Genomic DNA, 115343 nt, shown 5'->3' with positions numbered 1-115343 from the left:
GAATTTCCCAAGCTCGGTCAGATCGTAGGCGAACTGCTGTTCGCGCGTGAACAGCTTGGTGTAGCAGGACAGGCAGGTGTCGACCGGATCGCGGCGGACATGAAGGATCCGCGCCTCGGGCAGCATACGGTGGATCAGCCCCGCAAACAGGAAATTGGAGGGCATCTTGTCGATAACGCGGCGGCGATGCGTCGCGAGCGGACGAATTCGATCGAGATACTGCCGACCAAGGGCGGCTTCACCCTCGAGGGTGACGGTCGTTGCGAATGCCGGATAGAGACCGGCGGCATTGATGACTTCCTGTAACGCGGGCAGCTCTCCGGCGCCGAAGACGTGCGGATGTGACGCGAGGATCTGCTCGACCAACGTCGTTCCGGAGCGCGGCATTCCGAGCACGAACACCGGCAGATCGCTGCCGGCCGTGTCCGCCGCCGGGCGTTGGAGGCGATTTGCGGGGAAAGCCGCGGCGATCTCGCCGATCCAGCGCTCCGTCCGTGCCGCATCGTAGGAGACCGTTGCGCGTTTGCGGCGATTGCCGTGATCGAGATGGTCGAAGGCGCGCTCGGCGTCCCCGGCGTCGAGCCAAGCCTTGCCCAAGGCAAAGTGCAGCGCCGTCCGATCGGCCTGACCCTCGACCCCGTCTTGCGCAACCAACGCTTCCATCGCGGATATACGGGGATCGCCCGGCTCGAACCGGTGAAGATCCGCAAAATTGAACCACGCTGCGACAGAGCGTGGAGACCGCGCCAGCACCATCTCGAAGGTTGCTTCGGCACCGCCCCTGTCGCCTTGCTCCATCAGCAGGATCCCGCGATTGATCAACGCCTTCTCGGACGCAAACCCGCTCGGTTGCGCCGCGCGATCGAACGCGGCGAGCGCGTCGGTCAGCTTGTTCTGGGCTTGCAGGACCTCCCCGAGAATATTCTGGGTCTCTCCATCATCAGGTGCCGCCGCAACGGCGCGGCGCGCATCCGCCAGCGCTTCGTCGAGCCGGTCGAGCTGCCGCAACGCCGTTGCCCGCACGCCCAGAGCACCGACGTGCAGGGGCGCAAAACTGAGTAAAGCATCGATCCAGCGCAGCGCTTCGATGTGGCGATCGCGACCGATCTCGACCGCGGCAGCGTTGATGTAGGCGTCCGGCAGACGGGGATTGGTATCGATCGCACGACGGGCGGCGGCCATGGCCTCGTCCGGCTCACCGAGATCGTTGAGCAGGTGCGACAGATTGCTCATGGCTTCGGCATAAGCCGGCGCAAGCTGCAACGCCCGGACGTAGTGCACTCGCGCCTGCTGGAGCCGCCCGAGCCGTTTCAGGGTATTCCCGAGATTGCTGTGTGCCTCGGCATAATCGGGCCGCAGCCCGACCACGCGTTCCAGGCACGACAGGCTCTCCTCGAGCTTGCCCGCTTCCTGCAGGATGATCCCCAGGTTGTTCCACCCGGCGACCATCGTGGCGTCCATCGTTACCGCGCGGCGCGCGGCGACCTCCGCTTCTTCGAGCAAGCCCTTCTGGCGACACATCTCTGCCAGGTTGCTCAAATAGATCGCCTGGACGCGCGGCGCCTGACAGGCGCGACGGAGATGGTCGATCGCGATGTCGAGATTGCCATAGGCATGCGCCATCAGCCCCATCAGATGCAGCGCGTCGGACTGGCCGGGCCATATCGCCAGGACGTGCTGGCAGAGGCGCTCCGCCTGGTCCGCCTGGCCGGCATTCCAATGCGCGTTCGCTTCTATCAGCGCCTGGTCGATCGAAAGTCCGGTCGGGGCGGGGTTGCTCATGCGAGGTCTCCGCTCACAAGCTGAACGTCATTTTGATGGTCCCCGCGTGGCTCTTGAAATCGCGGCGCAAATCGCCGTCATACCCGAGGCCAATGCGGAACCGCTCGGTCCGCATGAACGACATCCCCGCCCCGACCGTAAGCCCGTCGCGTGCGCCGCGCGCGGACGTGCTGGTGAAGGCGACGCCGCCGAGCACCGCGGTCAGCGGAATGGGCCCGTTGGTATAGGTATGGACCCACCCAAGCTTCAGCATCGGCGCGAAACGACCTGATGCGGAGTCGAACACACCCCCACCTTGAACGCCGATTTCATGACTGAGCGAATCCACGTCGAGTTTCGCGACCTTGAGGTTGGCGGTCCCCGCCTCGCTCTCTTCATATCCCGAATTGTGCAGGTGAACCTCGCGAATGCTTGCGAACGGCGTCAACGATGTGCTCGTCGACAACGGGATGGTGTAGCTCGTCCGCAGATTTCCGAGATATTGCTGACCATCATAGGAGGCTCGCGCGCTGACCCCGAGGAAATCGATGCGTCGCAATTGGTCGTAATGATTGTAGCCAAACCCGATCTGGCCATCGATCGTAAAGCGGGAGTTGTCGGGATCCCCCGGTTGCCAGGTGAAATATCCGGTCGCCTGGAAACTGTTGAGCGTCGTCGAACTTCCCCGGATATTCCCGCGGCCATGCGCATTGCTGTTAACCCAGCTGAGCGCGCCCCCGGCAATGAAGTTCGACGTGCCGAGCAGATCGGCGCCGACCATTACGCCGTAGCTGCTCGCCTTGTACGGCGACGCTGCGGAGACGGCCGCTCGGCGCGCCGAGCTGGCCAGGAACTGTCCCCAGATCACGCCGCGCTGCGCTTGAGATCCTGCGGCAAGGCCGCGTTCCTCGCGACCGGTCACCGCGGCGGCAAGCACCTCCTGATGTTGCACGATCGCGTTGACCGCGGGGGATACGGCGACGGCGATCACCTGCGGCGTGAGTTGCGTGGGCGAAAGCTGGACGATCGCGGTCTGCTGTTGCGCAGGCGTCAGTTGCGACAGCGGCAGGAGGATGTTCGTGATGACGGGCGCCGCGGCTGCACTGCCCGCGTCCGCAATCGCATCGAGCGCCGCGCCAGTGCCGACACCCGCCCCGCCCGCCTGAGCGCCCGTGCCGGTAAAGGTCGTCGGTCGGACCGGCGGCGGTGGCGTGATCGTTCCGTTGGGATCGCTCAACGTCAGCACCAGCCCCGTCGCCCCGGCGCTCGCGACACTGGAAAAGGCGCCGGTCAAACCGGTGACCGAAGACGTGAGGTTGCTGAACGCGAGACCGCCGTTCGCCTTGACCAAGGTATACGCCTGCCCGGCGGCCAGCGTCGCCGTCCCCAGTTTGACGAGCGTGACGTTGGTGCCCGTCAAATTCGCCGAGCCGCTCACCGATAGCTGGCCGTAGGCGGCTGTCGACGTGACCCCGATCAACAGCTTGCCACCCGTCTGAGTGTAATTGCCAGTGATGGCGACGGGCGCATTCACCGCCAGCGCGGCACCGTCGAGAACGACCGTTCGCGTGCCGACGTTAATCGCATCGTTCAACAGGATGTTACCGGTCATCACGAGATTGCCACCGGCGTTGACGATCGTCCCCTGGCTTCCCGCGGCATAGCCGGTCAGCGTTCCGAACACCGTCCCGCTGCCGCCTGCGATCGCCAGTGTTCCGTCCGTATCGCTCTCGATGTTCCCTGCGATCACACCGGTGTTGACGATCGGTCCGATCACCCCAAGATTGCGGATAGCAGCGGCCGATCCGCTGAGCGTGCCACTGTTGGTCAGACTGCCAAGCGAACCGCTTGCTGCGATGTAGACCGGATAGGCCGCGGAAAGGGCGCCAGCGTTGGCCAGGCCGGCAAGGCTCCCGCCGACGAAGTTATTGTCCGCCGACACGATCAGGTTGGTCCCAGCCGTCCCGGGCGTCAGGGCCAGCCCGGTGATCGATCCGGTAGAAACGGTCACTCCAGCGTAGCTCGAACCGGTCCCGCCCTGTACGAGCGTTCCTACCGTTGCGCCTGCGAGGTAGTTTGAGGTCGGCGAGAAGCTCGTCGTTACCGTGCCGCCGCTCAGCGTCGCCGTGCCGTCGACCACGATCTTCGCGTCCTGCGCAAGCCGAACCGAACCGGAAGTCTGATGATAGGCTCCCGAAATCGTGGCGCTGGTCGGAAGCCGAAGCTCGGCACCGCTGTTCGATACCGTATGCCCTGTCGCGGTGATATCGCTTTGAAGCGCGATCGTGCCCGCGTCGAACACCACGTCGCCACCGCTACTGACGATCGTACCGCGACCGCCGCCGAAGCCAGTCAACGTGCCCACGGTCGTGCCCGTGCCACCCGAAATCCGCAGGGGCTCCGCTGAGGAATTGGTAATGTTGCCGGCAATGACGCCATCGTTCTGGATGCGTCCGAGCGTCCCCGCAGCAAAGATCGCGGCGATTGATCCAGTGAGCGTGCCACTGTTGGCCAAGCTGCCGAGACTGCCGGTGGAGGATATGTAAACGGGATAGTCTGCGGTCAGCGCGCCGGTGTTCGTAACGCTGCCGAGCGTGCCGCCGACATAGGTGTTGAGCGCGGTGACGACCAAGCTCGTTCCGCTCGTGTCCGCCTGAAGCGCCAGCCCGGTGACTCGCCCAGTATCGACCGTCACCCCGGTAAAGCTCGTTTCGGTATCGCCGCGAATCAGCGTGCCTGCGCTGGTGTTCGCAAGATAGTTCGCCGAGGAGTCGAACTGTGCCACGACGCTGCCGCCGGTCAGGCTTGCGTGCCCGCTGACGACGAGTTCAGCCCCGCTCGCCAGATAGAGCGCGCCCGCAGTCTGGCTGTAGCCGCCCGTGATGCTCGCGCTGGTCCTCAAGCCGAGGGTTGCGCCGGTGTTCGACACGACATGCCCCGACGCCACGATATCGTCGTCCAGAACTTGAACGCCCGATGCGAAAACGACGTCGGCCGATTCGCTGAGGATGGTCCCGCGCTGTCCCTCGAAGCCAGTGAGCGTCCCCGGCGTCTCCACCGAGCCGCCGCTGATGGTCAGCGCCGCTTCCGAGGCATTCTCGATGTTGCCAGCGATCGTCCCGCTGTTGGAAAACGACCCAAACGCTCCGGTCGCACCGACACGGACCGCGACGGCACCAGTCACCAACCCGCTGTTGGTGAGGACGCCGATCGTACCGTCATTGACCAGACCATGATCCCCGCCCGCGATCGTACCGCGGTTGTCGACCGTTCCGATGCTGCCATCGTTGTACAGCGCATGCTGCCCCGAAATCGTGCCGGTGTTGCTGATCCGACCGATCGTCCCGCGATTGTAGATGCCGTATGCAGCGCCGGTGATTACCCCGGCGTTGGAGATCCCGCCGATCGCACCATTGTTGTCGATGCCGGCCGCCTGGACGGCGGGCGAGTCCATGATCGTGCCGCTGTTGAGAATGGTGCCGATAGAACCACCGTTGTAGAGCCCGACCGTACCATCGATGACGCCGCGATTTTCGAGCCGCTCGATGATGCCCAGATTACGGACGCCGAATTCCGTACCCTGCAGCACGCCACTGTTCTCGAGCGTACCAAGATACCCTGTCGTGGCGATATACGCTGCGGTTGTTACGCCGGTAATCGTTCCGCTGTTGACCAGATCCCCGAGCGTTCCGCCGACGTAATCGTTGTTGATACCCAGCAACAGATCGACATTGCTCCCGATCGTGGCCGTCGCCGCGGCGATCGCCAGACCGGTGACGCCGGACGCCACCGCTACCCCGTCATAGTTGGATCCGGCACCGCCCCGCACCAAGGTTCCGCCACCGCTCCCGGCGATGTAATTCGCCATCGTGTCGAGTTGGTTGCTGGTGATGAGCCCGCCGGTGATGTTCGCGCTGCCGCTGACCAGCAGCGACGAAAGGCCGAGCGCAAGCGTTCCCGACGCCTGGGCGTAGTTCCCCGTAACGTCGATGGAATGGATCAGGCGCACCGACGCGCCATCGTTGAGGAGTGTCCCGGTTCCGACGTCGACCGCGTCGTCGAGCAGAAGACTGCCCGACGCCAACACGACGTTGCCGAGCGTACTTACGATCCTGCCCTGCCCCGACTGGCCGGTGAACGTTCCGACCGCGCCATCGAAGCCACCGGTTATGGTCAGCGCATGTCCCGACAGGTTGCGGACGTCGCCAAGGATCGTCCCGCTGTTCGCCAACGCCCCCAGACTGCCGCTTGCAGCGACATAGATCGCCGTCGGTGCGCTCAGCGTCCCGGTGTTCGCCAGCGTTGCCAGCGTTCCGCCGATGTACGTGTTGTCGAACGTCTGGACCAACGTCGTGCCGACGGTGCCCGCGCTCGACAACAGGCCTTCGGGACCGCCGGCGAGCGTCAACCCGCGGTACGTCGACCCCGCGCCGCCCGTGATCAGCCCGACACTCTCGCCCGGCATGTAATTGGCGGTGCTCGCGAGATTGGACGCGACGGTGCCCCCGGAAACCGCAGCGCTGCCGCTCACGACCAGTTCGGCCGAGCCTGGTACGAGCGAAAGGGTCCCGTCGGTCTGGCTGTAATTGCCCGTAATCGTGGTCATCGAGGCGAGCGCGATGCTCGCGCCGGCGTTGGTGACCGTATGGGAAGGACCGACGACGATGTCGTCGTCCAGCAGGATCGCGCCGCTGCCGAAGGTCAGATTACTCGCGCTGTTGTCGATCAACCCGTGCCCAGCGCTGCCAGTAAAGGTGCCAACCACCGTGTCGCTGCCGCCGGTGATCGCCATGTCGGTCGCACAGGCGTTGACGATATTGCCGCGAATCAATCCGCTGTTGGCGATCCCGCCGAGTTGACCGGAACTCGAGACCACGATCGCATTGATGGAGCCGCCAACAAGCGTGCCCGCGTTGAGCAACGTCGTGATCGTCCCCTCGACATGCAGCGCCTCGGCGCTCCCCGAGATGTGTCCGCTGTTGCTCAGCATACCGATATTGGCGCTGCTGAAGACCCCCATTTCCCCGCCGCCGACCGTCCCGCCCGGTGCGTTTATGAGGATGCTGATCGATCCCCCATCGTGCCGAATGCCCGTGTTGCCACCAATGATCCCAGTGTTGGTAAAGGTGCCGATGGTACCGCCGTTGTACAGCCCGGTATCGGATTGGCCGGTGTTGCCCGTGATCGTCCCGCTGTTATTGAACCGGTCGATCACTCCAGTGTTGCCGAATCCTACGCTGCTCCCGCTGATCAGGCCTGCATTCGAAATGGACAGGATCGTCCCTGCGTTCCAAGCACCGCCACCACCGAAGACATTGCTGATCACCCCACCGGCCAGATTGACCAGTGTATCGATCCGGCCCGTATTGTAGATCCCGTGCCCGCCGGTTCCGTTCCCGACGCTGATCAGCCCGGAGTTCATCAGCGTGCCGATCGACGAGGCATTCAATATGCCGTACGTCGTCGCGCCACTTGCGCTGAAGATCGTGCCGACGTTGTCGAACAGGTCGATCGAGCCAACGTTGTGCAAACCGATCAGACCACCGATTTGACCCGCATTGGAGAGCGATCCGATGCTGCCGCGGTTGAGAAGTCCGGTCCCGGTTGCACTGAGCACCCCGGAATTGCCGAGCGTGCCCACGGTACCGGTGTCGGCGACATACAGCGCGTAGGTCGCGCCCCCGATCGTCGCGCTGTTCTCGAAGACGCCTTGAACATCCCCGATGTAATCGTTGCCCGCAGCGACGATGAGGTTGGTGCCGTTGGTGATCGCCGACAGTTTCAGCCCGGTAATGCTCCCGGACACGGCGAGGTTGACCCCGTCGTAAAGCGACCCCACACCCCCCGCGACGAGCGTTCCGCCCGCAGCCTCGCCCGCGCGATAGGCCCCGGTCAGGGACAATCCGCTCACGTCGGCCGCGACCGTTCCACCCGACAGCACGGCGGCCTCGCTGACGACTAGCCTGCCAGCGCTTCCGAGTTGCAACAGGCCCGCAGTCTGACGGTAATTGGCCCCGATCGTGACGATCGTCGACAGCGCGATATCCGCTCCGATATTGCTTACCGTCAGATTGCTTGCTGCGATCCCCGCAGCGATGATCCCGTCGTTGAGCAGCAACGCCCCGGACGCGAAGGTCATATTGCCGCTCGCGCCGATCGTGCCCTGCAGCGATCCCGTAGCCCCTGTGAACGTTCCGACGGTGCCGGCGCTCCCGCCGATGATCGTGCCGATCATCCCGCCGCTTCTGTTGATGTTCCCGCGGATGACCCCGCTGTTTGCGACCGTGCCGAAGGTGCCCGAGATCACGTTGCTTCCGCCCGACATCGTGCCGCGGTTGTCGATCAGCGTGATGACAGCGTTGTTCTGGATCGCCGTACTCGCCCCGGCGATCAGCCCGGTATTGATGATCGTGCCGATCGTCCCGCTGTTGAGGATCGCCCAGCTGTTGTTGCTGATCGTACCGCTGTTGACCAATTGGCCGATGCTGACCTGATTCCACAATGCGGTGAATTCGCGGTTGGTGATCAACCCGCTATTCGCCAAGGTCGCGATCTGGCCAAGATTGTTGATTCCGAAACGCGCGCCGCTGAGCGTTCCGGTGTTGGTCATCGTCCCGATGCTGCCGGAGGTGGCAACGTACAGACCGGTGTTCGCTGAAGTGATCTCCGCGCTGTTCGTCAGTGTCGCGAGCGTCCCGCCGACATAGTCATTGGCGATCGATAGCAGCAGCTTGTTCCCGACCGTGTCGGACGTCTTGTCCAACCCACTAATATCGTTGATCTCGACGGTCGCACCGCTGAGATTCAGGCTCGATCCGCTGAGCAAGGTGTAGCTGCCCTGCAGATAGTTTCCCGTGCTCGACAGGTCCGACCGCACCGTGCCGCCGCTCAGCACCATCGCACCGCTGGCGATCAGCCCGGCGCGCGTCGGATCGATCGAGAGCGTGCCGGTGGTCTGGCTGTACGCACCGGTGAGATTGATGATCGACGCGAGCTGAAGGTTTGCACCGGTGTTACTGACGGTGCGACCCGTGGCGACGATATTGTCGTCGAGCAGCAAATCGCCGGACGCGAAGACGAGATTGCTGAGCGTGTTGGTGATCGTCCCCTTGCCGAATTGCCCGGTGAGCGTGCCAACCGCTCCCCCAAACCCACCGCTGATCGTCAAGTCGTTGGCACTATCGTTGCGGATCGCGCCAGAGATGACGCCGCTGTTGCCCAGCTCGGAAAAATTCCCGTTCACATAGAGGGCCGTATTTCCGCGGATCGTCCCCCCCGCCCCGTTCGCGAGCGTACTGAGAACGCCCGACACGTTGATAGCCGTGGTGGCGTTGCCGATGTACCCACTATTGGTCAGAGAAAACACCGAACCGGATATGTTGATCGCGGTCTGCCCGGAGGTGATCGAGCCACTGTTGTCAATCGTCTCCAGGACTGCTGAGAGATAGATTCCCTGGGGGCCACCGTTGATGGTGCCACTATTGGTCAGCGTTCCCACCGACCCATAAACGGCGAAACCCGCCGACCCGGAAGAGATGTAGCCCGAGTTCGTCAGCGCACCCAGGATGCGGTCGATCTGTAACCCCGCGGCAGTGCCGCCAAGGATCGTTCCCCCGGCCGCGTTGATCAGCGTGCCGATCGTGGACTGGCTGCCCAGGCCCTTTTGCGCACCGGAGATCAGCCCGCTGTTGAGAAGCGTATCGACGCTGCCGTTGGTGTTGAGGCCGTCTGCGAGACCAATCAGCGTACCGCTGTTCGACAGCGTCCCGACCGTCCCCGTGCTCGCGACATAGATCGGATAATCGACCCCGGTGATCGTGTCGGTGTTCCCGATCGAAACCTGCGTGTCGCCGATGTAGATGTTGCTTGCGGCCAGCGCGAGATTGGTGCCGCTCACTTTCGCGGACGTGGCCAGTCCCGTGACCCCGCCCATCGTCGTGATGCTGACCCCGGCGTAGGTCGAGCCGACCCCACCCGACACGATCGGACTGCCCACGACATCGCCCGGACGGTACGTACCGGTCGGGGACAATCCCCCCGCGTCGGCTGCAATCGTTCCGCCCGACAACACAGCTGCCTCGGTAACGACCAGTCGGCCGTCGCTTCCTAGCCGCAATACCCCGGCCGTCTGGTGGTAGTTGGCGCCGATCGTCACAATCGTCGACAGCGCGATATCCGCGCCGATGTTGCTCACGGTCAAGTTGCTCGCGGCGATGCCGGATGCAATGATCGTGTCGTTGAGCAGCAACGCTCCCGCCGCGAAGGTCAGGTTTCCACTCGCGCCGATCGTGCCCTGGGTCGATCCGGTAAGCCCTGTGAAGGTCCCGACGGTGCCCTCGGTGCCGCCGATGATCGTGCCGATCAGGCCGCCGTCCCCGTTGATGTTCCCGCGGATGATGCCGCTGTTGCCGACGGTGCCGAAGGTGCCCGCAATCGCGTTGCTGCCACCCGACATGGTGCCGCGATTGTGAAGCAGGCTCACGACACCGTTGTTCTGGATCGCGTTGGCCAATCCGGAAATGATGCCTTCGTTGATGATCGTGCCGATCGTCCCGCTGTTGAGGATCGCCCAGCTGTTGTTGCTGATCTCACCGCTGTTCAACAGGTGACCGATGCTGCCCTGATTCCATAGCGCGGTCAGCCCGGCGTTGGTGACCACGCCGACGTTGAAGAGTGTGCCGATCTGGCCGCGATTGTTAACTCCAAACTCTGCGCCACCAAGCGTCCCGCTGTTGGTCACCGTCCCGATGCTGCCGCCGATACCGACGTGCAGACCGGTGTCGGCTGCGGTGATCGCCGCGGTGTTGGTGAGCGCCGAGAGCGTCCCACCGACATAGTCGTTGGTGATCTCTAGCAGGAATGTGTTGCCGACCGTGCCGGACGTTTTGCCCAGACCGGCGACATCGTTGATCTCGATCGTTACACCGCTGAGGTTCAGGCTCGATCCGCTGAGCAAGGTGTAGCTGCCCTGCAGATAGTTGCCCGTAGTGGACAGGTCCGACCGCACCGTGCCTCCGCTCAGCACCATCGCGCCGCTGGCGATCAGCCCGGCGCGCGTCGGATCGATCGAGAGCGTGCCGCTGGTCTGGCTGAACGCACCGGTGAGATTGATGATCGACGAAAGCTGAAGATTCGCCCCGGTATTGCTGACGGTGCGGCCCGTGGCGACGATATCGTCGTTGAGCAGCAAGTCACCCGCCGCAAAGACGAGGTTGCTGCGCTGATTGGTGATCGTCCCCCTGCCCGACTGTCCCGTCAGCGTGCCGACGGTTCCAGACGTTCCGCCGCTGATCGTCAAAACGCTCGCACTGCCGTTCAGGATATCTCCCGAAAGAACGCCGCTGTTATAGATCGTGTGGACCGCGGACGCGGGCGAAATCACCAGTGCAACCGGCCCGGCGATCGTTCCGCTATTGTCGATCGTACCGATCCTACCGCCCGCATGCCAGATCCCGAACTGCGTTCCCAGGATCCGCCCGCTATTGGTCAGTTCGCCGATCGTGCCTTCGTTGTAGATCCCTCCAGTATTTCCGCTCAGCAGACCGGTGTTGACGATTCGACCGATCGAGGCGCTACCGATGTTGTTCCCGATGCCACTGCTTCGGGAACTCAGGATCGTGCCGTCGTTGAGGATCGTACCAATCGTACCACTATTGGCGATGCCGCCGGCCGCCGAAGTACCGAGCGTTCCTGCCGCTATCCAGCCGCTGTTCGTTACCGTGCCGATCTGCCCTCCGTTTTGCACGGAGATCCCGCGCGTAGCGCCGGACAACGTGCCGGTGTTGCTGAGCGCGCCGACACTGCCGGTAGCGCCGATCACGATGGCGGCAACCGGACTGTCGATGGTCCCGCTGTTGTTGAGCGAAGCGAGCGTTCCGCCGATATAATCACCGGCCGCCAACAGCAGCAGGTTGTTGCCTACCGTTGAGCCGCGCACCCCGAAGATGGACCCGAAACCGGTGCTGATGCTGACGCCGGTATAGCTTGAAGCCTCGGTGGCTTGGACCAGCGTCGCCAGCGTTCCCGCGAAATAATTCTCAGTGGCGAAAAGCGGAGCGGAAAGCGTTCCGCCAGAAAGCGTGGCTCCCCCCGTCACAGACAGAGTGCCGGCCGCCCCCAGCACCAGTTTTCCTGCCGTCTGGTTGTAGCGTCCAGCAACTCCAATCGCGGTCGTGAGCGTCAGCGCGGCGCCCGAGTTCGTGACGGTATAGCCGGACGCCGATATCGAATCATTGAGCAAAATGTTGCCCGAATTGAAAACGATGTCGGCGGCAGAGGTGATCGTACCCGTCGCACCGGTCACGAAGCCGCTCAACGTGCCGATCGTCGGACCCGTACCGCCGCTGATCGTCAGGGCGTTGCCGTTGTTGGCAATATCGCCGGCGATCAGGCCCGAATTCTCGATCGTCCCGAGCGAGCCGGCGTACGTGCCGTCGACATCGTTGATGATGGCGAACAGCCCCTTTATCGTGCCCCTGTTGGTGAGTGTTCCGATCGTGCTGCCATAATTTAGGATCGCCCCGGAGCTCGCGCCGGAGATCAGCCCGGAATTGATGATGGCATTGATGATCGCAGGAGTCAGGGAGCTACTGGTCGCCCGGGTAAGAACGAGCCCCGAGCCAAGACTGGTAATCCTGCCGGTGTTGAGAAATAGCCCGATCGAACCAGTGTTCTGCACGGCATTAACGGACAAACCGGTGTTGTCGATGACACCGTTATTCGTGAACGTGTCGACCGTACCAGAATTGAAAACCGCGGCACTCGTGTCCGCGACGACCGTGCCAGTAGGCTCGATCTCAAAAAGCCCGACATTGCCATTGAGCACCTGCGCCCCGACCGTCGTTCCGGAAATGGTCGTATCCGCCCAGGATGTTTGGGGCATCGCAAGTCCAGCTCCAATCGCCAATAGCGAAATGCCGGCCTGCAGACGTCGAGTCCGTTTGGTCTGATCGGGCGCTTCGCCGTTCATCACCACCGGACTTCCCCTTCAACAACAGATGCGGATCAATAAACGCCTTACTCTCATTGAGGTATATTACTTCAAACCCACATCTATACCGCCAACCGCATTACAATACGTCTGTTCTGCGTTTATACATTTAGGTAATATTACAGTAGTTTCTTTCTCCTTTCGGGAGTTCACTTCCACTGAATGAAGACGGATCTGTCCGACCACGTTCGGGGACCATACGGTGATGCACTCGTCCGTATTGCGCTATGCTGTGCGACACTTCTTTCGCTCAGCTTCGGGAGCCCGTCCGTCGCGCGCCAGTCCGCATCGCGCCTGGTGCGCGACGCGGCGTGGCAGTCGCAGGTCATCCCGACCGGGCGCTTCGACCTTGCATCAGCCACGCGATCAGGGCGCGATACATCCGATGTCCTCGTGATCTACATCGAGGGCGACGGCTTCGCCTACACGCGCGAAGGGCGCCGTTCGCTCGATCCGACACCGACCGCCCCCGTCGCGTTGCAACTTGCCGTGCAACACCCCGGTCAGGGCGCGGTCGCCTGGCTGGCGAGACCTTGCCAATACGCTGCCCGTTCGCGTCACTGCCAGAGCGATTACTGGAGTATCGCGCGTTTCTCCTCGGAAGTGATCGACAGTGCGTCCGAGGCGCTGGATCTTCTCCTTCGACAGACGAACCGGATTAGACTGATCCTCGTCGGATATTCGGGAGGCGGAACGCTGGCAGCGCTGTTGGCGGAACGGCGGCGGGATGTGGCGGCGCTGGTGACGGTCGCCGCCAATCTCGATCTGGCGCAGTGGACGCGCGCACGGCACTTATCCCCCTTGTCGCGCTCGCTCGATCCAGCAGCCGAAGCGGCGCTCCTGTCGAGCGTGCCGCAGGTTCATTTCGTGGGCGGCGATGACCCCGTGGTCGACCCCACGATTGCCCGAAGTTTCGTCGCGCGCATGGCCCCGAACGCGCCCGTTTCGATCATCGTCGTTCCCCATCAGGATCACGGCGGCGGCTGGGCACGCCGCTGGCCGACCCTCTCCACGCGTCCTGAACCCTCTCAGGTTCGCGGCTGGCGCTGACATTGCGGAGACCCGAAGATGACTCACCAACGCCCCCCGGCCATCCTGATCGTCGGCGATACGATGGTCGATCGCTACATCATCGGCGAAGCCAGTCGGCTTTCGCCCGAGGCACCGGTCCCGGTCATGCGCGCGGCGCGCGAGGAGTCGCGCCCCGGTGGCGCAGCGAACGTGGCGGCGAACGTTGCCGCGCTGGGCCAGCGATGCGTGCTGCTCACCGTCTCCGGGGACGATGCAGCGGGAGACGATCTCGCGAGAATGATGAAGGAGCGAAAGGTCGTGCTCGATCGCGTGATCGACCCGGGACGACCCACCACGCAGAAAACCCGCGTCGTCTCCGGCGTGCAGCAAATCGCGCGGATCGATCATGACGGGCATGCGAGCGAGACGGCGCAGGCAGAATTGGTGCGGCGGTTCGAGGCACGGATCGACGGTGTCCGCGCCGTCATCTTCTCCGATTATGACATGGGCGTCCTCCACCAACTCCCGTTGCTGCTCTCGATCGCCCGCAAATATAGCGTGCCCGCCTTCGTCGATCCGAAATGCGCCGATCGCTCGCGGTACAAGGGTGCGTTCCTGCTGAAACCCAACGCTCGCGAATTCCACGCCCTGTTTGGTGCTTGCGATGAAGCGCACATTGCTGCGCACGCGGCATCGGTTCTGGAAGCGATGGCGTTGCGCTATCTCGTGGTCACGCGGGGCGACAAGGGAATGCTGATGGTGTCGCGAGACGGCACCATGGTCGATCATCCGACCGAGGCCTTGCAGGTCTTCGACGTGACCGGCGCGGGCGATACCACGATGGCCGCGCTCGTCGTGGGGATCGTCGAGGGGCTGCCAATCGCTGCGGCGATCGACCAGGCGAACGTCGCCGCGAGCATCGCGGTATCGCGCCAGGGAACTTACGCGGTGACTCGCGGAGACCTGGAGGAACGTCTGTATCGGCGCGACCACGCGATGACGAAGATGATCCCGCTGCCGCTGCTCCTCGCAAAACTCGACCATGTCCGCGCAAACGGCGCCCGGATCGTCTTCACCAACGGGTGTTTCGACGTGCTTCATGCCGGGCATGTGCGTTTGCTCGACTTGGCGCGACGGCAGGGCGACGTCCTGATCGTCGGCCTCAACGACGATGCTTCGATTCGCCGCCTGAAGGGCCCGTCGCGGCCCGTCAGCAGCCTAGCCGACCGCGCCGAAGTCCTGAGCGGACTGGCCGCGGTGGACCACATCGTGTCGTTTTCGGATGATACGCCGATCGACCTGATCCGAACGATCCGACCGGACGTCCTGGTCAAGGGCGGCGACTATACGCCGGAGACGATGGTCGGCGCCGATGTGGTGCGCGCGAGCGGCGGAACGATCTTCTTCGCGCCACTCCTGGCGGGCCGATCGACCACGGCGCTTCTCCGTGCCGGAAACGTCCTGGAGCATGTCGGCGATTAGCGAATTGGCAACACGTGCCGTCTGGTCTAATATGCACCGCGAGGGCCTTTATTCGGTCCTCGCTGATCGCGCCGGTGCCCCGCGAGGGGCTTGAATGGGAATGCGGTGCGGGGGGCTTCCCCCAAATCCGCGGCTGTCCCTGCAACTGTAAGCGGTGAGCGAAAGCGTCATGCCCCCTTCTCCGGAAGGGAGCGGCCACTGGACTGAGCCGGTCTTAGGACCGGGCAATCTGGGAAGGTGATGCTCTAGCGATGACCCGTGAGCCAGGAGACCTGCCGGCGATAAGGTCGCTCTTGCCTTGGCCCAGGGGATGGCCGCGGCACGGTTCTCCGTCTGAGCGACGAGCCTATGCGGCTGGGGCTGCATCGGTGCGTGGCTCGGGCGGCTTCTGGCGCTCGTCCGTCGTCGCGCGCCGTCCTTGATCGGCCCCACCCGTTCGTTGCTGTTGCGCCACGGGGAAGAACATGTCCGACCTTTCGAAAGTTCCCGTCACGATCGTCACCGGCTTCCTCGGCGCCGGCAAGACGACGTTGATCAGCCATTTGATCCGGACCGCCAAGGGCCGCCGGCTCGCGGTGGTGGTCAACGAATTCGGCACTCTAGGGGTCGATGGCGATATCCTCAGGGGATGCGCGATCCCCGATTGTCCTGCCGAGAACATCGTCGAGCTGGCGAATGGGTGCATCTGCTGCACCGTCGCGGACGACTTCATTCCGACCGTCGAGATGCTGCTCCGGCTCGATCCGCGGCCCGACCACATCCTGATCGAAACATCCGGGCTGGCCTTGCCAAAACCCCTGCTCAAGGCGTTCGACTGGCCGGCGATCCGGTCGCGCATCACCGTCGATGGCGTCATCACGCTCGCCGATGCGGAGGCCGTCGCCGCCGGGCGTTTCGCGCCCGACCTTGCGGCGGTTGACGCGCAGCGCAACGCAGACCCCAGCATCGATCATGACACGCCGCTCGCCGAGGTGTTCGAGGATCAACTGGCGTGCGCCGATCTGGTGCTGCTGACCAAATGCGACCTCGCCGGTCCCGAAGGAATCGCCGCGGCGCGAGCGGCCATCGCCGCTGAAATGTCGCGTCCGATCCCGGTGATCGAACTTGTCGACGGCGTCGTCGATCCTCGGATCGTGCTGGGTCTGGGCGCCGCGGCAGAAGACGATATCGCGGCCCGCCCATCGCATCACGACGGCGAGGACGACCATGAGCATGATGATTTCGACAGCATCGTCGTAAACTGTGGTGAGATCGCGGATCCGGCCGGTCTGGAAGCCCGGATCGAAGCGCTCGCGAGCCGAGGCGATGTGCTGCGGATCAAGGGGTTTGCCGCGGTGTCGGGCAAGCCGATGCGCTTGCTCGTCCAGGCGGTCGGCGCACGGGTACGGACGAACTACGATCGCTTGTGGCGCACAGACGAACCGCGCGGCTCCAGGCTGGTGGTGATTGCGGAACGCGACCGGCTCGATCCGGCGGTCATCGAGGCGGCGCTGATCGGCTGAGCCCCGATGCACGTCGTCTTTCGCGAAACGCATGGGATCGAGGACACCGCGACACCGCGCGATCTGGGGCAGGATGCCGCGGATCTCGTCGTGCTGTCCTTCTCCGATAGCGACCTGGGCGCTTTCGCGGTCGGGTGGCGTGCGGCTGGACCGGCTTTGCCCTCGGTGCGGCTCGCCAACCTTGCCGATCTCGCGCACCCCCTGTCGGTCGATACCTACATCGAACGGACCCTCGGTGGCGCGAAGGGCATTCTGGTCCGGCTGATCGGCGGGACCGCTTATTGGTCCTACGGACTCCAGCAACTCGCGGCGATCGCGCGGCAACGCGGGATCGCGCTTGCGGTGCTGCCCGCCGACGGGCGCGTGGATCCAAGACTGGATGCGGTATCGACCGTTGCGGTGGCGACGTTGCGACGCCTGACGGACTTGTGCGACCTCGGCGGCGCGTCCGCCGCGCGCGCGGCGCTGGAGATCCTGGCGGCGGCGGCGGCGCTGACGACGGACCGAACGATCGAAGCGCACGGGATCGCGGGCGTCGGGGGGTGGCAGCCGGGCACCGGCGCTTCTTGCCCGGCGGCATTCGCGATCACCGCGGGCAAGCCGCGGGTGCTGCTGGTCTTCTACCGGTCGTATCTGATCGCATCCGATGTCGCGCCGATCGCAGCCCTGCACGCGGGCTTCGAGGCGCGGGGGTACGCTGTGATCGGGCTGTTCGTCCCGTCGCTCAAAGACGGCGCGGCGCGCGGGTGGATCGCGCGCTGGGTCGCGGCGCTCGCGCCTGCGGCGATCGTCAACGCCACCGCCTTCTCGGCGAGCGATGCGGCGGGCGTTACGCCGCTCAATGGCGCCGGGGTGCCGGTGTTCCAGGTCGCGCTCGCGACGTCGGATCGGGCGGCGTGGGCGGCGGCGGCGCGGGGGCTGAGCCCCGCGGATCTCGCGATGCACGTCGTTCTGCCCGAGGTGGATGGCCGGATCTTCGCGGGGGTCGCCAGTTTCAAGGAAACGGCGGCGCGCGACCCTGATCTGCAATATGCCCGCCGCGAGCACCGGGCCGATCCGGCGCGGATCATGGCGATCGTTGCACAGGTGGACGGCTGGGCCCGGCTCGCCGCGAAGCCGGTGGGGGCGCGGCGGCTGGCGATCGTGCTCTCGACCTATCCTGGCAAGGCGTATCAGATGGCGCATGCGGTGGGGCTCGATGCGATCGGGTCGGTGGGGGCGATGCTCGACGATCTGGCGGGGGCGGGGTATCCCGTCCGGGCCGATGCGGGGGCCGACATCGTTGAAAAACTGACAACAATCACAGTAGCTTGGCCCGTACCTGCCTATCGCGAAGCCCTGACCCGCCTGCCCGCGGCGCTGCGGGACGCGCTGTTCGCGGCGTGGGGGCAGCCCGAAGCGGACGGGCTGGTGACGGATGGCGCGTTCCACTTTGCGGCGGTGCGGAGCGGGGACGGCATCGTTGCGCTCCAGCCGGAGCGTGGCGATCCGGCGGTGCGGGCGGAACAGTATCATGATCTGAGCGCCTGCCCGCGGCACGGCTATGTCGCTTTCCATCTGTGGCTGCGCGCGCTGGAGATGGATGCGCTGGTCCATGTCGGCGCGCATGGGACGCTCGAATGGCTGCCGGGCAAGGCGGTCGCGCTGTCGGACACGTGCTGGCCCGAGGCGCTGCGCGGCGCGATGCCGATCGTTTATCCCTTCATTGTCAACGATCCGGGCGAAGCCGCACAGGCCAAGCGAAGGATCGGCGCAGTGACGATCGGTCATGTCCCGCCCCCGCTCGTCGCGTCGGGGGGCGGCACCGGGCTCGGTCGGCTGGAGGCGTTGCTCGACGAGTTCTCGAATGCGGACGGGCTCGATCCCGCCGCGCCGGGATCGGTTGCAGCGCGATATCGCGGACGAGGCCCGGTCGCTCGGGCTCGACGCGGTGCTCGGTCTCGACACGGCGGCGACACAGGCAGAGGCGATCACGCGGATCGACACGTTCGTCTGCGACGTCAAGGAAAGCCAATATGGCGACGGGCTCCACGTCTTCGGACGCGGCGAGCATGGCGTCGCCGAACGCGACGGGCTGCTCCGCGCGCTCGCCGGGCAGCGGGTTGCGCCGGGACCGTCGGGGTCGCCGTGGCGCGGGCGCAGCGACGTTTTGCCCACCGGTCGCAACCTGTTTACGACCGATCCGCGCGCGGTTCCGTCACGTTCCGCGCAGATCCAAGGCGTTTTGCTCGCGGACGAACTCGTCCGCCGCCACTTGCAAGACCATGGCGACTATCCGCGCGCGCTGGTGATCGACCTGTGGGGCTCCGCGACGATGCGGACCGCGGGCGAAGAATTCGCGATGGCGCTCCACCTGCTCGGCGTCGCGCCGCTGTGGGATCACCAGTCGGATCGCGTCACCGGGGTCGAAATCCTGCCGCTGATGGTGCTCGATCGCCCGCGGATCGACGTCACCTTGCGCGTTTCGGGGCTATTTCGCGACGCTTTCCCGACGCTTTGCGCCCTATTTGGACAGGCGATCCGCGCGCTGGCGCTGCGCGACGAGCCTGCCGACCGCAATCCGTTCGTCGGGACCGCACCGGGCGCGCGGATCTATGGTCCCCAACCGGGCGGCTATGGGATCGGCCTCGACCCGGCAACCGAGACCGGTTCGCCGACCGCACGGATCGCGGCGGGGACGGCGTGGCTCGCCGCCTCTGCCTATGCGTTCGACGATGGCGGGGGCCAGGGCGAAGCGCGCGCCGACGCGACGGGGATCGCGGCGCGGGTCGCCGCCGCCGACGGCTTCGTCCATGTCCAGGACCTGCCCGAAACCGATCTGCTGCTGGCGGCGGACTATGCCGCGCACGAGGCGGGTTTCGCCGCAGCGCAAGCGGTGGTCGGCGGGAATGCCGCGCTGTACCACCTCGATTCGACCGACCCTGCCCGCCCGCGCGCGCGCCTCGTGGCGGAAGAGATCGCGCGCGTGGTCCGCGCGCGGGCGGCGCATCCGGGGTGGATCGAGGGGATGCTGCGCCACGGCTTCCGCGGCGCCGCCGAAATCGCCGCGACGCTCGATCATCTGGGCATGTTCGCGACGCTGGCCGACGTCGTCACGCCCGAAACGATCGATCTCTATTACGATGCGACGCTCGCGTGCGAGGACGTGCGCGTCTTCATGACCGCCGCCAACCCGGAGGCGCTTGCGGCGCTGGAGGCGCAGTTCCGGGCGCTGCACGCATCCGGGCTGTGGCGCACCCGCCGCAACTCGATCCTCGCCGCGATGGAGGATCTCGCATGAGCGTCATTCGCGGCTGGTGCCCGACCGCGCATCGCCCGATGGAAGCCGGGGACGGCCTGATCGTCCGCGTCCGGCCGCGTCTGGCGCGGGTGACGCGCACGCAGGTACTGGGTCTGTGCGCGGCGGCGGCTTCGTACGGCAATGGGCACATCGACCTGACCAACCGCGCCAATCTGCAGATCCGAGGTGTCCCGGAAAGCCAATGGCCTGCGTTGATCGAGCGGCTGTGCGCGTTGGAGCTGGTCGATCCCGACCCCGCGCTGGAAGCCCGCCACGCGGTGCTGGTCGCGCCGGACTGGCGCGCCGGTGACGATACCCACCGCATCGCGACCGAGCTCGCCGCGCGGCTCGCGGAATTCCCGGATCTGCCGGGAAAGTTCGGGTTCGCGATCGATACGGATGCCGCGCCGGTCTTGCAGGACGATCCCGCCGATATCCGGCTGGAGCGGGACGTGACGGGCGGCGTGATCCTGCGCGCGGACGGTCGCGCGCGCGGCGTGTCGATCCCGGTGGACGACGCGGTGTCCGCGCTGCTCGCGCTGGCGGAATGGTTCGTCGCAAGCGGTGGCCGCGCAGCGGGGCGAATCGCGCGTCACGCCGCAGCCCTCCCCGCCTGGGCCGATCAGGATGCGCTTCCCGCGCCCGCTGGTCCGCCGTTGGGCGACACGGGATCGACACTCGGCCCGGTCCACGGAGTCGCGTTCGGGCGGATCGAAGCGGATGCCCTCGCCGCGCTGATGACTCCTTCGGCGACCGGCCTGCGCGTGACGCCGTGGCGTCGCCTGATCGTCGAGGGCGGCGCGCCCTCCCCCCGGTCGGAGCCCCCCGGTCTCGATGTCGACGCCTGCGTCGGGGCACCTTCGTGCCCGCAAGCGACCGTCGAGACGCGGACGCTGGCGTGCCGACTGGCGCCGCATGTTGAAGGGCGCCTGCACGTCTCTGGGTGCGCCAAGGGGTGCGCCCGTGCGCGGCCCGCCGACGTCGTGCTGACCGGACGCGATAGCCTTTTCGACGTCGCGTTCGATGCGCGTGCCGACGCCGTGCCCGAGCTCGTCGGGCTCGACGCTGCCCACATTCTCGCCCATTTCGGAGCTTCCTGATGCCGCATGTCTACCAGACGAATGGCGCGGCGATCTATCGCCAGTCCTTCGCCACGATCCGCGCCGAAGCCGATCTCGCGCGCTTCACCGCCGAGGAGGAGCCGGTCGCGGTGCGGATGATCCATGCCGCGGGGCTGGTCGACCTCGCCGCGAACATCCGCTTTTCCCCCGACTTCGTAAACGTCGCGCGCGCCGCACTGGCGGGTGGGGCGCCGATCCTGTGTGACGCGCGGATGGTGACCGAGGGGATCACCCGCGCGCGGCTGCCCGCCGACAATCCGGTGATCTGCACGTTGCATGCGCCCGAGATCGTTGAGCGCGCGCGGGCGATGGGGAACACCCGCTCGGCCGCCGCGCTGGAGCTGTGGCGACCGCATCTGGCGGGCGCGGTCGTCGCGATCGGCAATGCGCCGACCGCGCTGTTCCATCTGCTCAACATGCTGGAGGACCCCGCTTGCCCCCGCCCCGCCGCGATCATCGGCTGCCCGGTCGGTTTCGTCGGCGCGGTCGAATCCAAGGCGGCGTTGTGGGCGGAACAGCCGGTGCCGTGCGTCGTGGTCGAAGGGCGGCTCGGCGGCAGCGCGATCACCGTCGCCGCGATCAATGCGCTGGCGAGCCGCGCAGAATGAGCGGCGTGCCGAGCCTTGCACCGGTGCGACCGGGGATCATCCACGGGGTCGGGCTCGGGCCGGGCTCGCCCGACCTGATGAGCGTGCGGGCGGACCGGCTGGTGCGCGCGGCGCGGCATGTCGCGTTCTTCCGCAAGGCGGGCAAGCCGGGGCATGCGCGCCGGATCGTCGACGGGATGCTTCATCCCGAGGCAGTCGAGTTCGCGATGGAATATCCGGTGACGACCGAGATCGCGACCTCCGATCCGCGCTATGCCGATCGGCTGTGCGGTTTCTACGCGACCTGCACGGCGCATCTTGCCGCGCTGTCGGCGGCGGGCGAGGATGTCGTGGTGCTGTGCGAAGGCGACCCGTTCTTCTACGGATCGTTCATGCATCTCCACAGCCGGCTCGCGGGGGTTGCGCCGGTCCGGGTGGTCCCGGGGATCACCGGCATGTCGGGCGCGTGGACCGCGAGCGACATCCCGATCACCTGGGGCGAGGACGTGCTGACCGTCCTGACCGCGACGATGGCGGAGGACGCGCTGACCGCGCGGATTCGCGATACCGACGCGCTGGTCGTGATGAAGATCGGGCGTCACCTCGACAAGCTGCGCCGCGCGGTCGCGGCGGCGGGGCGCGCGGAGGCCGCGTGGCTGGTCGAATATGCCGCGATGCCCGAACAGCGCGTGACCCGGCTGGCCGACGCGTGCGGGGTCGCGCCGTATTTCTCGATCCTGCTGATCCACGGTCAGGGGCGGCGGCCATGAGCGGGTGGATCGCGATCGCCGGACTCGGGCCTGGGGACGCCGCGCTGGTGACCCCCGAAGTCACGCTTGCGCTGGCCGAGGCGACCGACGTGATCGGCTATATCCCCTATGTCGCGCGGGTTGCCCCGCGTGCCGGGCTCGCTTTGCACCCGTCGGACAATCGCGTGGAACTCGACCGCGCCCGGCACGCGATCGACCTGGCGCTGGCGGGGCACCGGGTGGTGGTCGTTTCCTCGGGCGATCCGGGCGTGTTCGCGATGGCCGCGGCGGTGTTCGAGGCGATCGATCATGGGCCGCCCGCGTGGCGCAGCGTCGATGTCCGCGTGCTTCCCGGGATCACGGCGATGCTCGCCGCCGCTGCGCGCGCGGGCGCGCCGCTGGGGCATGATTTCTGTGCGATCAACCTGTCGGACAATCTCAAGCCGCAGGCGCTGATCGAACGGCGGGTTGCGTTGGCCGCGCAGGCTGATTTCGCGATTGCCTTCTACAACCCCCGGTCGCGCGCACGACCCGACGGACTGGGGCGGGCCTTCGCCGTGCTGCGCGACGTGTGCGCGGACGATCGCCCGGTGCTGTTCGCGCGCGCGGTGACGACGCCCGAGGAGGCCTTGCGGATCGTCCCTCTGCCCGACGCGCGCGCCGAGATGGCCGACATGCGGACGGTCGTGATCGTCGGGTCGAGCACCACGCGGACGATCGCGCGGCGCGGGACGCCGTTCCTCTACACCCCGCGGTCCGCGTCATGACCGATCCAGCGCAAGACCGTGGCGACGTCCGCCGTTTGCGCCCGTTCGGGCAGGACGGGACGGTCGATCATGATCACCGGCACCGCCAACGCGCGCGCGGCGGCGAGCTTGGCGGCGGCGCCCGTGCCCCCGGCATTCTTGCAGACCACCAGGTCGATCGCGTGTGTCCGCAGCAGCGCGGTGTCGCCGTCGACCGTGAATGGGCCGCGATCGACGACGAGGTGATGATCGGGCAGCGGGGGTATGCGCGTGGGCGGATCGACGAAGCGCAGGAGATAGTGGTGCTGTGGCTGCGCGGCGAACATGGCGACGTGCATCCGCCCGAGTGCCAGCATGACGCGCCGCCGCTCACCGCTGAGCGCCGCCACCGCGCCGTCGAGGTCGGGAACCGGATGCCACATGTCCCCCGCGACGGGCGTCCACGCCGGGCGGGTGAGCGCGATCAGCGGTACGCCCGTGGCGGCCGCGGCGGCGACGGCGTTGGCGCTCATCTGCGCGGCGAAGGGATGCGTCGCATCGACCAGATGGGTGACGGCATGCGTCCGGAGATACGCCGCGAGGCACGCGACCCCGCCGAACCCACCGATCCGCACCGGCACCGGTTGCGCGCGCGGCGTGGCGACGCGTCCGGCGTAGCTCAGCACCGCGCGGAGGCCCGTTGCCGCGATCGCATGCGCCAGCGCGCTCGCCTCGGTCGTGCCGCCGAGGATCAGGATGTTCGGCATGGCGGATGAACTCGGTGAAGCTTGGCTGACGATCGTCGGGATCGGCGAGGATGGACCAGCCGGCCTATCCCCGGCAAGCCGCGATGCGCTGGCGCATGCCGAGTGGGTGACGGGGGCGGCGCGGCATCTGGCGCTGCTGCCGGATCTGGCGTGCCCCAGCGCGGTCTGGCCAGTGCCGTTTGCGGACGGGATCGCCGGGCTGCTGGCGCGGCGCGGGCAGCGGGTGGTGATGCTCGTGTCGGGAAACCCGTTCTGGTTCGGCGCGGGCTCGGTCGTGACGCGCGCGCTGGAGCCCGGCGAGTGGGTTGCGCACCCGGTCCCCTCGACCTTCGATCTCGCGGCGGCGCGGCTGGGGTGGCCGATCGAGACAACGCGGTGCCTCGGGCTGCACGCGGCGCCCTTAGCGCGGATGCGGCCGATGCTGGCGCCGGGGGTGCGGCTGATCGTGTTGCTGCGTGACGCGGCGGCGGTCGGGACGCTGGCGCGGTATCTGGACGCGCAGGGGTTCGGCGCGAGCGCGCTGTGGGTGCTCGAGGCGCTCGGCGGGCCGCGCGAGCGGGTGCGGCGGGTGACGGCGGCGGATTATGCGCTGGAGGATGTCGGGCATCCGGTCGCGGTCGGGATCGAAACCGTGGGGGACGGCGCCGTGCTGCCGGGGGTGGCCGGGCGCCCCGATCGCTGGTTCGCGCATGACGGGCAGATCACCAAGCGCCCGGTCCGCGCGCTGACGCTGTCCGCGCTTGCGCCGCGACCGTTCGAGACCTTGTGGGACATCGGCGCGGGGTCCGGGTCGATTGCGATCGAATGGTTGCTCGCCGATCCGTCGACCCAGGCGGTCGCGTTCGAGGCGGACCCGGTCCGCGCCGCCCGCGCGAGGGGCAATGCCGCGGCGCTGGGGGTCGATCGCCTCGCGGTCGTCGTGGGGCGGGCTCCGGATGGGCTCGGCGGCTATCCCTTCCCCGATGCGGTGTTCGTCGGCGGCGGACTGTCGGAGGATCTGCTCGACTGGCTGTTCCGGACGCTGCCCCCGGGTACGCGGCTCGTCGCCAATGCGGTCACGCTGGAGTCGGAAGCGCTGCTGGCGCGGTGGCAGGGGGACAAAGGGGGCGACCTGCTTCGCATCGAACTGTCCGACGTCGCGCCGATCGGCACGCGGCGCGGATGGCGCGCGCACTATCCGATCGTCCAGTGGAGCGTGCGGCTGTGATCGTGGCGGGGTTCGGCTTTCGGGGTGCGGCCACCGTGGCGGCGTGCGCGGCGGCGCTGGCACAGGCCGAGCGCGGGCTGCCCAGCGTCACCGCGCTTGCCGCCCCCGAAGACAAGGCGCCGCTGCTCGGTCCGATCGCGGAAGCGCGCGGCCTTCCGCTGATCGCGCTGTCGCCGGATGCGCTGACGAGCGTAGCGACTCCGACCCAATCGTCGGCGAGCCTCGCGGCGCGCGGCACCGGCAGCGTCGCCGAAGCCTCCGCGCTCGCCGCCGCCGGGGCGGGCGCGCGGCTGATCGTGCGGCGCTGCATTTCCCCCGACCGGATGGCGACCTGCGCCATCGCAGAAGGACCCTCGACATGACCGTTCACTTCATCGGCGCGGGGCCTGGCGCGCCCGACCTGCTCACGCTGCGCGGACGCGACCGTATCGCGGGGTCGGCGGTGTGCCTGTACGCCGGGTCGCTGGTCCCGGCGGCGCTGCTCGATCACTGTCCGCCGGGTGCGCGGATCGTCAACACCGCGCCGCTGTCGCTCGACCAGATCATCGCCGAGATCGCGGCGGCGCATGCCGAGGGGCACGACATCGCCCGGTTGCATTCGGGCGACCTATCGATCTGGTCGGCGATGGGCGAGCAGTTGCGCCGCCTGCGCGCGCTCGGCATCCCGTTCAGCATCACGCCGGGCGTTCCAGCCTTCGCGGCAGCGGCGGCGGCGCTGGAGGCGGAACTCACCCTGCCCGGCGTGGCGCAATCGGTCGTCCTGACGCGCACCTCGGGCCGTGCGAGCGCGATGCCCGACACGGAAACGCTGCCGGCCTTCGCCGCGACGGGGGCGACGCTGGCGATCCATTTGTCGATCCACCTGCTCGACCGGGTCGTTGCCGACCTCACCCCCGCTTATGGGGCGGACTGTCCGGTCGCGATCGTCTGGCGCGCGAGCTGGCCCGAGGAACGCATCGTCCGCGCGACGCTCGCGACGATCGTGGCCGCGGCGCAGGATGGCCCGGAGCGGACCGCACTGATCCTCGTGGGCCGTGTGCTGGACCCCGGCACGTTCGCGGAGAGCAGCCTGTACGCCGCCGACTACGACCGGCGCTTCCGCCCCACCACCCCCGGTTCGCGGTTCGCGGAGACGGCGGCATGACGCCCGGCCTGATGATCGCCGCGCCAAGCTCGGGCACCGGCAAGACCACCGTGATGCTCGGCCTGCTCCGCGCGTTCCACGAGGACGGGCTCCGCGTGCAGCCGTTCAAGAGCGGGCCCGACTATATCGATCCGGCGTTCCACCGCGCGGCCAGCGGGCGCCCGTCGTTCAACCTCGACAGTTGGGCGATGGCGGCGCCGATGCTGCAGAGTCTGGCGGGCGCGGCTGGCGACGCGGACCTCGTGCTGGCGGAAGGCTCGATGGGGTTGTTCGACGGCGTCGCCGCCCCCGGCGCGACCGGGAACGGCGCGAGCGCGGACGTCGCGCGGCGGATGGGCTGGCCGGTCGTGCTGGTGATCGACGTGTCCGGGCAAGCGCAGTCCGCCGCCGCCACCGCGCTGGGCTTCGCGCGCTACGACCCCGACGTCGGGATCGCGGGCGTGATCCTCAACCGCGTCGCGAGCCCGCGCCACGAACGGCTGGCGCGGAGCGGGATGGCGGCGGTCGGGCTCCACGTGTTCGGTGCCCTGCCCCGGCGCACCGACCTGAAGCTGCCCGAGCGGCACCTCGGGCTGGTGCAGGCCTCGGAACATCCCGATCTCGACGCGCGGGTTGCGGACTATGCGACGTTCCTGCGCGCGCATGTCGACCTCACGGCGGTCCGCACGGCAGCGCGCGCGACCCAAAGGACGGCGTCCGCGCCGCACCGCTTCACGCCCCCCGCCCAGCGCATCGCGCTCGCGCAGGATGCGGCGTTTTCGTTCGTCTATCCCCACATGATCGCCGGATGGCGTAGCGCCGGTGCGGAAATCCTGCCCTTCTCGCCGCTCGCCGACGAACGTCCGGCGGCGGAGGCGGATCTCGTCTGGCTGCCCGGCGGCTATCCCGAACTCCATGCCGGACGCCTCGCCGCCGCCGAGCGGTTCCGCGCGGGGCTCGTCGAGCACGCACGGAGCAAACCGGTCCACGGCGAGTGCGGCGGCTATATGGCGCTTGGACAAGGGCTGATCGATGCCGACGGTACGCGCCACGCGATGGCCGGGCTGCTCGGGCTCGTCACCAGTTATGCGCAGCGGCGCATGCATCTCGGCTATCGCCACGCAACCTTGGTCGCGCCAATGGCGGGGGCGACGGTCGGCGCCACCCTGCGCGGGCACGAATTCCATTATTCGACCATCCTGGAACAGCCGGATCCACCGCTCGCGCAGGTCGTCGATGCGGAGGGCACCGCGGTGGCGGAGACCGGATCGTATCGCGGGTCCGTGACCGGCACCTTCTTCCATCTGATCGCGCCCGATGCCTGACAGCATCAACCGACCACAGGCGACGATCGAGCTCCACCTGATCGGCATCGGGACGGGCAATCCCGATCACCTGACGCGCGCCGCCGAAAGCGCGATGAACGCCGCCGACCTGATCCTGCTGCCGCGCAAGCGCGACGCGACCTCGGACCTGATCGCGCTGCGGCGGGAGATCTGCGCGCGTGTGCTGACGGGGACGACCCGCGTCGTCGCGTTCGACCTGCCCGAGCGCGACGGCAGCGGGGCCTATCTTCCGGCGGTCGCGGACTGGCATGACGCGATCGCGGCGTGCTGGGCTGCGCAGATCGCGACGCATCTGCCGGAGGGCGGCAGGCTCGCGCTGCTCGTGTGGGGCGACCCTTCCCTCTACGACAGCAGCCTACGGATAGCCGACCGGTTGCGCGCGGACGGGATCGCGCTGCGGGTCCATGTCGTCCCCGGGATCACGAGCCTGCAGGCGCTCACTGCCGCCCACGCGATCCCGCTCAACACGCTCAGTGCGCCGGTGCTGGTCACGACTGGGCGGCGCTTGCGGAGCGAAGGGTGGCCGGAGGCGGTCGATACGCTCGCGGTGATGCTCGACGGGGACTGCACGTTCGCGACGATCGATCCCGACGGGGTGACGATCTGGTGGGGGGCGTATCTTGGCATGCCGCATGAAGCGCTGATCGCAGGGCCGCTCGACGCGGTCGCCGCGCAGATCGTCGCGCGCCGCGCGGCGTTGCGGGACACGCATGGGTGGATCATGGATACGTACCTGCTGCGGCGGACGGTGACCGCATGACGGCGCCCGTCTTCGACCCGGGGTTCGTTGCACAGTTCGACACGCTGCTGCACTGGCGGCGCGACGTCCGGCATTTCAGCACTTGCGCCCTGCCCGACGGGGTGATGCGCACCCTGCTCGACACGGCTGCGCTGGCCCCGTCGGTCGGCAACGCGCAGCCGTGGCGGTTCGTCCGGATCCGGTCGCAGGCTTTGCGCGAACGGCTCGCGGCGCATGTCGACCGCGTATCGGACGAGGCCGCGACCGCGATGCCCGACGCGGATCGCAGGGCGCGCTACCGTGCGCTCAAGCTCCACGGCATCGCGGAGGCGCCCGAATTGCTCGCGGTGTTCTGCGAGGAGCATCCGGCGGCGGGGCACACGCTCGGCCGCGCGACGATGCCGGAGATGCTGCGCTACTCGACCGTGATGGCGATCCACACGTTCTGGCTGGCCGCCCGCGCGCGGGGGATCGGGCTCGGCTGGGTCTCGATCCTCGACCCCGCCGTCGTCACCGAGTTGCTGGACGTGCCGCCGGGCTGGACGCTGATCGCATTGCTGTGCCTCGGCTATCCGGCGGCGCCGTCCGCGGTTCCCGAGCTTGAACAGCGCGGCTGGCAGGCGCGCGAGCCTGTCGAAGACAGGATCTTCGAGCGATGATGTTTCTCCCCCGCTACCCATTGGACCCAATCCCATGCTGATCCCCGCCGAAAAGTCTCTCGCCATCGTGGCGTGCACCACGTGCCGCGTCTCCGCCACCGACCGCGAGGATGCGGACGGCGTGCGTGGCGGCGCGTTGCTCGTCGCAGCGCTGGAAGCCGCGAAAGCCGCCGACCCGCGCTATGCCGAGGTCGCGATCCAGCCGATGCCGTGCCTGTTCTCGTGCGGCGAGCATTGCTCGATCCATCTGCGCGCGCCGGGCAAGGTCGGCTATCTGCTCGGGCGCTTCGCCCCGGACGCGGACGCGGCGCAGGCGATCCTCGACTATGCGGTCCACTACGGCGCCAGCGCGGAAGGCCGCGTGCCGTTCAAGGACTGGCCGCAGGAGATCAAGGGCCATTTCATCGCGCGCACACCACCGGAGGGTTACCTTGTCGAAGCTTGAAGCCAGCCCGATGGACCGCGGGCCGCGTGGCGCGCAACCGAGTCTGCGCCAGCGGATCAGCCTGCTCTACGTCCTGCTGATCGGCGCGAACGTGGGCGGATGGATCTGGGCGCTCGCGCTGTTCCATGCACAGCCGATCATGCTCGGCACCGCGTTGCTCGCCTGGGGGCTTGGGTTGCGGCACGCAGTGGATGCGGACCATATCGCCGCGATCGACAACGTCACGCGCAAGCTGATGCAGGACGGCCAGCGCCCCATCACGGTCGGCTTCTGGTTCGCGATCGGCCACAGCACGATCATCCTGCTCGCGTCGGTCGCGATTGCCTTCACGGCGTCCGCGCTGTCGCAGTTCGAGGCGGTGAAGGCGACCGGCGGTGTCGTCGCGACGATCATCTCGGCGGTGTTCCTGTTCACGATCGCGGCGATGAACCTCGTCATCCTGCGGTCGGTGTGGCGCACGTTCCAGCACGTCCGCTCCGGTGGTGCCTATGTCGACGAGGATCTCGACATGCTGCTCGGCGGGCGCGGGTTGCTCGCGCGGCTGTTCCGGCCGCTGTTCCGGCTGGTGTCGCGGAGCTGGCACATGGCGCCGCTCGGGTTCCTGTTCGGGCTGGGGTTCGACACCGCGACCGAAGTCGCGATCCTCGGCCTGTCCGCGGCGCAGGCGGCGCATAGCTTCTCGCTGGGGCCGGTGTTGGTGCTTCCCGCGTTGTTCGCGGCGGGGATGGCGCTGGTCGACACGACCGACGGCATCGTGATGCTCGGCGCGTATGAATGGGCGTTCGTGAAGCCGATCCGCAAGCTGTATTACAACATCACGATCACCGCGATCTCGGCGTTCGTCGCGATCGTCATCGGCGGGATCGAGACGCTCGCGCTGATCGCGGACAAGAGCGGGCTGCGGGGCGGGATCTGGTCGGCGGCGAGCGACCTCGGCGGGCGGTTCAACCTGCTGGGGTTCGGGATCATCGGGGTGTTCGGCTTGTGCTGGCTGATCAGCTGGGCGGTGTTCCGGTGGAAGCGGTTCGACGAGATCGAGGTCCGCTACCCGACGTGACGGTTAGGGCGTCAGCGCGTCCGCCAGCGCGTCCGCCCCGACGATCCGGCCCTTCTCGGTGATATATTCGGTGACGAACCGCGCGGGGGTGATGTCGAAGGCGGGGTTCGCCGCGGACGAGGCGGTGACCGCGATCCGCCGCAACACGCCGTCCGCGTCGGGGCCTTCCAGCGACACGACCTCGTTCGCGGCGCGTTCCTCGACATGGACCGAGGCACCGTCGGCGGTGGTGGGGTCGTAGGTCGTGGAGGGCAGCGCCACCACGAACGGCACGCCGGTGTCGTGCGCCGCCAGCGCCTTCAGATAGGTCCCGATCTTGTTGCAGACGTCGCCGTTGCGCGTGACGCGATCGGTCCCGACGATCACCAGATCGACCTGCCCGCGCTGCATCAGCAGACCGCCCGCATTGTCGACGATATAGCTGTGCGGCACGCCGTGCCCCGCGAGTTCGAGCGCGGTCAGCGCGCCCTGGTTGCGGGGACGCGTTTCGTCGACCCAGACGTGGACCGGGATGCCGAGGTCGTGCGCCATGTAGATCGGCGCGGTCGCGGTGCCCCAGTCGACCGTCGCCAGCCAGCCCGCGTTGCAATGCGTCAGGATATTGAGCGGGCGCCCCGGTTTCTCCGCCGCCAGTTCCTGCAGGATCTCGAGCCCGGCCCGACCGATCGCCGCGTTGATCGCGACGTCCTCGTCGCACAGCAGCGCCGCGTCGGCATAGGCCGCCGCCGCGCGTTCCGGTTCGGGCAGCCGCGCCACGACCGAACGGACCCGGTCGAGCGCTCCCTTCAGGTTGACGGCGGTGGGGCGGGTCGCGATCAACTGGCGGTAGGCGCGATCGAGCGCTTCGTCGCCTGCATCGACGCGGAGCGCCAGCGCCATCCCGTACGCGGCCACCACGCCGATCAACGGCGCGCCGCGCGTCGCCATGTCCGCGATCGCGTGCGCGCACTCATCGACCGTCGTCAGGCGGAGCCGCTCCACCGTCCAGGGCAAGCGCCGCTGATCGAAGATGCCGACGCTCCAGCCATCCGCGTTGACCCAGATCGAACGAGTCTCGGTCCCGGCGAGGATCATGCGGGTGCGCCTTCACGGAGGATGGTGTCGAAGCTCTGCGCTACGGGATAGGTGAACACAGGGTCCTGCCCGTCGCGCGCGAGCAGGGTGACGGCGAGCCCGGCGGCTTGTGCCGCCGCGAGTTCCGCTTCGATATCGGAGAGGAACAGGATGTCGGACGCTGGGATGCCGATCCGTTCGACGATCGCGTGATAGGCCGCCGCGTCGCGCTTGGCGCCGACCGCGGTATCGAAATAGCCCGTGAACAGCGGCGTCAGATCGCCCGCGTCGCTATGCGCAAACAACAGCTTCTGCGCCGCGACCGACCCGGAGGAATAGACGTAGAGCGCGATCCCCTGCGCCTGCCACCGCCGCAGCCCCGCGACCGCGTCCGGATAAACATGGCCGGTCAAGCTGCCATCGGCATAGCCCTCCGCCCAGATCATCCCCTGGATCGTCTTGAGCGGGGCGATCTTGCGGTCTTGGTCCTGCCATTCCAGCAGTTGTTCGATGATGCCGGCGAGGTCGAGATCGGGCCGGTCCGCCGCAGTGCGCACCGCGTCCAGCTCGGAACCGAGCCGGTCGGCGTTGTCGGTCACGAACGCCGCGAGCCGCGCGCGGGCGTAGGGGAACAGCACGTCATGGACGAACGCGATGCTCGACGTCGTGCCCTCGATGTCGGTGACGATCGCGCGAACGGTCATGCTGCGCCCGCGTACAGCGGCACGCCGCGCGCGATCGTGTCGCCGGTGAAACGCGCGACCCAGCCGTCGGGTTCGGCGAACAGGCGGATCGCGGTGAAGCGCGGCGCCGGCCCCATGTCGAACCAGTGGCGCGTGCCCTCGGGCACCGCGATCAGATCGTCGCGCGTGCATTCCAGCGCATAGACCGCGTCGTCGCCGCGGATGTAGAACACGCCCGATCCCTCGACGAAGAAACGGACTTCATCCTCGGCGTGGACATGCTCGTCGAGGAATTTGGTACGGAGCGTCTCGCGCGCCGGATTGTCCGGGAGCAGGCGAATGACGTCGCACGAGCGATAGCCGCCCGCCGCCATCAACCGGTCGATATCGCCGCGATACGCGGCGATGACGTCGGCATCGGTGGCGTCCTCGGGCAAGGCGACGCTCGCCGCCCAGCGTTCGAACGTGATGCCGAGCGGGGCGAGCCGGGTCGCGATCTCGGCGGCGTCGGTCGTTTCCGATCGCAGCGCATGCGGCGCCGCCAGATCGTACAGCGTCAGGGTCGTCATGTTCCGCTCCTTTCGAGTTTGAGCGTCTCCCACTCGCACGCGAGCAGATATTCCACCGCTTCGTTCACATGTTCGGCCTCGGCGATCGTGCGGCCCCAGGCGTACAGGCCGTGTCCGCGAATGTAGAAGGCCGGGACGATCGGCGCTTGCGCGACCAGCAGCGGCCGCAGGATCTCGGCCATCGCCGCCATGTCCTGGCTGTTGTCGACCAGCGGGATCGCGACGCGCGCCTCGTGCGTATCGACCCCGGGGAAGATCTTGAGCAGTTCATACCCGTCGAACACGATTTCGCGCGCGTCGCGCAACGCCCGGCTGAGCACGACGCCCGGCACCGAATGCGTGTGGAGGATACCCCCCGCGTCCGGATCGACCGCGTAGATCAGACAATGCAGCAACGTCTCGGCGGACGGACGCTTGCCGTCGAGCGCAACGCCCTCGACGCTGGCGCGCATGATCTGGTCGGGCGCGAGCCGCCCCTTGTGGCCGCCCGAGACCGTCAGCGCGAGCGTTCCGTCCGGCAAGCGGACCGAATAGTTACCCGCGGTGGCGGGCGCGAGCCCCGCGCGGTCGAGCCGGTTGCCCGTGGCGATGATCGCGTGGGTTGCGTCTTCGAACGTCATTCCAGCAGTGTCTTCCGAAAGTCCGCCGCCCGCTCGGCAGCAAGCGCCAGAGTCGCTGCGTCCTTGGCGAAACAGAAGCGGACATACCCCGTCTGCGGCCGTTCCGCATAGAAGGCGGAGACGGGAATCGTCGCCACGCCAGCCTCGGCGAGCAGCCGGTGCGCGAAGTCCTCGTCGCCAAGATCGATACCCGACGCCGCGAGGTCGACGATCAGGAACCACGTCGCCCCGCCCGGCATCACCGCATAGCCCGCGGCAGCCAGCCGCGCGGCGAGGAAGCTGCGCGCCTCACGATAGATGTCGCGGTGCGCCGCATGCCATTCGGACGGGAGGGCAAGGCCATCCGCGACTGCCCATTGCAGCGGGGTCGCGGTGGTGAAGGTAAGGAACTGATGCGTCGCGGCAATCAGATCCGCGAGCGGCGGCGCGCCGATCGCCCAGCCGACCTTCCACCCCGTGAGCGAGAAGATCTTGCCCGCCGATCCGATCTTGACCGTCCGGTCGCGCAGTGCGGGGATCGTCATGGGCGAGACGTGCGCGCCCTCGAACACCATCGCCTCCCATACTTCGTCGCAGATCAGCGTGACGTCGTGCCGCGCGCAAAGCTCGGCGATCGCGGCCCAGTCGTCCGCGCCGATCGCGCTTCCGGTAGGGTTGTTGGGGGTGTTGAGCAGCAAGACCGCGGTCTTGTCGCTGATCGCTTCGGCCAGTGCCGCGATCGGCAGATGCCAGTCGGGCGGCGTCAGGTCGATCAGGCGCGCGATACCGCCCGCGCGTTCCACCAGCGGAAGATATGCGTCGTACAGCGGCTGGACGAGGACGACTTCATCACCGGGCCGAACCAGCGCGAGCAACGCCGCCGCGAGTGCTTCGGTCGCGCCCGAGGTTACGACGACTTCATCGGTCGTGACTGCAAGCCCTTGTTCCCGGGCATAATAGTCCACGATCGCGGACCGCAGCGCCGGGAGGCCCCGCATCGGCGGATATTGGCTCGACCGCTCGGTCAGCGCGCGGGCGGCGGCATCCAGGAGCTCGGCGGGGCCGTGCCCGATGCGCGCCATGTCCGGGAAGCCCTGCCCCAGATTGATCGCGCCGAGCTCCTGCGCGAGCCGCGACTGGCGTTCGAAGATGGTCGTTGGCGGGGGCAAAAGGCAGGGATCCCGAGTTGTGGTTGCCCCCTATACGGGCTCCCTCCGGCATACGCAGCCAAAATTGCGCCAGCGCCCCCGCGCCAATTCTTGCGCGCGGGAAAGCGGTGGTTTCGCCCGCTTCAAGCCGCGTCGGTATCGGGAACACGAAACATTGCGAGCGCCGCCAGCGCCATCACCGCCGCCCCTACGGCCATCGTCCAGATCGGCTCGGTCGGGAAGAAGGCCCGCAGTACCGATCCCATCACGGTTGCCACGAGCAACTGTGGAATGACGATGAACACGTTGAAAAGGCCCATGTATATCCCGAGCTTCGCTTGCGGCAGGCTGGATGCGAGGATCGCATAGGGCATGGCGAGGATCGACGCCCAGGCGATCCCGACACCGACTTCGCTCAGGATCAGCCAGTGCGGGTCGCGGATCACGAAGAAGCTCGCAAACGCGGCCGCCCCGCAGAGCAGGCACAGGATATGGGTCCGCACCTTGCCGATCCGGGCGGCGACGCGCGGCAGCACCAGCAACGCGATCAGCGCCGCGACGCCGTTGTAAACCGCGAACAACACGCCGACCCAGTCGCCCGCCGCATTATACGCCGCGCTGGTGGGATCGCTCGACCCGAAGGCATATTGCGCGACCACCGGGGTCGAATAGATCCACATGATGAACAGAGCGGACCAGCTGAAGAACTGCACCAGCGCCAGCCGCTTCATCACCACCGGCATGGCGGAAAAGTCGCCGACGATCATGCTGAGCGCGTTGTCGCCATTCCCGCTCCGCGCGCGTCGGATCGCGACCGCGCTCGCCACGCCGTACGCCACCAGCAGGGCGCCGAGCAGATAGACCTCCTTCTGCAACGCAAGCGCGGGCACCGCGACGACGATGGCGACACCAGCCAAGATCCACGCCCCACTCCGCCCCAGCCCGCGCGCCGCCAGCGCGCGCATCGGCTGCGCGAGATCCTCGGCGGCATCGCGTTCGCCGAACGACGCCATCTGTTCGGGACTGTATTCGCGCGTCGTCCCGACGGTCCACAACACCGCGAGCAACAACGCCGCGCCGCCCGCCCAAAAGCTGTAGCGCACGGTATCGGGCACGCCGCGCAACGCCGTCTCGGCAACGCCCAGGTGCGCGAGGACGAACGGGAAGATCGACCCGACGACCGCGCCTGCGCCAATGAAGACGGTCTGCAACGCATAGCCTGCGCTGTGCTGGTCCTTGCGCAACATGTCGCCGACGAACGCGCGGAACGGCTCCATCGACACGTTGATCGACGCGTCGAGCACCCACAAGGTCAGCGCCGCGAACCACAGCACCCGCGCCTCGGGCATGACGAACAGCGCCAGCGCCGCGAGCACCGCGCCCGCGAAGAAATACGGCCGCCGCCGCCCGAACCGGTTCCACGTCCGGTCGCTGTAATGGCCGATGATCGGCTGGACCAGCAGTCCGGTCAGCGGCGCCGCGATCCACAGATAGGACAGGTCGTCGAGCGACCCGCCGAGCGTCTGGAAGATCCGGCTCATGTTCGCATTCTGGAGCGCGAAGCCGATCTGGATCCCGAAAAAGCCGAAGCTGATGTTCCACAGGCCGCCGAAGCGCTGCACCGGTTTTTCGTTCACGTGGCTCTCTCTCCTGCCCGACCGATCACGACGATCGGGCTCGTCTCGGGCCTGACTGCCGACAAGCCGGGGCGCGCACAAGGGCAGCGGGCAATGCATACGAATGCAGCGTGGGACAGGACGTTACGCCGCGCCTTGCGCAACCGCCGCGAGCCGTTCCACAAGGCACGGGATGCAGACTCCCCTCCTCCACCGGCATGGTCGCGAACAGCATCCGCTGCTCGTGATCGACGATTTCTGGCCCGATCCGGATGCGCTGCGCGAGGACGCGGCAGCGTTGCGGATGCAGGGGATCGGCCCGCATTATCCCGGCGTCCGCGCGGAAGTTCCTGCCCGGCTGGCGGAGACGATGCGACGAAAGGTCGCGCCGTTGCTCGCCGAGCATTTCGGGCTCGACCCCGCGCCACGCGTATCGGAAGCGTATTATTCGCTCGTCACGACCGATCCAGCGCAGCTCGCGCCGATCCAGCGGCTGCCCCATTTCGACGGGGTGGACGCGCGGCGGATCGCGGTCCTGCTGTTCCTGGGGCACGGCGCGCAGGGCGGCACGGCCTTCTACCGCCAGCGTGAAACGGGGTTCGAGAGCGTTGACGCCGCGCGGCTGGAGCGGTTCAAGGCCACGCTCGCGGACGGCGTAGCGGCGCACGGGATACCCGAGGCGGCCTATATTGCCGGGGATACGCCGCTGTACGAACGGGTCGCGGTATACCCGGGGGCGTACAATCGCGCGTTGGCCTATGCCGGCAATACGCTCCACTGCGCGGACCTGCCACCCGACGTGGTGCTGAGCAGCGATCCGCTGGTCGGGCGCCTGACGTTGAACCTGTTCCTGTTCGACGAATAGCGCACGGCTATCCGCCGCTGCTGGCGCGCACCACCAGCCGCGTCGCGAGCGGCGCGGGGGTGACGGCCTCGCCCCGCAACCGCGAGAGCAACGTCGCCACCAGCACCTCCCCCGCCTGCCGCGCATCCTGCGCGACCGTGGAGAGCGGCGGCGATGTCAGCGAGGCCGAGGGGATATCGTCGAACCCGACGATCGCGACATCGCCGGGCACGCTCCGCCCCGCCGCCGCCAGCGCGCGCATCGCGCCGATCGCGATGCTGTCGCTCGCCGCGAAGATCGCGTCATAGTCGGCGCCGCGCCGCCACAGTTCGGCGATCGCGTCTTCGCCGGCATCCTCCAAAGTGATGGCATCGACCCGGAGCGTCTCGTCGCGTACCAGACCCGCGCTGGCCAGCGCCGCGCAATAGCCGCGGTACCGCTCCTCGATCTCCGGATAGCGGCTGTCCGCCGTACCCAAAAATGCAATTCTCCGGCGACCCTGCGAAATCAGGTGCCCGGTTGCCTGCGCGCCGCCATCGCGATTGTCCGATCCAACCGTGATCGCGCCCGGCCCCGTCCCGACCGCGCCCCAGCGGACGACGTGCGATCCCTGCTCCGCAAGATGGTCCAGCCGGACGCGATAGGTGTCGTAATCGCCATAACCGAGCAGGATGATTCCGTCGGCCTTGTGGCTGTCCTGGTAATCGACATGCCAATCGCCCGAGAGCTGCTGGAACGAGATCAGCAGGTCGTAGCCGGCCTTCGCCGAGGCGCGCGTGATCGACCCCAACATCGACAGAAAGAACGGATTTATCGCGCCATCCTCTTCCGCCGCTTCCTCGAAGAACAGCAATGCGAGCGTATGGGTCGCCTGACTGCGCAGGCTGGAGGCGTTCTTGTCGACCGCGTAGTTGAGCTGCCGCGCGATCGCCTCGATCCGCGCGCGGGTCTGCGGATTGACCGTCTTCACCCCGCGCAGCGCGCGCGACACGGTCGGCTGCGACACCCCCGCCAGCTGCGCGATATCAAGCGAGGTCGGTCGTCTTGCCATCGTCTGGAACAGTCCCGTCGATCGAGTATTCGGCTCCCAACCCGTCGGGGACCGGGCCAGCACAGCATAAATCGAGAATACGTATGCCCGATCCTTCTGCAAACCCCCTGTTCGAAATATAGCGACCCCAAGGGCAATCGACGCTGAATCACGACGTCGACGAAACTGTACGTGAGGATCCGCGGGCTGCGCCCGCCTGAAGGGGAACGCCACCAAATGACTGATACAGCGATGAACCGCGCCCTGTGCGCGACCGCACCCGCACGCGTGCTGTCCGAGACCCGGACCGCGCGGCGCGTGAGCATGATCGCGCTTGCCGCGGCGCTCGTGACGCCGGGCGTCGCGTTCGCGCAGGACGCGGCGACCACCGCCACCGCCAACCCGACCGCCAAGGCGCAGGTCGAGGCGACGACCACTCAGGCCGACCCGACGCCGGCCCCCGCAGCGCCCGCCGAAACCCCGGCCGAAGCGGTTGCGGCCGCGGCGCCTGCGGACGAGAACATCGTCGTCACCGGCATCCGCGCAGGGCTCGCCAGCTCCGCGAAGATCAAGCGTCAGTCGGTTCTGATCGTCGACTCCGTCTCCGCCGAAGACGTCGGCAAGCTGCCCGACGTGTCGATCGCGGACTCGCTGGCGCGCCTCCCCGGCGTCACCGCGCAGCGTCTCGAAGGCCGCGACCAGCGCCTGTCGATCCGCGGCCTTGGCCCCGACTTCTCGACCACGCTGCTCAACGGGCGCGAACAGGTCACCACCGGTGACAATCGCGGCGTGGAATTCGACCAATATCCGTCGGAATTCTTCAAAAACGTCAACGTCTACAAGTCGGCCGACGCATCGCTGGTCGCTGCGGGCATCGCCGGCACGGTCGATCTGCGGATGCTGCGCCCGCTCGACCAGGGCAAGCGCGTCCTCGCGGTCAGCGCCCGTGGCCAGATGAACGGGATCGACAAGCTCAACCCCGATGGCACGCGCTACGGCTATCGCGCGTCGGCGACCTATGTCGACAAGTTCGCGGGCGACACGCTGGGGATCGCGCTCGGCGTCTCGGCGACGCAGACCCCGTCGCAGGACGAGCGCTACAATGCGTGGGGCTATAGCGGTGCCGGTACGGACGCGAGCCCGTTCCTGCTCAACGGCGCCAAGCCGTACGTCCAGTCCAACCTGCTCAAGCGCTACGGCGGCGTCGCGACGATCGAGTGGCGGCCGTCCGACACGTTCCACTCGACGTTCGACGCGCTGTATTCGCACTTCGAGGAAACGCAGATCCTGCGCGGGATCGAGTTCCCGCTCGCAGGCCAGCTCGCGAGCGCGGGCACCGCGGGTGGCACGACCGCAACGGGCGTGACCGTCAACAACGGCTTTGCGACCCAGGCGACGTTCGGCAACGTGTTCGGCGTGCAGCGCAACGATTACAACCAGCGCAAGGCGGAGAACTTCTCGCTCGGCTGGAACAACGACCTCAAGCTGACCGACACGATCCACCTCAACGTCGACGCGAGCTGGAGCCATGCCGACCGCACCGACTTCCTGCTGGAGACCAACACCGGCACCGGCTTCGCCAAGAGCGGCGCGGCCGACACCGTTACGGTCAAGCAGAACGGCAACGGCACCTACACCTTCGCGCCGACGCTCGATTACACCAACACCAACATCTTCAAGCTGACCGATCCGCAGGGGTGGGGCAATAACGGCAACCAGCAGGTCGTCCAGACGGGCTTCCTCAACCGGCCGAGCTTCAAGGACGATCTCAAGTCGCTTCGCGCCAACCTGAACGGCGAGTTCTCGGACAGCGTCGTCAAGGGTTGGGAAGTCGGCGGCAACTACAGCCAGCGCAAGAAGACCAGCGCGTTCACGTCCTTCTTCCTGTGCCCCCCCGGCGGCGGCACGAACTGCACCGTCGCCAGCGGCTCGCCGACCAGCAGCACCGTCCCCGCAGACGCGCTGCTTGGGACCAACGTCGCGCTCGGCTATCTCGGCATTCCGCAGATGCTGACGCTCGATCCGCTGTATCTCTACAACAACACGCTGCAGTCGGCGTTCGACGGGCGTCCGTCCTCGCTGGTGCGCGACAACGTCGTGCTCGAGAAGGTGTGGACCGGCTATGCCAAGATCACCCTTGACGGGATGGTCGGCGACAAGCCGCTCAAGGGCTCGATCGGCACGCAGGTCGTGCATTCGGACCAGAGCTCGACCGGGCAGATCGCGAGCGTCGTCAGCGGCGTCGTGACGATCGCGCCGGTGAAGCAGACCTACCGCTACACCAACGTCCTGCCCTCGGCGACGATGTCGGTCGAGCTGATCCCGCTCGGTTTCGTCAAGATCGGCGCATCGCAGACGATGATCCGTCCGCGTCTGGACCAGGAGCGCGTGACGCAGGACGTCGCGATCAACCCGGGCAATATCGGGCAGACCCCCGCTGGCCTGTTCCCGGTGTTCACCTCGACCGGCGGCAACGTCAACCTGAAGCCGTACAAGTCGACCAACATCGACCTGTCGTTCGAAAAGTACTTCAACGCGGGCGGTTACGTCGCGCTGTCGGGCTATTTCAAGCATCTGACCGACTTCGTCGATCCGAACAATTCGCTGCCCTATGACTTCTCGGCGCTGCTCCCGGCGCTGACCCCGGCGCAGCAGGCGCAGGTGATCGCGGCGGGCCAGACAATCGGTAACGTCTCGACCCCCGCCAATACCGGTCGCGGCGAAGTGCTCGGCGTCGAGGGGACCGTGTCGCTCCCGTTCAAGGCGATCACGTCGGCGCTCGACGGGTTCGGGATCTTCGCGAGCGGCAACTACACCCAGTCGACGATCAAATACGCCAGCAACCCGACCCAGGCGATCACCCTGCCCGGCCTGTCGGAATTCACCGGCAGCGGCACGATCTACTTCGAGAAGCGTGGGTTCCAGGTGCGGGCGAACTATCGCTACCGCTCGAGCTTCCTCGCCGAAGTCGCAGGTCTGTCGGCGAACCCGACGTACCGGACCGCGCGCGCCGAAGCGATCCTCGATGCGCAGATCGGCTATGAGTTCCAGAGCGGGGTCCTCAAGAACTTCGCGATCCTGGCACAGGCGAAGAACCTGACCGATCGTCCGTTCGTGACGTATCAGGACAACGACCCGCGCAAGGTGAACGATTACCAGCGCTATGGCCGTGATTACTATATTGGAATCACGTACAAGTTCTGAACCCAGCCGACGGCGGACAACGACCAATCGTTGTCCGCCGCTCCGCTGCCTGACGTAGTTGAAGCGGGGACGCGGATCATGACACAGCAGCCTGCGCCAATCAGGATCGTCATCGTCGGTGGCGGCACCGCCGGATGGATGACCGCCGCGACCTTCGCCCGGTTTCTGGAGGTCGGGTTCGAGATCGATCTGGTCGAATCCGACGAGATCGGCACGGTCGGCGTCGGCGAGGCGACGATCCCGCAGATCCGGCTGTTCAACGATGCGCTCGGGCTGGACGAGGACGCGTTCCTGCGCGCGACGCAGGGGACGTACAAGCTCGGGATCGAGTTCGTCGACTGGCTGCGACCGGGGCATCGCTACATGCATGCGTTCGGCGACGTGGGGCGCGATGTCGGGTTGCTGCCGTTTCACCAATATTGGCTGCGCGCGAAGGCGCTTGGGACCGCGAAAGATCTTGCGGCGTATTCGCTCAACGCTCAGGCGGCGGTGGCGGACCGGATGCAGCGCGGCCCGGCGCGGACAGCGCGCGTGCTCCCCGACATGCCGTCCGCCTATCATTTCGATGCCGGGCTCTACGCGCGGTATCTCCGGCGCTACAGCGAGACCCGAGGGATCAACCGCATCGAGGGCAAGGTCGCGCGCGTCGAGCAGGATGCGAGCGGCGATGTGTCCGCGCTGGTGCTGGAGGACGGCACGACGCTGTCCGCCGATCTCTATATCGACTGCACCGGCTTTCGCGGGCTGCTAATCGAGCAGACGCTCAAGACCGGCTATGACGACTGGACCCACTGGCTCCCCGCAAACCGGGCGATCGCGGTGCCATCCGAGCGCAGCGCGGCGTTCACGCCGTACACTCGCTCGACCGCCAAGGCGGCGGGCTGGCAATGGCGGATTCCGTTGCAGCACCGCACCGGGAACGGCCTCGTTTATTCGTCGCAGTACCTGAGCGACGACGAAGCGACGGCGACCTTGCTCGCCGGGCTCGATGGGGAAGCCCTGGCCGACCCGCGCCCGATCCAGTTCACGACCGGCAAACGGCGGAAAATGTGGAACCGCAACGTCGTCGCGATCGGGCTGTCGGGCGGGTTCTTGGAGCCGCTGGAGTCGACCAGCATCCACCTGATCCAGTCCGCGATTGCGCGGTTGATGAAGCTGCTCCCCGGGCGCACCATCGCCGAGGCGGATCGCGTCGAGTTCAATCGCCAGAGTGACTTCGAATACGAACGGATCCGCGACTTCATCATCCTGCATTATCACGCCAACGACCGGAGCGAGCCGTTCTGGAAGATGTGCCGCGAGCAGGCACTGCCCGAGACGCTCTCCGCCAAGCTCGCGCTGTGGCAGGGCAACGGCCACATCACGCGCGAGCATGAGGAACTGTTCACCGAGGTGGGCTGGTTCCAGGTGCTGGCCGGACAAGGCGTGATGCCCGCCGGATACCATCCGCTCGCCGACGCGATCCCGGCGACGGATCTCGCCGAATTCCTCGACACGATCGACCAGCTCAACGCCCGCGAGGTTGCCCAGATGCCAAGCCATGCCGATTTCATCGCGCGCCACTGCGCCGCTTCCAAGCCGGTGACGGCATGAGCATCACGACCGCACTGCTGCTCGCGCTCGCGGGTCAGGCAGCCGCCCCCGCTACGGTTCCCGCCGCCGTCCCGATCGAGCAGGTCCGCGCGCGCAAGCCGCAGGACGAGGTGATCTACTTCGTCCTCCCCGACCGGTTCGAGAATGGCGATCCGGCGAACGACACGGGCGGGTTGAAGGGCGACCGGCTGACCACCGGCTATGACCCCACCGCGAAGGGCTTCTACCACGGCGGCGACCTCAAGGGCCTCATCAAGCGTCTCGACTATATCCAGCAGCTCGGGGCGACCGCGATCTGGCTCGGGCCGATTTTCAAGAACAAGCCGGTGCAGGGCGCACCCGGCCACGAATCCGCTGGCTATCACGGCTATTGGATCACCGACTTCACGCAGGTCGACCCGCATTTCGGGACCAACGCCGACATGACCGCCTTCGTCGATGCGGCGCACGCACGCGGGATGAAGGTGTATATGGACATCATCATCAACCACACCGCAGACGTGATCCAGTACCGCGAATGCGCGGTCGGCATGCCCTGCCCGTACCGCGACCGCGGTGCCTATCCGTACCAGCGCAAGGGCGGCACCGGCGGCAAGGCGATCAACGGCGGGTTCGCGGGCGACGACGTGCGGACCGCGGCGAACTTCGCCAGGCTGACCGATCCGACCTACGCCTATACGCCCTACGTGCCCGCCGCCGAGCGGCGCGTGAAGGTGCCGGCGTGGCTCAACGACCCGATCTATTACCATAATCGCGGCGACACGACGTTCAGGAACGAGAGCTCGACGATGGGCGACTTCTCGGGGTTGGACGACATCATGACCGAGAATCCGCGGGTCGTGTCAGGCATGATCGAGATCTTCGGATCGTGGATTGACCGGTTCAAGGTCGACGGTTTCCGCATCGATACCGCGCGCCACGTGAACCCCGAATTCTGGCAGCAGTTCGTACCCGCGATGCTGACGCGGGCGCAGGCGAACGGCATCCCGAACTTCCACATCTTCGGCGAAGTCTCGGACCACGAAGTCCGTCCCGCCGTGCTTGCGCAGCACACGGTGGTCGACACGCTGCCCGCCGTGCTCGACTTCGCGTTCCGCCAGGCGGTGGTCGAGACGGTCGCCGGCACGCGCGGCACCGATGCGTTCGAGGCGCTGCTGGATGGCGACGTGCTGTATGCCAAGGGCGTCGACACCGCCGCGATCCTGCCGACCTTCACCGGCAACCACGACGACGGCCGCTTCGCCACCTTCGTGCGCAAGGCATTCCCGCAGGCGTCCGACGCGGAGGTGTTGCAGCGCGTGCTGCTGTCGAACGCGATGCTGCTGACGCTGCGCGGCGTGCCGACGATCTACTCGGGCGACGAACAGGGCTTCGTCGGCGACGGCAACGACCAGGACGCGCGCGAGGACATGTTCGCGTCGAAGGTCGCGATCTACAACGACAATCACCTGCTCGGCACGACCAAGACGACGGCGACCGAAAGCTTCGGCGAGACCAACCCGCTGTTCCGCCAGATCGCCGAACTCGCCCGGATCCGCGTCGCGCATCCCGCGCTCACGCGCGGCCGGACGGTGCTGCGCAGCCGCAGCGAGACGCCGGGCCTGCTCGCCGTGTCGCGGTTCGATCCGACGACCGGCGCCGAAATCCTGATCGCGTTCAACACGTCGGCCAAGCCGCTGACGCAGGCGATCCAGGTCGAGACCGGCTCGACGCAATTCACGACGCTGACCGGCACGTGCGCCCCCCGCGCCGCCGCGCCGGGAAGCGTGACGCTGTCGCTGCCCGCGTTCGGCTACGCGATCTGCGCCGCCGCCCCTGCCCGCCTCCCCAGCAAATGAGCCCCATGACCGCCGTCATCGTCCAGCCCGACCCGTCCGCCACCGATCCGTGGTGGAAGGGCGCCGCCATCTATCAGATCTATCCGCGCAGCTTCGCCGATTCGAACGGCGACGGGATCGGCGACCTCGCCGGCATCACCGCGCATCTCGACCATGTCGCGTCGCTCGGGATGGATGCGGTGTGGTTGTCGCCGTTCTTCACCTCGCCGATGAAGGACTTCGGCTATGACGTTGCGAATTACCGCGACGTCGACCCGATCTTCGGCACGCTCGACGATTTCGACGCGCTGATCGCGCGGGCGCATGAGCTCGGGCTGCGGATCATCATCGATCAGGTCTATTCGCACACCTCGGACGACCACCCCTGGTTCCAGGCGAGCCGCGCGAGCCGGTCAGGCGACAAGGCGGACTGGTACGTATGGGCCGACCCCAAGCCCGACGGCAGCCCGCCGTCCAACTGGCAATCGGTGTTCGGTGGCCCGGCGTGGACATGGGATGCGCGCCGCCAGCAATATTATCTGCATAACTTCCTGAAGGAACAGCCGCAGCTCAACGGGCACAATCCGGCGGTGCAGCAGGAACTGCTCGATACCGCGCGTTTCTGGCTCGATCGTGGGGTCGACGGTTTCCGGCTGGATGCGATCAACTTCGCGATGCATAACCCTGCGCTGACCGACAACCCGCCTGCCCCCGCGACCAACCGTGCGCGGACGCGGTCGTTCGATTTCCAGCTCAAGCTGCACAACCAGAGCCATGCCGACATCCCGGCATTCCTCGAGCGGATCCGCGCGCTGACCGACTCCTATGGCGCGGGGTTCACCGTTGCCGAGATCGGCGGCGAGGATAGCGACCGCGAGATGAAGCTGTTCACCGCGGGCGGCAAGCGGCTCGACAGCGCGTACAGCTTCGACTTCCTCTATGCCGATGCGCTGACGCCCGATCGCGTCGCGGACTCGCTCGCGCGCTGGCCCAACGATCCGACGATCGGCTGGCCGAGCTGGGCGTTCGAGAACCACGATGCGCCACGCGCGGTGTCGCGCTGGACGACGCCCGAACATGCGAACGCGTTTGCGCGGATGAAGCTGCTGCTGCTCGCGTGCCTGCGCGGCAACATCTTCCTGTATCAGGGCGAGGAACTCGGGCTGACCCAGGTCGACATCGCTTTCGAGGATCTGCTCGATCCCGAGGCGATCGCCAACTGGCCGATGACCTTGTCGCGCGATGGCGCGCGGACGCCGATGCCATGGGTCGGCAACGCGCCCGACTTGGGCTTCGGGAGCGAGACGCCGTGGCTTCCGTTCGGCGGCGATCACGGCGCGCTTGCGATCGACGTGCAGGATGCGGACGCGGGGTCGTTGGTCAACTGGACGCGTCAGGCGCTCGCCACCCGGAAGGACCATCCCGCGCTGCGCGTAGGCGACCTGCACGTTCGCCACGCGGACGACACCTTGCTCGCGTTCGAACGCGAAGCGGGTGGCGAACGCTTGCTGTGCGTTTTCAACTTCGGCGATACTGCGCGTGCCTGGCCCGAAGGGGTGAGCCACGACGGGTCCGTCCTGATCGGCACGCAGGACGCGATCGACAGCCTTGCTCCGTTCGCTGCGATTGTGCTGCGCCGGTGACCTCGCCTGCCGGGGACCGAAGCGACGCGAAGGCGATCGTGATCCTCGGCGGGGGCACGGCGGGCTGGATCGCGGCGTGCCTGATCGCGCATCGCTGGCCAGATGCGCGCGTGACGCTGGTTGAAAGCCCCGACATCGGAATCGTCGGGGTGGGCGAAGGGTCGACCCCGCAGCTGAAAGGTTTTTTCGACCGGATCGGCGTGGACGAGGCGGAATGGATGCCCGCCTGCGATGCGACCTACAAGCTCGGGATCGACTTCGCGGGCTGGTCGGACCGCGCAGGGTTCGAGCGGTATTTCCACCCCTTCCCGACCGCGCTCGACAGCCATACGGCGGGCTCGTTCTTCTACAACACCCGCGCGCGCCGCACCGGGCGTGACGTGGTCGCACACCCCGACCGCTTCCTCCTCCCCGCGCGGCTCGCGGCGGACGCGCTTGCTCCGCAACCGGACGAACGCTTTCCGTTCGAGGTCAGCTACGGCTATCATTTCGATGCGTATAAGGTCGGTGCGTTCCTCGCGCAGCACGCGGTGGGCAAGCTTGGCGTCACGCACCTTCAGCGGCGCGTAACGCACGTCGACCGCCGCGCGGACGGCGGGATCGCCGCGCTGGTATGCGACGACGGCGCCAGCATCCCGGGCGACCTCTTCGTCGACAGCAGCGGGTTTCGCAGCGTGCTGTTCGAGCAGACGCTCGGCGTGCGGTTCGTGAGCTATGCCGACAGCCTGTTCAACGATCGCGCGGTGGTCCTCCCCACACCGCGCGACCCCGCCGCACCGGTGCCGAGCCAGACCCGCGCGACGGCGTTGTCGGCGGGATGGGCGTGGGACATCCCGCTCACCAGCCGCACCGGCAACGGCTACGTCTATTCCAGCCGCTATCTGACGCCCGAGCAGGCCGAGGCCGAACTGCGCGCGCATCTCGGGGTTGGCGCGGCGGGGACCGCGCGGCACCTGACGATGCGCGTCGGGCGGGTCGCCGAGAGCTGGTCGCACAACGCGCTCGCGGTGGGCCTCGCGCAGGGGTTTCTCGAACCGCTCGAGGCAACCGCGCTGCATCTGGTGATCGCGACGGTCGAAGCCTTCCTCGACGCGGTTGATGCGGATGGCTTTACCGAAGCGGCGCGCGCGCCGTTCAACGCGCGGATCGCGGCGCGCTATGACGGCGTGCGCGACTATATCGTGGCGCATTACCGCCTCAACCAGCGCCACTCCGATCCGCACGGCTATTGGGCCGCGGCACGATCGGTCGAGCCGTCGGATATGCTCAAACGCGTCATGTCGGCCTGGTTCACCGGCGCGGACCTCGTCGCCGAGATCGATCGGCTCGACATCGCGCGCTACTACAATGCGATCAGCTGGCATTGCCTGCTCGCTGGCTATGGCACCTTCCCCGAGGATGCGCGGCTGGTGGCCCCCGGCCCCGAGATTGACCGGATCGACATGGACCGGATCGACGATTTCCTGCGCCGCTGTGCGCTCAACTTTCCTCCCCACCACGCCCGCCTCCCCCGGCCGATCGCTTGAGAGATCTTACATGAAACGCCTGCCCCTCGCGCTGTTGCTCGCGTCCGTCGCGCTGCCGCTGACCGCTACCGTCGCGCACGCGCAGACCGCCGCTCCCGCCCCCACGCTGGCCGCACAGAATGACGGCGTAGACGTCACCGCCGGCACGCTGAAGATGAAGCTGATCGCGCTGTCGGACGACCTCGTCCGCGTCCGGATCGCGCGCGATGGCGTCTATCCCGAGGATGCGAGCTGGGCGGTCCTCCCGGCACAGCGCAAGACGCGTGCGAAGGTCACAGCGACCCCCGACGGCTTCACGACCGCGCACCTCCGCGTCCGCATCGGCGCGGGCGGCGCGGTGACGTTCGAGACGCTCGACGGCAAGATCATCTCCGCCGAGGCGGCACCCGTAGCGATCGACGGCAAGGCGTTCAGAATCGCCAAGACGCTCCCCGTCACCGAGCATTTCTACGGCCTCGGCGACAAGACCGGCGGGCTCGACCGGCGCGGCAAGGAATTCGTCGACTGGAACACCGACGCGTTCGGCTTCACCAGCGGGGACGACCCGATCTACAAGTCGATCCCGTTCTTCGCCTCCACCGGCGGCGCGGGCGGCAGCTATGGCGTGCTGCTCGACAACACCTTTCGCACCTGGTTCGACTTCGGCCACCGCGATGCCGAGACGCTGGCCTTTGGCGGCCCCGATGGCCCGATCGATTATTACTTCGTCAACGGCCCCAGCCTCGCCGACGTCACGCGCCGCTACGCCGGGCTGACCGGTCGCTCGCCGCTCGCGCCGAAATGGGCGCTCGGCTATCAGCAGTCACGCTACAGCTACATGTCCGCCGACGAAGTCCGCGAGGTCGCACGCCACCTCCGCGCGGACCGGGTGCCGACCGACGTGATCTGGCTCGACATCGATTATCAGGATCGCAACCGCCCGTTCACGACCAATCCCAAGACGTTCCCGGACCTGCCGGGGCTGGTGAAGGACATGAAGGCGGAGGGGATTAAGCTGATCGCGATCACCGACTTGCACATCGCCAAGGCCGACACAGGCTATGCGCCCTACACCACCGGCAAGCGGATCGACGCGTTCGTCAAGAACCCCGACGGGAGCGACTATGTCGCGCCGGTGTGGCCGGGGGACTCGGTCTTCCCCGACTTCACGACGACCAAGGCGCGGACCTGGTGGGGGACGCTGTACAAGGGGTTCCTCGATGCGGGCGTCGCGGGCTTCTGGAACGACATGAACGAGCCGGCGATCTTCAACACAGCCACCAAGACGATGCCGCTCGATACCGTCCACCGCGTCGACAGCGACGATTTCGCGCCCCGCACCGGCGACCACCGCGAGATCCACAACGTCTACGGGATGCAGAACACCCGCGCGACCTATGACGGCCTGCTCGCGCTGCGGCCCAACGAGCGCCCGTTCGTGATGACGCGCGCGAGCTATGCGGGCGGGCAACGCTATTCGGTAACCTGGACCGGCGACAATCTCGCGACCTGGGATCACCTCAAGCTGTCGGTCCACCAAATCATCAACCTCGGCCTGTCGGGCTTCGCGTACAGCGCCGCCGACGTCAGCGGTTTCGCGGGCGGGCCGAGTGCCGATCTGCTCACCCGCTGGTTCGAGATCGGCGCGTTCACGCCGGTCTTCCGCGATCACTCCGCCACCGGCACGCCGCGCGTCGAGCCGTGGGTCGATGGCCCCGACCATCTCGCGATCCGTCGCCGCTTCGTCGAGGAGCGGTATCGACTGATGCCCTATTTCTACGCGCTGGCGGACCAGAACAGCCGGCTGGGCGACCCGATCATGCGCCCGGTGTTCTACGATTATCCGAGTGCGGCATCGGCAAGCTGCAACCAGTCGATGGCGTTCACGCTCGGCAAGGCGCTGCTGATCGCCCCGCCGCCCAGCCCGGAATCGCCGCAGACCTATGATGTCTGCCTCCCCGCCGGGGGCTGGTACGATTACTGGACCGGCCAGCGCACCGGAACGCCCGAGCCGACCACGCAAGGCCCGATCCAGTCCGCGACGCAAGCCGTGCCGACCGCGCGCAGCAACGGCGACCGCGTGGTCGAGACGCCACGGCTCGACCGCCTGCCGGTGTTCGTCCGCGCAGGCACGATCCTGCCGCGCCAGCCGCTCGTTCAGAGCACGGCACAGACGCCGTCGGGGCCGCTGCTGCTCGACGTCTATCCGGGCGCGGAGTGCATGGGCACGCTGTACGAGGACGACGGCACGACGCTGGCGTATCAGCGCCGCGGGTTCCTGCGGCAGAAGGTCACCTGTGCGATGACGCCGAACGGGCTGTCGATCGCGTTCGATGCGCGCGAGGGCAGCTTCAAGCCATGGTGGTCGCAAGTGACCGTGACGGTTCACGGCTGGTCGAGCCCGGCGACCACGACGGTGAATGGCAAGCGCGTGGCAAGCACGCTCGATCCCGCTGCGCAGACCGTGGCCTTCACAATGGCGGCACCGGTCAAGGCATCGAGGATCGCCCTGACCCGATAAGTCGGTACGCGGAAAGTTAGGGGAAGGTTAGGCGGAAACGCATCGCAAAACCGCGCCTATCTGCTTGGGATAGGGGTGGTTTTGTCATGTCAAAGAACGGGTGTTATCATGCAGAAAAACGGTTTGTAGGACAGTAGCTGCGCACGATACCGTCCGTCATCCTGCGAAAGCTCTACAAAACCGTCCGTCATCCTGAACTTGTTTCAGGATCCAGCCCTCCGCGGGTCCGGACTATGCCCGTTGCGCGGTGGATGCTGAAACAAGTTCAGCATGACGGCAGCTTTCGGGGTGCGGCGTGTCAGCGAATAAGCACGCGCGCGCTATTCCCCCGGCTGCGGCCCCAGCCCCGCCGCAAACGCAATGCGCAGCGCGTCAGGAAAATTGGCGACCTCCAGCTTCGTCATCAAGTTCGCGCGGTGGACCTCCACCGTGCGCGGGCTGATCCCGAAGTCGAACGCGATCGTCTTGTTGGGCAGGCCGTGCGCAAGCTGGCGCAGCACGTCGCGCTCACGCGGGGTCAGCGCGGCGATGCGGAGCCGCGCGACGTCCGCCTCGGCGGCATGATGATCCGCATCGACGATCCGCGCGATCGCCGCCTCGACCATCCCGAGCAGGACCGTCCGTTCGAACGGTTTCTCAAGGAAATCGACCGCGCCGTTCTTCATCGCGCGCACCGCGGTGCCGACGTCGCCATGCCCGGTCAGGATGATGACCGGCATTGCGATCCCGCGTTCGGCCAGCGTCGCCTGCACCTCGAGACCATCCATCTCGGGCATCCGCACGTCGAGCAGGATGCACCCCATCGGCGCATGCCGCGCCTCTTTCAGGAACGCGACGCCGCTGGGCCAGGTGTGGACCGCATAGCCCGCGGTACGCAGCATGAAGCCCGCCGATTTGCGAATCGCTTCCTCGTCATCGACGATGTGGACGACGGGGCGTTCAGTCATCGCGGGTCTCCGGATTGGCAAGCGGAACGGTGAAATGGAAGGCGGTGCCGACCGGGCGGGATTCCGCCCAGATCCGGCCGCCATGCGCTTCGATGATCGTCCGGCAGATCGACAGGCCAAGCCCCATCCCGTCACGCTTGGTGCTGGCAAAGGCGCCGAACATGTTGGCGACGATCGCCGGGTTGAGCCCGCCGCCGCTGTCGCTGACGGTGACTTGCGCGAAATCCCCCTGGCGGCGCGCGGTGACGCGGACGACGCCGCCCGAATCCGCCGGGATCGCCTCGACCGCGTTGCGCATCAGGTTGATCAACACCTGCTGGATCTGGACCCGGTCCACCAGCACCGATCCCGTCGCCGGATCGATCGCGCGCTCGACCCGGACCGCGGCGGTCGTCGCGCGGACCATCCCCAGCGCGCAGGCATCCTCGACGATGTCGCCGACCGCCTCGACCGTCTTGTCGAGTTCCCCCCGCGCGACGAAATCGCGCAGCCGGCGGACGATCTTGCCCGCCCGCAGCGCTTCCGAGGCGGCTTCCGCAAGCGCTTCCTCGACGATCGCGACGCTATCGGGCGCCCCCGCCTGCAACACCGCGAGCGAGGTCTCGACATAATTGGCGACCGCGGTGACCGGCTGGTTGAGTTCGTGCGCCAGCGTCGACGCCATCGTCCCCATCGCGGTCACGCGCGAGATGTGGAGCAATTCCGACTGAAGCTCGGCAAGCTGCGCGGCGGCGCCTTCGCGTTCGGTCAGATCGCGGATAAACCCGGTGAATACCCGCCGCCCCCGCCCCCCGCGCTTCGCCGATCGCAAGTTCGTGCGCGAAGGTCGTCCCGTCCTTGCGCAACCCGATCACGCGGCGCGCCTTGCCGATGATGTGCCGCACGCCCGTTTCGAGATAGCGCGCGAGATACCCGTCGTGCGCCGACCGGTCCGGCGTGGTCATCAGCATCGAGACGTTGCGCCCGATTACCTCGTCCTCGTCATAACCGAACAGGCGTTCCGCCGCCGCGCTGAACGACTGGATCACGCCGTGATCGTCGATCACGATCATCGCGTCGGGCACCGTGTCGAGGATCGACTTGAGCAGGATCGCGCTCGCTTCGATCGAGTTGGCGGAAGCGCGCTCGGCGGTGACGTCGCGGACCACCAGCCAGAACCCCTGCACGTCGCCATCGCCATGCGAAATCGCCGTCAGCGCAGTGATCGCGCGGAAATGGCTCCCGCTCTTGTGGCGGCACAGATTGTCGACGGTCTTGCGCGTGGTAGGGCCATCGCGCAGATGCTCGCGCACCGTCGCGGCGGCGCCGGGGGCAAGCAGGCGTTCGACGCTCTGTCCGTGGATTTCCGTTGCCGTCCAGCCGAACAGCGCCTTTGCCGGGGCGCTCCACCCGTCGACGAGACCCTGTGCGTTCAGCCGCACGATCGCGTGTTCGGGCAACGCCTCGATCAAGCCGGCCAGCGCGGCGGCGGCTACCGGATCGGACGATCCCGCTAGGACCTTAGGGAGGGGATCTTCGACCGGCATGGCTGTTCCTAGTGCGTTTTCGCTCTAGCGCGATGACCGTTCAAAGCGATCTACGTACTTTCCCTAGGGGCGATCGTCCCGCACCGGTCGGCGTGGTTGCGGCTGTGCCAGCCGGGTCATCAGGTCGACGAGCCGTTCGACATCCCCCCGCCGCTGTTCCCGCCCCGGCAGGAGCGCGCGGATGAAGCCTTCGAAGTAGGCCGAGTTGCCGTGATAGGCGAGCGACCATTCGCGGAAGCGCCGCCCGGCGTCGATCTGATGCTGGACGATCGTCACGTCGCAATGCCGGGGGTCCAGCAGGATGTTCTCCATCAGCGGCTGCGTCGCGTCACGCCGTCCTTCGATTACTTGCGCGAAATGGTGCTCGGTCGCGATCAGTGTGCCGGTGACGCCGCGGTCTGCGTTGCGGCGCTGCGCATGGCCGACGATCGCGCGGACCATGCCCGCCGCCTGGGACGGGGCGAAGGTGGGCGTGCTGATATAGACGATGGAATGGTGCATGGCTGGACTTACGATTGCGGTTCTCGGCACCGTCGTGCGTCGCGCGGCGTCGCGCCATACGGACATTTCCGAAGGGCGGCGCGCTAGGCCGCCGCGATCGCCGCCAGCCCGGCGCGGTCGATCACGACCATCGAACGATAGTCGGGCAGCGCGATATGCCCCGAGCGTTCGAAATCGCGCAGCTTGCGGCTGACCGTCTCGATCGACAGGCCGAGCAGGTCGCCCAATTGCTGGCGGCTGAGCGGGATCGCGATCCGTCCGCGCGCGTCGGCAATGCTACGCTCGACGAGATCGAGCAGGGAGGTTGCGACGCGTTGCGGCGCGGACAGGCGCGCGAGCACGAGCATCTGGCGCTGCGCGCGCGACAGATCGTCCAGCGCCTGGACCAGCAACGCATGTTCCAGCGCCGGGCTCGCCGCCACCAGTCGCTCGAATGCGGCGCGCGGGAAAACGCAGAGGACCGTATCGGTAATCGCGATCAGACTGTGATCGGTCGTCGCGCCGAACAGGCGGCCGACCATGTCGCCGGGAAACGCCAGCCCGACCACCTGTTCGCGGCCATCCGACAGCATCAGGCTGCGTTTGAACACGCCCGAGCGCAACGTCGCGACGACGAGCGACTCCTCGCCTTCCCACGCAAACGTCTCGCCCGACCGCAGCGTCTCGGACCGCCGCAGCGATCCGAGCGCGATGCGGTGCGCGAGCGACAATTGCGCGCAGGCCGCGGTATCGCGCACCGCGCAGGTCAGGCACGGCGTGGTCGCGTCCACGTCCGTCCGTGGCGATCGAAGCTGCATGACTGTTCCTCCACGCGCAGGATAGGCGCGTCGAAGAAACGGGGATCGCCGTAATCTTACGTAGGACGGCGCTTGTCTGCGCGCAAATCGACCAATGCTTGGTGCGGCTACGCGAGTCTCTGGTATCATTGGAGAACCATCATGCGGCTTACCCTCATCTTCGGCGCAGCGCTTGCGAGCGCACTGGCGTTCCCCGCCCAGGCGCAGATCGCCAAGGGCGACGTCCTCGTCCGCGCCCGCGCGATCGTCGTCGCCCCCAACGACAGCAGCGGCGCGGTGACCCCGGGCTTCCCCGGCAGCTCGGTGGGCGTCACCACCAGCTACGCGCCGGAAGTCGATTTCACCTACATGCTGACCAACCACATCGGCACCGAGCTGATCCTCGCGACGACCAAGCATGACGTGACCGGCGGCGGAACGCTTTCCGCGCTCGACAAGGTCGCGAGTGCCTGGGTCCTGCCGCCAACCCTGACGCTGCAATATCACTTCATGCCGACGAAGCACGTGCGGCCGTATCTCGGCGCCGGGATCAACTACACGGTGTTCTACAACGCCAAGGCGAGCGACTCGCTGGTCACGGCGATCGGGCCGACCAAGGTCCATCTGACCGACAGCGTCGGCTATGCGGTGCAGGGCGGGATCGACGTGGATGTGTCGAAGCGCGTGTTCGTCAATCTCGACGTCAAGTACATCGACATCAATTCGACCGCGCGGCTCACCACCGGCGGCGCGCTCAACCAGGTCAACGTCCACATCAACCCGATCGTTGCCGGCGTCGGCGTCGGCATCCGGCTCTAACCGACCGGCGAACCGCACGACCCCGGTCGTGCGGTTTGACCGTGGTCAAACCGTCCGGTCGCAATGCGTGCGACGCTCCCGCCGCAAAGGAGCAGGACGATGCCGCAGGATAACGACTGGTTTCTCTACCTGGTGATCGCCGCGATGGCCGGGTTCATGCTGGTGCTGATGTGGGCAACCGTAACGGACCGGGACCCCGAAGCGCCCTAAGCTTCACCCCTCCCCCCACCTTCAACCAGAAAGGCCGCCCCGGTTTCCCGGGGCGGCCTTTTCTGCGTAGGTCCGTGCGATCGTTCAATCGTCGGCGGGCAATTCCATTTCATGCCACAGACCGTTGAGAATGCCGAAGGCCACCGCGAGGCAGAGGCCCAGAACCCAGCTGAAATACCACATGTCGTTCCGCTCCCGATGGAAGGTGTCAGTAAAGGTCGACGTTCGCGACGACTTGTGCGGTGGTCACCCGCCCGAACATCACGCGGTACGCCCAGGCGGTGTAGATCAGCACGATCGGCAGCAGGACGCCCGTCACCCCGAGCATCAACGCCAGGGTTGAGGCGCTGGACGATGCGTTCCACACGGTCAGGCTCGAATGCGGATCGATGCTGGAGGGCAGGATGTACGGGAACATCGATACGCCGACGGTCGCGATGATCCCGGTCGCCGCGAGCGTCGACCCGACCAGGGCGGCCGCCTCGCGCCGCAACAGGATGCCCGCCAGCGCGAGCGCGGTGCCACCGAAGCCGAGCGCGGGCGCGATGACCATCCACGGGTGCCGACCGTAATTGGCAAGCCAGGCGCCCGCCTGGACAACGGTCGTCATCCGCGTCGGGTTGGACGGCCCGAGCGGATCGGCGACCCCAGCGATGGCATAGCCCGTCCCGGTCGCGACGAAGCCCCAGCCGATCGCGAACAGCACGATCGACAGCACCGCCGCCCCCGCACCGATCGCGCGGGCACGGTAATGCACTGCGCCATGCTCGATCTTGACCGCCAGCCACGCGCTGCCGTGCAGCACCAGCATCGCGACCGACAGCAGCCCGCACACCAACGTGAACGGCGTGAACAGACCGAGCAGCCCGCCAACGTAGGTCGCGCGCAAATCGTCGTCGATCTTGAACGGGGCGCCCTGCAGGACATTCCCGACCGCGACGCCGAACACCAGCGCGGGAACCAGCCCGCTGACGAACAACGCCCAGTCCCACCGCGCGCGCCACGCCGGATCTTCCGACTTGGAGCGGTATTTGAACGCCACCGGCCGCAGAATCAGCGCGGAGAGCACGAGGAACATCGCGAGATAGAAGCCCGAGAAGCTGATCGCATAGACCAGCGGCCAGGCGGCGAAGATCGCACCGCCGCCGAGGATGAACCACACCTGGTTCCCCTCCCACGTCGGCGCGACCGCGTTGATCGCGAGCCGCCGTTCGACGTCGTCGCGGGCGACGAACGGGAGCAGCGCGGCAACACCGAGATCGAACCCGTCGGTGATGGCGAAACCGATCAGCAGGACGCCGAGCAGCACCCACCAGATCAGTCTAAGCACTTCATAGTCTAGGAAAGCCATGATCGGATCGTCCTTCAGGCAGCAAGCGAGGGAATGGGCAGCGCGGTGACTGGTGCCGGTTCCGGCAGGTCCTCGACCGGACCGTGCGCGATCGCGGCGAGGATCAGCCGGACCTCGATCACGGCGAGCGTCCCGTACAGCGCGGTGAACCCGACGATCGTCGTGATTAGCAGCGCGGGCGTCAGCGAGGAGGTTGCCAGGAAGGTCGGCAACACCCCGTCGATCGCCCAGGGTTGCCGACCGAGTTCGGCAACGACCCAGCCAAGTTCCGCCGCCAGCCACGGCAGCGGTATGGCAGCGACCGCGATGCGGAGGAACCAGCGATACTGCTCATGCCGGCGGGCGGTCGAAATGATGAACGCGGCGGTAAACAGCGCGATCATCAGGAAACCGATCCCCGCCATCAGGCGGAACGACCAGAACATCAGCGGGACGCTGGGGACCGTGTCCCAGGCGGCGGTATCGATCATCGCGGGCGTTGCGGCGGCCGGATCCGCGACGTAGCGCTTGAGCAGCAACGCATAGCCGAGGTCGCGCTTGTGCAATTCGAACGCGGCGCGTGCCGCAGCATCGGTCGGCGTCCGTTTCAGCACCTGCACCGCGCGATAGGCGATCTGGCCCGAGCTGATCCGCTCATGCGCCTTCAACACCAGTTCCGACATGCCGGTCACTTCGCCCGTCAGGCTGCGGGTTGAAATGAGGCCGAGCACCCACGGGATTTCGACCTGATAACGCGTCGTGCGCGTCTCGAAATCGGGCAGGCCGATCAACGTGATGCCTGCGGGTGCAGGCGCGGTATGCCAGGCCGCCTCGATCGCGGCGAGTTTCATCTTCTGGTTGTCGGTCAGCACGTAACCGCTCTCGTCCCCCAGGACGACGACCGACAGCGACCCCGCCAGCCCGAACGCGGCGGCAACCGTCATCGAGCGCTTGGCGAATTGGGTCCAGCGGCCCTTGAGCAGATAAAAAGCCGATACGCCGAGGACGAGTACCGACGCGATGACATAGCCGGCGCTGACGGTATGGACGAACTTCGCCTGTGCGACCGGGTTGAACAGCACCGCACTGAAATCGGTGACTTCCATCCGCATCGTATCGGTGTTGAAGCGCGCGCCGACCGGGTTCTGCATCCAGCCGTTGGCGATCAGGATCCACAGCGCCGACAGGTTGGTGCCGACCGCGACCATGAACGTCACGAACAGATGCTGGCGCTTGCTCAGCTTCTCCCAGCCGAAGAACATCAGCCCGACGAACGTCGCTTCCATGAAGAACGCCATCAACCCCTCGATCGCGAGCGGCGCGCCGAAGACGTCCCCGACATATTGCGAGAAATACGACCAGTTGGTGCCGAACTGAAATTCCATCGTCAGCCCGGTGGCGACACCGAGCACGAAGTTGATCCCGAAGATCTTTGCCCAGAACCGCGTGATCACTCGCCAGATCGGGCGATTGGTCATGACGTACAGCGATTCCATGATGACCAGCATCACGCTGAGCCCGAGTGTCAGCGGCACGAACAGGAAATGATATAGCGCGGTCAGCGCGAATTGCAGTCGCGATAGATCGACGACACTAAAGTCCATGATTCTGCCTCCGTGTCAGGCCCATACGCGGACCACCCCTGGCAGTCCGGCTAGCGATATCGGTGGGTTAGCGGGATACGCGGTTTCCCGTATTCGGCCGAAGCGGTCGCTGTTCTAGGCATCATTCATGTCCGGAACAGCCCTTACCGTCCCGCCGCCCCCGCGCCTTCTGGCGACATTCAAGACGCAAGTGTCGCGCCTGCCCTTGTTACTATTGCTGATCGATACGGGTGGAGCGATCGGGTTTGCGGGTGGCCTTGCCGGCGCGGTCGCTGCGCTGGCCGCGGGGTCGACGCCGGTGGCGGGATGGATCGCACTGATGCTCGGTGCCGGGGTCGTGCGCGGGGCGGCGACGATGCTGTCGGTCCGTGCGGGCGCGCGCGATGCGGCGGGCGTGAAGGCCGGGCTGCGGCAGGACGTCGTCTCGGCGCTGTTCCGTCCGCTGGCGGGCCAGGGCACGACCGGCGCGATCCTCGCCAGTGCAGTCGACGAGGTCGAGATGGTCGACGGGTATATCGCGCGGTTCCTGCCCGCGCGGCAGGCCGCGACGATCGCGCCGATCGTGGTGGGCGCAGCCGTCGCAATCGCAAGCCCGGTCGCCGCGCTCATCCTGATCGGCACCTTATTCCCCTTCATCGCGGCGATGGTGCTCGCCGGCGGCGCGGCGGCGGCGGAATCGCGCCGCCAGTTCGACGCGCTCGCGCAATTGTCGGTCCGCTTTGCCGACCGCGTCCGCGCACTGCCGGTGATCCGCGCGTTCGGCGCAGAGCGACGCGAGACCGACGGCATCGCGGACGCCGCCGACGCCGTTGCGCTCCGCACGATGCGTGTGCTGCGCGTCGCGTTCCTGTCCTCGGCATCGCTCGAATTCTTCGCCGCTTTGTCGGTCGCGCTGGTCGCGGTGTACGCCGGGTTCAACGTGCTCGGGCTGCTCCCGGCGTTCGTGCCCGAGCATCTCACGCTGGGCCGCGCGTTCTTCGTGCTGGCGCTCGCACCCGAATTCTATGCCCCGATGCGGCGGCTGGCCTCGGCGTATCACGACCGGCAAGCGGCGGAGACCGCGACGACGCGGCTCGACGCGGTCATCGCGGGTCAGGCGCCGCCCGCTGCGGCGTGGACCTATGCCGGCGACGCACCACCCCGGCTGACGTTCGACGCGATCACGCTGCGCTATCCGGGAATGGACGTGGCGGCGGTTTCGGACTTCTCGCTCGACATCGCGCCGGGCGAGATCGTCGCGCTCGTCGGCCGTTCCGGGTGCGGCAAATCAAGCCTGTTGCATTATGTGCTTGGCCTCGTCCCCGCCGCCGCCGGCAGCCTTGCGATCGACGGGATCGTCCTGCCGCCGCGCGCCAACCTCGCCGCGCACACCGCCTGGTCCGGGCAAACCCCGCTGCTGCTCGCCGGGACGATCGCCGACAACATCGCTGTGTCCGACCCGACCGCCGCACGCTGGCGGATCGAGGACGCCGCCATTCGCGCTGGCCTTGCTCCTGCGCTGGCGACGCGCGCGGACGGGATCGACACGCTGCTCGACGCGACCGGCAGCGGGCTTTCGGGCGGGGAACGGCGACGGATCGGTCTGGCGCGCGCGATCCTCAAACCCGCCCCCGTGCTGCTGCTCGACGAACCGACCGCGCATCTCGATTCCGCCGCCGAGGCCGCGCTGATCGCGACGATCCGCTACGCCTGCATCGGCCGGACCGTGCTGATCGCAACCCACAGCCCCGCGCTTGCCGCAATGGCGGATCGTATCATCCCGATGGACCGCGCATGACCCCGGACACCCCCACCGATCTCGCCTCCGTCCTCCACCGCGCGACGCTCGCGCATCGGCGCGACCTGCGCCGGGCGGCGTTCTGCGCGGTCGCGGTGGCGGCGGCGACGGTGTCGCTGCTTGGCCTCTCGGGATGGTTCCTGACCGGCGCCGCCGTCGCGGCATCGATCGGGCTGGGCCACGTCTTCAACTACATGCTCCCCGCCGTCGCGATCCGCTTCCTGGCGATCGTTCGCACCGCCGCGCGCTACGGCGAACGCATCAGCGGGCACGACGCCGCGCTGCGCATGATGGCGCGCGTCCGCCCGGCGCTGTTCGCGGCGCTGGCCGGGGCCTCTCCCATCCGGACTCAGCGTTTCTCGACCGGCGAGGCGAGCGCGCGGCTGGTGCAGGACGTGACCGCGATCGAGGCGGCGATCGTGCGGCGCTCGGCCCGCTGGTCGCTGGTGGGCGCGACCGTGTCGGCGGGTGCGCTCGCGCCGCTCGGGGGCTGGGCGCCGCTGGTGGCGGTGGGCGCGACCGTGGTGGCGACGATCGCGCTCGGCGACTGGATCGCGCGCTTGGGGGCTGCCCCGGCCCGTGCCGCGCTGGTGGCGAACGGCGACCTCAAGGACATGGTATCCCGTTACGGCGCCGCCGCCGCGGAATTGCGCTGTTACGGCCTCGAAGCGCGCGCGGTTGCCGACGTTGCCGACCATGGCGCCACCCTGTCGATCGCGCATCGCGCCAGCGCGGCGGCGGTGAGCTGGCTCGATTTCGTCCAGTCGAGCGCGGTATCGGTCGCCGCCGGCGCGGCGTTCGTGCTCGCGATGCCGGCGGGCGCGCCGATCGCGGCGCTCGCCGCGCTCGCCGCCGCGATGGGGGTCGACGGGGCCGCGCCATACCTCCGCGATCTCGCGCAGCGCGCCAGCGTCCGCACCGCGACCGAACGCCTCGACGAGATCCTGCTCCAGCCGGACGTGGCGGACCCTCCCGCGCTGGGCGCCGCCCCGCAGGAACGCGATCTCGCGCTCGCGGTGTTCGGTCGGGTCCGTTTCCAGCCGAGCGAACGCGTCGCAATCATCGGGCGGTCAGGCTGTGGCAAGACCAGTCTGGTCGAGACGCTGCTCGATTTACGGCCGGCGAAGCGCGGCGCGGTGCGGATCGGCGGGGTCGACCTGCTCGACATTGCGCCGCGCCAGCTCTCCACCATCTTCGCCCTCGCCCCGCAGGATGCCCGTCTCCTCGCCGGGACCGTGCGCGACAATCTGCTGCTGGCCGATCCTCTGGCCGACGAGGCACGGTTGTGGGGCGCCTTGCACGATGCGGCGCTGGAGGAGCGGATCCGCGCGCTCCCGCTCGGCCTCGATAGCTGGATCGGCGAGGATGGCGCGTGCCTTTCGGGCGGGGAGCGGCGGCGGCTTTCGCTCGCGCGGGCATTGGTGTCGCGCGCGCCGTGGCTGGTGCTCGACGAGCCGACCGAGGGACTCGACCCCGCCACCGAACGCACCGTGCTTGAGCGGATCGCGACGCGGCTCGACGCAACCGGGCAAGGCGCGCTGATCGTGACGCACAGCGCGCGCGTCCGCGATCTCTGCGACACGGTGGCGGACATGACCCCGCCCGCCGCGACACAACCGCTCGAAACCGTCTGAGACCGTTTGGCCGCGCGCCGGACGGCCGGTCGGATCAGCGCGTCAGCGCCGCGTCGCCCCACGTCACCGGGTCGGGAAAGCGCATCGGTTGCGCGGTGCGTACGACAAGTTCGATGACCTTGACGCCCTGGACCGACACCGACAGTGGCACCGCTGTGTCGCCGAACTTCGTCGGCGCGGACTGTTGCAGCAGCTTGCCGTCGCCATAGACCGCGAACCGCACCGGCTGGCTGCGGTCGCGCGCGGAATCGTCCAGCCCGACCATCGTGGTGAACCGGGCGAACCCGCGATTGCGCACCTCGAGCCGCGAATTGGCGAGGACGCCAAGCCCGCTCGAATAGCGCTTGCCCGCAATCTGCAGCGTCTCGCCGTACGGCGTGGTATCCGCCTGCGCGCCGCCCCAGCCACCGTAGCGCGGCCGATCGCCACCGCCCCGCGTGCTGTTCCAGCCCGAGATCGCGCGATGCACCAGCGGCTCGTGCTCGGGCACGGTCACGCCGTCGACCGCCGGGTTCACGCTGCCCGGCTGCTCGGACAGGTACAGCCCGGCGGGGAGCAGATGCTGGCCGTGCGCGGTGAAGATCAGCGTCTGGTGCGGCGCCAGCGTCATCTTGGCCTCGCCGCGAAAGTCCTGTTTCTTGCCGGTCCACAGGTCTTCGAGCGCGATCATGCCGTCGTTCGTGAACTTGAGATGCTCGGCGGTCAGCACGGCGTCGGTCGGTACGGCGGTGCGGTTGAACACAGCGACCGCCTTGTCGCCACTCGCCAGCGTCTTGACGAGGATCTGGACGTCGTCGGTGTCATACGCCAGCACCGCCTGATTGCCCGCCGGATCCTGATTGACCGCAATGATCCGCGCGTTGCCGAGCAAGTCGATCATCGGCTTCGACGCCTTGCGGAGATCATAGCCGATGAACAGCGGCGCATTCTCCATCGCCCACAGCGCGAAATGCGAGCGCGCTTCCTCGAGATGCGACATCTCGAAATCGCCAGTGCCGACGAACAGCATGTCCGGGTCGTTCCACCCGCCCGGATGCGCGTAGAGCGCGCGGCGCGACACGGTATCGAAATTGTGGAGCATCCGCGTCCAGCTCGCGGAAATGTCCTCGCTGGTCCGCGAGATGTTGCCGAGGTCCTTGCCCCACGAACGGACATCCGACGATCCCCACAGGCAGATCGAGTAGAGATAGTCCATGTCCGGGTTGTACCGCTTCAACGCATCGCCGACCTGCTGATACAGCGCGCGGATCGCCGGGATGTTGGTCCGGCCGAGCGACTCCGGGTCGACGATCGGCGAGAACGCGCGATACTTTCCGGCGATCACCGCAGGGTTGGTCGCGGGGAGACCCCGCACGCCGCAGCCGTCGACCTTGATCAGATCGAACCCCCATTCGGCGAAATACAACCGGATGTCCTGATCGACATGCCCGTACAGCCCGATCTCGCGTTCGGCGACGGTCCCCTCGGGCTGGTTGGGCATGGTCGAGGTGAACACCTGCCCGCACGAATTGCGCCCGATGTCGGAATAGATCCCCGCCTTGAACCCGAGCGCGTGGAGTTTATCGGTAAACGGCTTGAAGCTCGTCTCGCCGCCTGGCCCCGCCCCCGCTGCCGAGGGGAAGGTCGCGGTGCGGATGATCATCCGGCCATCGGGCTGGCGCCGCTTGAGCCACCAGCCGTCGTCGATGTCGATGTAGCGATACCCCTTCGCCTGCAACCCGCTGTCGGCGATGATCTTGGCGCTCGCGAGCACCTTCTCCTCGCTGACGTCGGTGTAGAAGGCGTTCCAGCTGTTCCACCCCATCGGCGGAAGCTGCGCCGCGCCGGCGGTGTTGGCGCTCCACCGTCCGGTCGGGGCTAGATCGTCCGCCAGCGCGATCGCCGGCGCCAGCGTCGCGCCGATGCTCGCCGCACCGAGCAGGGCCCGACGCAAGCGCTTTTGAAGAAGGTCACGCATGGTCGGGTCCTGTCGGATGGTCTGGTGGTACCGCCGGTCAGCGCAGATCGAGCACGACCACCGACATCGGCGGCAGCGTCGCGGTCAGCGTGCCGCCCGAAACCTGCGCGCCGGTGAAGGCTTCGGGTTTGACGACATCGGGCTTTTCGAAGGTGTTGTGCGCATCCATCGTCGCGCCCGTCACGATCCGCCCCGAAACGCTCCCCGCGGTCGCACCGCTCATCGCGACGGACAACGGGATCGCACGATGCGGATCGAGGTTGACGAGTGCCACATGCACCTGCCCCGCCGTATCGCGCACCGCCGACGCGCTGATCGCGGGAAGCGCGAACTCGTCCTTGTGATAATACGGCGTCTTGAGCTCGATCGGCAGCGTGGTCGCGTCCTGCCACGGCTTGTACAGGTCGAACACCCAATAGGTCGGCGTCTTGACCATCTTCGCACCGTCGGTGAGCAGCATCGCCTGCAACACGTTCACCATCTGCGCGATCGCCGCCATTTTCACGCGATCGGCATGATGCGCGAAGATGTTGAGGTTGATCCCCGCGACGACCGCGTCGCGGACGCTGTTCTGCTGGATCAGGAAGCCGGGGTTGCTCCCCGGCGCGGGGTCGAACCAGGTGCCCCATTCGTCGACGACCAGCCACGTCTTCTTGGCCGGATCATATTTGTCCATGATCTCGGAATGCTTGGTGACGAACTCTTCCATCCGCAGCGTATGCGCCATGGTCGACGCCCATTCGCTCTCGGGGAAGCCAAGCGCCGCGCCCTTGTCCCCCCAATTCTTGTCGCGCGGGCGGGTGTAGTAATGCAGCGCGAGACCATCGATGTTCTTGCCCGCGATCTTCATCATCGTGTCGGTCCAGGCGTAATCGACGTCGCTCGGGCCGCTCGCGATCTTGAGCATCTTGGTCGTCCCGCTCGCCTTGGCGAACTGCGCGTAGCGGTTGGTCAGGTCGGCGGCATATTCGGCGCGCATGTTGCCACCGCAGCCCCACAACTCGTTGCCGATCCCGATGTATTGCAGCTTGAACGGCGCGGGGTGGCCGTTGGCGGCCCGCTCCTTCGCCAGCGTCGATCCGCTCGGCGAGGTCATGTATTCGACCCATTGCGCGGTCTCGCTCGGCGGCGCGCTGCCGAGGTTGGCGGAGACGTATGCCTCCGCGCCGAGACGCTCGACGAAGCCCATATATTCGTTGGTGCCGAACGCGTTGTCCTCGTTCACGCCACCCCAGTTGGTGTTGATCTTGACCGGACGCTTCGCGCGCGGCCCGATGCCGTCGCGCCAGTGATATTCGTCCGCGAAACACCCGCCGGGCCAGCGCACCATCGGCACCTTGATCGCCTTCAGCGCCTCCAGCACGTCGCGGCGATAGCCGTGGTCATTCGGGATCTTCGACTTCTCGCCGACCCAGATCCCGTCGTAGATGCCGTGGCCGAGATGCTCGGCGAACTGCCCGAAGACCTGCCGGTTCATCCGCGGTCCGGGCTTGTCCGCCTGGATCGTTGCGGTCGCGGAGTCGCTGGGGGCCTGCTGCGCGGTCGCGACAGATGCGGCAAGAAGACTCGTGCCGAGGCACAAGGTTAGACGGGCGCGTTTCAACATGGCTGGATCCTTCTCCGATATCAGGCCACGCCCTTGCTCGAGGGGTTGCTCTTTGACCGATATTGTCTGAGTATAAGTGCCAAGCCGTGACGTCAACGGCGCTTGTTTCGGCGCGGACATCCCGCCTGCGGAGAAGGACTCTTATGCTCAAAACCCTCGCAACGACGACGCTTTCCTTGTGCTTGCTCGCCCCTGCCGCCGCATACGCCGGCACTGCCGAGCGCGCACCGTTCGGAAAGCTCGCCAATGGCCAGCCGGTCGAAGTGATTACGCTGACCAACGCGAAGGGCATGAAGGCACGGATTCTCAGCTACGGTGCGATCCTCCAGGGCGTCGACGTGCCCGATCGCGACGGCAAGATGGCGGACGTCACGCTCGGCTATACCGACATGCGCGGCTATCTCGCGGCGCCCAATTACTTCGGTGCGACCGTCGGGCGCTATGCCAACCGCATCAAGGCGGGCAAGTTTACGCTGGACGGCAAGAGCTATTCGCTCGCGCTCAACAACAAGACCAACGCGCTGCATGGCGGCGTCCAGGGATTCGACAAGCGGTTGTGGAAAGTCGTCGAGGTCACCAGTGGCGCCACCAGCCACGTGACGCTCGCCTACACCGCAGCGGACGGCGAAGAAGGCTATCCCGGCGAACTCAAGGTCACCGCGACCTATGCGCTCAACGATGCCAACGAACTGTCGATCGATTACCGTGCGACCACCAACAAGCCGACGATCGTCAACATCACCAACCACAGCTTCTTCAACCTGGGCGGCGAGGCGTCGCAGCGCTCGATCTATGATGCGGTGCTGACGATCCCGGCGGAAACCACCACGCCGGTCGACGCGACGCTGATCCCCGACGGGACGTTCCGCCCGGTGCAGGGCACCCCGCTCGACTTCCGCAAGCCGACCGTGATCGGCAGCCGGATCCGCGACGCGAGCGACCCGCAGATCGTCTTCGGCCAGGGCTATGACGAGAATTACGTGCTCGCGCGCGACGTGAGCAAAACGCCCCGCCTCGCCGCGAAGGTCGAGGATCCGATCACCGGCCGCACGATGGAAGTGCTGTCGAACCAGCCCGGCGTGCAACTGTACACCGGCAACTTCCTCGACGGCACCGCGGTCGGCAAGTCCGGCCACGCCTATCGTCAGGGCGACGCGATCGCGCTCGAACCGCAGGTCTTCCCGGATACGCCGAACCAGCCGGTGCTGGGCAGCGCACGGCTCGACCCGGGCCAGACCTACCGCAACCTCATCGTCTATCGCTTTTCGGCAAACGCACGCTGATGCGCCCGCTGGCGACCGGCATTGCGACGCTGCTCGCCAGCACCGTCGCTAGCGCAGGGTGGGCAGCGCCCACGGTGGGCGGGCTGCTCGGCGACCATGCGGTCGTCCAGCGGAACCAGCCGGTCGTCGTGACCGGGGAGGCTGTCCCCGGCGAAGCGGTGACGGTCGTGCTGGGCGGGCATTCCGCGCAGGCACAGGCCGCCCGCGACGGCCGCTTCAGCGTCACCCTGCCCGCGCTCCCGGCGGGCGGGCCGTATGATCTGCTCGTCATGGCCGCCAGCGGGACGACTGCGTTGCACGACCTGCTGGTCGGCGACGTGTTCCTGTGCTCGGGCCAGAGCAACATGGAAATGACGGTCGAGCATGCGCAGGACGCGTTCGGCACGATCATGGGGTCGACCGACGCGCAGCTTCGCCTCGTCACGATCGACAAGGCGACGTCGGTCAAACCGCTCGACCGACTGAAGCAGAAGCCCGCCTGGGCCGCTGCGGGGCCGAAGACGACCGGCGCGTTCTCCGCCGCCTGCTTTTACATGGTCCAGGACTTGCGAAAGACCGCCAAGGTCCCGATCGGCGCGATCCATTCGAGCTGGGGCGGATCGCAGATCGCCGCGTGGATGGGCGAATCCGCACAACGCGGCGCCGGACGCGGTGCGCAGGCCGACCTGCTCGCCCTCTACGCGCGCGACCCCGCCGCCGCGAGCCGCGCTGCGGGGCTGGCGTGGGAAAGCTGGTGGCGCAACAAGACCGGCGACAAGCCGGGCCAGGAACCGTGGCAGCCAGAGGCCGCGCTCGACTGGAAACCGGTGCCGAAGATCGACTTCTACGAGAATTGGGGCGTCCCCGCGCTCGAGACCTATCTCGGGATGCTGTGGTATCAGAAGACGGTGACGCTCACCGCCGCACAGGCGCGCCAGATGGCGACGATCGCGATCGGCGCGATCGACGATGCGGACCGCACCTGGATCAACGGCAAGCCGGTCGGCGGGCGCGGCGGCTGGGATGCGCGGCTGTATCCCGTCGCGCCGGGAACGCTCCGCGCGGGCGCGAACGTCATCACGATCAACGTCGAGAATGCCTATTCCACCGGCGGAATGCCCGGCCCCGCCGACGCGATGCAGCTGACGCTCGCGGACGGCACCAGTGTGCCGCTGTCGGAGGGATGGCGCTACGCCCTCGCCAAGCGCGTGAGCGGCACCACGCCGCGCGTGCCGTGGGACGACATCACCGGCGCGGGCACGATCTACAATGCGATGATCGCGCCGTTCGGGCGCACCGGAATGGCCGGGGTCGCCTGGTATCAAGGGGAATCGGACACCGCCTATCCGGGCTATGCCGGGCGATTGAAGGCGATGATCAAGGAATGGCGCGCGCAGTTCGGCGTGCCGACCCTGCCGTTCGCGGTCGTCTCGCTCCCGGGCTTCGGCAAGCCCGCGATTGCGCCCGGCGAAAGCGGCACCGCGCAAGTCCGTGAGGACATGCGTCAGGTCGCGGAAACCGACGGCCATACCGCGCTTGCGGTGGCGATCGACCTGGGCGATCCGCTCGACATCCATCCGGGCGAGAAGCACGAAGTCGGCCGCCGTCTGGCGCGCGCGATGGGATCGCTCGCTTATGGAACGCCCGCATCCGCCTCGGGCCCGCGCGTGGCGCAAGCCGCGCGCGACGCGAACGGGGGGGCGACGGTGACCTTCGACGGCGTGACCGGTGCCCTCCACGCCCGCAGCGCCGCGCAGGCGACCGCGTTCGAACTCTGTGGCGCCGACGCGGGTTCGTGCCGCTACGCCACGGCGACCGTTTCGGGCAATCGCGTGACGTTGGCGGGGGATGGCAGGCCCGCGACACGGGTGCGCTACGCCTGGGCGGACTTCCCGGTGGTCAATCTGGTCGACGACGCCGGGCTTCCGGCCGGGCCGTTCGAGCTGCCTCTACGGTAAACCGCGTTCTCCCGCTTTCGCGGGAGAACGTGGCTCAAGACGCCGGCCCATCCACCACGCGGAACTGGCCGCTGCAATGCATCAGGCTCATCAACTGCAGCATGCCGTCGAAATAGCGTTGCTCCCCGGTCGGCACCGGCATGTCCCATAACGCCTGGAGGAACGCGCGCGAATGCGGCCCCGGCGTCGCCGCGAACGCCCCGACCGCGGTGGCCGCGACCATGCCGGGCGAATGCCGCGTCGACAGCGGCTTGCCGTCGAGCGTGTAGCGATCCGCCATCCGGTCGATCCCCTCGCCCGCGAGGAACGTCTGGATCCGGTCGCTCAGCACCCGCTGCCGCGCGTCCTTGCCCCACCAGCTGTAATCGACCGACCAGTTGCTCACCGTCCGCCAGCTGTCATAGCCGAACGGATCGGGCGTGCCGTCGCGGGTCAGCATCGTCGTTCCGTCGAAATGGCTGCGGTCGGGCGCGAGCCCGGTCCGGGGATCGGTCACCCGCACGAACAGGTCGCGGCTGACGTCCGCCGCCTTCGCCCAGAACGCGCGATCCTCGACTGGCCCCCAGCGCGACCACAATTCGTAGAACGCGGGAAGATGGTAGGAGGCATCGGTGCCGCCAACCGACGTTTCGGCAACGAAGCGGATCATCGCATGCGCTTCGTCGACCATCGGGCCGACCGTTGCCTGACGCGGCCGATTGTCGGGACGGTAGGGCGGCCACGGTTTGCCGTCCTTCGCCGCCTGCGCCGCCATCGCGCGGTTGTTGATGCTCGGCCACGGCGACGCGGGCATCTCGAAGGGTTTGTCGCCGGGATGGATGCGAAACGGGCCGGTTGCCGTCATCACCGGGTGATGCCGCATCGTGCGAAGGATCGCGTCCCCCTCCGCCTGATAGTCGTAAATCCCCGTTCCGTTCCCCCACCGCCGCGCGGCGAAGTACAACGCCATCGCGTAGAATTCCTCGCCATCGGGCGCGGCGCCGACCGAACGCGGCGAGCCGTCCGTCCCCATCGACCAGGCGAAATACCCGACCGAGGGGTTCTTCGGATCGGTGATCTGCATATGCGTCTTGGACCAGTTCCACAGCGCATCGAACTCGCGCTTCTTGCCCAACTGGACCGCGATCATCATGCCGTAGCTCATGCCCTCGGTCCGGGCGTCGTTGTTCGCCCAGTCGGTCACGTAGGCGAGCGGCCCGTTGGCATTGGCGCCGCTCTCGAAATAGATGCGCTCCTCCTGCCCGTCGCCGTAGAACAGCTGGTTGAACACCGCGTCGAGCTTCGCCTTGGTCTGCGCCTCCGACACGCCGATCTGCTCCGCGAACAGATTGCGATAGTGCCCGGTCTTGACCGCACCCGCGCCATCCCCGGGGAAGCGCTTGATTTGGCCGAGCGGTTTGTCGCGATGGCCGGTGTCGATCGTACCGGGCGGCGGAGTCGACGCTGCCGGAGGCGCCGCCTGTGCCGCACGGGCCCCCGTCGGCGCGACGAACGCCAGCATGGCGAGCGTGACCGCCGCAGTCATCCCAGAATGTGCGCGTCGTCCTGTCGTATGTGCCATGTCCATCCTCTCGCGCCGCGCCCTCGGGAACGCAGTCTTTGGTACCGCAATCATGAAAGTGTCTGCGAAACCGGTCAGTTCCGCAAGGGCGCAAACCGCAACGCTCCCCCCTTTCGCAATGATCTGGAGCATGCCAATGATACCGTTAACGATCCGCCACGCAGCGGAACAGGAGAGCGATGATGAAACGGATTGCGGTGATCGCGTGTCTTTGCCTGGCGGTCCTGCCCGTCGCCATACCGGCGCAGGATCCGCCACCGGAGGCTCCACCGTCGCTGACGACGATCAAGCTGTGGCCCAATGGCGCCCCCGGCAAGGATGTTCGTCCGCCTTCGGCCGAGATCGGCCGGGACTATTGGGTGCGCAACATTCGCGAACCCTCGTTGCTCGCCTTCCCGGCCAAGCGAGAGCACAATACCGGCGCGGCGGTCGTCATCTTCCCCGGCGGGGGGCACAAGCTGCTGGTGTGGACCAACGAAGGCACCAAGGCCGCGACCGCGCTCAACCGGATGGGGGTCTCGGCCTTCGTCCTCAAATACCGGCTCGCGAACGAACCCGGCGCGCCCTATTCGGTCGAAGGCGACGCGGCGGACGACGCGCGGCGTGCGCTGCGCTGGGTTCGCGCGCATGCAAGCGACTATGGGATCGATCCCCGCCGCGTCGGCGTCATGGGCTTTTCCGCGGGCGGCGAGCTCGTCTCGCTGATCGCGGACAACCCCGAACCCGCCGGCCGCCCCGTCACCGACGCGATCGATCGCCAGTCGGCGCATCCCGATTTCCAGGTGCTCGTCTTCCCCGGCCCGCGCGGCATCCCCGCCAAGGCGATCGCCGCCGCCCCGCCCGCGTTCATCGTCGCCGGAAGCCGGGACCCGTGCTGCGCCGCGCCGTCGGTGGCCTTGTACGAACAACTCCGCACCGCGGGCGTGTCCGCCGAGCTCCACATGTTCGCGGACAGCGGGCACGCGTTCAACCTCGATGAATCGAACCGCATTTCGATCCTGCACTGGCCCGATCGGCTCAACGATTGGCTCGCGGACGGCGGGTGGCTCGAACCGCGGCGGACGAGCGGGGACAGCGCGAAGCCCTAGGCAGGGGCGAAGGTCCTGCCAAACCGTAACTGTTCTCCCGCGAAGGCGGGAGTCCAGGAGTCGCAAGGACTGCAAGCCGTTGTCCTGCTAGGCTCTGGATTCCCGCCTTCGCGGGAAAACCGCAAGTGGCGGGTCCGCCCCAAACTTTCCCAGAAGCCATGTTCTCGGGGGAAAACAGGGCGCGCGCTCTTCGCCCTCCCCCTGCGCCCTGCAAACAAGACAGCCGCTGGCCCCGCCCCTGTCAGTCCCCGCCGGTCACGCTGTCTCCGATCGTGTACGCCGACCCCATCGCGCTGCCGTTGGTGCCCGTCCACCAATAAGGCGCGCGTTTGCGCGTGCCGGTGACGACCTCGTCCATCGTCTGGGGGTCGTACAGCCGCCCGCCGAGCATCACGCGGTTGATCTTGTCGCTGTTGCGGATGTCGACCGTGGGGTCGGCATCGAGCACGACGAGATCGGCAAGCTTGCCGACTTCGAGCGAGCCGACGTCCTTGGCATAGCCAAGCGAGGTCGCCGACATGATCGTCCCCGCGCGCAACGCTTCGATCGGCGACCAGCCACCGCGCACGAAGCTCCACATCTCCCAATGCGGCCCAAGCCCCGCCTGCTGCCCATGCGCACCGATCGACACCTGGACGCCGCGATCGGCGAGCTTCTTCGCCTCGCGCGCGCTCTCACCGTCGACGTAATCCTCTTCGGGCGCCATCGTCCGCCGCGCGTTCTGCGCCTCGAGCAGCGCAGGCGGCGCGTGGCGCGACAGAAGCGGATGTTTCCACACGTCCATATGCTGCCGCCAATACGGGTCGCCCGCCGGGCCGCCATAGGTGACGACGAGCGTCGGCGTATAATTGGTCTTGGTCTGGGTCCACAGGCTGACCAGATCGTCGTAGAAATATTCGAGCGGGATATTGTGCTCGACCGTGGAATTGCCGTCCTGGATCAGCGACACGTCCATCGCGTAGAGCGAGCCGCCCTCCGGGACGACCTCCATCTGCTCGGCCTGCGCCGCCGCGACGACCATCTGCCGCTGCTCGCGACGCGGCTGGTTGTAGTTCTTGACGCTGTGCGCGCCCTCCGCCTTCAACCGCCGCACGTCCGCCAGCGCATCCTCATAGCTGTTGATCTCGGCATAGACCTCGGGCGATTTCGCGCCGTAGATCACCTCGCCGGTCGAGAAGATGCGCGGTGCGATGATCTTGCCACTGCGCTGCATTTCGGACGCGACGAAAATCTCCGCCGCGCGAGAGGACGGATCGTGGATCGTCGTCGCGCCCATCGCGAGATTGACGATCGACGACCAGTTCTGCTGCGGGATCAGGTCGTCCTCCGCCTGCGGCCCGTGCGCATGCGCGTCGACCAGGCCGGGGATGATCGTCTTGCCCTTGACGTCGACGACCTTCGCCCCCGCCGGAACCTGAACCGACGCGCGCGGGCCGACCGCGACGATTCGGTCGCCGCGAATGACGATCGCGCCATCATCGATGATCCCGCCGTCCTTGGCCGCCATCGACACGATCCGCGCGCCGACCAGCGCGACGGTGCCGCTCGGCTTGTCCGCCGCCACGTCCATCGACAGCGACACGCCGGTCCTGGGCGCGGGGAATTTCGGGGCGGTCTCGTCCGCGGGCGCGGTGCGGAACAGCTCCGCCGTCCGCGCGGTGTAGAGCGTCGGGCCCATGCTCTCAGTGCAATTGCGTCCCGTCGTTCGACCAGTTGAGGAAGTCCGCCCCCTCCGCGCTGACTTGCGTCGCGGGCAAGGGTCCCCCCTTCTTGTCGACCTCGACGCCTTGCGTACCCGGCAGCAGCGGCATCACGAAGCCCTGATAGTTCTGCCGGAACGCGACATATTCCCCGCTCGGCGAGACGACGTAATCGGTGATCAGGTCGCCGCTGGCGTGGACATGCTTCGCTTCGCCGTTGAGATCGGTGCTGACGAACTGGCGCTTGTCCTTGTCCTTCATCAGCATGAACAGCCGGTCGTTGGACGACCCGAATTGCGGCGCGCTGCCATCCTTCGAAACGCGGGTGATCGTCCCGCCGGTGGCCGCCACGCGGTACACCCCGGTGTCCCCGCCGCCGCGCGCCGCGGTCAGATATCCGCCGCCGCCACGTTCAAACGCGATCGTCTTTCCATCGGGCGAGAATTGCGGGCGGGCGTAGTGGCCGGCGGTCGTCACCGTCCGCGCCGCCCCGCCACCGGCGGCGACGGTCCGGATCGACCCGAGCCCCGCATCGGTCCAGTCGACGAACACGATCGAGCGCCCGTCGCGCGACCAGCTCGGCCACAGTTCCATGCTGGCCTCGTCCCCCTTGATCAGCCGCCGCGGCGCCCCACCTGTAACGGGCCTGATCCACAGTTTGCCGAGCGTCTCGAACACGATTGTGCGGCCATCGGGGGAGACCGTCGCCCAGCGCGGCATTTTGGTGTCAAAACGGTCCGGAGCGAGCGCAAACTGCGGGTGGGTTGCGTCAATCACGACACGAGTGTCGTCAATTCGGAACGGAATCGACGTTGCCGCACCGCCCTCCGCGCCGACGCGGTTGAGCTTGCCGCCCGCCCAGAACACCACCGACTTGCTGTCGGGCGTCCACGCCATGTTGGGATAGACCCCGGTCACCGCCCAGGTTTCCTGCACGTCGCGGTCGAGCGCATTGTAGATCCGCCGCTCGTCTCCGGTCGCTAACGTCTTGACCCAAAGGGTCGTTTTCCCGTGATCGCGGCGCACGAAGGCGATCATCTTGCCATCCGGCGACGGCGTCGGCCGCACCGATCCCCCGACACCGGAGACGGCGGTCGTCACCTCACCCGTATCGATGTCGTACCGCTCAATATTGAACAGGTCGGTCCGGGAGTTTTGCGCATATTCGAAAATCGGGCCCGGCGAGACGTTCCGGGTGTAATAAATCCCTTTCCCATCAGGCGCATAGATCGGCTCGCCCAGTTCCTTCTGGAGCGTCTCGCTCGCCCGTTTGACGAGCTGGACCCCCGCCCCGCCCGAAACATGATACAGCCACACCTCCCCCGTCCCGAGCGACCGTCCGGTCGTGAAGTGCTTCTTGGCGACGATGAAACGCCCGTCCGGCGACCACGTCGGCTGGTTGAGGAGGCGGAAATCTTCCTTCGTTACCTGGCGCTTATCGCTGCCATCGACATTCATGATCCAGATGTTGTCGCCCCCGCCACGATCCGACGTGAAGGCGATCCGCTTGCCATCCGGCGAAAACCGCGGCTGATGTTCGTACGACAGCCCTTGCGCGATCCGCGTCGGCGTACCGCCCGCGATCGGCATGGTGTAGATATCCCCCAGCAAATCGAACGCGATAAGCTTGCCGTCCGGCGCCACGTCGACGTTCATCCAGGTGCCGTTGTCGACCTTGATCGGGACTTCGCGCGTGCGCAATCCGGTCGGCGCCTCGACGTCCCATTTGGAGGACTTTTTCGTTGAAGCAGAGCCGGTTACCGCGACCGGAGCAGGGTTCGTCCGCTCAGCCGGAGGCGTGGTCCCGGTCGCTGGCTTGAGGGGGTCGGCGGCCTGGTTTTCTGGCGCCTGCGTCTGATCGGGAAGAGGCTTCGGCGCCGGCTCCGGGGCGCTTTGCGCGAACACTTCGCCTGCCAGCAACGCTGCGGCCACAACCGCCGTAACCCGATATTTCATCTAGCCCCCAAAACATCATGCGGCGCTGCCGCGTTCGATATCCCGGGGACGCTGCCACGAAGTCGTTGAAGTCCGCAACCCCGCATCCGACGCAACACCGCAGCCAGGTGGGAGCGATCCCGCGCATCGACCGTTACCCGCGTCAGGTTCGCACTTTACCGGAGCTCGACATCGCCATGAAGATTACGCTGAAGCCGATCGCCCAACAGGTGATCGTCATTACCGGCGCCAGCTCCGGAATCGGTCTGGTCACCGCCAAGCGGGCCGCAGCGGAAGGCGCAAAGGTCGTGCTCGTCGCGCGCAACGCGGACTCCCTCCGCAAGGCGGTCGAAGAGATCACCGCCGACGGGGGCGACGCGATCTTCGCGGTGGCCGACGTGGGCGATATCAAGGCCGTACGCGCCGCCGCTGCCGCAGCCAAAACGCGCTACGGTCGGATCGACACTTGGGTCAATAACGCCGGCACCGCCATTTACGGCAAGCTGATCGACACCCCGCTCGACGAGCATGAGCAGTTGTTCCGGACCAACTATTTCGGCGTAGTGCACGGCGCACTGACCGCGGTCGACCACCTGCGCGATCACGGCGGCGCGATCATTACGGTCGGGTCGATCGCCTCCGAACTCCCCTCCCCGATCCTCAGCGCCTATTCCGCCTCCAAACATGCCGCCAAGGGGTTCGTCGACGCGCTCCGGATGGAACTGACCGCCGATGCGCTGCCGATCGCGATTACGCTGGTCAAGCCGTCCGGGATCGATACGCCGATCGCGCAGCACGCCGCCAACCATGTCGACGGCGAAGCGCTGATCCCGCCGCCGGTCTACGATCCGGCACTGGTGGCCAAAGCCATTCTGGATGCGGCACAGACCGTTCGGCGCGAAATCACGGTCGGTGGCGCGGGGCGGCTGCAGGTCTTGATCGGCACGCACTTTCCAGGGTTGCTCGACCGAATGGCGGGTCTTGTCGCACCCGCGATGTCGGATGCGAACCAGCCAAAGACCCGTTCCACAACGATCTTCGAACCGACGCAGCCGGGGCAGGAACGCTCCGGCATCCAACCAGGACGGACGTTTAGCGTCTATACCGCGGCGGAGCGTCACCCGGGCATCGTCCGCGCAATCACGCTGGCCAGTGTCGGTGGCATCGCAGCCCTGGTGCTGGCGCGACGTGCAGCCAACACCCGTTCTTCTTCCAAGGATTGATCTTGCCGCACTATCTGGTCGCCGAAAGCGAAACGCCCGAGGAACGCGCGGCGCGCCGTGCCCACGCGGGTAAAAGCTCGGGCGAAACCTACGCCGCCACCTTGCGGCAGTTGCGTCCCGACGCAGAGATCACGATCGTCGCCCCTGCCGACGACGCCGCACAGGTTTATACCCGGGAGGAAATGCGCGCGTTCGATGCGGTATTCCTGACGGGAGCGCCGTTACACGTCTACGAAGACACGCCCGAAGTCGCGCGCCAACTTGCTTTCATGCGGACCGTCTTTTCGGCCGGCCGGCGTTCGTTCGGCTCCTGCGCGGGATTGCAACTTGCCGTGGCCGCCGCAGGCGGCAAGGTCCGCAAGATGCCCGACCGGATGGAAGCCGGCATTGCGCGGCGCATCACGCCGACGGAGGCCGGGCGAACGCACCCGCTGCTGGCCGGTCGCGCAGCCAGTTGGGATGCTCCGGCGATCCATGGCGACGAGGTGGAACGGCTTCCCGAAGACGCGACCTTGCTGGCGAGCAACGCGGTAACGCGGGTGCAGGCCGCCGAAATCCGGCACGACGGTGGCATATTCTGGGGTGTGCAATACCATCCGGAACTCGCGCTCGCGGAGATCGCGATCGCGCTTCGCCGACAGTCGGAAGCGCTGGTGGACGCTGGCTTGGCGGAGAATACGGCGGCGGTCGAAACCCGCGCCGCTTTGCTCGATGCGTTGCACGCAACACCCGATCAACGCGCACTCCATTGGGCCCTGGGAATCGACGACGAATTTGCCGACGAGGCGCGACGCCGGATCGAACTTTCGAACTTTCTGGAGGCCGTGGAATAACCTGCAGAGATCGGAGCGCGGCGGTGGGCCGTTAAATGGAGACGCCCAACCCCGTCGCCACAGCGAGCAGGATCCCGACACCGGCGACGATGCTAGCGCCCAAAGTGATCCATTTCGAACGTGCCACCATCGCGATCGACAGCAGCACGATCGCGAGTTGCAACGCCGTCTCGCCGAGTTCGAACCCTTCTCCACGCTTCGCCGCGCGCTCACCCTCTACGCGCTGGCGGGCGCCCGCCAGTTCGAGTTGTTTGATGCCGTGCCCGGCGCGGTCCGGCGCGCGCAACCGCGCGGCTTCGCTCGCCCAGTGCGACCGGTCAGCCTCCGAGGCCCCCGGTTGCGCGGCGGCGGTCTTCAGCACGGTTTCCCGGACGATCTTGGCCTGCATGTACGCAAAGCTGTCCGATGCGGCGATATGCTGCAGGACGCTTTCGCGCTGTGCACCCGCCGCGTTCATGTGGACGATCGCCAGCGCCACCGCGAACCCGCCAACCAATAGCGAAACGCGGTCGCGAAAACGCCGCTCGCGCTCGCGTTCGATCCGGTCGGCCGCGTTGGAGCTTTCCTCGGCACGCTCGATCGCTTCGTCGATCAGGTCCTTGGCGTCGGCGGGTTCCATCATGTCTCCAACGACCAACAGGTCAGGTATACGGTATAAGACCCCTTACGCCGTCCCGCAGCGAAACACGACAAAGTCCGGAAGCTACAGGTTCGCCTGTTCGTCCTCCGGCAAATCGTCGTCGGGGCCGTAATAGAGTTCGGCACATTCAGCCCGGAGACACCCGCCCTCGAACACGATGTCATCCCGGTAAGCGTTGCGAACGAAATCGAGCGTGTCGATATGCCGTGCCTCGAAGTACATCGGATGAACATCGGCTGCTTCGGCCCCGTAAACGACGCGCCCGACCTTCGACCAGATCGACGCCATCGTGCACATTCCGCACGGTTGCAACGTCGAGTAGAGCGTCGCACCGCGGAGTTCGAGCTCACCGGTGGCTTCACAGGCGCGGCGGATCGCCATCATCTCGGCATGCGCGGTCGCATCAGGAAGCTCATGGGTCTGGTTGCGCTCCTCGGCAATCACCTTCCCGTCGAGGACGATCACGGAGCCGAGCGGAGAGGTCGAGGGGTCAGATCCCTTTGACCGGGCGGTCGCGATCGCACGACGCATCCACTTTTCGTCATCCTGTGTCATAATACCCTCGCGACCGTACCGAACTGCCGCTGAAAGCGGCTGAACGACGGATCCGTTCCGGGCCCCGCGCAATCAGCCTGGGTCGCGCTCGAGATAGGTCTGCGCAAGGCTGCGCACGTCGACCCGCGCCTTGAGCCGTGCGGCGAGCAAGGCGGTACCGCTGATCTTGCGCTGAACGAATAGCGTGTCGACAGGGGGCACGTGCCACGTCGATCGATCGCGCGCCATGTCGATGCCCTGATCCCGCAGCACGCCGACGAACGCACGGTCACCGAAATCGAACGGCCCTGCCTTCCCCAACTCACCGATCACCACGTCGATCATCCGGTCGACCAACGCGCGGTGCGCGACGACCGCTGCGGGCCCGAGGAAGCCGGCGGCCACCGCAGCCTCACGAACCGCGTCGCGATCCCCGGAAAGCCCCGCCTCCAACAGCGTGCGATAGCCGTGCGCGGTTTCCGCCGGCACGCCCCGCGCCGCGCCGAAATCGAGCAGCACCATGCGTTCCGTCTCCGGCTGCCACCGGTAGTTGCCGAAGTTGGGATCGGTCTGCATCAGACCCCATTCGAGCATTTCGCGCAGCACGAGGTCGATCAGATTGCCCATTACGCGATCGCGCAGCGCTTGCGGGGCGGTCTCGAGCGATTCGATCGGCACGCCCGCAACGAAATCCATCGCCAGCACGTGCGGCGTGGTCAGATCAGGATGGAGCGCGGGCACAAGGAACTGTGGTTCACCGCGCAACAGGTCGCCGAAGCGCGCGAGCATCTCGCCCTCACGAAGATAGTCGGCTTCCTCGTGCAACTGGCGCTTCGCCTCGGCCAGCAGGGGCGCGATGTCGAGTGTCTTGGGCAAGACCCCGGACACGCGCAACAGGGTCGCGACATTGTCGACGTCCGAATCAATGCTGTCCTTCACACCAGGATATTGAACCTTGATCGCCAGCTCGCGCCCATCGGGCAAGCGCGCGCGGTGGACCTGGCCGATCGAGGCGGCGGCGATCGGATGGGCCTGAAAATGCGCGAAGCCCCGCCGCCAGTCCTTGCCCCACTCCTTCGCCAGCACCGTATCGAGCTGTTGTGGCGGCATGTGATGCGCGTTGTCGCGCAACCGCGCCAGGATCGTGGCGAGTTCGGGCGGGAGCATGTCTCCCGCGTCCATCGAGATCATCTGCCCGAGCTTCATCGCCGCGCCGCGCAGGTGCGACAGTTGGTCCGCCACTCGCACTGCATTGGCGGGGGTAAGCAACAGGTCCCCCATCTTGGGGACCTCTCCGCTCGCAAGACGGCGCGCGCCTTCCGCCACCACGTTACCAGCCACCCCGCCGGCCATCCGCCCAAAGACGCCTAGCCGCGCAAGGCGGCCACTGGGTACGGAACGTCCCTTGCTGCGATCGTCGCTCACGCCGTGTCCTCGATGGAAAAAGGTTGTGCCGTCACGCGGCGTTTTGCTCTGCCTTGCGCGCAAGGCGCTGCAATCGAGGGCGTATGCGCAGGAAGACGCGATACGCCTGTTCTAGCAGTGGCAGCATCCCGGGCGCCTTCGCCACGAGACCGAGCCAGCGCAACCGCGGGATCGCGCGCCACATCGCTGCAAAGGCGGCTGCTCCCGACAGCAGGACACCGTTTTCGCGCGCGTGAAAACGTGCGAGCAGGTCCGCGCGATCGATCGGGCAACTGCCGCCATCAGCCTTGTTGACATCGACGAAGGTGATCGCCTCCGCGCGATCCAAACGCTGCATCAGCGCGATTTCGCGCCGACACAGCGGGCATCCGCCATCATACCAGACCGTCAGCTCCGTCATGGTCGCTATATGGGGATGCGCGCGGCAGGATCGAGGTGCGGATTACGATTAAGCCGTAAGCGCATCGCGCTTTAAGCCCCTCCCCATCAGAGGAGGAGTTTGGGAGTTGGGGCCAGCCTGCGCCATTCCGCGCTCCGCTTGCTGCACGGCCCCACCCCCAGCCCCTCCCCTGAAGGGAGGAGTGAAAGAGGCGTCAGTTCAGTCCGCCGCCAAGGACACGGTATAGCGTTACGAGATTGTTCGCTCGTGCCAGCCGGGTCGTCACCAGATCCTGTCGGGCACCATAGGCCGTGCGCTGCGAATCGAGTGAGGTCAGGAACGAGTCCACACCCGCCCGATACCGCGCATCGGACAAGCGGGCAGAGACCAGCGCCGCTTCTGCCCGCCGAGACCGGGCACCCAGCTGAGTGTCGATCGTCCCGCGGGTCGCTAGGGCATCAGCAACCTCCCGGAATGCGGTCTGCAGCGTCTTTTCATACGTCGCGATCGCACCGCGCTGCTGGGCACGTGCGAGGTCGAGATTGCCCTTGCGGCGACCGAAGTCGAAGATCGGCAACGTCGCCGTAGGGGCTGCGGACCAACTATCGCTGTTCGCGCCGAACAAGCCCGTCAACGCCTTGCTCACCGTCCCGAAGCTGGTGGTCAGCGAAATCGTCGGGAACATCGCGGCCCGCGCGGCGCCGATGTTGGCGTTCTGCGCAATCAGACGATGCTCGGCCTCGAGCACGTCGGGGCGGCGCAGCAATACCGATGATTCGAGATTGCCGGGAAGCGCGTTCAACGTCCGGTCTTCCGTCCCGAGCGTCTTTGGCAGGAGCGTCGCGGGAGTGGTCGTTCCGACCAGGAGGTCGAGAGCGTTGCGATCCTGCGCGATCCGGGCGCGGAGCGCGGCGATGTCGTTCGCGGCCGCTTCGTAATTGGTCTCGGCCTGGCGCACCACCAGCTCGGACTGCGTTCCGATCCGGAATTGCGCCCGCGTCAGCTGGAGCGACTGTTCGAAGCTCGAAAGCGTTTCCTGCGACACACCCAGTAATTCCTGATCCGACGCAAGCGTGAGATAGGCCGCCGCGATTTCGGAAATCAGGCTGATGCGGGTGGAGCGTTGCGCCTCTTCGGTTGCGAAATACTGTTGTAAGCCGCTTTCGCTGAGGTTGCGCAGACGGCCCCACAGGTCGAGTTCGAACTGCGAGATGCCCACGTTGGCGGAATAGAATTCGATGTTCGAACTCGTCGTCGTGCCCACGCCCGTTCCGGTTCCAGTACCAGCACCCGTGCCGACACCCGCCCCGCCGCCGCCGCCCGTGGCCGCGCCCCGAGGGTTGGCGTAATAAGCAGAGCCGCTCGCGTTGATCGACGGCAACTGGTTCGAGCGCTGTACGCGATATTGCGCGCGGGCCTGCTGCACGTTCGCCGCCGCCAACCGCAGATCGCGGTTGTTCTCGAGCCCAAGCGCGATGACGTCCCGCAGCTTGGGATCGGTGAAGAACGATTGCCATCCGATCTTCGTCACGTCAGGCGCGTCGGTCGGCGCTACGGGATAAGGTCCGCCTTGTGGCAGGGCCAAGGGAACGGCTCCCTGCGGTCGGACGTAGTTGGGGGCCATGTTGCAGCCCGCCAGTGCTGCCGTCGCCAGCAGCACCGCGACGGTACGGATCGTCGTCTTCATGTTCATGCTCCCTGCGGGGCGGTGTTGGGTGCGGGCGGACCGAACGAGGCGGCTTGATGATCGCCGCCGATGTCCGTCCGATCGTCGCGCTTCTTCGTCTTGCGGCCCGCGAACAGCGCTCGGACGACGACGAAGAACATCGGGATGAAGAAGATGCCGAGGATCGTCGCGGTCAGCATGCCGCCGACCACCGCGCGACCGATCGCATTCTGCCCACCAGCACCCGCGCCCGTCGAAATCGCCAGCGGCAGCACACCGAAGATGAAGGCGAGACTGGTCATCAGGATCGGCCGCAACCGGATTTTCGCCGCTGCGATTGCGGCGTCGAAGGCGTTCATCCCCTCGCGCATCCGTTCCTCGGCGAACTCGACAATCAGGATCGCGTTCTTCGCCGACACGCCAATCGTGGTGATCAGGCCGACCTGCAGATAGATGTCGTTGTTGAGCCCGGTGAGCAGCGCGGCAAACAAGGCACCGACCACTCCGAGCGGCACCACCAGCAGCACCGAGATCGGCACCGACCAGCTTTCGTACAGCGCAGCAAGGCACAGGAAGACCATCAACAGTGACAAGCCGTAAAGGGACGGCGCCTGCCCGCCCGAAAGTTTTTCTTCATACGACAGGCCGGTCCACTCGAGATCGGTTCCGGGCGGCAGCTTGGCGTGAATTTCCTGCATCGCTGCCAGCGCGGCGCCGGTGCTCAGCCCCGGTGCCGAGCCACCCTGCAATTCCATGGCTGGCTGGCCGTTGTAGCGGGTCAGCTGGACGGGAGCCTGAGTCCAGCGCAGCGTCGTGAAGGCACTGTAGGGGACCATCGCGCCATTGGCACCGCGGACGTAGAATTTGTCCAGGTCTTCGGGCTTCAGGCGGAACGCCGCATCGGCTTGGACGAACACGCGCTTGACGCGGCCACGGTCGATGAAGTCGTTGACGTATTGGCTGCCCCACGCCGTCGAGATCGTCTGATTGACCTCGGCAAGATCGAGCCCAAGCGCGCGTGCCTTGTCCTGATCGACGTCGATCTTGAGCTGCGGTGCATCCTCCAGCGACATTGGACGGACCTGCGCGAGGCGCTTGTCCTGCATCGCCATGCCAAGCATCATGTTGCGCATCTGCAACAGCTTGTCGTGCCCCATGCCAACCTTGTCGACCAACTGAAGATCGAAGCCGGTCGCATTGCCCAATTCCTGAACCGCGGGCGGCACGATCGCAAAGATCATCGCATCGTGGAACTGCGAGAATGCGCCCATCGCGCGTCCGGCAATCGCCTGCGCCTTGTTGGCGGCACCCGAACGGTCCTCCCACTTTTTGAGTGGAACGAACGCAAGACCGGCATTCTGGCCCTGCCCAGCGAAACTGAACCCGCTGATCGTGAACACGCCTTCGACGTTCGCCTTCTCCTTGGTCAGGAAATGGTCGCGGACTTCGGCGAGCCCGGCATCGGTCCGCGCGGTTGTGGCGCCCGAAGGCCCCTGCACCAGCGCAATCACGGTGCCCTGATCCTCATCGGGAAGGAAGCCGGTTGGCAGACGAACGAACAGGAAGACCATGACGCCTGCGATCAGCAGGAACGCGATCATCGACCGGCCCCAGCGGTGCGCGGTACTACGCACGCCCTTCTCATACTTCGCAGTGCCGCGATCGAACGTCCGGTTGAACCAGCGGAAGAAGCGCGACAGCGGGCCCTTGCCTTCCGCCTTGTCGGGATCGTGCGGCTTGAGGATCGTGGCGCACAAGGCTGGCGTCAGGACGAGCGCGACCAGCACCGACAAGGCCATCGCCGAGACGATCGTGATCGAGAACTGGCGATAGATGACGCCTGTGGAGCCGCCAAAGAACGCCATCGGCAGGAACACCGCGGACAGGACAAGCCCGATACCGACCAGCGCGCTACTGATCTCGTCCATCGATTTCCGCGCCGCTTCGCGCGGGGAAAGGTGCTCGGTGATGATAAGACGTTCGACGTTCTCGACGACGACGATCGCGTCATCGACGAGCAGACCGATCGCCAGCACCATGCCGAACAAGGTCAGCGTATTGATCGAGTAGCCCGCAACCGCGAGCACCGCGAACGTGCCCAACAGCACGACCGGCACCGCGATCGTCGGGATCAGCGTTGCGCGCCAGTTCTGGAGGAACAGGTACATGACGAGGAACACGAGGACGACTGCCTCGATCAGGGTATGCACGACCTGTTCGATCGACAGGCGGACGAACGGCGTGGAATCGTACGGGTAGATGACCTTGACGTCGGACGGGAACGTCTTCGACATCTCAGAGATCCGCGCCTTGACGGCATCAACCGTGGCAAGCGCATTCGCGCCCGGCGCGAGCTTGATACCGATCCCGGCGGCAGGTTTGCCGTTGTAAAGCGAATTGAACCCGTAATCCGCCGCACCCAGTTCGACCCGGGCGACATCACGCAGGCGGACCACGGCGCCGCTGGCATCGGTCTTCAGCCGGATATTGCCAAATTGCTCCGGCGTGTTGAGGCGCGACTGGATCGACACCGTCGCATTGAGCATCTGGCTTGCCGGCGCGGGCTGCGCGCCGAGCTGACCGGCAGAAACCTGCGCGTTCTGCGCGCGAAGTGCTGCACTAACGTCTGAGACCGAAAGCTGGTAACCGTTGAGCTTGAGCGGATCGATCCAGATGCGCATGGCATATTGCGCGCCGAACAGCTGGGTGTCGCCGACACCGTTGATGCGGCTCAGCGGATCCTGAACCTTGGACGCGAGCAGATCGGCGAGATCCGACCCGCTGTGTCGTTGGTCCTCCGAGTAGATCCCCATGATCACGAGGAAGTTCGAGGTCGCCTTGGCGACCTGAATGCCCTGCTGCTGGACTTCCTGCGGTAGCAACGGCGTTGCGGCTTGCAGCTTATTCTGGACCTGCACCTGCGCGATATCGGGGTTGGTTCCCTGCTCGAAGGTCAGCGTAATCTGAACGTTGCCCGCGGAACTGGACGAGGACGAGAAGTAGCGAAGGTTATCGATTCCCTTCATCTGCTGCTCGATGATCTGCGTCGTCGTATTCTCGAGCGTTTGGGCGTCCGCACCCGGATACGTTGCGGTGATGCTGACCGAAGGTGGCGCGATCGAGGGAAATTGCGCGATCGGCAAGCTGCGGATGGCGATAAGGCCACCGACCATCAGGATAATCGCGATGACCCACGCAAAGATGGGGCGTTCGATGAAAAAGCGGGACATGAGCGTTATTGTCCCTTGCCGGCGGCCGGAGCGTTGGCGGGTTGCTGCGCGGCGGGCTTGCCCGCCTTGTCGGTCCAGCGGACGGGATTGACCGGCGTTCCCGGTTGCAGATTCTGCGCCCCCCTCGACGATCACGCGGTCACCCGGAGCAAGTCCGGCAGTAACCATCCAATTGTTGCCGATCGTACGCGGCGCGGTAAGAACTCTGGGCTGGATCTTATTGCCGGGCCCAACGATCATCACGATCGGATTGCCCTTTTCGTCACGGCTTACCGCGCGTTGCGGCACGAGCAGGGTATTGTCCCGGGTGCCTTCGACGAACTGTGCGGTGACGTACATGCCAGGCAGCAACAACCGGTTGGGATTGGCAAATTGCGCGCGAATCGTTTGGCTACCCGTCGCCGGATCGACCGTCACGTCCGCGAACTTGACCACGCCCTCGACCGGATACAGCGTGCCGTCCTCAAGCTCCAGCCGGATCCGCGCGGCGTTGGCACCTCGCGAGAGATTGCCTGCCAACAATTGCTTACGAAGCCGCAACTGATCGACACTCGACTGCGTGATATCGACATAAATCGGATCGAGCCGCTGAATGGTGCTCAGCGCGGTTGCCTGAGACGCAGTAACTAGGCCGCCCGTCGTCACCGCCGACCGCCCGATCCGGCCCGAGATCGGTGCCTTGACCGTCGTCCGACCAAGATCGATCGTTGCTGTCCGGAGCGCGGCTTCCTGCGCAGCAACGTCGGCGCGCGCTTGCTGCGCCGTGGTGATGGCGTTGTCGTAATCCTGCCGTGCGATCGCGTTGATCTTGACGAGTTCGCCGTACCGTCGCGCCAGCGCGTCGTTCGATGCGATCGCGGCCTTCGCTCTTGCAAGCGCAGCCCGGGCGCTAGCAACCTGTGCCTGGTACGGCTGCGGGTCGATCCGATACAATGGCTGGCCCGCGCGGACCTCGTCCCCTTCCTGGAACAGCCTGGCGGTAATCAACCCGTTGACCTGTGGGCGCACTTCCGACGTTTCGTAGGCGGCGGTGCGTGCAGCGAGTTCGGTGCTGAGCGTGACTGATTGCGGCGAAAGGGTAACAAAACCGACTTGCGGCGTTTGGGGTGCTGGTTGCTGTTGTTGCTTACCGCTGCTGCACCCCGCCAGGAGAACCGCGGTGATCACCATCAAGGAGGAGGATTTGCGCACGCTGCTTCCAATGTCTAAGCGTGAGCGATCGATCACTCACGTTTCAAGCGCGGCGCCTACCTACCAAAATCGCGAAAAACAAGCTCTAAGGATACGATGAGTATGCCCAATGAAGCACTGCACCACGTCAAGCCGCTGGAAAGTCGGGCTTCCAAAGCGAATGAGCGGAGAGAACGAATCTTGTCTGCGGCGCGAATTCTCTTCACAAAACACGGTTTTCACGGCACCGGTGTAGCGCAGATCGCGTACGACTCGGGGGTCAAGGTTGGCCAGCTGTACCGTGACTTCGCCAACAAGGAGGAGATCGTCGCCGAGCTGGTCGAAGCCGACGTGATCGCCTTTCTCGATCATCGCGCCCTCAACGCTGCCGTTGCTGCGCGGGATGTTGCAATGGTCCGTCGTTGGATCGAACGCTTCATGGAAGACGATCCTGAACTGGAAGAAGATTGTGCTCTGATCGCGGAGACGATTTCAGAGGCAACGCGCAACCCGCGCGTCTCAGATATCGTCCGCGGAATCGACAAACGCGTACGCGACAGTATCCTGACCGCGCTCGATTTTCTGGCACCCGGCAACGCCAAGGCACAACGCCGTCGACAGCTGGCAGACTTCATCATGGCGGTCGGGCACGGCGTGTGGTTGCGCAAGATCTCCGATCCGCAGCTGGATTACGAGCGGCTCTCAAAATATGTCGGCGACTTGATCGATGCCGAGCTCAGCAAGATCATTGCCGCGGACATTTGACGCGGCGCATCAGGGCTGGCGAGATACCGATCGTATCCGTCGATATCCGTGATCGAGACGATTTGTTACAGGTTGAGGAACGCGGATCGGCGTCGTGACGTTCTGCCATTCGGAACACTGCGCCCATGCGGCGTCCGAGATTTTTTCAATTCATTCCGCCATCCCTAGAGGATTGGCTCAAATTAGATATCATCAGCCACCGTAACATTGGTTTCGGTGCAGGGACGGAGCGTTGCAATGAAGGATAGCGGATCACCTGAGATTTCGCGCAGGGGTATTCTTGCCGGCGGCGCTGCGGCAGTGGCGGCGACGCACGTTCCCCTCGCAGACGCGCAGACCGCGACACGGTCCGGACTAAAGCCAGCACTCGCCAAGGTTGAAATGACCGTCAATGGCAAGCGTCAGGCAATGGAACTCGACACTCGCACGACGCTGCTCGATGCGTTGCGTGAGCATCTGCACCTGATCGGCACCAAGAAGGGTTGCGATCACGGCCAGTGCGGTGCCTGCACCGTGATGGTCGATGGCAAGCGCATCAATTCGTGCCTCAGCCTCGCGGTCATGCACCAGGACGACAAGATCACGACGATCGAGGGTCTCGGCACCCCCGACAAACTGCATCCGATGCAGGCGGCCTTCATCAAGCATGACGGCTATCAGTGCGGTTACTGCACGCCGGGCCAGATCTGCTCGGCGGTTGCGGTGATCGAGGAAATCCGCGCAGGCGTTCCCAGCCATGTGACGGGCGACCTCACCGCCAAGACGCCGATCTCGAACGCAGAAATGCGCGAGCGGATGAGCGGCAACATCTGCCGTTGCGGTGCCTATTCGAACATCCTCGAAGCGATGACCGAAGTTGCGGAGACGCGCGCATGAAGCCCTTTACTTACGAACGCGCCACCTCCCCCGCCGCTGCTGCGGCTGCGGTCGCGCGCACCCCCGGCGCGAAATTCATCGCGGGTGGGACCAATTTGCTCGACCTGATGAAGCTCGAGATCGAGACGCCGACGCATCTGATCGACGTGCAGGAGCTAAAGCTCAACAAGATTGAGCCGACGCAGGATGGTGGTCTGCGCGTGGGTGCGTTCGTGTCGAACACCGCGCTCGCCTCCGATGCGCGCGTGCGGCGCGATTATGGCGTGCTTAGCCGCGCGATCGTCGCGGGTGCCTCGGGCCAGTTGCGCAACAAGGCGACGACCGCGGGCAATCTGCTCCAGCGGACGCGCTGCCCGTATTTCTACGACACCAACCAGGCGTGCAACAAGCGCAAGCCGGGCTCGGGCTGCGCAGCGCTCGGTGGTTACAGCCGCCAGCTCGGCATCATCGGGACGAGCGATGCGTGCATCGCGACCTATCCCGGCGACATGGCGGTCGCAATGCGGCTGCTCGATGCGCAGATCGAGACGATCAACCCGATCGGTCAGTCGCGAACGATCCCGATCGCCGACTTCCACAAGCTGCCCGGCACCACCCCGCACGTCGAGAACGCGTTGCAGCGTGGCGAGCTGATCACTGCGGTGACCTTGCCCAAGCCGCTCGGCGGGACGCATACCTATCGGAAGGTGCGCGATCGCGCCTCCTATGCTTATGCGCTCGTCTCGGTCGCGGCGATCGTCCAGCCGGACGGCAGCGGCCGGGTCGCGATCGGCGGGATCGCGCCGCGTCCGTGGCGAGTCGATGCCGCCGATGCGCAATTGCGCAACGGATCGAAGGCAGTGGTCGCCCCGCTGCTGGCGGGCGCACGGCCGACCGAAGACAATGCATTCAAGGTTCCGCTGGTCGAGCGTACGCTCGCCGCGGTGCTGGCGGAGACACGCGCATGAAGTTCACCACCCCCGCAGGCCAGAATCCGATCGACCAGGGCAAAGTCGTCGGCAAGCCGCACGACCGCATCGATGGCAAGTTCAAGACCACCGGCACCGCGCCTTATGCCTATGAGCGGCATGACGTCGTCGCCAACCCGGCCTATGGCTACATCGTCCACGCGGCGATCGCCAAGGGGCGGATCGGCGCGATGCATCTGGCGGAGGCGAAAGCCGCCCCCGGTGTCATCACGATCGTCACCGCTGCCGAGGCGGGCAAGCTGACCAAGGGTGATTTCAACACCGCGATGCTGCTCGGCGGTCCCGAGATCCAGCATTACCACCAGGCGATCGCGATCGTCGTCGCCGAGACATTCGAGCAGGCGCGCGCCGCCGCCAATCTCGTTCGCGTCGATTACGAGCGCGGCAAGGGTCGCTTCGACCTCGACGAGGCGCTCAAGACCGCGCCGCTCAAGGGCAATGACAGCGGCGAAGGCAGCAAGGCGCCGCCAGTCGACCGTGTCGGTGATTTCGAGGGGGCGTTCGCCAAGGCGGCGGTCAAGCTCGACGCGCGCTACACCACGCCCGATCACAGTCACGCGATGATGGAGCCGCACGCTTCGCTCGCCCGCTGGGACGGCGACAAGCTGACGGTGTGGACGTCGAACCAGATGATCGCCTGGGGCAAGGGCGACGTCGCCAAGACGCTCGGCATCCCCAAGGAGAATGTCCGGCTGATCTCGCCCTATGTCGGCGGTGGTTTCGGCGGCAAACTGTTCGTCCGCACCGATGCGATCATGGCGGCACTCGGCGCACGCGCGGCGGGACGTCCGGTCAAGGTCGCGCTGGCGCGGCCGATGATGTTCAACAACACGACCCATCGGCCTGCTACGACGCAGCGAATCCGTATCGGCACCGATCGCAGCGGCAAGATCACCGCGATCGCGCATGAGAGCGGTTCGGGCGATTTGCCCGGTGGCGGCCCCGAGACCGCTGTCTCGCAGACCAAGCTGCTGTATGCGGGTGCGAACCGGATGACATCGATGCGGCTTGCGGTGCTCGATTTGCCCGAGGGCAATGCGATGCGCGCACCGGGCGAAGCTCCGGGCCTGATGGCGCTCGAGATCGCGATGGACGAAATGGCCGAGAAGCTCGGCATGGACCCGATCGCGTTCCGCATCGCCAACGATACGCAGGTCGACCCCGAGAAGCCCGAGCGGCGCTTCTCGCAGCGGCAGTTGATCAAGGCGTTGCAGGACGGCGCGAAGGCATTCGGCTGGGACAAGCGCAACGCCAAGCCCGCGCAGGTGCGCGACGGGAAATGGCTGGTCGGCATGGGCGTGGCTGCGGGCTTCCGCAACAACATGAACATGAAGTCGGGCGCCAAGGTCTCGATCGATCGCAAGGGGATCGTCACGGTTTACACCGACATGACCGATATCGGCACCGGCTCCTACACGATCATCGCGCAGACCGCGGCGGAGATGATGGGGGTCGATATGGACCGCGTCGTGGTCCGGCTCGGAGATTCGGACTCGCCGGTTTCGTCGGGTTCGGGTGGCCAATGGGGCGCGAACAGCTCGACCGCGGGTGTCTATGCCGCGTGCGTCAAGTTGCGCGAGGCGGTTGCGCAGAAGCTCGGGTTCAACTCGGGTGACGTCGAATTCGCCGACGGCAAGGTGCGCTCGGGCAACCGCAGCGTTGCGCTCGCCGAGGCGGCGGGCGACGCTGGGCTGACCGCCGAGGATACGATCGACTATGGCGATCTCGCCAAGACGTATCAGCAGTCGACCTTCGCGGGGCATTTCGTCGAAGTGGGTGTCGACATGTATACGGGCGAAGTCCGTATCCGCCGGATGCTCGCGGTGTGTGCGGCAGGCCGTATCCTCAACCCCAAGTCGGCGCGCAGCCAGGTGATCGGCGCGATGACGATGGGCGTGGGTTCCGCGCTGATGGAGGAACTCGCGGTCGACAAGCGCTTCGGCTTCTTCGTCAACCACGACCTCGCGCAATATGAAGTGCCAGTGCATGCCGACATTCCGCATCAGGAAGTGATCTTCCTCGAGGAGACCGACCCGACCACCTCGCCGATGAAGGCGAAGGGCGTGGGCGAGCTTGGATTGTGCGGCGTTGGCGCGGCGATTGCGAACGCGGCGTATAACGCCACCGGCATCCGCATCCGCGACTATCCTGTCACGCTCGACAAGCTGCTCGACAAGATGCCGCCGGTCGCCTGACGGCGGAAGATCGGCGGATGGCGAGCGGGTATGACGTGGTCATCGTCGGCGGCGGTGCGGCGGGGATTGCCGCCGCCCGCACGCTTGCCAGTTCCGGGCTGAGCGCTGTCCTGCTCGAGGCAGGACCGCGCCTTGGCGGACGCGCGCGTAGCGAGACGTATGGTGGACGCGCGCTCGATCTCGGGTGCGGGTGGCTGCATTCGGGCGAGCGCAATGCGTGGACTTCGATTGCAGAGGAAGCGGGGTTTGCGATCGACCGCCGTACCCCTGCCTGGGGGCAGCAGTTCCACGACCTCGGGTTCTTGCCTGCGGATCAACGCGCGGCACGGGCCGCGTTCGAGGCGTGGATCGAGCGAATGGAGGCATCGCCACCACCGAGCGACCATGCGTCAGACTCTTTGCTGCCGAACTGCGCGTGGAACGGTCACATTGCGGCGATGACCGGCTTTATCAGCGGGGTCGGGCCCGAGCGGATCTCCGTCGCGGATTATCTGGCGTATGACGCCGCCGCGAGCGAGTGCAATTGGCGGCTCCCTGATGGGTACGGCACGCTGGTGACGAGAAGTTTGCCCGAGAGGTTTGCGGCTTTCCTTTCAACGCCAGTGGAGCGCGTGGCGCTTACGGCGGACGGAGTCACGTTGACGACGGCTGCGGGGGACATCTCCGCGCGGGCCGTGATCCTGACCGTTTCCACCGCGGTGCTGGCGGGCGAGACGATCGCCCTCCCCTCCGCACTCGATCCGTGGCGCGAGGCGGCTGCGTCTTTGCCGCTCGGGCGCAACGAGAAGCTGTTCCTTGCCATCTCCGGCAAAGGGCCGTTCGAGGACGAGACGCAAGTGCTGGGACGGCCGGGCGATCCTACCAGTGGGTCGCACTATATCCGGCCATTGGGTTGGCCTGTCATCGAATCCTTCCTTGGCGGCGACGGCGCGCGGGTCGCCGAAACGGAAGGGGCGGACGCCGCATTTGCGCAGGCGATCGACGATCTGGTTGCGCTGTTCGGGTCGGATGTGCGGCGGATGTTGCGCCCGTTGGCTGCTTCGGCGTGGAGTGCGGACGTTCGGATCGGGGGCGCGTATAGCTGCGCTTTGCCGGGGCATGCCGCGGCGCGGGGGTTGCTCGCGCGATCTTATGACGAGCGCATCTTCTCCGCGGGCGAAGCGACCAACCCGACCGACTTCAGCACCGCGCACGGTGCGCACGACAGCGGCGTACGCGCGGCGCGGGAGGCAATCGGGGCGCTGGGATGCGGGGTTAGACGGCCGCTAACGTCCCCTTGACTGCGCTTCCCCGGCCAAGGCCGGGGCCCAGGCGTAGGGCCATGGTTGGCTGCGCAACGCACAGTTTCGAAAACCTGTCCTCCTGGGCCCCGGCCTTCGCCGGGGAAGCGGCCTCAGACAAACGACCGAGGAATTTAAGAAGCGTCGGTAGGCTCCGGCAGTGCCACCGGCTCCCCATAGCGCGCGAGCGCCTCGACCGGGGGAACGTCGTCGATCTCGCGCGCCGTCGTCTCGATATTGAGATCGCGGAACTTGCGTCCGCTGACGAGTACGCGGCTCTCGAAGCTTGAGACAAACGTATTGTAATTGTTGACGGCGCTCGTCAGTCCGCTGCCGACCTTGCGCAAATCGCCGGCAGCCTTGGCAATCCGTTCGTACAATTCCTTGCCGAGCTCGCCGATTTGCCGGGCTTCCTTGGCCAGCCGCTCCTGCCGCCATACCGCCGCCACGGTCCGCGCAATGGCAATCAGATTGGTCGGTGTCGCCAGCAGCACGCGCTTGTCGAACGCGAAGTCCCACAATGTCGGATCCTGCTCAAGCGCCGCAGTCAGGAAATGCTCGCCCGGCACGAACATGATGACGTAATCGGGGGCATCGGCGAATTGGCTCCAATAGGCCTTGTTGCCCAACCCGTTGACGTGCGCCCGCATCGCCGCCGCATGCATCGTCAGTCCCTTGGTGCGCTCGGCCTCGTCGACAGCGCCGAACGCATCCTGATAGGCGTTGAGTGAGACCTTGGCGTCGATGACGAGACTGCGACCGCCCGGCACGGTGACGATCGCATCGGGTCGCAACCGTCCACCTTCGTCGCCACCGGCCACAGACACTTCAGTCTGGAAATCTGTATGCTCGGACAATCCACAGGTTTCCAAGACATTTTTTAGCTGCTGCTCACCCCAGCGCCCTCGCGACTTGGGGGCATTGCGGAGCGAATTGACGAGCTTGGCCGCCTCGCTGGAGACCTTCTCCTGCCCTACGCGCAGGCCTTCGAGCTGTCCCTTCAACTGGTCGAACGCGCTTAATCGCTCGCCCTCGACGCGCGTAACCGCTTCCTCATATTTCAGCAGACGGTCGCTTACCGGCTGAAGCATCGACTTGAGGTTATGCCCCGCTGTCTCCTCGGATTGGCGGAAGCGTTCGTCGGCACGCTTCAGAAACACTTCCTGCGCGTCGTTGAGCAGCTTGTTCGAGACCTCGGCAAACTGCGTCGCAAGCAAATCCTTGGCATGGAGCAGTTCGCCGATGCGTGTAGCGTGAGCATCCTCGACCATCTTCTCCCGCGCTGCGGTGGTCTGACGAAGTTCGGCGACACGCGCCTCGTGGGCTTCGCGACCGGCGTTCAGACGTGCATCGTTGTTGGCGTGCATCTCCGCGAGGCGGTTCTCGAAGGCGTTAGCGTGCGTCTTCAGTGCAGTATTTTCCAAGCGCGCAACGTCGCGCTCATCGCGAATGACAGCGAGTTCTGCGCGCAACTGTTCCGTATCGCGTGCGCGGTGCTCGGCGCTGGCAAGATCGGAGATTGCACGACGAAAGTCGGCGTCGCGTGCTGTTGCATCTGCGCGGGCGGCGGCAAGCGGGCGACTGCCGAGCATCCATCCAAAAGCTAGCCCCACCAGCAAAGCGCAGATTGCGAGCAGGGAAATCATCAGGCCGTTCATAAGGGGTCTCGCTGGAACATTCAGTGAACCTTACCCGTGCCAGGGCGTGCGGACAAGCGCACCCCGTCGCAAAGCAGACCCGCATCACGTGAGCGGCCGCCACCCCTTCGCCAAACGATCGGCGCTTCCCCCTCCCCCTTGCTTGCTTATCCCGCTACAGCCGCGCGATGCTCTCTGATATTGCGATCTCGCGCGCCGCCACCCTGCAACCCATTGCCGCCATCGCCGCCGCGGCGGGCATTCCCACGGAGGCGGTCGAGCCATACGGCCATCACAAGGCCAAGATCGATCTAGCGCAACTGCCGTCGCGCACCGAGACCGGCAAGCTCATCCTGGTGACTGCGATTAACCCGACTCCCGCGGGCGAAGGCAAATCGACCACTTCGGTTGGTTTGGCTGACGCGCTCAACCGAACCGGACGGAAGACGATGCTAGCCCTGCGAGAACCCTCGCTCGGACCGTGTTTCGGCACCAAGGGCGGCGCAACAGGTGGTGGCTACGCGCAGGTCGTTCCAATGGAGGACATTAACCTCCATTTCACCGGCGACTTCCACGCGATCACCTCGGCGCACAACCTGCTGGCGGCGATGATCGATAATCACGTCCATTGGGGCAACGCGCTCGACATTGACGTGCGGCGGATCGTGTGGCGGCGCGTATTGGATATGAACGACCGCGCTTTGCGCGACATCGCACAATCGCTTGGCGGTCCAGCGAACGGGTTTCCACGCGAAAGCGGCTTCGACATCACCGTCGCATCCGAAGTCATGGCGATCCTGTGCCTTGCGGCCGACCTGCACGATCTCGAAGCGCGGCTGGGGCGGATCGTGGTCGCCTATACGCGTGACCGGCGGCCGGTGACCGCGAAGGACCTGAAGGCCGACGGTGCAATGGCGGTGCTGCTTGCGCAGGCGATCAAGCCCAACCTTGTCCAGACGCTCGAGGGGACGCCAGCGCTGATCCATGGCGGGCCGTTCGCGAACATCGCGCATGGCTGCAACTCTGTCATCGCGACGCGCACCGCGCTCGGCCTCGCGGATTATGTCGTGACCGAAGCTGGCTTTGGCGCCGACCTGGGAGCGGAGAAATTCTTCGATATCAAATGCCGCCAGGCAGGATTGAAGCCAGACGCGACCGTCATCGTGGCGACGGTTCGCGCGCTCAAAATGAATGGCGGGGTGGCAAAAGCAGATCTCTCCGCACCCAACGTAGATGCGGTCCGGCGCGGAGGCGTGAACCTCGCACGTCATATCGAGAACGTCCGCATGTTCGGGGTGCCGGTGGTTGTCGCCGTCAATCGGTTCGACAGCGATACGCCCGAAGAATTCGAGGCAATCCAAGAGATCGCGACCGCGCAAGGATGCGATGCGGTGCTGTGCACACATTGGGCGGACGGAGGCGCTGGGGCGGAGGTCCTTGCTGAGGCCGTCGTCGCGTTATGCGACCATGCTGGCGGACAATTCGCGCCGCTCTATGCCGACGACCTTTCGCTGTTCGCGAAGATCAACACTGTCGCGACACGGATCTACCGGGCGGAAGAGGCGATCGCCGACCCATCCATCCTTGCGCAACTGGCGCGATGGGAAGATGCCGGGTTCGGGCATTTGCCTGTCTGCATGGCGAAGACGCAGTACAGCTTCACCACCATGCCTTCGAAACTTGGTGCGCCGACCGGCCACGTCGTGCCGGTACGCGAAGTACGGCTGAGCGCAGGCGCGGGCTTTGTCGTGGTGATCTGCGGGGAAATCATGACAATGCCCGGCTTGCCGCGGGTTCCAGCTGCGGAGACAATCCACTTCGGCGCAGATGGTGAGATCGAAGGGCTGTTCTGAAGACGTCAGAGACGTATCACTGTTCTCCTGCGAAAGCCGGAGAACAGGGTAACGGCGAACTGCGCTCGTCGCCCTGAGTGCCTGCCTTCGCAGAAACACTCAGGAGACTGGCTTTAGCCCGCCTTGCGCATCTTGGTAAGCTTCTTCATCAGCATGTCACGCTTGAGCTTCGAGATGTGATCGATGAACAGCACGCCGTTCAGATGGTCGATCTCATGCTGGAACGCGGTGGCAAGCAACCCGTCAAGATCGCCCTCCTGCCGTTCGCCCTGCTCGTCGAGCCATGTCGCACGACACCGTGCAGGACGCTCTACGTCGGCGTATTGCTCTGGAATCGACAGGCAACCCTCGGCGTAGACCGAGAGTTCGTCGCTAACCGAAACCAGTTCGGGGTTGATGAACACCAGCGGCTTTCTCACCGGCTTGGCATCTTCGCCCTCGCCTTCTGGTTCCTGCAGATCGATCACCACAATTCGCTGTTTGATCGCAACCTGGGTCGCGGCAAGACCGATCCCCCGCGCGTCGTACATTGTATCAAACATGTCCCGCACGATCGTCCGCACGGAATCATTCACTTGCGCGACGGGTTCGGCGACGGCGCGGAGCCCGGGATGCGGGACTTCGAGAATTTCTAAGACAGCCATTCTCGCGAGCTAGGAAAGCACGGGCAGTGCGTCAAGGTCGCGGCCTCCCTTCTTCACGTTTATGCGCCTTTGGACGACAAGATATCCGACCGAAAAAAGCTGGAATATACAAGTAACAGAGTAGGTTGACCTGCTCAACGAAGACTAGCTGACAGGTCGCCGGGCGCGAAGCGCCTGTGCCAGCGTTCCCTCATCCAGATAATCTAGCTCGCCGCCGACTGGGAGCCCATGGGCGAGTTGCGTGATGCGGATCGGGAACCGCTCGATCCGTTCGGCAATGTAATGCGCGGTGGTCTGCCCTTCGAGTGTCGCGTTCATCGCCAGAACGACCTCGTCGATCCCGCCGTCAGCAATTCGTCGCACAAGCGAATCGATCGCGAGATCCTCAGGACGCACGCCTTCCAAAGCCGAGAGTCTGCCCCCGAGCACGTGGAACCGCCCCGGAAACAGTCGCGAGCGATCGAGCGCCCAAAGATCGGCGACTTCCTCGACGACGCACAGAGCGCGCGGATCCCGGCGTTGGTCCGAACACACGCCGCATGGGTCCGTCGTATCGACGTTGCCGCAGATGGAACAGGTTGCGAGGTTCTCTTCCACCGCCATCAAAGCGTTAAGCAACGGTCCGAGTGCTGCCTCGCGCTTCTTGAGCAAATGCAGCACCGCGCGCCGCGCCGACCGCGGACCAAGCCCGGGGAGCTTGGCAAGCGCCTGGGTCAGCGCGTCGATTTCTGGGGAAGCCATGCGGAACAGATAGGGGGTTGCCTTGCGCCTGCGCAAGCGGCCACAGCATCGCGCCATGCGGATCATCTTCATGGGCACGCCCGACTTCTCCGTTCCGATCCTCCAGGCATTGGTCGATGCGGGACACGAGGTCGTAGCATCCTACAGCCAGCCCCCCCGACGCGCAGGGCGCGGCAAAGCGCTGACACCGACTCCCGTTCATGCGCGGGCCGAGGCGGTCGGTATTGCGGTACGGACCCCGGCAAGCTTGCGGGACGCGGAGGCGCAGGCAGAATTCGCGCGGTTCGATGCGGACATTGCGGTCGTCGCAGCGTACGGTTTGATCCTGCCGCGCGCGATCCTGGATGCACCCCCCCACGGATGCCTTAACGTCCATGCCTCCCTCCTTCCCCGCTGGCGCGGCGCAGCGCCAATCCATCGAGCCATTCTCGCGGGAGATGCAACCACGGGAGTCTGCATCATGGGTATGGAAGCCGGGCTCGACACCGGACCGGTCCTGCTCCGAGACGAGACCTCGATCGGAGAGAAAACTGCGGGGATACTGACCGCGGAGCTTAGCGCCATGGGTGCGCGGCTGATGGTGGAAACCCTGGCAAACTTGTCGTCTTATCTGCCACAACCACAACCCGACGCCGGGGTAACCTACGCTGCGAAGATCGAGAAAACCGAAGCCCGAATCGATCTTACGCAGAATGCCGCGGCGATCGAACGGCAGGTCCGCGCCTTCAATCCAGTGCCCGGCGCGTTCATCGAAGTTGCTGGCGAGCGGATCAAACTCCTTGCGGTCGATGTCGTCACCGACGCGTCGGCCTCGCCTGGAACGGTGATCGACGACCAGTTGACGATTGCCTGTGCAGACGGCGCAATCCGACCGACCGTATTGCAACGCGCAGGCCGGAGCGCGATGGAGGCAGCTGACCTGCTCCGCGGCTTTTCCATACCTGTGGGAACCGTTCTTTGAAACGCTTTGCGATTACAGTAGAATTTGATGGACGACCCTTCATGGGGTGGCAACGCCAGCATCACGGTCCGACGGTGCAGGCCGCGATCGAGCGCGCCGCCCATGCGATCACCAGTGAGACGGTCGCGGTCCATGCCGCTGGGCGGACCGACGCCGGCGTCCACGGGATTGCAATGCGGGCGCATCTCGATCTCGCGCGTGACTTGACGCCATTCCGGCTGATGGAAGCTCTCAATGCCAAGCTGCGTCCGGACCCGGTCGCTATTACCGCGTGCGAAATCGTACCCGAGGACTGGCACGCCCGCTTTTCCTGCGTCGGACGGCATTATGAGTATCGCATTGTCCTCCGCCGCGCTCCGCTGACGTTTGAACGCGGTCTTGCTTGGCGCATTCCCGGAGAAGTTGATGCGGCGGCAATGGCCGCGGGAGCGGCCAGACTGGTTGGCCGACATGATTTTACCACCTTCCGCTCAGCCCATTGTCAGGCCGACAGCCCGCTCCGGACGCTCGACCGACTAGACGTCGTCGCCAAGGGTGACCGGATCAGCGTGTTCGCTTCGGCGCGATCGTTTCTGCATCATCAGGTCCGGTCGATGGTCGGCTGTCTCGCACTGGTGGGTGAAGGCAAATGGTCGCCCGAGGACCTGACGGCAGCCCTCCAAGCGCGCGACCGTACCGCCCTTGGCTTCAATGCGCCGCCAGATGGACTGTTCTTCCTGAGCGCAGATTATCCTGCCGAGTCAGTCGTCAACAGTACGGAATGCGCAGCCGGTATCAGATAAGCCCAGCCAATGGACTCGACGGATCCGCATAGCGGCGCATGCCCATCCGCCCCGCTCGATACGACAGCCGCCCTGCTTCCACCGCGGCCTTCATCGCCGCCGCCATCATGACCGGATTCTTTGCCTCGGCGATCGCTGTGTTCATCAGCACGCCGTCGCAGCCAAGCTCCATCGCGACTGCGGCATCGGATGCTGACCCAACACCCGCGTCGACCAGCACCGGTACGCTTGCGCCCTCGACAATCAGGCGAATCGTCACCCGGTTCTGGATGCCAAGGCCGGACCCGATCGGCGCGCCCAGTGGCATGATCGCAACCGCACCGGCGTTCTCAAGACGCTTCGCTGCGATCGGATCGTCGACGCAATAAACCATCGGCAGAAACCCCTCGTTCGCAAGAACCTCGGTTGCCCGTAGCGTCTCCACCATGTCGGGATACAGCGTCCGCGCTTCGCCCAGCACTTCGAGCTTCACCAAGTCCCAACCGCCCGCCTCGCGCGCCAATCGCAGCGTGCGAATCGCCGAATCGGCATCGAAACACCCCGCCGTGTTGGGAAGGTAGGTAACCTTTTTCGGATCGATGAAGTCGGTCAGCATCGGCGCGTTGGGGTCGCTGACGTTGACGCGGCGCACCGCGACCGTGACGATCTCTGCCCCCGACGCCTCCAGGGCGGCGGCATTCTGCGCGAAGTCCTTGTATTTGCCTGTCCCGACGATCAACCGCGACCGAAAGGTCCGGCCAGCAACCGGTCCAGGTGTCCGCATCAATTGTCGGGATGTGATCGCCGCCGCCGACGAAATGCACGATCTCGAGTTCGTCGCCATCCTCGACCTGAACGGCCGCTAAAGTCGACCGGGGCACCACCTCCAGGTTACGCTCCACGGCAACTTTCTCCGGCGCAAGGCCAAGATCGGCGGCAAGATCCGCCAAGCTGAGACCCGCGCGAACGCGGCGGTGCTCGCCATTGACCTGAATGCTGACAGTTCCATCGCTATGCATCGGTTACCCATTCCCGTTTCGGCGCCTTCATGCCGCCCGCAACGCGCGAAGTCGACCCATCTGCGCGACGCCTTCGGGGCGCACGACACGAACGGTTGGAGAGCGGTGTCCGTTTGATATAGGAGGTCTCCACCGCGTCGCCACACGAAAGCCAGCACCGGATGCCTGAAACGATCTTCGTCCTCAACGGCCCCAACCTCAACCTGCTCGGCACGCGCGAGCCGGAAATCTATGGTGCCGAGACGCTCGATGACATTGCAGGCCAGCTCGAGGACAGAGCCCAAGAGTTGGGATTTGCAATCGACCTGCGGCAATCGAACCACGAAGGCCATCTGGTCGACTGGATCCACGAGGCACAGGCCCTGCCCGCTAAGGCCGTGATCCTCAACGCTGCCGCCTTCACGCACACCTCGGTTGCCTTGCTGGATGCGATCAAGGCGGTTCGCACCCCCGTGATCGAAGTCCACCTGTCCAACCCGCACGCGCGCGAAGCCTTTCGGCACGTCAGCCGTATCTCCCCTGCCGTCAAAGGCACGATCAGCGGGTTTGGCGCGTTATCCTACCTGCTGGCGCTTGAAGCGGCGGCACGACTCTGACAGGACGCACCCTTGAAAAACAGGGAGCATAGGGAATTTATGCCCGAAGATACCACTGCCGACGCCATGCGGATCGATGTCGATCTGGTCCGTCAGCTTGCACAATTGCTGGACGACACGTCCTTGACCGAGATCGAGGTCGAAGACGGCGGCCCGAAAGATTCGTATTGCGCGCAAGGCCGCAGCGGCTGCAGCGCCTGTGCAATATGCCCCGATGGCAACCGCAGCGGCGCCAAGCGCTACCGCGTCGCCCGAGATCGTCGCGAGCGCGGCGCCGTCGACGCTCAATGCGGTCAAATCCCCGATGGTGGGCACCGCCTATCTGTCGCCCAACCCGGAAGCGAAAGCGTTCGTCAGCGTTGGCGATACGGTTGCAGCCGGCGATACGCTGCTGATCGTCGAAGCGATGAAGGTGATGAACCCGATCCTCGCACCGACCGCCGGACGCGTGAGTGCTGTGCTGGTGACGAGCGGCCAGCCGGTCGAGTTCGACCAGCCCTTGGTGGTCGTCGAATAATCATGGCCGAAATCAAGAAGCTGTTGATCGCCAACCGTGGCGAGATCGCGCTCCGCATCCACCGCGCGTGCCACGAGATGGGTATCCAAACGGTCGCAGTGCATTCGACCGCCGACGCGGACGCGATGCACGTGCGGCTGGCCGATCAGGCGATCTGCATTGGACCGCCGTCGGCGAGCGAAAGCTATCTCAATATCCCGAACATCATTTCCGCGGCCGAAATCTCGGGCGCGGATGCGATCCACCCGGGCTATGGTTTCCTCAGCGAGAACGCCAAGTTCGCGGAAATCGTCGAAGCGCACGACATTATTTTCGTGGGCCCAAAGCCCGAACACATCCGGACGATGGGTGACAAGATCGAGGCCAAGCGGACCGCTGGCGCGCTTGGGCTGCCGCTCGTGCCGGGGTCGGCCGGACCGATTAGCGATCTCGCCGAAGCCAAGGAAATTGCCGCGGCGGCAGGTTATCCCGTTATTATTAAAGCGGCATCGGGCGGCGGCGGGCGTGGAATGAAGGTCTGCACCTCCGAAGACCAACTCGAGACCTTGATGCAGCAGGCCGGCAGCGAGGCGAAGGCCGCGTTCGGTGACGCGACGGTCTATCTTGAAAAATACCTTGGTAATCCGCGCCATATCGAATTTCAGGTGTTCGGCGACGGCGAAGGCAATGCGATTCATCTGGGGGAGCGCGACTGTTCGCTCCAGCGTCGCCACCAGAAGGTGCTGGAAGAGGCTCCCTCGCCCGTGCTGGGCGAAGAGGACCGCGCGCGCATGGGGGGCATCTGCGCGAAGGCGATGGCGGACATGGGCTATCGCGGTGCGGGAACGATCGAATTCCTGTGGGAAAACGGTGAGTTCTACTTCATCGAGATGAACACGCGGCTGCAGGTCGAGCATCCCGTGACCGAAGCGATTACGGGTCTCGACCTCGTTCGCGAACAGATTCGCATCGCCGAGGGCCATGGCCTGACGTTGCGGCAGGAAGACATCCAGTTCCGCGGCCATGCGATCGAGTGCCGGATCAATGCCGAGGACCCGCGAACTTTCGCGCCTTCTCCGGGGCTTATCAAGCAGTTCCATGCACCGGGCGGGATGAACGTTCGGGTCGATAGCGGGCTGTATGCGGGCTACCGCGTGCCGCCATATTACGATTCGATGATCGCCAAGCTGATCGTCTACGGCACCACCCGTGCGGGTGCGATCCGGCGATTGCGGCGGGCGCTCGAGGAGTTCGTCATCGACGGGCCGACCACGACAATCCCGCTACATCAAGCGCTTATCGAGGATCCCGAATTTCAGGCGGGGGATTATACGATCAAGTGGCTCGAGGAATGGTTGGCGCGGGAGCCGGCGTAGCGGCAAGCCTGAGTTTCGATGGCCCCGGCTTCGTGCCGGGGTACAATTCCTCGCCTTACCAACGCTTTGCGGTGAATTCTGCGACCCGCATACTAAAGCTTGCCACTTTGCCGAAAACCGGCAATTCTCTCCTGACACACCGCCCGCCAGAAGGACGGACGTGAGTGGGACGAGGCAATGGGCTGGCGCATTCTGGGCTATATCCTGCTTGTCCTTGCCGCGTTTTTGGTCGTTGCGTTCCTGTTTTACCGCACTCCAGACACCGATCCCGTCGCAATGCGCGCCAAATACGGCGCTTCACCGTCGCAATTCGTCGATCTTGGCGGCGGTCTCAAAGTGCATGTGCGTGACACCGGTCCGCGGGACGGTCCGGCGCTGATGCTGGTGCACGGATCCAATGCCTCGCTCCAGACCTGGGAACCCTGGGCCGCGCGACTCGAGTCGCGGTACCGGGTCATCCGGATGGATCTTCCCGGCCATGGCCTGACCGGAGCTAGCCCGACGCGGGACTACGCACCCGCAGCTTATGTCGACGTGGTCGAACGCCTGCGCGTGAAACTCGGCGTCGACGGGATCGTGCTGGCGGGCAACTCGATGGGCGGCGGGGTCGCGTGGCATTATGCGCTCGCGCACCCGCGCCACGTCCGCGCGCTCGTCCTGATCGACTCGGTCGGGCAACCCGAACCGGGCAACGCCGAGCCGCCGCTTGCCTTTCGGATCGCGCGCATGCCGATCCTGCGCGACATTGCCGCCGCGATCACGCCGCGCAGCCTGATCGCGGACAGCCTTCCGGGCGTATTCGGCAACCCGAAACTGGCCGATGCCGCGATGATCGACCGCTATTGGGAATTGTTGCGCTATCCCGGCAACCGCAAGGCGACGCTCGACCGGTTCGCCTTGGCCCCGGACAGCGCGACCCCGGGGGAACTGGCCTCGCTCAAGCTGCCGGTCCTGATCCTGTGGGGCGCGGAGGATCGGCTGATCCCGCGAGCATCGGGGAACTGGCTTCAGGCGCATATCCCGGGCAGTCGGCTGATCGTCTACCCCGGGACCGGGCACCTCCCCATGGAAGAGCGCCCGGACGAAAGCGCGCGCGATGTCACCCGCTTCATCGACTCGACCGCGACCGCCGAACGCTAGTCCGGCGCAAATTTGCGCGAAAGTGGAGTGATCTTTCCGGGCCCATCCGGATCGCGGGTGCGTGTCGGAGACGGTACGCCGGGAGACGTACCGGGCATGCCAGGATCATGCCCTGCCATGCGGGCGCTTAGCCACTTCGACACCCATTTGATCGCTATTCTGGATCTATCCATCGTTGACGGCCTGTAGCGTTCAGAATAATTTTTACGGACCGTCCAGAAAGAGCACAGCACCGCCCAAGTATGCCGAAGCCAAAATGTTGGCGCTGGCATGCATTACCGTACGCGTCTGCCGCACGGACCGCTCTTTTTCGTCGGCACGAGTATCGTGATTTCCGCGCGTTCCAGCCTTTACTGAAGCACTACGCATTTCCTGAAACCGGAGAGGTATCATGACAAGTCCAGTGACCTTCGATCAACTGCAGGACGGCTTCTACAACGCCCTCGCCGCCGGGCTCGGCTACGACACGACGACACCGTTTCAAGTCGTACAGCCCTCGCCCCCGCTGGTCGGCGGGCTTGGCGCGGATGGCCGCCTGTGGAATTACCTGGACATCATTCCGCCCGCGACGCTCAACATGAACACCTCGCTCGGCGCGGGGGGCAACAAATTCTCGGCGGATTACCAAGGCGTCCTGTCGGCGCTTCAGCCTGCCAGCGAACAGTTCCTCAACACCGTCAAGCAGCCATGCTACGACAATTGGGCGTCGGCGCGTGCCAAGGGGGCGGTCGGCCCCACCGGCCAGAACTTCCAGCTCTGGGCCTATGGCTGTGCCCCGTGCCAGACGGTCGCCCGTCAGGGTGCGATCGCCCTCAACCGGGACAATCTCGACCCGGTCTTCGTCGCCCAGAACAACGCGATGGCGTATCAGCCGACCGGTACCGATCCGATCACCTTCAGCATCGATTATGACACCATGCTGCGGCTGCTGATGTCCGCGCCGACGCGCTCGTTCACGGTCGGGAAAAGCGACTGGAATACCGACGTGTCCCGGACCTGGGCCAACGGCAAGTCCGGCGGCTTTTTCGGCCTGTGGGGCGGCAGCTCGTCGACGTCCATCACTACCCAGAAATTCGGCGGCAGCGGCGTCTCGGTAACGGCGTCGTTCGCGAACGTCCTGCCGTTCGCCGCCAGCCCGGGAAACTGGTTCTCGTCCGCCGCGATGGGCCTGGCCTATCACAATCCGAATGCGGCACCGTGGGATCCAACCTCGACGATCAACTGGGAGAACTCCTTCGGGAAGAACGGCAACATGCAACGCTTCACCACGACGCTGTTGCTGGTCAACCAGATGGACATTCAGGTGACATCGACGGCAGTGTACACCGAAGCGGAGCAGACCGAGATCCGCAGGAATTCCAGTTCTGGCTTGTGGCCGTTCTACAGCAGCGGCGGATCGGGCGGGACGTCGAGCTCCGCCAGCTTCACCAACACCGGCAACATGCACATTTCGATCACGAGCAATGCCGGGGTTCCGATCATCATCGGTGCGATCGTCGAACCGGTCAAAACCTATCTCGGCGGCGAGGCCGAGGCTGCCAAGTTCCTGACCGAGACGTTCTACGACACGACCGCCAAGAGCCGTGTTCTCGAACCAAGCTGATCCCCGGATCAGACGAGCGACCTGAAGACCGTTCGACAGCGCGATCGGTGGGAAATCCCGCCGATCGCGTCTGTCCACGGGCATCAGCAGCATGTCACGTCGTGCGACGACCGCAAGAATCCCACAGCAGCCCGCCCACAGTCCGACAGGATATGGAGACAGCGCATGGCAACCTTCGACGAGCTTCAGATCCTGCTTCTAAAGCGCACCCTCCAGGCTTTCGGCGTACCCGACACTGCCGGCAAGACATTCCAGCCCGCAACCGTCCCCGACAGCGACCAGACGCTTTGGGGATTGTTCAATATCATCCCCGCGGACGAGCCGGTCTTCGTGCAGTCGGGGTCGCAGTTCTTCCCCGCCTATAGCGCAGTAATCGGATCGCTCGTGGCGGGCCACAGTCCGTTCAACCCGATCACGGTCGCCAAGCGGAAGCTCGCCGACTGGGGTACGAAACCTCCGGCCTGGTCGATCGACGAGGCGACGATGTTGCAAATGCTCGCGTTGGCTCCGTCGGCGCGGTTTCCCTTCAGCAGCTCCGGCGCGCCGGAAACCCCGTTCTGGGGCCTGTGGGCCGCGAGTCCCCCGGTCGACGGGGTTGCGGACGTGCTGGCGGCCGCCAAGCTCGACATGACGCTGTCCTTCGACCATCTGCTCAATTTCGCCACGACCCCAAGCGACTGGTATCTCTCCTCCGCGCTCGCCAACGCTTACAGCAACAAGCATGGCGCCCCCTGGGATCCGACCTCGCCGATTACCTGGACGACGACCTTCGGTCCCGGCGGCACGCTTGTCCGCATGCCAGCAAGCCTGATCATCGCCGACACGCTCTCGATCACCTACACAAGTGAGACGGCGTTCAGCCCGGGCGTGCAGGCCGAGATCCTCGCCAATGCGGCAGCCGGGGTGTGGCCCTATTATTTGAGCAGCGGAAATGCGACGACGCACATCAGTTTCGATTCCCACGGACGGCTAACCGCGTCGATCACGACGCCTGCCGGCCAGCCGGTCATCCTCGCGGCTGCGGTGCTTTCGGCGAGTGCCTATCTCGGTCTGGGCTGAGGATGCCGGCGCTTCACCCGCCCGACGAACCGCGCGTGGGCTTCGATACGCGCTAGCGCGGTTCCGCGCCCGACGCTAAGGGCAGCAGCATGACCGACATCACCCCAGAGATCGTCGCCCAGCACGGGCTGTCCGCCGAAGAATATGACCGCGTCCTGCACGCGCTGGGGCGCGAGCCCAACCTGACCGAGCTCGGCATCTTCTCGGTGATGTGGTCCGAGCATTGCTCGTACAAATCCTCGCGCATCCATCTCAAGAAGCTTCCCACCACCGGGCCGCAAGTCATCTGCGGCCCCGGCGAGAATGCGGGCGTCGTCGACATTGGCGACGGCCAGGCGGCGATCTTCAAGATGGAGAGCCACAACCACCCGTCGTACATCGAACCCTATCAGGGGGCCGCGACCGGCGTCGGCGGGATCCTGCGCGACGTGTTCACGATGGGCGCGCGCCCGATCGCCAACCTCAACGCGCTGCGCTTCGGGCGGCCCGATCATCCCAAGATGCGCCACCTGATTTCGGGCGTCGTCCACGGGATCGGCGGTTACGGCAATTGCGTCGGCGTGCCCACGGTCGGCGGCGAGGTGAACTTCCACCCGGCGTATGACGGCAACATCCTGGTCAACGCGATGACCGTCGGCGTCGCCGAGACCGACAAGATCTTCTATTCCGCCGCCTCCGGGATCGGCAATTCGATCGTCTATGTCGGCTCCAAGACCGGGCGCGACGGGATTCACGGCGCGACGATGGCGTCGGCCGATTTCGGCGAGGATTCGGAATCGAAGCGCCCGACCGTCCAGGTCGGCGATCCGTTTACCGAGAAATTGCTGATCGAGGCGTGCCTCGAACTGATGGCGTCGGACGCGATCGTCGCGATCCAGGACATGGGTGCTGCTGGCCTCACCTCGTCCGCGGTCGAGATGGCGTCGAAGGGCGGCGTCGGGATCGAGCTCAACATGAATGCGGTGCCGCAGCGCGAAACCGGCATGACGCCCTATGAAATGATGCTGAGCGAAAGCCAGGAGCGGATGCTCATGGTGCTCAAGCCCGGCCGCGAGGATTTCGCCGAGGCGATCTTCCACAAATGGGAGCTCGACTTCGCGGTCATCGGCCAGGTGACCGACACCGGCCATATGGTTTTGAAATTCCACGGCGAGACGGTGTGCGACATTCCGCTCGCGCCGCTCGCCGACGAAGCGCCTTTGTACGACCGTCCGGCCGCGACGAAGGAAGAATATCAGGCGTGGGCGAAGATCACGCCGCTTGGCGACATCCCGCAGACGCCCGACGTCGCCGCCGATTTGCTGACGCTGATGGCCTCGCCCGACATCGCCTCGCGGCGTTGGATCTGGGAGCAGTATGACACGCAGGTCGGCGCCGATACGGTGCAGCGCCCGGGTGGCGACGCCGCGGTGGTGCGGGTCCACGGCACGCAAAAGGGGCTCGCGATGAGCACCGACTGCACCCCGCGCTATTGCTATGCCGACCCCTATGAGGGCGGCAAGCAGGCGATTGCAGAGTGTTATCGCAACCTGTCGGCGGTCGGCGCGACGCCGCTCGCGGTGACCAACTGCCTCAACTTCGCCAACCCGCAGCGCCCCGAGATCATGGCGCAGTTCGTCGGCTGTCTCGACGGCATGGGCGATGCGTGCCGCGCACTCGACTTCCCGATCGTTTCGGGGAACGTCTCGCTGTACAATGAGAGCAAGGCGACCGGGGGCGGCTCGGCGATCCTGCCGACGCCCGCGATCGGTGCGATCGGGCTGCTGGCGGACTGGTCCAAGTCGGCGACGATCGCGTTCAAGGGCACCGGCGACGTGATCGTGCTGATCGGCGCGCGCTCGGGTCACCTTGGCCAGTCGCTGTGGCTGCGCGAAGTTCATGGCCGCGAGGAAGGCCCCCCGCCCCCGGTCGATCTCGAAGCGGAACGCCGCAACGGCGAGTTCGTCCGCACCCACATCGCGACCGGCGGGCTGACGGCGGTGCATGACGTGTCCGACGGCGGGATCGCGGTGACGATCGCCGAGATGGCGCTGGCGGGTAACGTCGGCGCGATGCTGCATGCGCCGTTGCCGTGCGGCGTCGCCTGCGCGCTGTTCGGTGAGGACCAGGGGCTTTATGTCGCGACCGTCGCGGATCACCTGCTGCTCGAAACGCTGACGGCGGCGGATGCAGCCGGGGTGGAGATCGAGCGAATCGGGCGGACGATCGCGAATCGGCTGATCTTCGAGCTTCCCGACAACGATCATGTCGTCCCACTGAGCGACTTGCGGACCGCGCATGAGGGCTTCTTCCCGAAACTGATGGGCGCAGCCGTACCCGTAGAGAACTGATGATGTGCGAATGGGTCGCCTTTAGGCTTGCGACCCATTCTCATTAGCGATAGATCATGCGCTCCGAAGGGAGTGTCCATGGTTGTCTGCATCTGCAATGCCATCCGCGAACGCGACGTCCGCGCCGCCGCCCGAAACGGGTGCCGGACGGCTTGCCAGGCCTATCGCACCATGGGGTGCGAAGCGAAATGCGGCCAATGCGTTCCCGCCGCCCGCGCGATCATCGACGAAGAGCGCGCCGTAGCCTAAAGGCTAGCCTCCGCTATTCCGCGACCAGCAAAGGCTAAACGATGCAAGGCGATCTCAAGGTCATCGAGTACCTCAACACGGCACTCAAGAATGAGCTGACGGCGGTCAATCAATATTGGCTGCATTACCGGCTGTACGATCACTGGGGCGTCCGGAAGCTTGCCGCGTTCGAACGGCAGGAGTCGATCGACGAGATGAAGCATGCCGACTGGCTGTCGGAGCGGATCCTGTTCCTCGATGGTCTGCCCAATTTCCAGTTGCTGGGGCGGCTCCGCATCGGCGAGACGGTCGAGGAAGTCCTCAAGGCCGATCTTGCGCTCGAAATGGAAGCGCTGCCGCTGCTCCGCGATGCGATCGAGCATAGCGAAAAGGTCCGCGACTATGTCAGCCGCGATCTGTTCCGCCGCATCCTCGATAGCGAGGAAGAGCATGTCGACACGCTCGAGCGCCAGTTCGAGATGATTGCGCGGATGGGGATCGAGAATTACGTCCAGCTGCAGAGCAAGCCCGCCGACGACGAGGGCTGACGCGACCGACTAATAGTCGTTTCCCCGGGTAAAACCGGGGAAACCTACTCCACGTCCTTCCACGCCCCCCAGAAGTCGATCATCTTCGGGGTAAGCCAGCCGTACGTGAAGTTGAGCATGTAGATCGCCCACAACACCGTCGCGACGATCGTCACGCGCAACGCGATGCGCCCGGCGCGGAACTCGTGCGGCGCGCTGTCCGCCTGCCCCGGCACGCGCTCCACGCCTGCCTCGTCCGCGGTTTTCACCCCGAACGGCAGGACGAAGAACACCGAAAACGCCCAGAACAGGAAATAGATCGCCAGCGCTGAAGTCCACCGCATGTCGCTCTCCTCCTGTTCCGAGCCTATTCGAGGCTCAAGCCTCGATCAACAACACGTCGACGATCGGCTTCTTGCCGGTCCAGCGAGTCGCGACCTTGCGGGTGGCGAGCCGGATCTGCTCGCGCAGCTTGTCGCGATCACGCCCGCCCTGCTTCACCGCGACGACGACCGCGCTGATCGTCTCTTCAAGGAACGGTTCGCGATCTTCCTCGACCGGAATGCCCTGGATCCGGACTTGCGGCTGGCCGATCATGCCACGCTGGCCGATCGCGACCGCCACCGAAATCTGGCCGAACAGGCCCAGCTTGCGGCGCTCGTTGATGGTCGAGCCGTCGCCCGGCAGGATCACGTCACCGTCGAGCACGAGGCGACCCACAGCGGCATTGCCGATCTTGGTGGGGTTGCCCGGCGCGAGGCGAATGATGTCGCCGTTGGTCTGCACCACCGCGCGCGGCACGCCTTCGGACAAAGCAAAGCGCGCCTGCTCCATCAGGTGGCGCATTTCGCCGTGGACCGGCATCAGGATCTCGGGCTTCATCCACTTGTACATCTGGAGCAGCTCGGGACGACCCGGGTGGCCCGACACATGGACATGCGCCTGGCGGTCAGTGATCATGATCACACCCTTGGCTGCGAGCTGGTTCTGGATCCGCCCGATCGCGACTTCGTTGCCCGGGATCTGCTTCGACGAGAAGACGACGGTATCGCCCTGGTCGAGCGAGATCGGATGCTGGCCATTGGCGACACGTGCAAGTGCAGCGCGATCCTCGCCCTGCCCGCCGGTTGCGACGACCAGAACCTTGTCGCGCGGCAGCCGCATCGCGGCCTCTGCGTCGATCGTGTCGGGGAAGTCCTTCAGATAGCCGGTTGCGCGCGCGACCTTGAGGATGCGGTCGAGCGACCGCCCCTGGACCGACAATTGCCGCCCGGTTTCAATCGCGACCTTGCCGAGCGTGTGGAGACGCGCGGCGTTGGAGGCGAACGACGTTACCAGCACGCGGCCCTTGGCCTTCCCGATCACGTCCATCAGCCCGGACAGTACGTCACTCTCGGAGCCCGAGGCGTCGTTATTGAACACGTTGGTCGAATCGCACACCAGCGCGAGAACGCCGTCCTTGCCGATCGCGGCAAGCTGATCCGGCGTGGCGGGCTTGCCGATGACCGGCGCGGCATCGAGCTTCCAGTCGCCGGTGTGGAAAATGCGCCCGTAAGGCGTATCAATCAGCAGCGCGCTCGCTTCGGGGATCGAATGCGACATCGGCACGAAGGTGATGCCGAACGGCCCGATCTCGAACGGGGCGTCGGGCTGGATCACGCGCAGCTTGACGCGGTTGGCGTTGCCCTCTTCCTCGAGCTTGCCCCGGATCAGGCCGGCAGTGAACGGCGTCGCGTAGAGCGGCACGCCGAGATCCTCGGCGAGATACGGCAGCGCGCCGATGTGATCCTCATGACCATGCGTCAGCACGATCCCGATCAAATCGTCGAGGCGTTCCTCGATGAACTGCAGGTCGGGCAGGATCACGTCGATGCCGGGATATTGCGGATCGGCGAAGGTGATTCCGCAATCGACCATCAGCCACTTGCCGTTGCAGCCGTACAGATTGACGTTCATGCCAATCTCGCCCGACCCGCCAAGGGCCAGGAACAGCAGTTCTTTCTTAGGGGTAGTCACTAAGTCTTTGTTCTTTCAGTTTATCGCCGCCAGCTTGGCAAGCGGCGCAGGGAGGGTGCGCGGGTTAGGCGCGATGAATGTCGTAGAGATCAGAAAAGCGGGGCACCGATACGGGCGCACACACGCAAGGACTCTAGGCCGCTATATGGGCGCGATCCCACAAAATCGCCAGCCCCTGAATGGTGAGATCGGGTTCGATCGCGTCGAACGCGTCGGTATGCTGTTCGAACAGAACCGCCAGACCACCGGTCGCGACGACCTTGCACGGGCGGCCGACCTCCGCCTTCATTCGCGCGACCAGCCCTTCGATCATCGCGACATAGCCCCAGTAGATGCCGATGTGCATCTGCGACACGGTATCCCGCCCGATCACGCTGGTGTCGTCAGGTGCTTCGATCGCGATCCGCGGAAGCTTCGCCGCGGCGGTGACCAGCGCGTCGAGCGACAGGTTGATCCCCGGCGCGATGATCCCGCCCTTATACGCGCCGGTATAATCGACCACGTCGAAGGTTGCGGCAGTGCCGAAATCGATCACGATCAGGTCGCCCGGATGGCGGGCGTGCGCCGCGATCATCGTCACCGCGCGATCCGCCCCGACGCTCTTGGGTTCGAGCACGTCGAGATGCATCCCCCATTCGACCGGGGCCTGACCCGCGATCAGCGGTTCGGTATCGAAATACTTCCGCGCGAGCGTCTGGAGGTTGTGGAGCGCGCGCGGGACGACGGTCGCGACGATCACCCCCGTCACCTGTTTGCGGTCATACCCTTCGAGGCTGAGCAACTGGCTAAGCCAGACCGCATATTCATCCGCCGTCCGGCGCGGATCGGTTGCGATCCGCCAGCGCGCCTTGATCGTCGCGCCTTCGAGCAGCGCGAAGACGATGTTGGTGTTCCCGGCGTCGATGGCGAGCAGCATGGCTGGAAAAGAGCCCTTCAGAGGAGGAACACGTCGCCCGCGTGAATGACACGCGCGGTGCCATCCGCCAAGCGCAGGATGAGCGCGCCGTCACTGTCGAGCCCGTGGAACAGCCCATCCGTCGCGCTGCCGTCGGGAAGCCGCGCGGTCAGCGCGGTGCCGATCGGGTGCGCGCGCTCGAGCCAGCGGGCACGGACGGGCGCGAGACCCTGCCCGCGCCAGATGCCGAGCCAGCGCGCGAAGGTTTCGGCGAGTGTCTCGGCGAAGTCGGCGGGATCGGGGGTTGCGCCATGCGCGGCGAGGCTGGTGGCGACGCGGTCGGTTTCTTTGGGATGGTGGGCGAGGTTGACGCCGATCCCGACGACGACGGCGTCGCCCGTGCGTTCGAGCAGGATGCCGGAGATCTTGGCGCCGTCCAGCAGCAGATCGTTGGGCCATTTGAGCGCCAGCCCGGCCGCGCGGGGACCGGCTGCGCTTTCGCCCTGGTGGTTGAGGGGAAGGTACGCCCGGACCACCTCTTCCAGCGCTACCGCAGCCACCAGGGCGAGCGTAGCAGGCGCCGGATCCCCGACCCGCACCCGGACAATACTGGATCCGTAGAAATTGCCGACCGGGGACACCCACAGCCGTCCCTGCCGCCCGCGCCCGCCGGTCTGCCGCTCGGCGCGCAGCCAGATCCCCTCGGAGATCCCGCTGCGCGCCAGTTCCAGCATGTCGGCGTTGGTAGACCCCGTCTCGGCGACGGTGCGAACCCGGTCGATCAGAACAGCGCCTTCGCCGCAACCATCGTCGCCCCGCCAAGGCTCGCGAGCCCGAGCCAGCCGAGCGGCGAAATCGCCGCGGCCATCACCGCGATCAGACCGCCCTCGACCGGGTCGGTGCGGACCGCTAGCGGCGCGCCCTCGACCGTCTCGGCCGGTGCATCGATGTACATCACCTTGACGACACGCAGGTAATAGAAGGCACCGATCACCGAGGCGACGAAGCCGACCACCGCGAGCGGATACAGCCCGGCAACGATCGCCGCCTGGAACACCGCGACCTTGGCGTTGAAGCCGAGCATCGGCGGGATGCCCGCGAGCGAGAACATGAAGATCGCCATCGCGAGCGCGAGCCCAGGCCGCGTCCGCGACAGGCCCGCGAGCGCAGTGATGCTCTCGACCGGCTGGCCTGCGGCGTCCTTCATCTGAAGAACGATCAGGAAGCTGCCCAGCGTCATCACGACATAGACGGTCAAGTAGAACAGCACCGCCGCAACACCCGCCTGCGTACCGGCCGCAAGACCGATCAGCACGAAGCCGACGTTGTTGATCGACGAATAAGCGAGCAGCCGCTTGATGTTGGTCTGCCCGATCGCCGCGACCGCACCGAAGATGATCGACGCGAGGGCCGCGAAGATCACGATCTGACGCCACTGGTCGGTCGCCGGTCCCATCGCCTCGACCGCGACGCGGACCGACAGCGCGACCGCTGCCACCTTGGGGGCGGAGGCGAAGAAGGTCGTCACCGGGGTCGGTGCGCCTTCGTACACGTCCGGGGTCCACATGTGGAACGGAACGGCGCTCATCTTGAACGCGAGACCGGCGAAGACGAACACCAGCCCGAAGGTCAGCCCGAGCGAACGCCCCTCACCGTACGCCGTGGCGATCGACGAGAAGAGCGTCGTGCCGCTGAAGCCGTACACCAGCGAGATGCCGTACAGCAGGATCCCGCTCGCGAGCGCGCCCAGCACGAAATACTTGAGGCCGGCTTCTGCCGAGCGCGTGTCGCGGCGCATGAAGCTCGCCAGCACGTAGGCCGCGAGGCTCTGGAGTTCGAGACCGACGTACAGCGTCAGCAAGTCGCCCGCCGAGACCATCATGCTCATGCCCGCTGCGGACAGCAGGATCAGCACCGGATATTCCGGGCGGAGATCGTCACCACGACCGGCCGCGAAGAAACGCGGCGCGATCAGGATCGCGATGGCCGAGGCGCCGAAGATCAGCACTTTGGCGAACGCGCCGAACGCATCGCCGCGGACAAGCCCGCCGAATGCATCGCCGCCGTAGGAGGCAGGCCCGGTCAGCGCGATCGTCGCCCCCACCAGCACCGCAACCGCGACGATCGACACCATGCGAGTCGAGGCCTGGCCACCCCAGGCAGCGACCAGCATCAGCGCAATCGCCCCCAGCGCGAGGATTTCCTCGGGGAGGACCATCAACAGCGACATGTTCATGGCCGTGCCTCCGCATGCTGGACGGGCAGCGCGATCGCCTTGCCCGGCGTCGGCAGCGAGTCACCTGCCGGGGTCGCGCGCGAAATGCGCGCTTCCAGCGTGGCGACATCCTTGCGCATCGGCGCGAGGAAGCTCTCGGGATACACGCCCATCCACAGCGCTACCGCTGCAATCGGGGCCAACAGCGCAATTTCACGCAGCGAAAGGTCGGGCATTGCGCGCACATCGTCCTTGGTCAGATCGCCGAATACGACACGGCGGTAGAGGTAAAGCATGTAGGCAGCCCCGAGGATGATCCCGGTGGTGCACAGCAGGGTGATCGCGGTCGAAACCCGATACGTCCCCGCCAGGCTGAGGAACTCGCCGACGAACCCGCTCGTGCCCGGAAGCCCGATCGATGCCATCGTGAAGAACAGGAACAGCAAGGCGTAGCGCGGCATGTTGATCGCGAGGCCACCATAACGCGAGATCTCGCGGGTATGGAGCCGGTCGTAGATCACGCCGACGCACAGGAACAACGCTGCCGAGACGAGGCCGTGGCTGAGCATGACGATCATCGCGCCCTCGATCCCCTGCCGGTTGAACGCGAACAGGCCGATCGTCACGATCGCCATGTGCGCGACCGAGGAATAAGCGATCAGCTTCTTCATGTCCGACTGCACGAGCGCCACGAGCGAGGTGTAGATCACCGCAATCGCCGACAGACCGAGCACCAGCCACGTCAGCTGCGCCGACGCCTCGGGGAACATCGGCAGCGAGAAGCGCAGGAAGCCGTATCCGCCAAGCTTGAGCAGCACGCCCGCGAGGATCACCGAACCAGCGGTCGGCGCCTGGACGTGCGCGTCGGGAAGCCAGGTGTGGAACGGCCACATCGGCATCTTGACCGCGAACGACGCGAAGAACGCCAGCCACAGGAAGGTCTGCGCCTTGACCGGGAAATCGGTCCGCAGCAGCGTCGGAATGTCGCTGGTGCCTGCGAAATTCGCCATCCACAGCATCGCCACCAGCATCAGCACCGAGCCGAGCAGCGTGTAGAGGAAGAATTTGTACGAGGCGTAGATGCGGTTCACGCCACCCCAGATGCCGATGATGAGATACATCGGGATCAGGCCGGCTTCGAAGAAGATGTAGAACAGGAACAGGTCCTGCGCCGTGAACGTGCCGATCATCAGCACTTCGGTGAACAGGAACGCCGCCATATATTCCTGGACGCGGTTGGTGACCGCGACCCAGCTGGCGCCGATGCACACGGGCATCAGGAACACGCTGAGCATCACCAGCAGCAGCGCGAACCCGTCGATGCCGAGCTTCCAGCTGAAGATGCCGAGGTTGCCGGCGTCCTCGACGAACTGCCACTGCGCGCCGCCGATATCGTAGCTCGCCCACAGGCCGATACCGAGAACGAGATCGATCAGTGTCGCGATCAGCGCGATCCAGCGTGCGCCCTGCGCGCTGGTGAAGAGACAGGCCACGG

The 115343-nt window shown here is 66.0% G+C and carries 82 protein-coding genes, 5 pseudogenes and 1 riboswitch (2 of these 88 only partly in view); of the genes and pseudogenes, 48 read left to right on the top strand and 39 right to left on the bottom strand.

Annotated elements, in window-relative coordinates:
- Positions 1–1782 carry the 5' portion of a tetratricopeptide repeat-containing sulfotransferase family protein gene (locus ABIC16_RS09775; RefSeq protein WP_354290921.1) on the bottom strand. The gene continues 378 nt to the left of window position 1, outside the view, so the window shows 1782 of its 2160 coding nt (coding positions 1–1782); its start codon is at positions 1780–1782; its stop codon lies off the left edge, out of view.
- Positions 1783–1795: 13 nt separating this feature from the next.
- Positions 1796–12643 carry a hypothetical protein gene (locus tag ABIC16_RS09770; protein ID WP_354290920.1) on the bottom strand — a complete coding sequence of 3616 codons (10848 nt, stop codon included), beginning with the start codon at positions 12641–12643 and terminating at the stop codon, positions 1796–1798.
- 270 nt (positions 12644–12913) lie between these two features.
- On the opposite strand from ABIC16_RS09770, the gene ABIC16_RS09765 reads away from it, so the two are divergent.
- The 8 genes and pseudogenes from ABIC16_RS09765 to cobJ all read left to right on the top strand — a co-directional run bounded on the left by ABIC16_RS09765 (position 12914) and on the right by cobJ (position 23250).
- The gene (locus tag ABIC16_RS09765; protein ID WP_354290919.1) at positions 12914–13801 is read left to right on the top strand and encodes a hypothetical protein; all 888 of its coding nucleotides are present in this window, start codon (positions 12914–12916) and stop codon (positions 13799–13801) included.
- 18 nt (positions 13802–13819) lie between these two features.
- The gene (gene rfaE2, locus ABIC16_RS09760; RefSeq protein ID WP_354290918.1) at positions 13820–15244 is read left to right on the top strand and encodes a D-glycero-beta-D-manno-heptose 1-phosphate adenylyltransferase; all 1425 of its coding nucleotides are present in this window, start codon (positions 13820–13822) and stop codon (positions 15242–15244) included.
- A 55-nt stretch (positions 15245–15299) separates the two neighbouring features.
- Positions 15300–15538, top strand: a riboswitch (cobalamin riboswitch).
- A gap of 170 nt (positions 15539–15708) precedes the next feature.
- Positions 15709–16746 carry a cobalamin biosynthesis protein CobW gene (gene cobW / locus ABIC16_RS09755; protein WP_354290917.1) on the top strand — a complete coding sequence of 346 codons (1038 nt, stop codon included), beginning with the start codon at positions 15709–15711 and terminating at the stop codon, positions 16744–16746.
- Between the two features lie 6 nt (positions 16747–16752).
- A pseudogene (cobN, locus tag ABIC16_RS09750) lies at positions 16753–20026 on the top strand (cobaltochelatase subunit CobN).
- A complete protein-coding gene (locus tag ABIC16_RS09745; RefSeq protein WP_354290916.1) occupies positions 20023–21126 on the top strand; it encodes a ferredoxin-like domain-containing protein in 1104 nt (367 codons plus the stop codon). The pseudogene cobN and the gene ABIC16_RS09745 overlap by 4 nt, the downstream one beginning before the upstream one ends.
- The gene (locus ABIC16_RS09740; protein WP_354290915.1) at positions 21126–21755 is read left to right on the top strand and encodes a precorrin-8X methylmutase; all 630 of its coding nucleotides are present in this window, start codon (positions 21126–21128) and stop codon (positions 21753–21755) included. Before ABIC16_RS09745 ends, ABIC16_RS09740 begins: the two co-directional genes overlap by 1 nt.
- Positions 21752–22504: a precorrin-2 C(20)-methyltransferase gene (cobI, locus tag ABIC16_RS09735; protein ID WP_354290914.1), complete on the top strand. Its 753-nt coding sequence runs from the start codon at positions 21752–21754 to the stop codon at positions 22502–22504. The genes ABIC16_RS09740 and cobI overlap by 4 nt, the downstream gene beginning before the upstream one ends.
- Positions 22501–23250, top strand: coding sequence for a precorrin-3B C(17)-methyltransferase (gene cobJ, locus ABIC16_RS09730; RefSeq protein ID WP_354290913.1), 750 nt, complete (start codon positions 22501–22503; stop codon positions 23248–23250). Before cobI ends, cobJ begins: the two co-directional genes overlap by 4 nt.
- On the opposite strand, the gene ABIC16_RS09725 is transcribed toward cobJ, so the two are convergent.
- Positions 23226–23975: a cobalt-precorrin-6A reductase gene (locus ABIC16_RS09725; protein WP_354290912.1), complete on the bottom strand. Its 750-nt coding sequence runs from the start codon at positions 23973–23975 to the stop codon at positions 23226–23228. The two genes, cobJ and ABIC16_RS09725, sit on opposite strands and share 25 nt — an antisense overlap.
- On the opposite strand from ABIC16_RS09725, the gene cbiE reads away from it, so the two are divergent.
- Genes cbiE through ABIC16_RS09685 form a run of 8 tightly spaced genes read left to right on the top strand, consistent with a single transcriptional unit; the run spans position 23974 to position 30551 of the window.
- Positions 23974–25182: a precorrin-6y C5,15-methyltransferase (decarboxylating) subunit CbiE gene (cbiE, locus tag ABIC16_RS09720; protein WP_354290911.1), complete on the top strand. Its 1209-nt coding sequence runs from the start codon at positions 23974–23976 to the stop codon at positions 25180–25182. The two genes, ABIC16_RS09725 and cbiE, sit on opposite strands and share 2 nt — an antisense overlap.
- A complete protein-coding gene (locus ABIC16_RS09715; protein WP_354290910.1) occupies positions 25164–25544 on the top strand; it encodes a cobalamin biosynthesis protein in 381 nt (126 codons plus the stop codon). Before cbiE ends, ABIC16_RS09715 begins: the two co-directional genes overlap by 19 nt.
- Entirely contained in the window at positions 25541–26326 is a 786-nt protein-coding gene (gene cobM, locus ABIC16_RS09710) for a precorrin-4 C(11)-methyltransferase (RefSeq protein WP_354290909.1), read from the top strand. Before ABIC16_RS09715 ends, cobM begins: the two co-directional genes overlap by 4 nt.
- Positions 26323–27630: a cobyrinic acid a,c-diamide synthase CobB gene (locus ABIC16_RS09705; RefSeq protein ID WP_354290908.1), complete on the top strand. Its 1308-nt coding sequence runs from the start codon at positions 26323–26325 to the stop codon at positions 27628–27630. Before cobM ends, ABIC16_RS09705 begins: the two co-directional genes overlap by 4 nt.
- The gene (cobF, locus tag ABIC16_RS09700; RefSeq protein ID WP_354290907.1) at positions 27623–28411 is read left to right on the top strand and encodes a precorrin-6A synthase (deacetylating); all 789 of its coding nucleotides are present in this window, start codon (positions 27623–27625) and stop codon (positions 28409–28411) included. Before ABIC16_RS09705 ends, cobF begins: the two co-directional genes overlap by 8 nt.
- Entirely contained in the window at positions 28408–29049 is a 642-nt protein-coding gene (bluB, locus tag ABIC16_RS09695) for a 5,6-dimethylbenzimidazole synthase (protein ID WP_354290906.1), read from the top strand. Before cobF ends, bluB begins: the two co-directional genes overlap by 4 nt.
- A 34-nt stretch (positions 29050–29083) precedes the next feature.
- The gene (locus ABIC16_RS09690; RefSeq protein ID WP_354290905.1) at positions 29084–29494 is read left to right on the top strand and encodes a DUF1636 domain-containing protein; all 411 of its coding nucleotides are present in this window, start codon (positions 29084–29086) and stop codon (positions 29492–29494) included.
- A 10-nt stretch (positions 29495–29504) separates the two neighbouring features.
- Complete coding sequence (locus tag ABIC16_RS09685; RefSeq protein ID WP_277969141.1) at positions 29505–30551, top strand: HoxN/HupN/NixA family nickel/cobalt transporter; 1047 nt, start codon at positions 29505–29507, stop codon at positions 30549–30551.
- 3 nt (positions 30552–30554) lie between these two features.
- Here ABIC16_RS09685 and mtnA read toward each other — a convergent pair whose 3' ends face one another.
- The 6 genes from mtnA to ABIC16_RS09655 form a co-directional block, all read right to left on the bottom strand.
- On the bottom strand, positions 30555–31625 hold the full coding sequence (mtnA, locus tag ABIC16_RS09680) for an S-methyl-5-thioribose-1-phosphate isomerase (protein ID WP_354290904.1): 1071 nt from the start codon (positions 31623–31625) through the stop codon (positions 30555–30557).
- Positions 31622–32308 (bottom strand): acireductone synthase, encoded by a 687-nt coding sequence (mtnC, locus tag ABIC16_RS09675; protein ID WP_354290903.1) that lies wholly within the window; start codon positions 32306–32308, stop codon positions 31622–31624. The genes mtnA and mtnC overlap by 4 nt, the downstream gene beginning before the upstream one ends.
- Entirely contained in the window at positions 32305–32856 is a 552-nt protein-coding gene (locus tag ABIC16_RS09670; RefSeq protein ID WP_354290902.1) for a 1,2-dihydroxy-3-keto-5-methylthiopentene dioxygenase, read from the bottom strand. The genes mtnC and ABIC16_RS09670 overlap by 4 nt, the downstream gene beginning before the upstream one ends.
- On the bottom strand, positions 32853–33476 hold the full coding sequence (mtnB, locus tag ABIC16_RS09665) for a methylthioribulose 1-phosphate dehydratase (RefSeq protein ID WP_354290901.1): 624 nt from the start codon (positions 33474–33476) through the stop codon (positions 32853–32855). The genes ABIC16_RS09670 and mtnB overlap by 4 nt, the downstream gene beginning before the upstream one ends.
- Positions 33473–34624, bottom strand: coding sequence for an aminotransferase (locus tag ABIC16_RS09660; protein WP_354290900.1), 1152 nt, complete (start codon positions 34622–34624; stop codon positions 33473–33475). Before ABIC16_RS09660 ends, mtnB begins: the two co-directional genes overlap by 4 nt.
- 122 nt (positions 34625–34746) lie before the next feature.
- The gene (locus ABIC16_RS09655) at positions 34747–36339 is read right to left on the bottom strand and encodes an MFS transporter (protein WP_354290899.1); all 1593 of its coding nucleotides are present in this window, start codon (positions 36337–36339) and stop codon (positions 34747–34749) included.
- Between the two features lie 73 nt (positions 36340–36412).
- On the opposite strand from ABIC16_RS09655, the gene ABIC16_RS09650 reads away from it, so the two are divergent.
- The gene (locus ABIC16_RS09650; RefSeq protein ID WP_354290898.1) at positions 36413–37084 is read left to right on the top strand and encodes a DUF6445 family protein; all 672 of its coding nucleotides are present in this window, start codon (positions 36413–36415) and stop codon (positions 37082–37084) included.
- A 7-nt stretch (positions 37085–37091) separates the two neighbouring features.
- On the opposite strand, the gene ABIC16_RS09645 is transcribed toward ABIC16_RS09650, so the two are convergent.
- Positions 37092–38114: a LacI family DNA-binding transcriptional regulator gene (locus tag ABIC16_RS09645; RefSeq protein ID WP_354290897.1), complete on the bottom strand. Its 1023-nt coding sequence runs from the start codon at positions 38112–38114 to the stop codon at positions 37092–37094.
- A gap of 216 nt (positions 38115–38330) precedes the next feature.
- Here ABIC16_RS09645 and ABIC16_RS09640 point away from each other — a divergent pair, with 216 nt between their 5' ends.
- From ABIC16_RS09640 to ABIC16_RS09615, 6 genes are all read left to right on the top strand, one after another.
- A complete protein-coding gene (locus ABIC16_RS09640; protein ID WP_354290896.1) occupies positions 38331–41297 on the top strand; it encodes a TonB-dependent receptor in 2967 nt (988 codons plus the stop codon).
- A gap of 78 nt (positions 41298–41375) precedes the next feature.
- Positions 41376–42890: a tryptophan halogenase family protein gene (locus ABIC16_RS09635; protein WP_354290895.1), complete on the top strand. Its 1515-nt coding sequence runs from the start codon at positions 41376–41378 to the stop codon at positions 42888–42890.
- A complete protein-coding gene (locus ABIC16_RS09630; RefSeq protein WP_354290894.1) occupies positions 42887–44728 on the top strand; it encodes an alpha-amylase family glycosyl hydrolase in 1842 nt (613 codons plus the stop codon). Before ABIC16_RS09635 ends, ABIC16_RS09630 begins: the two co-directional genes overlap by 4 nt.
- Positions 44729–44733: 5 nt before the next feature.
- Positions 44734–46350 (top strand): alpha-amylase family glycosyl hydrolase, encoded by a 1617-nt coding sequence (locus tag ABIC16_RS09625; protein ID WP_354290893.1) that lies wholly within the window; start codon positions 44734–44736, stop codon positions 46348–46350.
- Positions 46347–47876, top strand: a complete 1530-nt coding sequence (locus ABIC16_RS09620) for a tryptophan halogenase family protein (RefSeq protein WP_354290892.1) — start codon at positions 46347–46349, stop codon at positions 47874–47876. The genes ABIC16_RS09625 and ABIC16_RS09620 overlap by 4 nt, the downstream gene beginning before the upstream one ends.
- A gap of 10 nt (positions 47877–47886) precedes the next feature.
- The gene (locus ABIC16_RS09615) at positions 47887–50376 is read left to right on the top strand and encodes a TIM-barrel domain-containing protein (RefSeq protein WP_354290891.1); all 2490 of its coding nucleotides are present in this window, start codon (positions 47887–47889) and stop codon (positions 50374–50376) included.
- Positions 50377–50696: 320 nt separating this feature from the next.
- Here the strand turns inward: ABIC16_RS09615 and ABIC16_RS09610 are convergent, their stop codons facing one another.
- From ABIC16_RS09610 to ABIC16_RS09590, 5 genes are all read right to left on the bottom strand, one after another.
- Positions 50697–51323, bottom strand: a complete 627-nt coding sequence (locus ABIC16_RS09610) for a response regulator transcription factor (protein ID WP_277969057.1) — start codon at positions 51321–51323, stop codon at positions 50697–50699.
- Positions 51316–51987 (bottom strand): sensor histidine kinase, encoded by a 672-nt coding sequence (locus ABIC16_RS09605; RefSeq protein WP_354290890.1) that lies wholly within the window; start codon positions 51985–51987, stop codon positions 51316–51318. Before ABIC16_RS09605 ends, ABIC16_RS09610 begins: the two co-directional genes overlap by 8 nt.
- The gene (locus ABIC16_RS09600) at positions 51887–52849 is read right to left on the bottom strand and encodes a PAS domain-containing protein (RefSeq protein ID WP_354290889.1); all 963 of its coding nucleotides are present in this window, start codon (positions 52847–52849) and stop codon (positions 51887–51889) included. The genes ABIC16_RS09605 and ABIC16_RS09600 overlap by 101 nt, the downstream gene beginning before the upstream one ends.
- A 63-nt stretch (positions 52850–52912) precedes the next feature.
- On the bottom strand, positions 52913–53350 hold the full coding sequence (locus ABIC16_RS09595; RefSeq protein ID WP_277969055.1) for a BLUF domain-containing protein: 438 nt from the start codon (positions 53348–53350) through the stop codon (positions 52913–52915).
- 83 nt (positions 53351–53433) lie between these two features.
- Positions 53434–54147 carry a Crp/Fnr family transcriptional regulator gene (locus ABIC16_RS09590; RefSeq protein WP_354290888.1) on the bottom strand — a complete coding sequence of 238 codons (714 nt, stop codon included), beginning with the start codon at positions 54145–54147 and terminating at the stop codon, positions 53434–53436.
- A 141-nt stretch (positions 54148–54288) separates the two neighbouring features.
- On the opposite strand from ABIC16_RS09590, the gene ABIC16_RS09585 reads away from it, so the two are divergent.
- A complete protein-coding gene (locus ABIC16_RS09585) occupies positions 54289–54945 on the top strand; it encodes an OmpW/AlkL family protein (protein ID WP_277969053.1) in 657 nt (218 codons plus the stop codon).
- Between the two features lie 294 nt (positions 54946–55239).
- Here ABIC16_RS09585 and cydX read toward each other — a convergent pair whose 3' ends face one another.
- Genes cydX through ABIC16_RS09570 form a run of 3 tightly spaced genes read right to left on the bottom strand, consistent with a single transcriptional unit; the run spans position 55240 to position 58089 of the window.
- Positions 55240–55338 (bottom strand): cytochrome bd-I oxidase subunit CydX, encoded by a 99-nt coding sequence (gene cydX, locus ABIC16_RS09580; protein ID WP_277969052.1) that lies wholly within the window; start codon positions 55336–55338, stop codon positions 55240–55242.
- 25 nt (positions 55339–55363) lie between these two features.
- The gene (cydB, locus tag ABIC16_RS09575) at positions 55364–56506 is read right to left on the bottom strand and encodes a cytochrome d ubiquinol oxidase subunit II (protein ID WP_354290887.1); all 1143 of its coding nucleotides are present in this window, start codon (positions 56504–56506) and stop codon (positions 55364–55366) included.
- Between the two features lie 14 nt (positions 56507–56520).
- Positions 56521–58089 carry a cytochrome ubiquinol oxidase subunit I gene (locus tag ABIC16_RS09570; protein ID WP_354290886.1) on the bottom strand — a complete coding sequence of 523 codons (1569 nt, stop codon included), beginning with the start codon at positions 58087–58089 and terminating at the stop codon, positions 56521–56523.
- 127 nt (positions 58090–58216) lie between these two features.
- On the opposite strand from ABIC16_RS09570, the gene cydD reads away from it, so the two are divergent.
- The gene (gene cydD / locus ABIC16_RS09565) at positions 58217–59866 is read left to right on the top strand and encodes a thiol reductant ABC exporter subunit CydD (protein ID WP_354290885.1); all 1650 of its coding nucleotides are present in this window, start codon (positions 58217–58219) and stop codon (positions 59864–59866) included.
- On the top strand, positions 59863–61500 hold the full coding sequence (locus ABIC16_RS09560; RefSeq protein ID WP_354290884.1) for an amino acid ABC transporter ATP-binding/permease protein: 1638 nt from the start codon (positions 59863–59865) through the stop codon (positions 61498–61500). The genes cydD and ABIC16_RS09560 overlap by 4 nt, the downstream gene beginning before the upstream one ends.
- Positions 61501–61534: 34 nt before the next feature.
- Here ABIC16_RS09560 and ABIC16_RS09555 read toward each other — a convergent pair whose 3' ends face one another.
- Positions 61535–63457 carry an NPCBM/NEW2 domain-containing protein gene (locus ABIC16_RS09555; RefSeq protein ID WP_354290883.1) on the bottom strand — a complete coding sequence of 641 codons (1923 nt, stop codon included), beginning with the start codon at positions 63455–63457 and terminating at the stop codon, positions 61535–61537.
- A gap of 37 nt (positions 63458–63494) precedes the next feature.
- Positions 63495–65063: an alpha-N-arabinofuranosidase gene (locus ABIC16_RS09550; protein WP_354290882.1), complete on the bottom strand. Its 1569-nt coding sequence runs from the start codon at positions 65061–65063 to the stop codon at positions 63495–63497.
- A gap of 143 nt (positions 65064–65206) precedes the next feature.
- On the opposite strand from ABIC16_RS09550, the gene ABIC16_RS09545 reads away from it, so the two are divergent.
- Both ABIC16_RS09545 and ABIC16_RS09540 read left to right on the top strand, forming a co-directional pair.
- Positions 65207–66346 carry an aldose epimerase family protein gene (locus ABIC16_RS09545; protein WP_354290881.1) on the top strand — a complete coding sequence of 380 codons (1140 nt, stop codon included), beginning with the start codon at positions 65207–65209 and terminating at the stop codon, positions 66344–66346.
- Positions 66346–68283, top strand: a complete 1938-nt coding sequence (locus ABIC16_RS09540; RefSeq protein ID WP_354290880.1) for a sialate O-acetylesterase — start codon at positions 66346–66348, stop codon at positions 68281–68283. Before ABIC16_RS09545 ends, ABIC16_RS09540 begins: the two co-directional genes overlap by 1 nt.
- 34 nt (positions 68284–68317) lie before the next feature.
- On the opposite strand, the gene ABIC16_RS09535 is transcribed toward ABIC16_RS09540, so the two are convergent.
- Entirely contained in the window at positions 68318–69844 is a 1527-nt protein-coding gene (locus ABIC16_RS09535) for a family 8 glycosyl hydrolase (protein WP_354290879.1), read from the bottom strand.
- A 179-nt stretch (positions 69845–70023) separates the two neighbouring features.
- On the opposite strand from ABIC16_RS09535, the gene ABIC16_RS09530 reads away from it, so the two are divergent.
- A complete protein-coding gene (locus ABIC16_RS09530) occupies positions 70024–70932 on the top strand; it encodes an alpha/beta hydrolase (RefSeq protein WP_354290878.1) in 909 nt (302 codons plus the stop codon).
- 241 nt (positions 70933–71173) lie between these two features.
- On the opposite strand, the pseudogene ABIC16_RS09525 reads toward ABIC16_RS09530, so the two are convergent.
- Positions 71174–74588 (bottom strand): annotated as a pseudogene (locus ABIC16_RS09525) (amidohydrolase family protein).
- A gap of 176 nt (positions 74589–74764) precedes the next feature.
- Between ABIC16_RS09525 and ABIC16_RS09520 the strand changes: the two are divergent.
- On the top strand, positions 74765–75790 hold the full coding sequence (locus tag ABIC16_RS09520; RefSeq protein ID WP_354290877.1) for an SDR family oxidoreductase: 1026 nt from the start codon (positions 74765–74767) through the stop codon (positions 75788–75790).
- Positions 75791–75792: 2 nt separating this feature from the next.
- Positions 75793–76623, top strand: a complete 831-nt coding sequence (locus ABIC16_RS09515; protein ID WP_354290876.1) for a type 1 glutamine amidotransferase — start codon at positions 75793–75795, stop codon at positions 76621–76623.
- Positions 76624–76654: 31 nt separating this feature from the next.
- On the opposite strand, the gene ABIC16_RS09510 is transcribed toward ABIC16_RS09515, so the two are convergent.
- From ABIC16_RS09510 to ABIC16_RS09480, 7 genes and pseudogenes are all read right to left on the bottom strand, one after another.
- The gene (locus ABIC16_RS09510) at positions 76655–77245 is read right to left on the bottom strand and encodes a DUF4337 family protein (RefSeq protein ID WP_354290875.1); all 591 of its coding nucleotides are present in this window, start codon (positions 77243–77245) and stop codon (positions 76655–76657) included.
- 81 nt (positions 77246–77326) lie between these two features.
- Complete coding sequence (locus tag ABIC16_RS09505) at positions 77327–77818, bottom strand: nucleoside deaminase (protein WP_354290874.1); 492 nt, start codon at positions 77816–77818, stop codon at positions 77327–77329.
- A gap of 72 nt (positions 77819–77890) precedes the next feature.
- A complete protein-coding gene (locus tag ABIC16_RS09500; protein WP_354290873.1) occupies positions 77891–79222 on the bottom strand; it encodes an ABC1 kinase family protein in 1332 nt (443 codons plus the stop codon).
- Between the two features lie 31 nt (positions 79223–79253).
- Entirely contained in the window at positions 79254–79622 is a 369-nt protein-coding gene (locus ABIC16_RS09495; protein ID WP_354290872.1) for a thiol-disulfide oxidoreductase DCC family protein, read from the bottom strand.
- Positions 79623–79815: 193 nt separating this feature from the next.
- A complete protein-coding gene (locus ABIC16_RS09490; RefSeq protein WP_502958300.1) occupies positions 79816–81288 on the bottom strand; it encodes an efflux transporter outer membrane subunit in 1473 nt (490 codons plus the stop codon).
- Positions 81289–81290: 2 nt separating this feature from the next.
- Positions 81291–84497, bottom strand: coding sequence for an efflux RND transporter permease subunit (locus tag ABIC16_RS09485; protein ID WP_354292297.1), 3207 nt, complete (start codon positions 84495–84497; stop codon positions 81291–81293).
- Positions 84498–84668: 171 nt separating this feature from the next.
- Positions 84669–85667 (bottom strand): annotated as a pseudogene (locus ABIC16_RS09480) (efflux RND transporter periplasmic adaptor subunit); the annotation flags it as partial.
- A gap of 123 nt (positions 85668–85790) precedes the next feature.
- Between ABIC16_RS09480 and ABIC16_RS09475 the strand changes: the two are divergent.
- The 5 genes from ABIC16_RS09475 (at position 85791) to ABIC16_RS09455 (ending at position 91751) form a co-directional block, all read left to right on the top strand.
- Positions 85791–86432: a TetR/AcrR family transcriptional regulator gene (locus tag ABIC16_RS09475; protein ID WP_277969964.1), complete on the top strand. Its 642-nt coding sequence runs from the start codon at positions 85791–85793 to the stop codon at positions 86430–86432.
- A 237-nt stretch (positions 86433–86669) separates the two neighbouring features.
- Positions 86670–87308 (top strand): aldehyde dehydrogenase iron-sulfur subunit PaoA, encoded by a 639-nt coding sequence (paoA, locus tag ABIC16_RS09470; RefSeq protein ID WP_354290870.1) that lies wholly within the window; start codon positions 86670–86672, stop codon positions 87306–87308.
- Positions 87305–88255, top strand: a complete 951-nt coding sequence (locus tag ABIC16_RS09465; RefSeq protein WP_354290869.1) for an FAD binding domain-containing protein — start codon at positions 87305–87307, stop codon at positions 88253–88255. Before paoA ends, ABIC16_RS09465 begins: the two co-directional genes overlap by 4 nt.
- Positions 88252–90471: an aldehyde oxidoreductase molybdenum-binding subunit PaoC gene (gene paoC / locus ABIC16_RS09460; RefSeq protein ID WP_354290868.1), complete on the top strand. Its 2220-nt coding sequence runs from the start codon at positions 88252–88254 to the stop codon at positions 90469–90471. The genes ABIC16_RS09465 and paoC overlap by 4 nt, the downstream gene beginning before the upstream one ends.
- A gap of 17 nt (positions 90472–90488) precedes the next feature.
- Positions 90489–91751 (top strand): flavin monoamine oxidase family protein, encoded by a 1263-nt coding sequence (locus ABIC16_RS09455; RefSeq protein WP_354290867.1) that lies wholly within the window; start codon positions 90489–90491, stop codon positions 91749–91751.
- Between the two features lie 134 nt (positions 91752–91885).
- On the opposite strand, the gene ABIC16_RS09450 is transcribed toward ABIC16_RS09455, so the two are convergent.
- Entirely contained in the window at positions 91886–93409 is a 1524-nt protein-coding gene (locus ABIC16_RS09450; RefSeq protein WP_502958299.1) for a DNA recombination protein RmuC, read from the bottom strand.
- 167 nt (positions 93410–93576) lie between these two features.
- Between ABIC16_RS09450 and ABIC16_RS09440 the strand changes: the two genes are divergently transcribed.
- On the top strand, positions 93577–95241 hold the full coding sequence (locus ABIC16_RS09440; RefSeq protein ID WP_354290866.1) for a formate--tetrahydrofolate ligase: 1665 nt from the start codon (positions 93577–93579) through the stop codon (positions 95239–95241).
- Positions 95242–95354: 113 nt separating this feature from the next.
- Here the strand turns inward: ABIC16_RS09440 and def are convergent, their stop codons facing one another.
- Positions 95355–95885, bottom strand: coding sequence for a peptide deformylase (gene def / locus ABIC16_RS09435; RefSeq protein WP_354290865.1), 531 nt, complete (start codon positions 95883–95885; stop codon positions 95355–95357).
- A 144-nt stretch (positions 95886–96029) separates the two neighbouring features.
- The gene (gene recR / locus ABIC16_RS09430; protein ID WP_277969980.1) at positions 96030–96626 is read right to left on the bottom strand and encodes a recombination mediator RecR; all 597 of its coding nucleotides are present in this window, start codon (positions 96624–96626) and stop codon (positions 96030–96032) included.
- 55 nt (positions 96627–96681) lie between these two features.
- Between recR and fmt the strand changes: the two genes are divergently transcribed.
- Positions 96682–97587: a methionyl-tRNA formyltransferase gene (fmt, locus tag ABIC16_RS09425; protein ID WP_354290864.1), complete on the top strand. Its 906-nt coding sequence runs from the start codon at positions 96682–96684 to the stop codon at positions 97585–97587.
- Positions 97584–98369 (top strand): tRNA pseudouridine(38-40) synthase TruA, encoded by a 786-nt coding sequence (gene truA / locus ABIC16_RS09420; RefSeq protein WP_354290863.1) that lies wholly within the window; start codon positions 97584–97586, stop codon positions 98367–98369. The genes fmt and truA overlap by 4 nt, the downstream gene beginning before the upstream one ends.
- On the opposite strand, the pseudogene thiS reads toward truA, so the two are convergent.
- A pseudogene (thiS, locus tag ABIC16_RS09415) lies at positions 98362–99367 on the bottom strand (sulfur carrier protein ThiS). The gene truA and the pseudogene thiS overlap by 8 nt on opposite strands.
- Before the next feature lie 161 nt (positions 99368–99528).
- Between thiS and aroQ the strand changes: the two are divergent.
- The 9 genes and pseudogenes from aroQ (at position 99529) to bfr (ending at position 108743) form a co-directional block, all read left to right on the top strand.
- Complete coding sequence (aroQ, locus tag ABIC16_RS09410) at positions 99529–99963, top strand: type II 3-dehydroquinate dehydratase (RefSeq protein ID WP_354290862.1); 435 nt, start codon at positions 99529–99531, stop codon at positions 99961–99963.
- 39 nt (positions 99964–100002) lie between these two features.
- Positions 100003–100480, top strand: a pseudogene (gene accB / locus ABIC16_RS09405) (acetyl-CoA carboxylase biotin carboxyl carrier protein).
- A 2-nt stretch (positions 100481–100482) separates the two neighbouring features.
- A complete protein-coding gene (accC, locus tag ABIC16_RS09400; protein WP_277969951.1) occupies positions 100483–101835 on the top strand; it encodes an acetyl-CoA carboxylase biotin carboxylase subunit in 1353 nt (450 codons plus the stop codon).
- Between the two features lie 177 nt (positions 101836–102012).
- A complete protein-coding gene (locus tag ABIC16_RS09395; RefSeq protein ID WP_354290861.1) occupies positions 102013–102975 on the top strand; it encodes an alpha/beta fold hydrolase in 963 nt (320 codons plus the stop codon).
- A 391-nt stretch (positions 102976–103366) separates the two neighbouring features.
- Positions 103367–104578, top strand: coding sequence for a hypothetical protein (locus ABIC16_RS09390; protein ID WP_354290860.1), 1212 nt, complete (start codon positions 103367–103369; stop codon positions 104576–104578).
- Between the two features lie 165 nt (positions 104579–104743).
- Positions 104744–105637: a hypothetical protein gene (locus tag ABIC16_RS09385; protein WP_354290859.1), complete on the top strand. Its 894-nt coding sequence runs from the start codon at positions 104744–104746 to the stop codon at positions 105635–105637.
- Positions 105638–105726: 89 nt separating this feature from the next.
- The gene (purL, locus tag ABIC16_RS09380; RefSeq protein WP_277969947.1) at positions 105727–107967 is read left to right on the top strand and encodes a phosphoribosylformylglycinamidine synthase subunit PurL; all 2241 of its coding nucleotides are present in this window, start codon (positions 105727–105729) and stop codon (positions 107965–107967) included.
- 78 nt (positions 107968–108045) lie between these two features.
- Complete coding sequence (locus ABIC16_RS09375; protein ID WP_277969946.1) at positions 108046–108216, top strand: (2Fe-2S)-binding protein; 171 nt, start codon at positions 108046–108048, stop codon at positions 108214–108216.
- Between the two features lie 41 nt (positions 108217–108257).
- A complete protein-coding gene (bfr, locus tag ABIC16_RS09370) occupies positions 108258–108743 on the top strand; it encodes a bacterioferritin (RefSeq protein ID WP_277969945.1) in 486 nt (161 codons plus the stop codon).
- Positions 108744–108787: 44 nt separating this feature from the next.
- Here the strand turns inward: bfr and ABIC16_RS09365 are convergent, their stop codons facing one another.
- From ABIC16_RS09365 to ABIC16_RS09340, 6 genes are all read right to left on the bottom strand, one after another.
- Positions 108788–109066 carry a DUF1467 family protein gene (locus ABIC16_RS09365; protein ID WP_277969944.1) on the bottom strand — a complete coding sequence of 93 codons (279 nt, stop codon included), beginning with the start codon at positions 109064–109066 and terminating at the stop codon, positions 108788–108790.
- 34 nt (positions 109067–109100) lie between these two features.
- Positions 109101–110678 carry a ribonuclease J gene (locus tag ABIC16_RS09360; protein WP_277969979.1) on the bottom strand — a complete coding sequence of 526 codons (1578 nt, stop codon included), beginning with the start codon at positions 110676–110678 and terminating at the stop codon, positions 109101–109103.
- A 193-nt stretch (positions 110679–110871) separates the two neighbouring features.
- On the bottom strand, positions 110872–111654 hold the full coding sequence (locus ABIC16_RS09355) for a type III pantothenate kinase (RefSeq protein WP_354290858.1): 783 nt from the start codon (positions 111652–111654) through the stop codon (positions 110872–110874).
- Positions 111655–111671: 17 nt separating this feature from the next.
- Positions 111672–112367 (bottom strand): biotin--[acetyl-CoA-carboxylase] ligase, encoded by a 696-nt coding sequence (locus tag ABIC16_RS09350; RefSeq protein WP_502958298.1) that lies wholly within the window; start codon positions 112365–112367, stop codon positions 111672–111674.
- Positions 112368–112414: 47 nt separating this feature from the next.
- Positions 112415–113869 carry an NADH-quinone oxidoreductase subunit NuoN gene (nuoN, locus tag ABIC16_RS09345; RefSeq protein WP_354290857.1) on the bottom strand — a complete coding sequence of 485 codons (1455 nt, stop codon included), beginning with the start codon at positions 113867–113869 and terminating at the stop codon, positions 112415–112417.
- A protein-coding gene (locus ABIC16_RS09340) for an NADH-quinone oxidoreductase subunit M (protein ID WP_354290856.1) crosses the window boundary here: on the bottom strand, positions 113866–115343 show its 3' portion. It continues 52 nt past the right edge of the window; only the last 1478 of its 1530 coding nucleotides appear in the window; its start codon lies off the right edge, out of view; it ends in the stop codon at positions 113866–113868. Before ABIC16_RS09340 ends, nuoN begins: the two co-directional genes overlap by 4 nt.

This window comes from Sphingomonas sp. PvP055 (assembly GCF_040546365.1).
Classification (GTDB): Bacteria; Pseudomonadota; Alphaproteobacteria; order Sphingomonadales; family Sphingomonadaceae; genus Sphingomonas; species Sphingomonas echinoides_A.
The sequence above is the reverse complement of the archived record's forward strand: the minus strand, read 5'-3'. Positions and strand labels throughout refer to the sequence as shown.

Coding starts and splice junctions, on each gene's coding strand:
- ABIC16_RS09770 (WP_354290920.1), bottom strand. CDS start 12,643: ATGCCCCAAACATCCTGGGCGGATACGACCATTTCCGGAACGACGGTC.
- ABIC16_RS09765 (WP_354290919.1), top strand. CDS start 12,914: ATGAAGACGGATCTGTCCGACCACGTTCGGGGACCATACGGTGATGCA.
- rfaE2 (WP_354290918.1), top strand. CDS start 13,820: ATGACTCACCAACGCCCCCCGGCCATCCTGATCGTCGGCGATACGATG.
- cobW (WP_354290917.1), top strand. CDS start 15,709: ATGTCCGACCTTTCGAAAGTTCCCGTCACGATCGTCACCGGCTTCCTC.
- ABIC16_RS09745 (WP_354290916.1), top strand. CDS start 20,023: ATGAGCGTCATTCGCGGCTGGTGCCCGACCGCGCATCGCCCGATGGAA.
- ABIC16_RS09740 (WP_354290915.1), top strand. CDS start 21,126: ATGCCGCATGTCTACCAGACGAATGGCGCGGCGATCTATCGCCAGTCC.
- cobI (WP_354290914.1), top strand. CDS start 21,752: ATGAGCGGCGTGCCGAGCCTTGCACCGGTGCGACCGGGGATCATCCAC.
- cobJ (WP_354290913.1), top strand. CDS start 22,501: ATGAGCGGGTGGATCGCGATCGCCGGACTCGGGCCTGGGGACGCCGCG.
- cbiE (WP_354290911.1), top strand. CDS start 23,974: ATGGCGGATGAACTCGGTGAAGCTTGGCTGACGATCGTCGGGATCGGC.
- ABIC16_RS09725 (WP_354290912.1), bottom strand. CDS start 23,975: ATGCCGAACATCCTGATCCTCGGCGGCACGACCGAGGCGAGCGCGCTG.
- cobM (WP_354290909.1), top strand. CDS start 25,541: ATGACCGTTCACTTCATCGGCGCGGGGCCTGGCGCGCCCGACCTGCTC.
- ABIC16_RS09705 (WP_354290908.1), top strand. CDS start 26,323: ATGACGCCCGGCCTGATGATCGCCGCGCCAAGCTCGGGCACCGGCAAG.
- cobF (WP_354290907.1), top strand. CDS start 27,623: ATGCCTGACAGCATCAACCGACCACAGGCGACGATCGAGCTCCACCTG.
- bluB (WP_354290906.1), top strand. CDS start 28,408: ATGACGGCGCCCGTCTTCGACCCGGGGTTCGTTGCACAGTTCGACACG.
- ABIC16_RS09690 (WP_354290905.1), top strand. CDS start 29,084: ATGCTGATCCCCGCCGAAAAGTCTCTCGCCATCGTGGCGTGCACCACG.
- ABIC16_RS09685 (WP_277969141.1), top strand. CDS start 29,505: ATGGACCGCGGGCCGCGTGGCGCGCAACCGAGTCTGCGCCAGCGGATC.
- mtnA (WP_354290904.1), bottom strand. CDS start 31,625: ATGATCCTCGCCGGGACCGAGACTCGTTCGATCTGGGTCAACGCGGAT.
- mtnC (WP_354290903.1), bottom strand. CDS start 32,308: ATGACCGTTCGCGCGATCGTCACCGACATCGAGGGCACGACGTCGAGC.
- ABIC16_RS09670 (WP_354290902.1), bottom strand. CDS start 32,856: ATGACGACCCTGACGCTGTACGATCTGGCGGCGCCGCATGCGCTGCGA.
- mtnB (WP_354290901.1), bottom strand. CDS start 33,476: ATGACGTTCGAAGACGCAACCCACGCGATCATCGCCACGGGCAACCGG.
- ABIC16_RS09655 (WP_354290899.1), bottom strand. CDS start 36,339: ATGCATTGCCCGCTGCCCTTGTGCGCGCCCCGGCTTGTCGGCAGTCAG.
- ABIC16_RS09650 (WP_354290898.1), top strand. CDS start 36,413: ATGCAGACTCCCCTCCTCCACCGGCATGGTCGCGAACAGCATCCGCTG.
- ABIC16_RS09645 (WP_354290897.1), bottom strand. CDS start 38,114: ATGGCAAGACGACCGACCTCGCTTGATATCGCGCAGCTGGCGGGGGTG.
- ABIC16_RS09640 (WP_354290896.1), top strand. CDS start 38,331: ATGACTGATACAGCGATGAACCGCGCCCTGTGCGCGACCGCACCCGCA.
- ABIC16_RS09635 (WP_354290895.1), top strand. CDS start 41,376: ATGACACAGCAGCCTGCGCCAATCAGGATCGTCATCGTCGGTGGCGGC.
- ABIC16_RS09630 (WP_354290894.1), top strand. CDS start 42,887: ATGAGCATCACGACCGCACTGCTGCTCGCGCTCGCGGGTCAGGCAGCC.
- ABIC16_RS09625 (WP_354290893.1), top strand. CDS start 44,734: ATGACCGCCGTCATCGTCCAGCCCGACCCGTCCGCCACCGATCCGTGG.
- ABIC16_RS09615 (WP_354290891.1), top strand. CDS start 47,887: ATGAAACGCCTGCCCCTCGCGCTGTTGCTCGCGTCCGTCGCGCTGCCG.
- ABIC16_RS09610 (WP_277969057.1), bottom strand. CDS start 51,323: ATGACTGAACGCCCCGTCGTCCACATCGTCGATGACGAGGAAGCGATT.
- ABIC16_RS09605 (WP_354290890.1), bottom strand. CDS start 51,987: ATGGCGTCGACGCTGGCGCACGAACTCAACCAGCCGGTCACCGCGGTC.
- ABIC16_RS09600 (WP_354290889.1), bottom strand. CDS start 52,849: ATGCCGGTCGAAGATCCCCTCCCTAAGGTCCTAGCGGGATCGTCCGAT.
- ABIC16_RS09595 (WP_277969055.1), bottom strand. CDS start 53,350: ATGCACCATTCCATCGTCTATATCAGCACGCCCACCTTCGCCCCGTCC.
- ABIC16_RS09590 (WP_354290888.1), bottom strand. CDS start 54,147: ATGCAGCTTCGATCGCCACGGACGGACGTGGACGCGACCACGCCGTGC.
- ABIC16_RS09585 (WP_277969053.1), top strand. CDS start 54,289: ATGCGGCTTACCCTCATCTTCGGCGCAGCGCTTGCGAGCGCACTGGCG.
- cydX (WP_277969052.1), bottom strand. CDS start 55,338: ATGTGGTATTTCAGCTGGGTTCTGGGCCTCTGCCTCGCGGTGGCCTTC.
- cydB (WP_354290887.1), bottom strand. CDS start 56,506: ATGGCTTTCCTAGACTATGAAGTGCTTAGACTGATCTGGTGGGTGCTG.
- ABIC16_RS09570 (WP_354290886.1), bottom strand. CDS start 58,089: ATGGACTTTAGTGTCGTCGATCTATCGCGACTGCAATTCGCGCTGACC.
- cydD (WP_354290885.1), top strand. CDS start 58,217: ATGTCCGGAACAGCCCTTACCGTCCCGCCGCCCCCGCGCCTTCTGGCG.
- ABIC16_RS09560 (WP_354290884.1), top strand. CDS start 59,863: ATGACCCCGGACACCCCCACCGATCTCGCCTCCGTCCTCCACCGCGCG.
- ABIC16_RS09555 (WP_354290883.1), bottom strand. CDS start 63,457: ATGCGTGACCTTCTTCAAAAGCGCTTGCGTCGGGCCCTGCTCGGTGCG.
- ABIC16_RS09550 (WP_354290882.1), bottom strand. CDS start 65,063: ATGTTGAAACGCGCCCGTCTAACCTTGTGCCTCGGCACGAGTCTTCTT.
- ABIC16_RS09545 (WP_354290881.1), top strand. CDS start 65,207: ATGCTCAAAACCCTCGCAACGACGACGCTTTCCTTGTGCTTGCTCGCC.
- ABIC16_RS09540 (WP_354290880.1), top strand. CDS start 66,346: ATGCGCCCGCTGGCGACCGGCATTGCGACGCTGCTCGCCAGCACCGTC.
- ABIC16_RS09535 (WP_354290879.1), bottom strand. CDS start 69,844: ATGGCACATACGACAGGACGACGCGCACATTCTGGGATGACTGCGGCG.
- ABIC16_RS09530 (WP_354290878.1), top strand. CDS start 70,024: ATGATGAAACGGATTGCGGTGATCGCGTGTCTTTGCCTGGCGGTCCTG.
- ABIC16_RS09520 (WP_354290877.1), top strand. CDS start 74,765: ATGAAGATTACGCTGAAGCCGATCGCCCAACAGGTGATCGTCATTACC.
- ABIC16_RS09510 (WP_354290875.1), bottom strand. CDS start 77,245: ATGATGGAACCCGCCGACGCCAAGGACCTGATCGACGAAGCGATCGAG.
- ABIC16_RS09505 (WP_354290874.1), bottom strand. CDS start 77,818: ATGACACAGGATGACGAAAAGTGGATGCGTCGTGCGATCGCGACCGCC.
- ABIC16_RS09495 (WP_354290872.1), bottom strand. CDS start 79,622: ATGACGGAGCTGACGGTCTGGTATGATGGCGGATGCCCGCTGTGTCGG.
- ABIC16_RS09490 (WP_502958300.1), bottom strand. CDS start 81,288: ATGAAGACGACGATCCGTACCGTCGCGGTGCTGCTGGCGACGGCAGCA.
- ABIC16_RS09485 (WP_354292297.1), bottom strand. CDS start 84,497: ATGTCCCGCTTTTTCATCGAACGCCCCATCTTTGCGTGGGTCATCGCG.
- ABIC16_RS09475 (WP_277969964.1), top strand. CDS start 85,791: ATGCCCAATGAAGCACTGCACCACGTCAAGCCGCTGGAAAGTCGGGCT.
- paoA (WP_354290870.1), top strand. CDS start 86,670: ATGAAGGATAGCGGATCACCTGAGATTTCGCGCAGGGGTATTCTTGCC.
- ABIC16_RS09465 (WP_354290869.1), top strand. CDS start 87,305: ATGAAGCCCTTTACTTACGAACGCGCCACCTCCCCCGCCGCTGCTGCG.
- paoC (WP_354290868.1), top strand. CDS start 88,252: ATGAAGTTCACCACCCCCGCAGGCCAGAATCCGATCGACCAGGGCAAA.
- ABIC16_RS09455 (WP_354290867.1), top strand. CDS start 90,489: ATGGCGAGCGGGTATGACGTGGTCATCGTCGGCGGCGGTGCGGCGGGG.
- ABIC16_RS09450 (WP_502958299.1), bottom strand. CDS start 93,409: ATGAACGGCCTGATGATTTCCCTGCTCGCAATCTGCGCTTTGCTGGTG.
- ABIC16_RS09440 (WP_354290866.1), top strand. CDS start 93,577: ATGCTCTCTGATATTGCGATCTCGCGCGCCGCCACCCTGCAACCCATT.
- def (WP_354290865.1), bottom strand. CDS start 95,885: ATGGCTGTCTTAGAAATTCTCGAAGTCCCGCATCCCGGGCTCCGCGCC.
- recR (WP_277969980.1), bottom strand. CDS start 96,626: ATGGCTTCCCCAGAAATCGACGCGCTGACCCAGGCGCTTGCCAAGCTC.
- fmt (WP_354290864.1), top strand. CDS start 96,682: ATGCGGATCATCTTCATGGGCACGCCCGACTTCTCCGTTCCGATCCTC.
- aroQ (WP_354290862.1), top strand. CDS start 99,529: ATGCCTGAAACGATCTTCGTCCTCAACGGCCCCAACCTCAACCTGCTC.
- accC (WP_277969951.1), top strand. CDS start 100,483: ATGGCCGAAATCAAGAAGCTGTTGATCGCCAACCGTGGCGAGATCGCG.
- ABIC16_RS09395 (WP_354290861.1), top strand. CDS start 102,013: ATGGGCTGGCGCATTCTGGGCTATATCCTGCTTGTCCTTGCCGCGTTT.
- ABIC16_RS09390 (WP_354290860.1), top strand. CDS start 103,367: ATGACAAGTCCAGTGACCTTCGATCAACTGCAGGACGGCTTCTACAAC.
- ABIC16_RS09385 (WP_354290859.1), top strand. CDS start 104,744: ATGGCAACCTTCGACGAGCTTCAGATCCTGCTTCTAAAGCGCACCCTC.
- purL (WP_277969947.1), top strand. CDS start 105,727: ATGACCGACATCACCCCAGAGATCGTCGCCCAGCACGGGCTGTCCGCC.
- ABIC16_RS09375 (WP_277969946.1), top strand. CDS start 108,046: ATGGTTGTCTGCATCTGCAATGCCATCCGCGAACGCGACGTCCGCGCC.
- bfr (WP_277969945.1), top strand. CDS start 108,258: ATGCAAGGCGATCTCAAGGTCATCGAGTACCTCAACACGGCACTCAAG.
- ABIC16_RS09365 (WP_277969944.1), bottom strand. CDS start 109,066: ATGCGGTGGACTTCAGCGCTGGCGATCTATTTCCTGTTCTGGGCGTTT.
- ABIC16_RS09360 (WP_277969979.1), bottom strand. CDS start 110,678: ATGAACGTCAATCTGTACGGCTGCAACGGCAAGTGGCTGATGGTCGAT.
- ABIC16_RS09355 (WP_354290858.1), bottom strand. CDS start 111,654: ATGCTGCTCGCCATCGACGCCGGGAACACCAACATCGTCTTCGCGCTG.
- ABIC16_RS09350 (WP_502958298.1), bottom strand. CDS start 112,367: ATGCTGGAACTGGCGCGCAGCGGGATCTCCGAGGGGATCTGGCTGCGC.
- nuoN (WP_354290857.1), bottom strand. CDS start 113,869: ATGAACATGTCGCTGTTGATGGTCCTCCCCGAGGAAATCCTCGCGCTG.